Below are 115,343 nucleotides of genomic sequence, written 5' to 3'. Positions count from 1 at the left end.
ACGGTGCAGCGTGATGCACCCGTGCGTCGAGTTGCCGTTACTCCGCTGGTTCTGATGGCTTTTTCCCGCTTCTTATGAGCGACAGCGCCCCTTCTGCTCCCCCTGCTGACTGGTACCCCTCGCGGTGGGAACGCTTGCAAGAGCTCCTTTCTGTAGACACTCCTGAGGACGTGTTGCCGGCCGTGCAAGCGCTGCAGGAAGTGTCGCTGGCAGACACGGCCGATCATATCGCGGCCACCGGGCTGACCGACGCCGACCATGCGCGCGCGGTGCTGCAACGCGTGCACGATAAGGTGAAGGAACTAACAAAGGAGCGAAACCAGCTGCACGAAGCCCTTGGCGTTTCCACAACCGATGCCGCGCTTGAGGAGATTTACACCTTGCAGGCGCAGGTGGACGAGCTTTCGGATGAGATAGAGGCCCTGCGCGCTGAAGGCATTGGCGGCGGCGATCAAGCCGTGCAGATGATCAATAGCATGGAAGAGCAGCTCGAAGAGCTGTACGGTGATAAGGAAGCAGAAGCGCAGGCCCCCGCCCCCTTCGAGTCGCTCAGCATGGAAAACGACACCTTTGAGCAGCTGGAAACACTCCTCGCCCGCGAGGAACGCCTGCAAAACGAACTGGGCGTCTCTTCAACGGACGACGTGGTGGACATGGTCACCAACCTGGTCGACCAGCTTGAGGACGTATATACAGATCGCGATGAAACCGAGACGGATCACGATGTGCCAGGCCTGCCCGGCGCACAACCCGCAGAGGAGCAGTCGCTTGACACGGAACGTATCGAGCGCCTGCAGGCCCTCATGCGGCGCGAAGAAGAGTTGGAAAATGTACTGGGAGTAAGCAACCCAGAGCAAATCATAAGTACGGTGGAGCAACTCAGCGAACAACTCGACAGGCTGCAGGCGACTCGCGAGCGCTTGGGAGATTACGATCTGAAAAACGTTGATGATATCGCCCAGATGATTGAAAGCATGCGCGGTCAGCTGGAAGCCATGTATCAAGATCGCGAGCGCTTATCGGAACGCGGGTTCAAGAACTTCGAGGAAGCGCTCTTGATGATCGATAACATGCAAGAACAATTAGATGCAGTGTATAAGGAGCGCCGCCAGATGCGCGCCGAGGGGGCCGATACCACGGCCATCAGTGCACGCATCGACACGCTAGAGCAGGAACTCCAACGGGTGAAGCGTGAGAAGGAAGCGCTCGAAGAGACGCGCGATGCGCTAACGGCAGAGAACAACACGTATGCCGAGCAGGTGCACGCGTATCAATCGGTTGTGGGCACCGAGGACCCTGAGCGCTTCGAGGCGCTTATGCAAAGCATGGAGGATCAACTCTATGACCTGTACGAAGAGAAACGTCGACGTGAGCGCCCCCAAGCCCATACATCGGCCGAACCGCTCGTAGACGAAGCCGCGTGCAACCGCCTCCCTGATACCCCGATTGACGAAATCGACGCGTGGGATACAGCAGCCATTGCACTTGACGGCGACGGTGTTATACAATACGTGAACGCGGCAGCCCAGCAGTTGCCCTTTATGATTGACCCTGACCCGGTGGGGGCAGACTTTTTCTTCGACGTGGCCCCCGGCGCCAACAACGCACTCTTTTACGGGCGCTTTCGCAAGGGCGTGGCGGCTAGCGCGCTCGACACCACATTCACTTACACGTACGTGAGCCCCCGCGTGGCCCCCACAAATCTTGCTGTACAGTTATTTCGTGCCTCTAACGACGTATACTGGGTGTTCGTACGCCCGCTGTAACGAACGCTCGTCACTCATTTATCGCTGACTCACTGTGCCCATGGCCGACCAAGAGAACGACACCACGTATCCTTTTCTAGATGCCGACGACGATGCTTCGGCAAATGATGCACCCGCGGACGCAGCGGGTGCGCCTGCCGATGACGCGGCACCCGCGGCCGATAACGCCCCAGCACCGGAGGCCGTTACGCTCTCTTTTGCTGACGACGACCTGGGCGAGAAGCTGCGTCATGCCTCTGCAGAAGCACGCAACGCCGCCGACTTTGGCATCATTCAGGTGGACGACGAGGGCATCGTTCAGTTTTTCAATCGGTACGAGTCGGAGCTAAGCGGTATTGCTCGCGACGACGCCGAGGGGCGCAACTTTTTTACCGACGTTGCGCCGTGCACCAACAACCGGCTCTTCCGCGGACGCTTCAAGAAGGGTGTGCGCCGCGATCAGCTCGATGAGACGTTTACCTACACCTACACCTACAAGATGCGCCCAACCCTCGTGGAAGTGAACATGTACCGCGACGAGGCCGGCAACAACTGGTTCATGGTAAAGAAAATATAGCGCGCATTCATGTCAGGTTCATTAGGCGAGACCCGCATCAAGCGTTGGACTCCGCTTGACAAAGTACCGTAACATCCCTCTTGAGGGAATCCATGAGCGGCACTTTAACACGACGCAGGGTATAACCCCATATGTCGTACTGTAGATTTCTATGCAGCGCTTGTTTTCATGTCACAGCACGCTTTACACCATACCGGGTCTTGCCGCTCATTACAGGTTACGTCCGAAGGGATGGCCCGTGGGGAGGAAAACGTGGCACAAAACACGCAGCACGCGCTTGAGATCGCGCAGGACAAGTCATCAGACCACAATCCCTGGAAAGGATTGCTGTACGACCGGCTGCGCGATCGCCCGCTTCCGGCCATCATCGCCGACGGCACCATCACGCCGGCCGCTTCGCTCTGGACCGGTGCCCGCCTTTGGGTGGAGGCCTTCCGGCAGGCAGACCTCGCCCCCGGCACCCGCGTCGTGATCGCTCTGCCTTCCTCGCCTGCGTTTATCCAAGCGCTGGTGGCCGCCCTCTGGGAGGAGCTCACCGTTGCACTCGTTCCGCCCAACGAACCGCTCGACGATGCCCTGCAAACCACCGACGCGGCTGCCGTAATTGCCAGCGATCGGCATCCGCACGGCTGGTCGCCGCAAGGGTGCGCCGGGCCGCTCACAACGCCCAAGGGCCTGCGCTCCGCCACCCATCCGCCCACCCCCGAGGCCCGCTTTCTGCTGCGGACGTCGGGCACCATTGCCGCTGCCCAGTGGGTGGCGCTCTCCGACGAAAACATTCTCTCGGTGCTGGCCAGCCACCTGCCCCACATGAACCATGCGGAGGCCCGCGTGCTGTCGGTCCTTCCCTGGTCGCACGCGTTTGGGCTGGTGCTCGACCTGCTGCCCGCCCTTCTCTCCGATGCTGAACTTATCCGCGACGACCACGGCGGCCGCGATCCGCAGCAGCTGCTACACCTGCGCGACGTGTGGGGCGCCACCCACCTCAGCGCCGTGCCCCTCACCATCAAGCGCTTGCTCGACCATCCAGGTGGCCCCGCATTCTTGCGCGAGCTACGGGGCGGCATCGTTGGCGGCGCACCCATCGCTGCGCCCCTCGCCGATGCCCTCTCGGATACACAGCTCCGCGTCGGCTACGGACAGACCGAGGCCAGCCCGGGCATCACGCTGGGGGCGCCGGGGCAGTGGGCTCCCAACTTTTTGGGCACACCGGTGGGCTGCACCGTCGACGTAGCCTCCAACGGCGAGCTGCATTTCACGGGATCCAACGCGTGCTGCGGCTTCTGGTCGGCACAAGAGGGCCTGCAGCGCCAACCGGTGCCCCGCACCGTGGCCACCGGCGACCGTGTGGAACGAGCGGACGAGGGCTTCTACTTCCGCGGCCGCCTCGACACCGCGTTCAAGCTGTCCAACGGACGGCTCGTGCACGCCGGTCACTGGGAAGCGGTGCTGAAGCATGCCTACCCGGCGGCCGAAGATGCCCTGCTGTACACGCCCAACGGCGATCACGTTGCCGCTGCGTTGTGCCTGCCCGCCGACGCCGAAGCACCCGCTCAACGCGACGTGGCCACGCACCTAGGAGGCTTGTCGGAGCGCGTGGTGGCGCTGCACTGCATGGCCCCCGCGGAGTGGAAAACGCGCCCGAAGGGTGATGTAGACCGCACGGCGATGGAAGAGGCGCTGCGGGCGTTGTCCGACCCAACGGTTGCGCATGCCCCGCCCGCATGAGCAACCGCCCTTCCCTTCTCCACGCGTGGCCCGCGCACCGTCACGAAGCGGCCTCTTTTACCCACGCGCTGCGCAGCGCCTTCCGGTGGACGGCGTGGGAGCGCCTCATCACGCGCCATGGCCTTACCATCGACCGGCCCAAGCACGCCCCGCACCCCGAGCATCCGTCCATCATCTATCCGCTGAACTACGGGTACGTCAACGGCACGCACAGCACAGACGGCGAGCCGGTGGACTGCTTTGTGGGCGACGCGCCGACCGGTCTTGTGGGCCTCATCTGGACGACAAACTACCGCACCGGTTGCCGCGAAGCCAAGCTGCTCTATCGGTGCACGCCCGCCGACGTGTACACGGCCCACGGCTTCATCAACTATGCCCCGTCGCTCCTCACGGGCCACCTCGTCATGCGCCGCCCGATGCGCACCTTGTGGACTGCCCTCGATAAATAGTGCGCGCCGAAAACCTTGGCCGCAACGCATCGTAACGCAGAGGTACCATCAACCTGCGCACCTTTTTTCGTCTCAAGACCCGGCGACAACGTGAGCTCTCTCGGATTCAACACGGGCTACATTGAAGAACTCTACAAGCAATATCAGGAAGACCCCAACAGCGTAAGCGAAAGCTGGCGGGAGTTCTTTGCTGATTATCACCCCGACGAGTCGTTTGTGGCGGCACAAACCACCGCAGCGGCTCCACGCGAGGAGGCATCGGCTCCGGCCGGCGACGGCACATCAGCCGAAACGTCTGATACAACCGATACCGCATCCTCTCCTGCAGCACCGGCGCGCCCCACGCCGGCCCAGGGCGATGGCGCGCCCGCGGTTGCGCCCCTCATGCCGGCCTCGGCGCCCCACGTAAACCCCGACGCGGTGGACGTACAGGCGCTCCGCGGCCCGGCGGCGAAGATCGTCGAGAACATGGAGAACAGCCTGGGCGTGCCCACGGCCACCTCGGCGCGCACCATGCCCGTCAAGCTGCTCATCGAAAATCGAAAGCTGCTGAATGAGTACCAGCGGCAGGTCGGCGGCGAGAAGGTCTCCTTCACGCACATCATCGCGTATGCGATTGTGCAGGGCCTGAAGACGTATGACAGCATGTACACCACCTTCCGCCACGCCGATGACGGTACGCCGGAGCGGATTGTACCGAAGCAAATCAACCTCGGCCTGGCCATCGACATCGAGCGGCGCGGCAAGCGCACGCTGCTCGTGCCCAACGTAAAAGATGCCGGCAGCCTCAACTTTGCGCAGTTCCTGGGCACCTACAACGACCTGATCGACCGGGCGCGCAACGGAAACCTGGAGATCAGCGACTTTGAGGGCACCAACGCCTCACTCACCAATCCGGGCATGATTGGAACGTCGATGAGCGTGGCCCGCCTGATGCCGGGGCAGGGCGTCATCATTGGAGCCGGGGCCATCGGCTACCCGCCCGAGTACCGCGGCTACGCGCCCGACGATGTCAGCCGCACGGGCGTCTCGCCGGTCATGACGCTCACCTCCACCTACGATCACCGTGTCATTCAGGGCGCTGAGAGCGGCGCCTTCTTGAACTATGTCGAGTCGCTCCTGATGGGTGAGGACGACTTCTACGAGGGCCTGTTTGCCGACCTGAACGTGCCCTACCAGCCGTTTCGCCTGACGCCCGACTCAACCCCGCAGCTGGGCAACGGTCAGCTTAAGGACACGCTGGACATGACCGAGAAGCAGGCGGCGGTCCTCCAGCTGATTCGCGCCTACCGGGTGCGCGGCCACTTGCAGGCCGACACCAACCCGCTGGGCTACCAGTGGCAGTACCACAAGGAGCTCGATCCGGCCACGTACGGCCTTACCGTGTGGGACCTCGACCGCGAGTTTATCACCGGCGGGCTGGGCGGCGAAGAGGTGCTGCCCCTGCGCGAGATCCTCTCCATCCTGCGCGAGGCCTACACGCGAAAGATCGGTACGGCCTTCATGCACCTCTCCGATCCCGAGGAGAAGGGCTGGATTCAGCATCGGATCGAGCCGATGCGCAACGCCGAGCCGCTCGACCACGAGGAACGCAAGCGCATCATGCAAAAGCTGAATGCCGCCGAGGCGTTCGAGCGCTTTCTGCACACCAAGTACATCGGCCACAAGCGGTTTTCGTTGGAAGGTGCCGAGACGATGATTCCACTCATCGACACCATCCTTTCGGATGCGGCCGATGCCGGCGTGCAAGAAGCCATCATGGGGATGGCCCACCGCGGACGCCTCAACGTGCTGGCCAACATCATTGGCAAGCCGTACGAGCAGATTTTCTCGGAGTTTGAAGGCAACATCGATCCGAGCACCACGCAGGGCTCGGGCGATGTAAAGTATCACCTGGGCGCCAGCGGAACGGTGACGTCGCGCAACGGCGCAACCATTGAGGTGAACCTCGCCTCGAACCCCAGCCACCTCGAAGCGGTGAACCCGACCGTAGAGGGCATGGTGCGCGCCAAGCAAAACCTGCGGCGCGGCGCGGCCCCCGGCGATCCGTCGATGGATGCCGACGATGAGTCGTTCGACGCCGTCTTTCCGTTGCTCGTGCACGGCGATGCGGCCTTTCCAGGGCAGGGCGTGGTGGCCGAAACGCTTAACCTGAGCCAGCTGCGCGGCTATAAAACGGGCGGCACCATCCACCTGGTCATCAACAACCAGATTGGCTTTACGACCGTCCCGGCCGACGCCCGCTCTTCAACCTACGCCACCGACCTCGCGCGCGCCATCGAAGCGCCCATCTTTCACGTCAACGGCGATGACCCCGAGGCGTGTGTACGCATCGCGCGCCTCGCGCTGGAGTACCGCCAGCGCTTCAACAAAGATGTCGTCATCGACATGATGTGCTACCGCGTGCACGGGCACAACGAGGGCGACGAGCCCACCTTCACGCAGCCCCTCTTGTACGAGAAGATTGAGGCCAAGCGGTCGGCCCGCAAGCTGTACACCGAGCTGCTGCTGCGCCGCGGCGAAATTGAACCCGACGAGGCCGAGCAGATGCTCGACGACTACCGCGACCGCCTGCAGGAGGCCTTCGACCGGACCAAAGACCTGGAGGAGAAGGATGCCGACAAGGTCATTGAGCAGCGCGCGCAGCGAAAAGGCGATGCCCAGCTGCCCAGCGTAGACACCACCGCGCAGCGCGAGCACCTGGAGCGCGTGGTAACCGCTCTTACCGACCTGCCGGCCGACTTTAACGTGCACCGCAAGCTAAAGCGCCAGTTTGATAAGCGCGATGCACTCTTTTATGAAGAAGAACGCATCGACTGGGCGTTTGCCGAGACCCTCGCCCTGGGCACCCTCCTGCAAGAAGGCACCACCGTGCGCATGAGCGGCCAGGACACCCGCCGGGCCACGTTCAGTCAGCGCCACGCGGTACTCATCGATCAGGAAACCGGCGAGGAGTACACGCCCCTCAACAACCTGACGGACGAACAGGCCACGCTGCTTATTTACGACAGCCTCCTCTCGGAGTACGCCGCGAGCGGGTTCGAGTATGGCTATTCCGTAGCCGATCCCGAGGCGCTTGTGGTGTGGGAAGCGCAGTTTGGCGACTTTGCCAACGGCGCCCAGATCATCTGGGATCAGTTTGTGTCCTCGGCCGAGGAGAAGTGGGGGCAAACGTCAAGCCTCGTGCTGCTGCTGCCCCACGGCTTCGAGGGCCAGGGCCCGGAGCACTCGTCGGCCCGCCTGGAGCGCTACCTGCAGCTGTGTGCCGAGCAAAACATGATCGTGGCGAACTTCTCGACGCCGGCCAATTACTTCCACGCGCTGCGCCGGCAGGTGAAGCGCGACCAGAAGAAGCCGCTCGTCATCATGACGCCGAAGAGCCTGCTGCGGCATCCGCTGTGCGTATCGTCGCCGCAGGACCTTGTAGAGGGCGGCGTGCAAGAGCTGATTCCGGCCACCACCGATCCCGACGCCGCCGAGCGCCACATCTTCTGTAGCGGCAAGGTGTACTACGACCTTGTGAAGGCGCTGGAAGACGACGACCGGCGCGATCGCATTGCCATCACCCGTATCGAGCAGTACTATCCGTTCCCGAAAGACGATGTGCGCGCCGAGTTGGAGCGCTACGCCGGGGCTCGCGATGTGCTGTGGGTGCAAGAAGAGCCCGAAAACATGGGCGCGTGGTCCTTCCTGCGCCCCCGCCTCGATGCACTGCTCGAAGGCGTGCGCGGCACGTGCGAGGAGCGCGTTCGGTACGTCGGACGCCCCTCCAGCGCTAGCCCGGCCACCGGGTCGGCGAAGGTGCACAAGCGCGAGCAGGAGAAGCTCGTCACCGAAGCACTCGACGTCTGACAGGCGCACGCACGATTGACGACGAAGGGCACGCCCTGTGGGGGCGTGCCTTTTTTGTGCCGTAATTGGCGGATTCCACCCAAAAAGTAGTGGATTGCCGCAGGGCACGCCCTGTGGGGGCGTGCCTTTTTTGTGCCGTAATTGGCGGATTCCACCCAAAAAGTAGTGGATTGCCGCAAAGCAAAGGCCCTCGCGGAGTCCTCCGCCAGGGCCTTTCCACATCATTCGTTGATACGTTCGCACTACCCGTCGAGCAGGCCGCGGCTTGTCGTCCAGCGACGGAAGCCATCGACCAGCTGCTCGAACGAATCGAGGACAAACAGCTCATCTTGCAGATGCCACACGTCGTAATCCTTCTCGACGATGTGCTCAGGATCAAACGGATGCGTGGTCACCTCGTCGGAGAGGGCGTGCGTCACCTCGTTGTTCGACGACACGATGCCCGCGCCAAAGATGCGCGTTTCGCCTTTCTCGCGCAGCAATCCAAACTCGACCGTGAACCAGTGGAAACGTTCCAGCCGCTGCCGGTCGGCGCCCTCCGCGTTCAGCGCCGCCTGCCCAAACAACTGATAGAAATCGGCAAAGTCCGGCTGCGTGAGCATCGGCATGTGGCCGAAGATGTCGTGGAAGCAGTCGGGCGCCGGCGTGTAGTCAATTTCGTCGCGGCCGCGTACGTAGTTGGTCGAGGGAAAGATGCGCTCGGCCAGCAGGCTAAAGAAATCCTTCTCGTGGATCAGCCCGGGCACCTTGGCCACCTTCCAGCCCGTCGCCTCATGCAGGCGATCGCTCAGGTTGGCCAGCGACGGCAGCCGGTCGGCCTCCAGCTTGAGCACGTCCTGTCCTTTCAGATACGCCGCGCAGGCTCGCCCGGGGAGCTGCTCCATCTGGCGCTCCACCAGGATCTGCCATGTTTCATGATCCTCGGCAGGGTACTCGGGGTACTCGATCTCTTCGCCGATGGGCGGGCGCCCTTCAAGCTTTTGCGGGATACACCGCGGATCGACGTCGCCATCTTCCGTTGCTTTTTCGTACGCCGACAATTCGTCTTCGGGCGTCGGGGTGTCAACAACTGGTTCCTCAGCCATGGTCTACAGGCAGTTGGTGAAAGTAAAACGAGCGAAACGGCCATTTCGGAACCGCTTCCAGTGTGCATGCAATGAGCATAGTCGCCAAGTGCTACAGCCCGTATACCAATGCACACATCCGGGCTATGATTCTTGTCCGGAGTACACCGGAATCTATTCGGGCGCGCTACGCAGCAACCAAGCCGTCGCTACATATCCCAGAAAGGCCGCCCCTGGCACGGCCCAAACCGCCGGCGTGGCCCGCGCCGCCCCGACGGTCACTTGCTCCACGAGCAACATAATGAGCAAGAAGCAGGCAGCAAAGGCCGCAGCACCAACTCCCACGTGCAGCCACGACCGAAAGGCGCGGTTGGTAAACATAAGCGCTGCGTTGGTTGGAATGTGCACACCATATGCAAACGCCTGCCTGTTGCGCGTGCTCCGCAGCACAGCGCGTGTCCGGTTTCACCCACGAATTACGCACGTCAATATGAACATCACTGGGGCACCTTGCTCCTGCAATTGTGCCCACACGCATATTACACATTGATGGTGACTAAACCTATGCTACGTTTACAAACATATACGCGCGGTACGCTTCTCCTCCTTCTCACGGGCTTGCTCCTGTTCGTCGGTTGCGATTCCAGCAGCACCCCAGAAACCTTCACCCTAACGGGCGAACTGCAGAACGTAACCGACCGGGGCGTTGAAAACGCAACGGTACGCGCCACCCAAGACGGCGAAACGGTAGGATCCGGCACAACCAATGAAGACGGCACCTACGAAATCACCGGGCTCTCTGAAGGAACCTACACCATTACCGTCGAAGCGCCGGGGTACGAAGGCACGTCCTTTTCTGTTGATGTAACCGGCAACATAACCGCACCGGCTGAAACGCTCCTCGGCCCTGCAACGATCACCGGGCAGGTGCTCGACGCGACCACTGGCGACCCCATCCCCAACGCCGAGATTGCATTCTCTACGGAGACGGACACCAGCCGGGCGCTGGCCGATCTCATCTTTGAGGCCAACGAGAGCGGAACGTACGAGCTACAAAACGCCCCAACCGGCACGTACCTGTGCGTCATCCGTGCCGCGGGCTACTTCCCGCAGATTGTGGAAGAGGTACCCCTCCAGGAGGGCACCAACGACCTGGGCAGCTCGGCGAGCTCGGAGGAACTGGCCGACGGTCAATTCCGCATTGTGCTTTCGTGGGGCGAGACGCCGGACGACCTGGACTCGCACCTAACCGGCCCCGATGCGGGCAGCGGGCGCTTCCACGTGTACTACTCCAATCAAACCCCCAGCGGCGCAGAGGCCAACCTCGACCTCGACGATATCACGAGCTACGGGCCCGAGACCGTAACCATCACCGCCCTGCGCGATGGGATGTATCGCTACTCGGTGCATAACTACGCCAACCAAAGCGCAGATGGCGCGCTCGGCATCGAATCGTCGCCCGCGAAGGTGGACTTCTACGGCGAAAACGGGCTGATTGAAACGTACAATCCGCCGGCAGCCACGGCCCAGTCGGGCAATACCTGGCGCGTGTTCGAGATCAACGTGTCGGGCGGTACGCCAAGTATTGACGACAACGGCGGCGACACGTTTGGCTACTACCAGGCGTCGAGCTCCAGCGATACCGGTACGTTCTTGCGCGGGCCGGTTGATAAGCAGCAGGTCCTCTCTGAGCGCCTGCAGAACGCACTCTTGGAGGCCTTCGACCGACCGCTTCGGTAAACGCTGCACTACAGCATTCATCGGGCCGGCAGGGGGAGACGCATCGGGCGCTCCTCCTGCTGCTGTTTTTTGGCCGCCCGCGGCTCTTCCCAACCGAGGCCAGGACTCCCACTACGGTGCACTATCGCAATCTCACCCTCCCCTAGGCACCCAACGTCATGCGCACATCTTTTTCCCCTACCTATGCAGCTCCTGCGTTTACTCGTCGGTTGGCCGCACTCTTGATTGACGGGCTCGTCGCCGGCCTCTTTGGCGCTATTCCGTTCATCGGTGGCCTCGTGGGGGGCCTGTACCTCGTCGCGCGCGATGGGCTTGAAATCGACGGGCTGAACGGTCGCTCGGTTGGCAAATACGTGCTCAACCTGGACGTGCGCCATACCGATGGCGGGCCGATCGACCTTGAGCGGTCCGTACGGCGGAACTGGATGTTTGGCATCGGCGCACTGGCCGGCGTCCTCCTGTACATTCCGCTGATTGGCTGGTTGTTCATTCCGGGGGTGGTTGCCCTAAGCCTTGGCCTTGCGATGTACGAGGGCTACCGCGCCCTCACCGACGAGCGCGGGCGCCGGTGGGGGGATGTGCTTGCCGATACGCAGGTCATTGAAGAGCGCTAACGGACTTAGCAATCCGGGCAAATGAAATACCGAGGCCCAAAAGGTCACAGCACCGCCGTCCATCAGCTGCGTCGTGGAACGGGTTGCAGCGGGGATGCACACCCTGTGGAATCGTTATTCTTCGGTCGTCTCCACGTAGACGTCCTCGATGTTCACTTCCTGCGCCTGGTTGCTCCGGATAAACTTGACGAACGTACCGATATCGGACTGTGCTACACGCAAGGAATCGCCCGAGATCTCGCCGTAGAACGAATCGGTGGTCGTGTTAATGCGGATGTATAGCTCGTACCGCGCAATATCATCGGATCCTACGTTCTGAACGCGGTACTCGATGTCAACAAACGTTGTGTCGCTGTTGATGCGCCGGTTGGCCCAGTTCACAATCTCGGCCGATAGCAAGGAGTCTGCGCTGGAAGGGTCGTTTGCATCATCAGCTTCCAGAAAAATCGTGGCGGGCGTCACCTCGTCGTCGCGCACGGCCACGGCCACCGTGTTGGCCGTGTAGCCCGTACGTCGCACGGTAATGTTGTAGGTGCCTGCCTCGATGTCATTGATGCGAAATGTGCCGTCCTCGGCCGTCACGTACGCGCCCGTGGCTGGCGTGGTCGTTATGTTTGCGTTGGGCACCGGGCGATTGTCTTTGGCCGTGAGCACGCGCCCGTCAATGCTACCTAAGAGCGTAGGGCCGAGGGTGGCGGTTTCGCATGCGGTTGCCGCCAGGACGAACGCGCCTGCTAGGCATAAGCGAATAAGGTAGGACATGGGAATGCGTATGAAGGGGTTAGGGAGGCGAGCCGCGCACCTGCCGCTCATCGGTTGCCACCACCTGCGTGTTGTGCAGAATACGCAGGGTGGCCGTGAGACGATCGTGCGCGGCAACATTTATGGTGACGCGGCCCAGCGTATCGGGACGTGGGCGGACGCGAAAGCGACCGCTTTGTACCGAACGCACCGTTCCCGAAGGCCCGGTGCGGCGCACAACCAAACGGTATTCAAGGGAATCCGGGATGGGTGTGGGGGATGATACCACGCCGTAAACGCTCAACTGCTGGGGCGGGCCGTCAAACACGACGCGCGCGCAAATGTCATGGGTAGACGTAAAGCGCGCGCCGAGTATCGTCAGCACAAGAAAAATCAGGAGGAGCCCCCACGCACGCTTGCGCCAATGGCTCATCGAGGGCATACCTTTGGCATATCTCCACTTCCTTTGTAGCAGCGTGTCGCAGCTCACGGGCCTTCGACTTTTATGTAGAGCGGCAACGCCCGGGGGCCCACTTGGGAAATCCGCGGCTTCAGCCCCCGTACGTTCTGCAGTTCGAGCGAGAGCTCCAGGCCCCGCCCCTGCTGCAACAGGTGCAGTTGGTTGCTGCCGCCGTTTTGGATGAGCAGCCCGAGCTCGTTGGCTCGCCCCTGCTGCCGGGCCCGCACGACGTTGCCATCTGACTGAAGCAGTTGGATGGTTGCGGCATTGAACCTTCCCACCTGCGTGAGCGACAGATCGTTTTGCCTGCCGTCAATTCGCACCTGCGCGCTGTTACCCGCGCGGCCCGCGGCCGATGTGAAGAACGGCGCGGTGAGCAGAAATTCGGACCGATCGAGCGTCGTGAACACGAGCGATGGATGCAACGACTGAACCACCGTCGGCGCTTCTGTTGCGGGCACCTGGGGCGCTTGCTGCGCATGGATGGTGTGCGGCAAGTGGGCTAGGCAGGCCATCCCTAGCAAAAAGCCCAGCAGATAGGCGAATGGTGTACGTACGTTTTTCATAGGATTAAGGGGATACGTGAAAGAAAAGCGCAAGGAGCCGGCGCGACCACCGAGGTGGGCTGCCCGCTCCTTGCACGTTGGCGCTGATGGCTGCAAGATCAACGTACGCCTACGGCGTGAATGCAATCTTGCGCGCGCGCTACTGCCCTTGCGTCACACGGGCGGTGTTGCCATCGCCCGTCACAAGGATTTCGCCGTAGTTCTGCTGGCCCTTCTGCTGGAAACGCAGATGGTTCCCGTTTCCGGTGGCCATGATCTTGCCCGTGTTCAAACGGCCCTGCTGAAGACCACGCAAGGTATTGCGGTGACCTTCAATCATCAGCCCTTGGGCATCATACCGGTCGACACCATCTCCATCGAGATCAGTATCACCTAGCAGCGTGTTTCCTGTGCCGTATTGCTTGAACTGTCCACTGTTGCCGTCACCCGCAACAGCACCCCCAAAGATGTTTTCTTTGCCAACCTGGAGGAACAAGAAGTCGTTCTTATCGACATCATTGCTTTGGAAGACCGGGGCCGGGCGGGCGCCGCGGAAATTAACGTAGATCGCGTTGTCGTCGCCCATTTGCTTCGACCGTATGGCATCGTTGCTGCCACCGGCAACTTCCAACAGGACCTGGTTGCGATCGCCCCGCTGGTACTCGGAGACCACATTTTGATTACCAGAAACCCAGATCGACGCGTTATTGTCCGCACCACGGACTTGCTCGACCGTTACGTCATTGTTGTTTCCTGTTGCTTTAATTTTGGCTTCGCTGCCGCTGCTCTGTGCCGAGGCCAATCCCACCGTCAGGAACAGGGTGAGTACTAAGGAGAGTGTTTTTTTCATGGGTCTACTGCAGCTTGCGCTGCGTCTGTGTTGAGTAAGAGAAAGACTCTTGCCCGCAGAAATTGCGAGGCAAGAGGAACAACGGCGAGGCGCGCTGAATTGCGTGTAACGCTAGGTTGCAACATTGCAGCGCCTCGCATCATGCCTTCCACGCGGTTGTTCTCTGGGTTCAGCAGAGACGCGCCGGGAGGCATTTTTTGTTGCGCATTGCCAGTATAGCAGTCCGCAAAGGGCCAAGCAACGGCTTCCAGATGCAGCAACTGTACGTCTTTGGATAACCATTGTGTAGTATACAATTTTTATCAAAAAAAGCTGGTGTAGTAAATAAATCCGATCGACCCACTCCACAGTGAATCGTCGTAGGTACCCACCTTCACGCCATCGAGCATATCATAAAAGACATATTGTCCATTGGCCGATACCTGAACGCTGAAGCGTGATGAAACCATGGCTTCCATGCCCACCCGCACGGTGGCTTGTGGCAGCAGGGTTTCGCCGAGCACAAACCGATTGGTGCCCTGCGTGCGCAGGCCCGCTCCGAGCGTAATGTAGGGCGTTGCCGATGCGTACGGCAGGAAGCGATAGGAGAGGTTGAGCGAGGAGCCAAGTGAAAGATACTCAAACGACTCCTTGGCCGTGATGTACCCGCCATCAAATAGCAGCTCAGCCCCCCAGTGGGTAGATATCTGCCGATGGAATGCCACCTCAGCCGCCGGACGAACGCGCGGATATTTGTAATCGCCGGCATATCGTTGGGCATGCACGCTCGCTCCAATGCCTACGCCCGGGCGGCTTTCGGTCTTGAGGACGCGGTCGAAATAGTCGCGGGACCGGGTGGCCATGAGTTGGGCGTCGTACGACTGCAACGCGCGGGCGGCGGCCAGGCTATCTTGCGCACTCCACAGGTCACTGCGCAGGCCCTCCAGCACCAGCTGATAAACCGCCGCATCAATGGCTTCCGTAACCGCCAACACCGGGGGTTCGTTAAAGCTGTACCCCGCTTCGGCCTCCAACAGGCGATCTTGATCCACATACAGAAACGCCCCGCCGTCCACTTTCTGCGAGAGGATGGTTTTGGTCGTGTGCACGGTAGCCAACACGCGGCCACTCTGCGTAGAGATGGCGCGCAGGTAGACCGTTACCTGGTCTTGCCGGTACTGCCCCGAACCGCCAATCCCGAAGTAGCGCACACCGCCACCGCCCGTTAGGACGTTCGTGTCATATCCAATGATGCCGCCTTCAAGCAGCACCCCGGCATACAAAAGCGGCGGAAGCGGCCCGAGCGTCTTTCCATCTGCTCCCTGATGCTGCTGGCGGATCTGCTGGATGATCTGTCGCTCGTTGAGGAGGTTCGACAGGCCCTCGCGCTCGATGGGCACAAACCATCCCGAGACGTCAAGCGCGCGCATTAGGATGGAGGTAGCCCCCTGCGTAACGGCAGTTGAAAAACTCGACCCTTGCTCAGACGCCTTGTATTGGCCCGTCTGATCGCGAAATTGGTAGACGGCCGCAATCACTTTATCCTGAGGGGCCGGCAAGCCGCGCAGTTCGGGCGCGGCAGCGCTCTGCAAGCCCGGGTGTGCACTCTTGGTACGCATGGGTGCGGCGTAGTTGGCACATCCGGCAATAAGAAGAGCAAGCGACAAGATCGAGAGACGAACAGCAGGCATGGCAGACGAGCTTTACAAGTTAGGGATGGTTACGCTGGTGGTAGCCCCGGTGATGGGGTTAAAGACGCGGATCGTTGTGCCATTCACGCCCGGTAGCACTTCCACCGTGTATGCCCCGAGGTCGAAGGTGCCGGGCTGCGAGAGATCGATGTTGCCGAAGCGCTCGGTCACCAATTCGCGCGAGAGCTGATCCAGGATTTGGCGCTGCAGCGAGTTTTGGAAGTCAGCAAGGGGATCGCGGTCGAAAAAAGAGGAGCCCGCATCGGCCTCAAACGCATTTTGCGCCTGTGCAGAGCTCAGCAGCCATTGATAGTTCAGGTACGAACCGCCAAACGCTGGATTTGTGGGGCGGTAGACGAGTTCTTGCGCTGCTACGCTGGTGGCACCGATTCCCAGCAATACGATGAGACTGGCGAGTGTCCGGATAAGCATGGAGGCAGGGGGGATGATCGATTAGTACACACGGAAGAGGCCCTGACCGCTGCGCACATACTGATACACGCGGCGCGCGGCCGTTAGAGCGAGGGTATCAATATCACTGTCGGTTTGCAGGCGCGACCGAAAAAGAATGTCGTCGTTCACCCGCGCTTCCACCAACGTTCCGCGCCCGGGGGTGGGGCGCTCCGTAATTTCGATGGTGTAGAAGCCTTGCACCGCTGGCGGCTCCCAATACTGAAAGAACTGAAGGTAGAAGTCGCGTCCCAGCTTGGTGAGCGTCGCGTCGATGACAAGTCCGCGCAGGCGCATTCCTTCGGTGCTCGGTACCTGCCGCAGCGAAGAAAAGCGCTTCCGCTGCATCTCGAACGTGAGGGCGAGCGGTACATACGAAAATGCGCCATCCGGCGCAGACGCCGCATCCTTGGCACGATCGACTTGCACGCGCACAGCCACCTTCGCGGCGGGCGACACGGCAACAGCGCCGGTTTGGGCGCGCGCCGCGAGGGGCAGGACGAGCAGCCACACTCCAAACCACCAAATGTATGAAGGGCACATCATGACGAGAGACCCGAGGGAGATCACGAAAGGACCGAAGCGTACGCGTAGCAAGCCCAAAGCATGCTGCGCAACAACCGCCGATAGAATAGCCCACGCGCCCCCACCGGTAAATAGGGCAAGCGGCTTGTGCGCCCGGTATCTTTGGCGCATGCAGGCTCATCCACAGCATGCAGGGGGCACAGCGAGGCGCGCCACGTGGCGCATCGGGAGAAAGCCAGGGGCCTGGATGGGCGATGAGATAAGGATGGCCTCCTACGCGGGCGACGAATTAAGACGTGCTGCCGCTATTACTCGGCCGCCTGCAGGGCCAAGCGCACAAGCTCATCAGCAGACTGCACCCCGGCGTGGTCGCGCAAGACCTCCCGCAGCGCGCGCTCGGCATCGGCGCGGCTCAGCCCCAGCGACTCCAGCGCGGCCAGCGCGTCGGCCCGCGCCGCGGCCCGCGATTCTGACCCACCGCTGATGGGCGCAGCGCCGTCGAACACGTCGAGGTCGGCCAGGCGGTCCCGCAGCTCTACAATCAGACGGTCGGCTGTCTTGCGGCCCACGCCCGAGATGTCGGTCAGGCGGCTCGTGTCGCCCTCCATCACATGGTCGCGTAGCTGCGCCGGCGTAAGGGCCGAAAGCGCCGAGAGCGCCAGCTTGGGCCCCACGCGCGACACCCCCAGCATGGTCTCAAACACGGTGCGCTCGGCGGTTGTCGCGAAGCCGTAGAGCGCCACGTTGTCTTCCCGCACGTAATGGTAGGTGTGCAGCTTCACGTCGTTGCCCACCGGAGGAAGCTCCTCAAACGTTGAGGTGGGCACCAGCACCCGGTAGCCAATGCCGTGCACGTCAACCACCACCGCGTCGGGCGCGCGCTCCACCAGCGTTCCTGCCACGTATGCGATCATAACTCAAAGGCTAAGCCGTAGATGGCGTCGTTGCGCTCATGCGCTCCCACTGCATCACGATGGGCATGCGCCGCCCCATCCCAAAGGCCTTCTCCGTCACGCGCAACCCCGGCGGGGCCTGACGGCGCTTGTACTCGTTTCGGTCGACCTGCTGCAAAATATCGGCTACCAGCGCCTCCTCAAAGCCTGTGGCCTCTACAATCGTCGCCAGCTCTTGCTGGGACTCAATGTAACGGCGCAGAATCTCATCGAGCACATCGTACGACGGAAGCGAGTCGGTATCTTGCTGGTCCGGGCGCAGCTCGGCCGAGGGCGGCTTGTCGATGGTGTTTTGCGGAATGACAGGGGTCGCCGATTGCGCGTTCATGTGACGCGCCAGTGCATACACGCGCGTCTTGAGCACGTCGGAGAGCACCGCGACGCCGCCGTTGGTATCGCCGTAGAGCGTCACGTAGCCCACGGCCATTTCGCTTTTATTGCCTGTGGAGAGCAACAAGTGGCCAAATTTGTTGGAGAGCGCCATCAGCGTGGTGCCCCGCACGCGCGACTGAATGTTCTCCTCTGCAACGCCGGGTGTGGTCCCTTCAAATGGAGCCGCCAGCATATCATCAAACGCATCCACGGCGGGCTTTATCGGAATCTGGCGGAAGGCGATGCCCAGGTTGTGCGCCAGCGCCTCCGAGTCGGTCACCGAGCCCTTCGACGAGATTTCCGACGGCATGGTAACGCCCACGACTTGCTCGGGCCCGAGCGCTTCCGCCGCGAGGGCACAGGTAACGGCCGAGTCGATGCCGCCTGAGAGCCCCACCAGGGCTTTGTTGAAGATGCCGGTCTTGTGGAAGTAGTCGCGGATGCCCAGCACGAGCGCGTCGTGCAGATCGGCAATGTCGTCGTGCGGCTTCGAGCACGGGGCCGTATCCGACGCGGTGTCCCACAGCAGCAGATCCTCGGCGAAGGAGTCGGCGCAGGCCACCAAGGTGCCGTCGGGGGCATGCACGCGGCTGTCGCCATCGAAGATGATTTCGGTGTTGGCGCCCACCTGGTTGCAGATGAGAAACGGCCGCTGATGCTGCGCACAAATCGCCTGCACGAGTTCGGTGCGCACGGCGTGCTTGCCCAGCGAAAACGGCGACGCGCTGATGTTGATGAACAGGTCCGGGGCCTGCGCGGCCAGCGCATCGACCGGGTTGGCATCATAGATCCGATGGGCGTCCTGCTGCTGCGCGTTCCACATGTCTTCGCAGATGTGCAGCCCCAGGCGGTGCCCACGCCACTCGATGACGGACGAGGCGGTACCGGGCTCAAAGTAGCGGTGTTCGTCGAACACATCGTAGGTGGGTAACAGCCGCTTCGCAACCCGCCCCACCGCGCGCCCATCCTCGAAAAGGCACGCCACATTTTGCAGGCGCTTGCCGGTTGATGAGGGGTTGGGCAGCGGCGCGCCCACAATAATCCCAAGGCCACGCGGCACGTCCGATGCTATCTGCTGCACCGTCTGTTGCACGGCCGTACGAAAGAGCGGATTGTCGAGCAGATCCTGCGGCGGATACCCCGTCACGCACAGCTCCGGGAAGACCACCAGGTCTGCGCCACGCTGCGCGGCGCGCGCGGCATACGATACAATCTTTTGCCGATTGCCCGCCAGGTCGCCGACGGTTGGATTGATTTGGGCCAGCGCAATCCTCATGAGACTAACATCCGTTCGGATGGGTGATCGATGAACGGGATACGGCTCACTCGTTGCCGCCCACGCTCGCAATGGCTTGCTTATCGATGCGCAGCTTCACGCCCTTCGAGTCGACCTGCGCCAGCACGCTATCGTCGTCAATCTCGCGGATGGTCCCATGGATGCCGCCGATGGTCACAATCTGATCCCCGCGCTCCAGGTTGTCGATCAGCTCCTGATGCTCACGCTCGCGTTTCTTTTGCGGGCGGTAGATGAGCAGATAAAAGATGCCGAGGATCAGGATGAATGGGAGCGCCAAGCCTAGCAAGCTGCTTGTGCTGTTGCCCGAAGGGGCGCCAGTGAGCAGGATGAAACCGGCAGCGAGAGAGGAAGCCATAGAAAGCAGGACAGTTCGTCAGGAAACGAGTGGTGGAGGCCCCAGCGTCGCACGACGCGGTGAACGAAGGTATCGAACCAACAGCAGCAGGTGCGGGTCCGCGCGCCGCGCAGGTAGGGCGAGGGTAAAAAGAAAAAGGGCAAGCGACCCACATCGCGCCGCTGCGACCTCCTACCGCTGCTGCCTTCCGGCCCTGACGGAGTTCAGAGGGAGCTGGCCGTGTGGGACTTGCCCTACTCGGTGCGGGGTGGCCCCGCGCATTTCTGTGGGCGTTGTAGCTGCCGCATGCCACTGTGTTCCATCAAGGGAGCGCGCGCGCCGGTTGTGCCCACACTTTAACGGAGTGCTCACACATTCGCCCTGCGGTGCCTGTCAGCATCCAACAGGCATCGCCAAACCGGCGGGCAGGCCCCGCCGCCTGACTTGGCAGCGGATGCATTAGAGACGGGCCAACCTGAGTATTTCAGATTAGTGCCACAACGAAGAACTGTCAAAAAGAAACAATTAGGTACATATTTACTCACTTTCCGAAATTGAACTTGGGTAGTTAAAACTCAATAACAGAGATGAACCCGTTTCCTAGACATTAGGAAACGTTTTTAGATACAAATTTTTAAGGTCATCTATTCTAAAATGCAGTGGCACAGCGATTGCAGCTATTTTGAAGCCCAGATCGCCCCTTCGATCTGGACTATAAGCTTTGAGACGGGCTCAAAAAGTGAATGGGGCCGACCCGCTCCCTAGGCAGGCCGCCCCCATTCGTGTTTGTGGAGCACGTCATATGAGCACAGATCCCTTCGTGGCGCCGAGGCGCTGGAACCGCCGACGACGCGTCATGAAGGGCCTTGATTGTCCCACGACATTCCCCACAACTGAATGTGACCTATTATGCTACGCACGAAAGCAGCGAATCGCAATTTCTGGCCGTTTCTCTTCGCACTCTTCGTTCTTGCTTCGAGTTTTTCCGCCCACGGACAGTCGCTTCCGGTCCCGAAAAGCTCTGACGTCGCGCTCATTGCGTTCACCCTCGAAGCGCGCGACTCGACGGGCACCCTCATCGCACAAGATGCAGGGACCAATCTTCTGTTCTATAAGGAGGCGAGCTTCGGGTGGGATCCATACGATGCGTCGAAGCTCACGCCGCTGAGCGACTCCTACGCGGTCTCTGCGTTTGTCACCGAGCGCAACGGCGACCCTCATTACTTAAAGGCCCAGGAGAGCGTTCCCTACCGCCTCACGGATGAGGGATATACCGGCACGCTTGACATTGTGACCGAAGGCATTGCCGATGCCACATTTACTCTTAAGATTGGCACGTGGTACCAGGTGCCGGTCGACTGGACCGTTCGCCTCATTGACACGAAGCGCACGACGGACCCGGCCGATGATACGTTTGTGGTGCTGACGCCGTCGAGCACGTACACGTTTAGCGGGCGCACGAGCAACGACGACCTCACCGGTCCTGGCGGACCCAAGAGCGGCGAAGACGCCGTGTCACGGTTTCAGGTGACGGCGGGTCCGGCCAGCAGCTCGCTTCCTGTTGAGATGGCTGCGTTCACGGTGCAGAGCAGCGGCCCATCGGCGGTGCTTGCCTGGGAGACGGCCTCGGAGACCAACAACGCCGGGTTTTATGTCGAGCACCGGGCGCCGTACGCCGACGCCTTCACGGCGCGCGACTTTGTTGAGGGCGCCGGCACGACCAATGCGCCCCAAACCTATCGCTTCCGGCTTCGCGACCTTTCCCCCGGCACGCATGCCTTTCGCCTGCGGCAGGTGGATACCGACGGGACCACGCATTACTCCGACGTCGTAACGACGCGCATCAGCCTCAACGGGTCGTTCACGCTACAATCGCCCTACCCCAACCCCTTTCAGTCACAGGCCACGGTTGCGTTTGCCGTTGAGCAGTCGCAGCCCGTAACCGTTGCGCTGTACAACACCCTCGGTCAGCGTGTGCAGGTGCTGTACCAGGGCACGCCGGCAGCGGGGCAAACACAGCGCGCCCGCCTCTCCAACAAAGGGCTGAGCAGCGGACTCTACATCGTGCGGTTGGAAACGCCCTCGTTTCAGTCCACACGCACCGTCACGCTTGTCCGATAGCTTTGCGACACATGATACCACGTAGCGGTGGGGCTTGCCCACGCCATTCTGCTGCGCAGCGGCTCGCTTGTTTCGACAGGTGAGCCGCTTGTGCGTTTGCCCAAACTATAAACTCACGCACGAAGCGCACATGATGACAGCCGTTGGCGCATCTATGCATGCTACCTGCCCACGCAATGTATCCGCCGAATCGGGCAGATGGATACACCACAAGCGGATTGGAACTATCTCGCGTGCTTTCTACGTTTGAATAAATGGTGTGGGGCATCTTTACATACTTCTTAAAAAGAGCGATTGACTGTGTATGCGTTCAGCTCTTGTGGCACCTCCCTACGCGCGCCGCCTGCTACAGGATCATACGCTGATCGTTCGGCCAGCACTTAATCTTATTGGACGATGCCCACACCCGTCCACTGGCGGGTGCCTCTAACGGGTGCCTCTAAGCAGACAGATACACCTGATACTCGCCCCCCCTGTGCTTATGTGATACCTCACTAAATTGAATCCCTTCCGGACGCACTGCCTCGTACGCCGCCATTTCTCCCCTATCGTGCGGTGTTGTGCCCCATCACGTGCTGCATCGCAGCACCCTCGAAACCATTGCTTCTAATTTTATCGCTTCTCTCTATGGCTTCTTCGCTGAATGGCACAGCCTCGTCGAATGGCACGGCCTCGCCTGCGGCAGATCAACTGCTGTACGACCCCCAAGATACAGGCTTGGTCTCCGTCATGGATCGGCTGCGCGTGCTCTGGCAATACAAATGGATTATCCTGGCCGTTGCTTTTGTCTCCGGCACCCTGGCGTACGTCTATGTCCAAAGCCAGCCCAAACAGTACCAGGCATCAGCGATCGTTCTGCTAAGCCAGGAGGAGCTACCGAACGAGCTTCTGACGTTCATGCGTCCGGAGCCCTCCAATCAAATTGCACGCGAGCTGTACTTTCTACGAAACTCTGCGTCATTTGCGCAAGCGGTCGCCCAGAATTTGCGCGTGCAGGCCGACTCCGTGGGATTGCGTAACGCGTCGTTCTTTGCCCCGCCCGGCGGCCCGCCCCGTTCCATCGCGGCCCTCGGCACGCACGTGCACCGCCACATTAGGGTCGTCCGCGATGACAACGAAGTCCCTGCGCTGCGCATCAATGCGACAACCACCGATCCGCAGATCGCGGCGCTACTCGCTAACACCGTGGTGCGCACGTACCGCGCGCATCTTCGCCGCACCCGCAACGCCAAGCTCCGCAACACGCGTCGCTTCTTAAACGAGCAACAGTCGAAACTCAGGGCGCAGCTGCGAACGGTAGAAGACAGTATTGCAGCGTACATACAGGCCAACGGCCGCGCGGGCCTGCTACGCCCCGACAGCAGCGGCGCCCTCCTTGGCGGGTCGGGGCAGCTTGCCACCCGTATCTTTGAACTCAAGATGCAAAAGGACCAGCTGCAGGTAGACCTCAAGATTGAGCAAGCCCTTTTGGATTCGTCCCGTGCCCGGCTGCAGTCGATTCGGCCCCTTCTCGCCAAGCGCGCGGCTTCTACCACCACCCAAAAGCTGCGGAATGCACACGAACGGCTCATCAACCTGCAGATGGAAGTGCGCACCGTGCGGGAAAACTACGAGACCCTTACGCCAGCGCTGGAGGCGATGCTAAAAACCAAACAGCAGCGTATCGACGCGCTACAGCAACGCACCGAGGAGCTTGCGCAAGCATACGTACGTCAGGCCCTTTCCACCGATGCCATTAACCCCATTAGCGGGGAGCAGGGCATTCAATCGGTGGTCGACTTGCAACGGCAGATCACGGAGCACCGCATTGCGATCACGCGCCTAAAGGCACAGCTGAAGGTGATAAGCGAGCAGCTGCAGCAGCGCCGCGCCTCCTTGCAGCAAGCGCCAGATCCTACCCTCGCACGCCTGAAGCGTCGGAAAGCCATGGCGCAAGAGCTCTTTCTCTCCCTTTCCAAAAGCCTGCAGCAAGCACGCGTGGCCGAAGAATCGCAAGCCGAACAGGCGCACACGATTCGCCGCGCAACTGCGCCGAGCATGCCCTCAGCGCCCAACGTGTGGCGCATCGTCCTGCTGGGCACCCTGTTGGGAACCGTATGTGCCGGAGGCTCAGTGCTGGTCTTCGATCGGATGGATGACATTGTGGACACGCCGAACGATTTGAAGCAGAGCAGCGCGCCGCTCTTTGGCACCATTCCCCAGTGGGCAGACCACGACGACACCGCCGACACCCCCGAGGCACCGTCGATTCTCGTCCCCCCTTTTTCCGCCGCCGCAGAGGCCTACCGCCACGTGGCAACAAATATACGCCTGGGCATTCCAGACGATGTGGGCGTCATTCTTGTCACGAGTCCTGGCGCGGGCGAGGGCAAAACCACGACGGCCATTAACCTGGGCATGGCCTTCTGCGAAACAGGACACAGCACGCTTGTGCTAGATGCCGACCTTTACAACCCCAACGTGCACCGGCGCCTCCACCTGTCGCGGACCCCGGGGCTTAGCGACCTGCTGGCCGGTGCCGAAGCGCCGATCCACCAAATCGTAGATTCTGCCGCCGATCAAACGGCCAACGGCAGCCCGGTGCCGCAACAACGCAGCACCCTGGGCGCCCTCACCGCCGGCAACGCTGTCCCGCAGCCGTCGCTTTTGCTTCAAGAGACGCACTTTTGCCGTGCGCTTGACCAGTTGCACGACAGCTGGGACATGATCATCATCGACACGCCGCCCGCGCTCTTTTTTGACAGCGTGCACCGCCTCGCGGCCATCAGTGACGTAGCGCTCGTCATCGCCTCGGCCGGTGCCACGCACCAACACCAGTATCAGGAAGTGATTGACCGGTTTACGATGCTGGACGTCCCGCACCTCATGGGCATGCTCAACCGCTACGACGGGTCTACGGGCCCGGGCTATGGGTACGGCTACACCTACGGAACGGAATCGTACCGCGGCCTACATGACGCCAGCAATCATGCGCTCCCCCTGGGCATGCGCGTACAGCACCGTATCCGCTCGCTCATCAACCGGTAGCGCTGCGCCTGGGCGGTTGGCACATCATGGTTGGTGTAACCCCGAGGCTCTGTACTTCGTCTGTAGACCTGAGCCCGCTGAATTCTTTACGCGGGTTGGAACTGTCGTCTATAATGTGTACGCTACCCTTGTACCCTCTTTCATTGCTACACGCGCTTTATGGCCACGCTACACGTTGATCACGTATCGAAGCGGTATGGCTCGACCCAGGCCGTTGACGACGTCTCGTTTACAGCGCGCCCCGGGCGCATCTTGGGCATCTTAGGCCCCAACGGAGCGGGCAAAACGTCCACCATCCGGATGATTACGCACATCACCGTTCCCGATACGGGCCGGATCACCTACGATGGCGCAACGGTGGGCGAACAGAGCCAGCAACGCATGGGCTACCTGCCCGAAGAGCGCGGCCTGTACAAACGCTTGCGCGTAAAGGAGCAACTGATTTATCTCGGACAGCTCAAGGGGCTGTCGGCCGCAGTGGCGGAGGAACGTACCATGCACTGGCTGGATCGCTTCGGCGCAACCGATTGGGCTGACAAGAAAACCGACGAGCTCTCCAAGGGCATGCAGCAAAAGATCCAGTTTATCGCAACCCTGCTGCACGATCCGTCGCTGCTGATTTTTGACGAGCCCTTTAGCGGCCTCGACCCCATCAACGCCGAGCTCCTGCGGGATATCATCCTGGAGCTTCGGCAAGACGAGCGCACGATCCTTTTTGCCTCGCACCGCATGGAACAGGTGGAGCAGCTCTGCGACGACATCTGCCTGATGGCGCGCGGCGAAATTGTGCTGCAAGGTCCGCTCCAGGACGTTAAGAAGCAGTTTGGACGCAACACGGTCGTTGTCGAGTTTGATGGGGCCGACACCTTCATCGATGACCTCGTAGCGCGCGAGATTGTCCGATGCAATACGCGTTCTGCGCACCGGGCCGAGCTCCAGCTGCTGGATGCAGCGAAGGGGCGCGCCGTCCTCGACGCCGCCCTGGCAACGGTCGACGAGCTTTATCGCTTCGAGCGCACCGCCCCGCCGCTCAACGAGATATTTATCGAAGTGGTGGGTGAAGACAACGCCCGCGCCATGCGCGAAGAGGCTGCTGTTGCGGCCTAAGCCCTGCGCACCCCCACGGCATGTGCCACTGCTCTCCACTTTTTGAAACGTCCTTCGTGCTATGCAAAAGATCTGGCTGATTCTCCGAAGCGAATTCTGGCGGCGCGTACGATCGAAAGCGTTCGTGCTGGCCACGCTGCTTGTGCCCGTGGGCTTCGTCGTCCTGATGGCCGCCCCGGGCCTTATCACCTACTTCACCGTGAGCGGCGACACGGCCACGGTGGCCGTGCTCGACCGTGGCCCCGATGCCATTGGCGACTCGCTGGTGGCGCGCAGCGACGACGGGCTCCGGTTTACGCGGGTGCAGCCCCCCGCCGACTCGGCGCGCGCGGCGGTGCGAAGCGGCACCTACGATGCGCTCCTCATTGTGCCCGATAGCCTGCTGACGGGCGCCGCCGCCCCCCAACTCCTGTCGAGCGACGGGAGCGGCCTTGCAACCACAGAGAACATCATCGGAACGCTCGAAGACATCGTGCAAGATGTGCGCCTACAGCGCGCTAACGCATCGCCTGCTGTGATGGCAGCCCTCTCCGCCGATTTAGACGTCACCACGCGCACGCTCACCGAAAGCGGCTCCACCGAAGACCATTCTTTCTTCTTCATGGCGGTGGGCTATCTGCTTTCGTTCGTCATCTACTTTGCGGTGTTTATGTACGGGCAGTTCGTCATGCAGGGCGTCATTGAGGAGAAAAGCTCGCGCGTGGTGGAAGTGGTGGTGTCCAGCGTTCGGCCGTTCGAGCTGCTGATGGGCAAGGTGCTCGGCATCGGCGCCATGGGCCTCACCCAAATGATTCTATGGGGCGCGGTGGGCTTTGCCTCCGTCACCTACGCAGGCACGCTCATGACCCTCTTCATGAATCCGTCCGACGTGGGGTTGCAGGCCGGTGCGTCGCAGCAACAGATGCTGGAAGCCGCCAACCTCTCGCTGCCCACCCTGCCCGCGGATCTGTTTGTGTGGTTTGTGCTGTTTTTCCTTGGCGGCTACCTGCTGTATGCTAGCCTCTTTGCGGCCGTTGGATCGGCGGTTGAGCAGCAGCAAGATGCCCAGAACCTCTTGCTCGTCGTGATGCTTCCGCTCATTGTGCCGCTGATGATGATCGGCGTTCTCATCAACGATCCAAGCAGCACGCTGGCGGTTGTGATGTCGATGGTCCCCTTCTTCTCGCCCATCCTGATGATCCTGCGCGTGGCTCTCGTCGATGTGCCCCTGTGGCAAGTGAGCGGCGCGTTTGTGCTGCTCATGCTCACCTTTCTGGGCGCGGTATGGGTGGCGGGTCGGATCTATCGCGTGGGGATCTTCATGTATGGAAAGAAAGCGAGCTTCAAGGAATTGGCCCGATGGATCACGTACAGCGCTTGACCTTCTCTCAACTTGACCTCTACCAGCTATGAGTGACGAACAGAAGCCCAGCATCAACATCACACGGGGCACGCGTGGAAAGAAATCCTCCCGTGCGTCCTCCAAGCACAACGGCTCGTCGGGCGCGGGCCTCGGCGATGTCGCCGCATCGGCCGCTTCCGGCGCGGCACGCACCGCCCAGAACGTATGGCTGGCCGGTCTCGGTACGTTGTCGGTCGCGGAGGAGTGGAGCGGCAAAATCTTTGACGCCCTGGTCGAGGAGGGCCGCTCGTGGGAGCAAACCCGGCGCGCGCGCACATCCGATGCCAAACAGCGGCTGGAGCAGACCGAAACGGAGCTGGCCGATGCCGCCTCGGCATTCGAGCAGCGCATGCGTACAGAGGTGAACGGCGCGTTAGAACGTCTTGGCGTGCCCAGCCAGTCCGACGTGGAAGCCCTCCGCGAGCAGGTGCAGTCGCTGAATGCCAAGGTTGAGCGCATGGCCGATGCGCTCGATGCCCGCACGGACGATACGTCCAGCTAACGATACCTCCCTACGCGGTCCCGCGGGTGGTGCGAATCAGCCAGCGCGCCCACGGGGGCACGCGGTGCAGGCTGTGCACCAGCAGACGCGCCGCCATGGGCCGCAGCGTGGCCCGATGCGCCCACCGTCCCACGGTAAGGCGCGTGCGAAACGCATCGGTCCATGCGGTGCGGTACCGATTCCGCAGGGCGCGCGCACCTGTTTTCCCCTGCAGAAACTGGTGCACCGGCGATGCCGCGAGCAACGCACTGTGCAGCGCCATTGCCATGCCGTCGCCGCACAACGGCGCAATCATGCCCGCTGTGTCGCCAATCATGAGCACATCATCAACGATTGGGGCCTTGCGGGCCAGCGACACCTGACTGATGGCCAGAAACCGTTCCATGCGGCGCGTCATGGGCTGCAAGCGCGCGTCGAGTCCGGCATTGGCTTCGCGCATCGCCGCGAGGGAGGCCTCGGGCGTCTTCCCTTGCGCTTTCAGGCGCTCCTGATCGACCAACCAGCACACATTTAGGCCATCGCCTTCGATGTGCGAGATGCCGCAGTACCCGCCCGGCACCGCATACATCTCAATGAACGGCCCAATGGGCGGGCCATCGAAGTGCGCCTTGAAGCCAACGAGGCCCGTTTGCTCGGCGAAGAAGGGGCGCTCCAGCACCCGATCGAGGCGCGCGCGCTTTCCGTACGCACCCAGCACCACCCGCATCGAAAAGGCCTCCTGGGCGGTGTGCACCCGAAAGCCGGCGTCGAGCGAGCCTTCGATGCGTCGCACGGCCACGCCACTGCGCGCATCGGCGCCTGCTTGCTTGGCAGCACGAAAGAGGAGAGCATCCAGCGCGTACCGGCTGAGTCCCAGTCCTTCGGCGGGAAGCGGGTACACCGCTTCGGCGCCCCCGGGCGCCACCAAGCGGGTTTTTGTGATGGGGCGCGCCCCGGCAGCCTCCACGTCTGCCTGCACGCCAAGGGCACGAAAAACGGACCGCACCTCCGGCGACAAAAACTCGCCACACACCTTGTGGCGCGGATAGGTGCCCTTCTCCAACAGCAGCACCCGGTGGCCGCGCCGCGCAAGCGCAAGGGCTGCTGCACATCCGGCCAACCCGCCGCCTACAATGCCAACTGCATGCTCCATAACTTCGCGGGCGACGTTTTGAATCCGATTTCGTGCTGTTGAGTGCTCCGTGCGGGCACACGCACACGGCAAAGGCCGGGTTGCATCGCGCCACGGAAGATTGCACGTTCGTCAGAAGTCGTGCCGGGCGGTGCCCGGGGCACTGCGCGGTTCAGGAACGCGTGCCTCGGGGTTTCCATTCGAGAAACGTCAAATAAGCCATCCCTCCCAGCCTCACGGTTTCGCTGTGCCTTACGCTGCTCAGTATGCCCGCACCTTTAATCCCAAGTATTCACTGCTAGGGCGCATCGTTCGGTGGTGGGTGGGCGATCGCCTGCGAAGCGAGGCGCTGTTTATTGTGCTGCTTACGCTGCTTGGGCTGCTGCTGCTGATGGCGCACTACCTGGGCTGGGCCCTGCTGCAACCCACGCTGGTGACCAACCCTGATGCGCAAATGACGTTTTGGATTGCGCAGGTGGCCTCCGTAACGGGACTTCTTCTGCTAGGCGTTGTGGGATGGAAGCCGCGGCTCCATCTTGAAGACACCGGGGCGGCCCTGCATCTTGCGCAAGGGCGCAACGAATGTACGATTGCGTACGACGACGTAACGTCGTGCCGTCTCGTCTCGGCGCGCACGGCGCACATGCACCATCGCAGCTACCAGCCCACAACGATGTTTACCGCGGGCCGCGCGCGGATCGATACCGTTTTGGTGATACGCGCCGCCGATGCGGGCCCGGTGGTTGTTGCCCTGCCTACGCGCAGCGAGGTGGAAGCGCTACGTGACCTTGTACGCTCGCATGAGCCGGTTGCCGTTACGGCGTAGCGCAGCGCTGCATGGCCACGTCCTTGCACCCCAGCGGCGGCACGGCCAACCCGGCGCGCTCTACACGCCGTGCAAACAGTGCGCCCCGATCGTCGCGCGGCGCCGCGCGCGGCACACGACTCGTGGGCGGAGCCACCGATACGTCCCACATCGGGCGCTCTAACGTCGCCGTAAAGGCATCTCCTTCCACAATGCCGCGCACCTGATACGCCTCCAGGTCGAGCGACAGGCGGTTGTTGTGCACGCGCACCTGCAAGGGGATCGCGCCTCGCTTGGCATCACGCAAAATGCCGCGCAGCTGCCCTTTCCGCATAGCAATCTGAAACGTGCCGCGGCTTAGCACTTGCGTGCCATTCGCTTGATACTGCCAGGTGCCAAGCACGCGATGGGCCTCATGCGCCGACGGCTGCGATGCGCTGTTCGAGAGCCCGCTGCACGCGCCCAGCACGCACACGCCCAGCACACCCACGATGACCTTCCACTGGGCTATCTGTTGCATTGCAATCACCCCTTGCTTCACATATTCTGCACGATACTGTTTGATGTTAACAAATCATTATGTGCACGTTCCCGCTGCGCGCAAATGATAACACAACCGCCTCACACGCGCTTTCAGCCGGGGGTGCTAATACGTTACCGTTCCGCGGAAGACAAACGTCGCGGCGCCCGACAGGTACAGCCCGGTGTCGTCGGTCCCCACGTGCAGCGCTCCGCCGCGGGTGTGCACGGTGGTGGGCTGCGCGGTGTCCACGCGCTTCTGCCGGCGGGCCACTAGCGCAGCGGCTAGCACGCCGGTGCCGCACGCCAGCGTCTCGTCCTCCACGCCCTTTTCGTAGGTGCGCACGGCAAGCGCCGCAGGCCCGCGCACTTCCACGAGGTTCACGTTGGCCCCCTCCGGCTGCAGGGCCTCATCCCCACGAACGGCCGGCCCCCAGTCGGCGAGCGGCGCCGCCTCTACGTCGTCCACAAACAGGACCACGTGCTCGGTGCCCGTCCATAGAAAGTGGGCGGCGGGGAGGGTTGCCGGCGGGGCCTGCAGATCAACCGGCGATGCGTACCGCTCGGGCGATGGAACGTACAGCCGCACCGGCGCGGTGGGATCGTTGGGCACCGCCGCCCGATAGGTCCCGGCATCGGTTGCAAAGCGAAGAACCGGCCGCTCAAGGCCCGCGTCCCGCGCGAAGCGCGCCAAGCACCGAGCCCCGTTGCCGCACATCGTAGCGCGCGAGCCGTCCGCGTTGTAGTAACGCATCCGAAAGTCTAGATCCGTCGTCGAACCGTCTTCAAAGGCGAGCAGCCCATCGGCCCCGATGCCCGTGCGCCGCGGGCACCACCGCGCGGCCAGATCCGATAATTCCTCGGGCGCAAACCGATAGAAGCGGTTGTCCAGCACAACGAAGTCGTTGCCGGCGCCCTGCATTTTTGAAAACGTGACGGTAAGCGAACGGGCCATAAAAAGCGACGCACCAATTGATTGCGATTTTGTGACGGATGCACGGCACCTCCAACAAAAGTAGCCGTACAGGAGCCTAGCAAACGCGTTTGCACACGTGTCGTGCCGCCTCGTTTGTCTGCTCATCAACCCACAAAGCCCTTGGCTGAAAAACACATACGCATCGACGGCGCCGACCCGCGCCTGCTCTTCGGATTTAACGACGTGCTGCTCCGCAAGGTAGAGGCGGCCTTTCCCGACACTAAGATTACAGCCCGCGGCACGGACATCTACCTGGCAGGCGACCCGGACACGCTGCAAACCGTCGAACAGGTGTTCAATGAGTTGATGCTGGTGCTGGAGCGCAACGATGCGCTTACGGAATCGGACGTTCAGACCGTGCTGGCGCTGTTTGGGGAGGCCGAGGGTCCGGCCCACACGCCGGCCTCCGATCTTACCATTCTAAAGACGCCCCGCGGCGACACGATCCGTCCGCGCACGCCCAACCAGGAGCGGCTGGTGGAGGCGGCGTTCAACAACGACGTGGTGTTTGCGGTGGGCCCGGCGGGCACCGGAAAGACCTACGTGGCGGTGGCGCTGGCGGTGGCTGCGTTGCGCGCGCATCAGGTGAAACGCATCGTACTTTCGCGGCCCGCGGTGGAAGCCGGTGAGCAGCTAGGCTTTTTGCCGGGCGACTTCTACGAAAAAATCGATCCGTACTTGCGCCCGCTCTACGACGCCTTGGGCGACATGCTGCCCCGCGAAAAGCTGGCGGAGTACCTAGAGCACAGCCAGGTGGAGGTGGTGCCGCTGGCGTACATGCGCGGCCGCACGCTCAAGTCGGCCTTCGTAATTCTGGACGAAGCCCAGAACGCGACCACGCGGCAGATGAAAATGTTTTTGACGCGCCTGGGCCCCAACAGCCGCGCCATCATCACCGGCGATGTGACGCAGACGGACCTGGCCAACCGGCGCGACAGCGGACTCGTGCAGGTGCAGCACATCCTGAAGGGCATCGACGGCATCGAGTTCATCTACCTCGACCGCGACGACGTGGTGCGCCACCGGCTCGTTCGCGAGATCATTGCGGCGTATGAGAAGCACGATGCGTAAACCCCTCAAGCGTACGCAGCAGGACTGGGACTGCGCCGCTACGCTTCGGCCCACGCGTTCAGGCGGTCTACGATGGATGCTGCATAGCTGCGATGCTCCGGTTTCATGAGCACGCTGCGCAGCACCGACACCTGATCGGCATGAACCGGCGTCACACCCTCCAGGTGCTTCGTCGCCCGCTCGGCGGGCACTTGGTACAGGCTGGTAAAGATGGGCGCCCGTTCGTCGGTCATCGCACGCTCGAACAGGCCGCGACTGGCCGTGTTAAGATCGGCCGCCGAGCCGTCGATGCGCGGGGCGTACGCCACGATGTCGGTGGTAGGCGGCATGTACAACTGAAGCGCCGATGCCTCGCGCACCGCCGCGGCCCACGTGCGGGCCGCCTCCAAACACGTGTGCACAATCGCGCCCACGCCGTCGGTTGGATGCAGCGGCAAGATTTGCAGCGTGCACCACAGCGCGCCGGCCGCGGCCCCCGGACGCGAGCACTCCAGGCTGATTTCGCCCAGGTGCAGGTCGTCGGACGTGAAGTACGTGTAGGGCGAGTCGTGGGCGTACACGGTGCCCACGCCGGGATCGCGAAAGAGCACGCAGCCGCACCCGTAGGGCTGTAGCCCGTGTTTGTGCGGATCGATGACCACCGAATCGGCCTCCGCGATGGCAGCAAAATCGGCAGCGGGGAAGTTGGGCGGCACGTCGTCGCGCTGCGCGGCGAGCGCGAAAAACCCACCGTAGGCGGCGTCTACATGCACGCGCACCCCGTGCGATCGGCACAGCGCGATGGCGTCTGCGATGGGATCGACCACGCCCAGCCCGGTCGTTCCGGCGGTGAGCACGACGGTGCCCACATCGCCTTTCTGTACCACCTCTTCCAGCGCATTCAGGTCGATGCGCTCGTGGGCATCGGTGGGCACGGTGTCCATCCGAACGCCCAGCACCTTGGCCATGCGCGTATGCGTGTAGTGCGCGGCCTCCGAGCACACAAATCCGCGGTCCGGATGCTGCTCGCGGGCCACCCACAACGCCTCCAGGTTCGCCACCGTACCGCCGCCCGTCAGGTGCCCCAGCGTTTCTTTGGGCAGCCCCAACATGTGCGCAAGATCGGCCACCACCTCTTTCTCCATTGCACTCGTGGGCGGGCCGCCATCGAGCGCATGATTGTTGGGGTTGATGCGCATCGCCGCCATGTACGCCGCCATGGCCACGGGATGGGGCGGCTTCAGCATCTGCCCGGCATACCGCGGGTGATGAAACGGATAGTTGCCCCCCAGGCGCTCCAGGTACCGATCGAACACATCGTCGATGCGCGCAGGCGCGGCGGACAGCGATGGGTGGCGTGCAAACGTCCCCCACGACTGCTCCCAGTCGTCGAGGTGCTGCATGGCGCGGTCTAACAATGCGCGAAGGGTTGAAGCATGAACGTCGGGCACAGTAAACTAGCGATTGAGCAACACGTTATGCGAACGCTGTGCAACATACAACGTACGCATCGAAGTTGCGAAACGAACGCCCTGCCTGCATGCCTTCTGGCTCTGCGCTCTTTGAAGCGCCCACCGTTCTGACGGTCCCCAAACAGGGACACGCGCCCGACGAGAACGAGGACGCTACGGCTTATCACCAGCAGGCAGCAGCCATTGCAGACGGCGCGACCGAGTCTGCTTTTGCCGGCGCGTGGGCCGCGCATCTTGCCACCGCCATTGCCCGGGCCGCCCCCCTGACGGCCGCAGCCTTTGCACACGCGGCCAACGATGCACGCGACGCCTGGCACGCCGAGGTGGCGCCGCAGCGCACCGATCTGCCGTGGTATGCAGCCCAGAAGGCGGCGCAGGGGGCGTTTGCTACCGCGCTCGGCATTGTGGTCCGGCCCGGTTTCACGTGGACGGCCTGCAGCGTGGGCGATTGTGCGCTGTTCCACCTCCGCAACGAGGCGCTTCTTCAGGCTTGGCCGCACGACACCCCCGACGCCTTTACGCATCGTCCTGCGCTGCTGTGCAGCCGTCGAGACGCCCCAGCTCCCGCGATCGAGCACACCCGTGGATCGTGGCAGCCGGGCGATGTGATGGTGCTGGCCACCGACGCCGCGGCGGCCTGGCTCCTGGCCACCACCCCGACGCGCGCGCTAGGATGGACGCCCCCGTCGTTTGCAGCGGCCGTCCAAAAAGCGCGGGCCGCGGGAGCGCTCCGCAACGACGACACCACCGTTCTCCGCCTTCATTGCTCCGCGTAGCCGTGGCCTATCCCACCCCAAGCGCCTATCAAGAAGCGGTGCAGTTTCCAGCCACCGCCTTCGCCGATCCCGTCCTGCAAGCGGCCGAGCCACGCACCAACGTCCTCGGCCTCCCCCAACCCGTAACCGGCGCGTTCGCGGCCGTCTTTCCGCTCACCGACCCCGCCACGGGGCGCACCTGGGCGGCCAAATGCTTCGTTGCAGAAGGCGATGCACTGGACGAACGCTACGCGGCCCTGGCTGATCATCTCGCGGCGCATGCTCCCGACGCGCTTGTACCCATCGATTTTCAGCCGCAGGGCATCCGCGTTGACGGCACGTGGTATCCGGTACTCAAAATGGAATGGATTGACGGCACACCGCTGAACCAATTCGTCGCCGATCATCTTGAGACCCCCGATGTACTCGAGTCGCTGCGGCGCACGTGGCGGCGCGTCGTGCAATCGCTGCGCGCAGCCCGCATCGCGCATGGCGACCTGCAGCACGGCAACATCCTCGTGACCGACGCGGGCGTCCTTCGCCTGGTGGATTACGACACGATGTGGGTGCCCGCGCTGAAGCAGCGGTCGAGCGCCGAGGTGGGCCACCGCAACTACCAGCACCCGGACCGCACCGACGCGCTCTTCGACGCCACCCTCGACCACTTCGCCGCCCGCGTCATCGACGTGGCGCTTCAGGCGTGTCGCCACCGGCCCGCGCTGTGGGCACGCTTCGATAATGGCGAAAACATGCTGTTTCGCGAGGCGGATTTTTACGATCCGAGCGCCTCGGCCCTGTTTGCAGAACTGCGAACGATTGAGGCCGTGCGGCCGTCGGTTGAGGCGCTGGAGCACGCCTGCTACATGCCGCCCGAGGATGTGCCCCCGCTTGAATCGTCTGCTGAACCCTCGACCCGCTGGACGCTGCAGGCTGCGCGCGCCCGGCGGCGCGCGCGTCGCCAACCGCCGCGCACCGGCTGGGAGCGCTGGCTTGCCCCGCTGGCCCTGGCTACGGGGCTCGCTGCCACCGCGCTCCTCGTGCTAATGTCGCCCGTTGGGGGCCTCGCGGCCCTCGGTGGGGGCGCAGCGGTGTGGGTGTGGCTCGTGGGATGGCGCTACCGCCAGCAGCCCATCGTACGCCGTCACCGGCGCCTCACGCAAGAAGCCGAACGGCTACGTGCGCGGTGCGAGACGCTGACCCGCGAGATCGACACGCTGCAGTCCCAAAAGGTCGACGTGCGCGCGTCCATCGACGAACGGCGCGCCGATCGTTTGGAAACCGTGCAGCAAAACGCCCTGCACGATCGCCTAAAGCACCATTTCATTGGCGAGGCACGCGCGGTGGACGGCATCACGCACAAGATTGTGGTGCGCCTGAAGGCGGCCAACATACGAACGGCTGCCGAAGCGACCCCGAAGCGGCTCCGTGACGTGCGGCGCATTGGCGACACAACGCGTACACGCCTCTTGATGTGGCGGGCCGCGTTGGTCCACGCGTATGAGGACGAGGTTCCCGATCGCCTCTCCCCTGCCGAAGAACGACGGCTCCAGCGCTACGTTGAGCGCCGCATCGACGACATCGAACGCCGCATCGCGCGTGCGAAAGAGAAGAAGCGCGTGCAATCCACCGAACGACAAAAGGTGCTCGCACGACGCGAAGCGCTGCCCGCGCTCTCCCTCGCGCGCTACGTGCGCTACCTCTTCTACAGCGCGACGCTCCCATCCCTCGAAGGCACGGAGCACGCCCCCGAGGCCCAGCAGCCTACCGTTCCCCCTCCTCATGCGGAAGAAGACGAAACGCCGTGGTGGGATCAGCCCTCCGCCCAACCTTCATAGCGCCGCTACTCGTCAGCCCACAGATCGTCGAGGTCGTCGAGCGTTGTATCCGACGGCTCCTCTTCCGGATTGCGCACCAGGGCCAGCACCGCCCCGTGCGACACGATCAGGTATTCCTGGTCGTTGTAGCGCAGTTCAATCGCCTTGTCGCGCAAGAAAAAGGCATAATCACCAGGCTCCGCCTGCAACGGCAAGTACCGAACCATGCTCCCATCAGGCTTCCACGAATCGTCCTCGGTGTACTCCGGGTTCGGCATCAGATAGCCGGGGCCCGTCTTCACCACATATCCGCTTCGCACATTGTCCTGCAACGCAACCGTTTCCGGAAGCACCAGCCCTCCAGACGTTTGTTCTTCCCCATCGCTGGGCTGAATAAGGATGCGATCTCCGACGACGAGCAGTTCTCCCATAGGGATTGCGGTACGACAAGCTATTCATTTGGTGGCGGTAGGCATAACCGTACCACATCCACTCCCCAATGGATTCCTTTGCCCCCCTGGCTGGCCCTAAAGTTACGACGCCTTAGCGCTGGCGCCTACGATATTACATCAGCGTAAATACGACATACATCACGAGGCTAACGAGCCCTACGCCAATCGTCATCACGCGAATGGTGCGGTCAACCGGATTGTCCATGGGTCATCGATCATTTGTTTTTGGTGGGGTTTAATACGCATTTGTGTAATTAAGAAACCCCTCGTAACAACTTCAAGGCATGTTCAACGTATGTTCAACAACAGTCGCGGAGGGAAAGCACCGTTTGGAGCGGCTCACGCGGGATGCAATTTTGGGCAGCATCCCTCCTTACACACAATTTTACCAAAAAACCATATCAAGGATTGTACCGCGGTCGCGATCCTACAAACAAGTTTCGCGTGAGGCGCGGCCCGCGCAGGGGGTTTTGGCGTATGCCAGATGCAGCAGCGCGCAGCATGGACCGTTCGCCGCGGCCCGCGTTCGACCGCACGTCGCCAAATTCCACAATTCTTTGCGGCGTTTGCAGCACATCTTCCGTCAGCCGGGAAGCAATTCCGGTCGATACCTCCTATGTTTCATGACGATTCGCCCGGCGTCTTCCGGTGTCATGAACAGACGCATGTTGTGGGCGCGTCACGACATTTGCCACTCCACCGTACTGAACAAGCATCCGGTCTCATGGAAGTAGGATCTGAAGAGATAAAGGGGAAAATCATCGAGGTTGTTGGCCCGGTGGTGGACGCCGAATTTTCGAGCGAGCACATTCCCGACATTCTAGATGCCCTGCGCATTCCGCGCGAGAGCGGCGACGAGCTCATCTTGGAGGTGCAGCAGCATCTTGGGGAGCGGCGTGTGCGCGCGATTGCCATGGACTCGACGGACGGCTTGCAGCGTGGCCAGGCCATCATTGCCACCGGCCAGCCAATTTCCGTTCCGATTGGCGAGAGCATCCGTGGGCGGCTGTTTAACGTCGTCGGCCAGGCGGTAGACGGTCTGCCACAGCCCGATACCGACGAGCGGCGCGCGATTCACCAGGACGCGCCCGACTTTGAGAACCTTGCGTCGGAGCAGGAAATCCTGGAGACGGGCATCAAGGTGATGGACCTCATCCAGCCGGTGCCCAAGGGCGGCAAGGTGGGCCTGTTTGGCGGCGCGGGCGTCGGCAAGACGGTGCTCATCATGGAGCTCATTAACAACATTGCGAAGGCGCACGAGGGCCTTTCCGTCTTTAGCGGTGTGGGCGAGCGCACCCGTGAGGGCAACGACCTGCTCCGGGAGATGCTGGAATCGGGCGTGATGACGTACGGCGAGGAGTTCAAGCATGCCATGGAGGACGGCGGCTGGGACCTCGACAAGGTAGACCTGGAGGCTGTGAAGGAGTCGAACATTGCGCTCGTCTTTGGCCAGATGAATGAGCCCCCCGGAGCCCGCATGCGCGTGGGGCTGACCGGCCTCACCATTGCGGAGTACTTCCGCGACCTGGGCGGCCGCGACGTGCTGTTCTTCCTCGACAACATCTTCCGCTTTGTGCAGGCCGGCTCGGAGGTGTCGGCGCTTATGGGCCGCATGCCGAGCGCCGTGGGCTACCAGCCGACGCTCGCCAGCGAAATGGGCGACCTGCAAGAGCGCATTACGTCGACCAAGAAGGGATCGATTACGTCGTTTCAGGCGGTGTACGTGCCGGCGGATGACCTGACCGACCCCGCTCCGGCCACGACGTTTGCCCACCTCGATGCCACCACGGTGCTCTCGCGCCAGCTCTCCTCGCAGGGCATTTACCCGGCCATCGACCCGCTCGACTCGACGAGTCAGATGCTGAACGAGCGGACGCTGGGCACCGAGCACTACCAGACGGCGCAAGATGTGAAGGAGATCCTGCAGCGCTACAAGGAGCTTCAGGACATCATCGCCATCCTGGGCATGGATGAGCTGTCGGACGAAGACAAGCAGGCCGTGAACCGCGCGCGCCGCGTGCAGCGGTTCCTGAGTCAGCCGTTCTTTGTGGCCGAGCAGTTCACCGGCACGCCGGGCGCCTACGTTTCGGTTGAGGAAACCATCCGTGGCTTCCGCATGATTCTCGACGGCGAGCTCGATCACCTGCCTGAGCGTGCGTTCTTGCTGAAGGGCACCATCGACGAGGTCATCGAGGACGGCGAGAAGATGCTCGAAGACGCGTAACGGATGGTGCCTTTCGCGGGCCGCGCGGTTGTGCGCGGCTCGCGGCTGAGGCGCAGCGCCCTACCGGTCCCCCCAATTTCGATAGTGTGTCATGGCAGACGAATTGTACGTAGACATCGTAACGCCCGACGACCGCGCCTTCCGCGGCCATGCCAGCGGCGTGCGCGCGCCCGGCGTAGAGGGCAGCTTTGAAGTGCTCAAGAACCACGCGCCGCTCATCGCGGCCCTCGGCGTAGGGCCGCTGGTGGTGCGCACGCAAGACGCCCACGAGTACGCCGACATGCACGACGACCGCATCGTCTTTGCAACGACGGGCGGCTTCCTCGAAGTGCTGGATAACAAGGTGACGGTGCTTGCTGATGCCGTCGAGCTGGCCTCCGAGATTGATGTGGAACGCGCACAAGCGGCCGAAAAGCGCGCGCTCGACCGCCTCCAGCAAGGGAGCAGCGACGACATCGACCGCGAACGCGCCGAGGCGGCGCTGGAACGTGCCCGCGGCCGGCTGCGCGTGGCGATGGGCCAAGTGGGCGCCGCACGGTAACCGTTTTCTTTTGCTGTTGCCACGTATCGCCTGCGCGCCCGGCCCCCAGTGGACCGGGCGCGCTTTCTTTTGGATTGCTCCCTGCACTCGCGATGGCGTTGTCGCCCGATTTTTTCGACCGCTCCACCCTCACCGTCGCCCGCGACCTCCTGGGGCGCCATCTGGTACGCATCGCCGACGATGGCACGCGCCTGGTCGGCCGGATCGTTGAAACGGAGGCCTACACCGAGGGCGACCGCGCCTTTCATGGATGGGGCCTGTACGACGAAGAAACGGGCACGCTGCGACGCGAAGGCCGCGCGGCCGATCTCTTCCGTGCACCGGGCACGGCCTACATTTACCTCATCTACGGCATGTACTGGCTCCTGAACGTGGTCACCGAGCCGGAAGGGCGAGGCGGCGGCGTACTCATCCGCGCTGTTGAACCGCTTGAAGGGGCCGCCCACATGCAACAGCGGCGCGCCGCCGCTAAGCGTCCCGTAGAGCTAACCAATGGCCCCGGCAAGCTGACGCAGGCGTTTGCCGTCGACGACCGCCTCCACGCGGCGCTCCTTACCGAGCCTCCGCTCTTTTTTACGGCCGGCCAGCCGGTGGACGACGCGGCGGTGGAGACGTCGGCGCGCATTGGCCTCACGAAAGGCGTCAACCGCCCCTGGCGCTTCTTTATCGCCGATCATCCATACGTGTCGCCCGGCGTGCCGAGCGATCAGCGCGCCTGAGAGCCCCGAACAACCCGGCGCCTGTGGCACACGTGTGCCGGCCCGACGTACGACGCGCTCCTTCTTCTACAGACTTCCGCCCGATCATGAGTGACACCGCCGATTCCGTTGAGGCGTTTGAGCAGGCCGCCGTTGAGCACACGCGGGCCGCGCTCGACTACATGAAGCAGTTTGGCATCGAACCCGAAGGCCACATTCGCCCGTTTCTTCCGCCCGACACGCGGCAAGACAGTATCGACCGCATCCCGTTTGCACACGATGTGGCGCAGCGCGTGACCTATGAAACCGAACCCGGCGAGTTTTCGGCGCGCTGCCCCTTTTCCGGGCTCCCCGATTTTGGCACCCTCCGCGTGGAGTACGTGCCGGGCGACTGGATCCTGGAGTTGAAAAGCCTGAAGTACTACCTCATCTCGTGGCGCGACATCGGGGCAGCGCAAGAGGATATTACGGCAATCATTTTTCAGGATCTCCTCGACCGCCTCGAAAACCCCGCACACCTCGTCGTCACCACGGAGTACAACGTGCGCGGCGGCATTAACACCACGTGCTGCGTCGACAGCCGCGAGCAATAGCGCGGCGGCTGGTTACTGCGACAGCGCCTCGGTGAGCGTGAGGACGCCCTGGTTTTCAACCCGGCGGTAGTGCACGGGCGCATCGGCGTAGGTGCTTTCCGAGATGTCGTCGTCGGACGGTACGGGGGACGCGCCGCGCACGACGGCCTGCACATTCTGCAGCGTCCGCTGGTACTGCTTCGTCGTCAGGCGTTGCTCGGTGATGATGGCGCCGTAGGTGCGGTTGAGGGCGCGGTAATTATCGCTCCCCTTCAGCTCCTCCACCCAGGTTTGGTGGTGGTTGAGGCGCTCCTGGTGCAGCGCAACGGTGCGCTCGTAGCGCGCGGCCATCGGCTGGAGCGCCGCGCTGGTGTCGGCAACGGCCTGCAGGCGCGCAAGCTCGGCTTTGGCCTGCGTCAGATCGGTGGCAAACTGCTCGGTGGCCGTCTGCATCTGTTGCCACGTTTCTTGCTCGGTGCCATACCCGCCGTACGTGCGGCAGCCAACGAGCAAAAGCAAGAGACACAGCGGGAGGAAACGCGACATGGGCATAGGCGACATAAGAACATGCTGGCTAGTCGAATGCATCGTGCGCACCACACGTGCAATGCGCAAGCTATAAGATCAGGAGCGACGAACTTCTTTTCAGCCGCGGAACGCGTCTTTGGGTCTTTTTCATGGACGACGGGCGGGGCCCGCGCGCGCCGCGGCGTGAAGGATCAGAGAAACATCCGCACGCTACCAAAGGTTACCGACACGCAGGACTTCTATCCCAACAGGGCGCATCATGAGTGAACAGTCGATTCGTTTGGTTGAGCGCCTCCGCACGCGCGTACGTCGCACGCTGCGGCGCCTCACCCTTGCAAAGGCTGCCACGGTGGCCGTATGGTGCGTAGGCGGCCTCGCCCTTGCCTGGCTCCTTGCCACGGCTGTTGAAGCCGGCCTGTGGCTACCCACCACCGCTCGCTCCGTGCTCATGGGCCTGCTTGGCGCGGCTGCGCTTGGCGCGTTGGCCTACGTCGCGCGTCCGACCCTCCAGCTCCTAGGCGTCCTCCCACAGCCCGACGATGCCGCCGTTGCTGCGCACATTGGCAACGCCTATCCCGAGGTGTCCGACCGCCTCCTCACGGTGCTCCAGTTGGCGGATGGGCGGCGGACGGAAGCGCCCGACCCGATGGTGGAAGCCGCTGTGCAGCGGCTGGGCGCCGACGTTGACGCCGTTCCGTTTGAGGACTTGGCCGACTTTACGCCGGTGCAGCGGGCTTCGCGATATGCCGTTCTTCCGCTCCTGGGCGTCCTCGCCTTCTTCCTGATCGCTCCTACCACGTTCCTGGGGGCTTCGGGGCGATTGCTTTCGCCGCGCACTCATTTTCAACCGCCGGCGCCGTTTCAACTTGCCGTCTCGCCCGGCGACGCCACCCGTGTAAAAGGCGACTCGCTGCAGATCCGCATTGAAGCGACGGGTGACATGCCAGCGGCGCTCTCCTTGCAGGTAGACCCAGGTGCGGCCCCCGTACAAACGATGCGTCTTACCCCGAACGCCGCGGGCGTCTTCACCCACCTGCTGCGCGGCGTACGATCCGACCTGCGCTACCGGATTCGGCACCCGTTGCTGGATACGCGCTGGTACCGCGTGACGGTGCATCCGCGCCCGCTGGTGCAGCGCCTGCGCGTGGTGATAACGCCGCCGGCCTACACCGGCCTCCCCGCCGAAACGCTTGCGACCAATGTGGGCGACGTGACGGCCCTGCCCGGTAGCCGGGTGACGGTGCGTGCCCATGTGGGCGGCGCGCCGGTTGAACGCGCCACGCTCTTGTTTGCCGACAGCACCCAACGCCCACTCACCATCGACGGCCGCGCGGCCCTCGGATCGTTTACGCTGTACGCCGACGGGGCATACAGCCTTCGCCTGGAAAGTCCGCAGGGCATAGCCAATGCCGCGCCCATTCGCTACCAGCTGGCCACACAGCGCGACGCGCCGCCCGCGATTACGTTCGAGGCCCCGACCGCCCGGGCCGCCCTCACCGAGGCCCTCGCCCCAACCCTGCGCCTGCGCCTGCGCGACGACTTCGGGTTCTCGCGGGTGCGCCTGTACTATCGCGTCTCGGAGCGCCGCTTTGGCACCCCCGACTCCGCCTTTCGCTCCATCTCCCTTCCGCCGCCGCCCGCAGGCCGCGATCAGACGCTGTCGTACACGTGGCTCATGGCGCAAGCCTCGGGGCTCAATCTCATGCCGGGCGATGTCGTGTCGTACTACGCCAAGGTGTGGGACAACAACGCCGTGGCCGGCTATCGCTCCGACGTAACGGCCACCCAGCAGCTGCGCCTCCCGTCGATGGCCGAGCAGTACGAAGCCCTCGACAAGACGCAACAGGCGGCCACGCAAACGATCGACCGGATGCAGCAAGACGCGCAGCAGCTCCGCCAGGAGACCCAGGAGCTTAAGCAAACCATCCGGCGCACCCGCGAAGCCTCGTGGCAGTCAAAGCGGCAGGCCGAGCAGATTGCCCAGCAGCAACAGGCGCTGGAGCAAAAGGCCAACCAGCTGCAACAGCAGATGGAAGAGATCACGCGGCAGATGCAAAAGGGAGAGCTTACCAGCCCCGAGACGCAGAAGCTGTACAAAGAGCTGCAACGCGTGATTGAGGAGCTGAAGTCGCCCGAGCTTGAGCGCGCTCTGCAGAAGCTGCAAGAGGCCATGCAGCAGATGGACCTGCGGCAGATGATGCAGTCGATGGAGCAGATGACGTTTAATGAGGAACAGTACCAGCAGCGCCTGAAGCGCGTGAAGGAGCTGTTTGAGCGGCTGAAGGCGCAGCAATCGCTCGATGAGCTGGCGAAGCGGAGCGCGGCCATTGCGAAGCTCCAGAAGCAGCTGGCCGAACAGACCCAAAAGCTGGCGCAGGGCGACTCCGCGGCCGCCGCGCGGCCCCAGCCCTCTGAAACGGCCAATCAGCAGCAACCGAGCGGAAAAAAGGCGTCCGAGCGCAAGAAAAACGCAGGCCAGAAGCCAACCGCCCCCCAGCAAAAAGCGGCCGGCCGCTCGCCATCTCCCCAAAAGAAAACTACGCAGCAACAACGCGACGCCCTGGCCCGCGAGCAAGACCGGGCGCGCAAGCAGCTGGAGGCGCTGCAAAAACAGCTACGCAAGCTAACCGAGCCGTCTGCATCCAAGGCGCTTCCCAAAAAGCAGCTGCAGCAGCTCCAACAGCGCATGGCGCAACAGAAGCTAAGTCGGCAGATGAAGCAGAGCAGCCAACAGTTGCGCCGTGGACAGTTTAAGCAGGCCCAGCAGAGTCAGCAGCAGCTGCAGCAACAGATGCAACAGATGACGCAGCAGCTCCGGCAGATGAAGCAACAGATGTCGGGCAAGCAACGGCGCATCAATCGGGCGGGGCTTCTGGCAGCGCTCGACCATACCCTGCGGCTGTCGCAGCAACAGGAAGCGCTGCGTCACGCGGTTGACCGGTTGGTGAGCGAGAGCCCCACGCTGCGCGAGAAGGCGCAGGCGCAAAATCGGCTGGTGACGGGCACGACGCTGCTCAGCGACTCGCTGCAACACCTGGCCGAGCGCATCCCACAAATTTCGAGTGCTTTCCAGGCGCGGGCCACGAACGCCTTGCGCGCGATGGAAACCGCCACCACAGCCCTCACCGAGGGCCGCGTGCCCAACGCGACGAGCGAGCAAAAATCGGCCATGATGCACCTGAACGAGCTGGCCGCGCTTATTCTTGACGTCCTCGAACAGCTCAACAAGGGCCAGGGCAAGGGCGGCGGGGGTATGTCGATGCAGCAGATGATGCAGCAACTCCAGCAGATGGCCGGCCAGCAACAGCAGCTCAACCGCCAGATGCAACAGTTTCTGAACAGCGTGCAAGGCAAGCGGCTGTCGGCCAACCAGCAAGCCCGCCTCAAGCAGCTCGCGCGCCAGCAGGAGCGCATCCAGCAGGAGCTGAACGCCCTGCGCAAACAAGCCGGCCCCAACGCCCAGCAGGCCCTGGGCGACCTGGGCAAGGTGGCCGAGCAAATGGAGCAGACCATCCGCGAGCTGCAACAGCAGCGCGTTGACCGCCGGCGGCTCAACGACCGGCAGCAACAGATTTTGACGCGCCTGCTGCAGGCCCAGCAATCGCTGCGCACGCAAGGCACCGACGATCAGCGGAAGGCACGCACCGCCGAGGGCACTTACGAACGGACCCCGCCCGATGCGCTCTCGCCCGCGGAGCAGACCGACCGCCTGCGCCGCGACCTGATCCGTGCGCTAGAAAGCGGCTATGCCCCAGACTACGAGGCGCTCATCCGGGCGTATTTCGAGCGGCTGCAACAGCTACAGGCGCCGGCCGCGCCGCCACGCTAACCGCACCGGCTCACCGCGACGCTGCACGCAATCGCTCGCGCAGGTTCAGCCGCCGCACGGTAGCCCGCGTGCGTACGGCATGCGGCGCGCCCTCTAGGTCCTGGAGCATCCGTTGCAGCGCCGCGGGGGTGTCAACGTCGTACCACTCAGGCAGCACCGTGAGACGGGCGTCAAGGCCCTCCGCACGGCGACGCGTCTCCGCAAACACCTCGTCGTGGCTGTAGGTCATGCCCGCAAACAGCGCGGGCTGCGGAGCGGTGAGGCCCAGCAGGTAAAACCCGCCATCGGCGCTTGGCCCCAGCGCAACGGCCGGAGCGGGGCGCAGCGCATCGAACGCCCGGCGGATGCGTGCCGACGGCAGCGTAGGATGATCCGTCCCGATGATGACAGCCCGCGCATACCCCGCCGCAAACGTCTCCTGAAAGGCCGTGTGCATCCGCGCGCCGAGGCCCGCCCCCGACTGCTCGTGCACGCCCACCCGATCGGGCACGGGGAGCGCGGCCGACGCGTCGGTCAGGTACAGGCGCACATCGGCAGCGAGCGCGGCGTACTGCCGCAAGGCATCTTCCAGAAAGGCCGCGTAGAGGGCTGCGGCTTCTTCGTCGCTCAGGAGCGTGGTGAGGCGCGTCTTTACGGCCCCCGGCTCCGGCGGCTTGGCAAAGACGATGAGGGCGTCGGTCATGCAACAGACGAGTGGTTAGCGGCGCATGCGATCGATGGTATCGGCCAGCGTATCCACGGCCCCATCAACGTCTTCGGGGCTGGTATCCTTCCCCAGCGAGAAGCGCACCGCGGCAGCGGCCGTCTCGCGCGGCAGTCCTAGCGCCGTAAGCACATGGCTGGGCTCCAGCGCGCCACTGGTACACGCGGATCCGGCCGAGGCCTGCACGCCGTGCATGTCGAGGTTCAGGAGCAGCATTTCGCCGTCGATGGGCTGTCCCGCGTGCGGGGGAAACGAGATGTTGACGATGTGCGGCGCGACGGGCCCGTGGTGCACCGGCGTGTTGAAGCGGAAGTGGTCCAGCGCGTCCGTTAGCCCCTCCACGAGCCGCTGCTGCAACGACTCGAGGCGCGCCACCCGCTCGGGCGCCCGCTCGACGGCACGCGTAAGCGCCTCCGCGAGGCCCACAACGCCCGGCGTGTTCTCGGTGCCTCCGCGGCGGTTGCGCTCCTGTGCGCCGCCCGCCACGAGCGGCGGCAGGTCGATGCCCCCTCGCACGTACAGCGCGCCCACGCCCTTCGGACCGTACAACTTGTGCGCCGAGAGCGACAGCAGATCGGCCCCCAGGTCCTTAACGTTGAGGGCCATCAGCCCGGCGGTTTGCACGGCATCGCAATGCAACCAGGCCCCATGGGCGTGGCACACGTCGGCCAGTGCCGCGATGTCGTGCAGGGTGCCGATTTCGTTGTTGGCATGCATGAGCGACACGAGCGCCACGCGGTCGTCGAGGGCCTCGTCGAGCCGATCGGGAGTGATGCGGCCGTGGGCATCGGGGGCAAGCACCGTGGCCTCGTATCCTTCGGCCGCAAGCTGCTCGGCGGGCTGAAGCACCGCTTCGTGCTCGGCCGCTGACGTGACGAGCCGCGTTCGGCCGTCTGCCGCCCGGGCGCGAAGTGCTCCCTTGAGCGCCAGGTTATCCGACTCGGTCCCGCCGCTTGTAAACACAACCTCGGAGGGCTCGGCCCCCAGCGCCGCCGCCACGCGCTCGCGGGCTTCCTCCACAGCCACGCGGGCCTGCCGCCCGCGCCCGTGCACCGACGAGGCGTTGCCAAAATGCTCCAGCAGGTACGGCTCCATGGCCGCCAGCACCGCGCGGTCGAGCGGTGTGGTTGCGGCGTGGTCGAGATAAATAGCCATTACGTTCTTGTACCGATTGTGGGCTTCATTACCGTCAACGGATGGTGCGCGGGCCTCGTTCGCTGGTCTATCCCGCAAGCTACGGTCTGCATGGGCGAAGCATTGTTTCCTTGCAGTGCTTCACAAACAGACAAACGCACCGTGGCTGGTGCCACGATGCGTTTGAGCGATACAGCCTGTACTACGAAGCGTGGCTTACTCTTTCGAGCCCGCTTCTACGGAGGCCTCGCTGGGAGCGCCATCGCCCAGCGTCGACCCGTTGCCGCCAATGGCTGCTTGCAGCTTCTCGAGGTCGGACGTCTTCCCGACGACCAGATCGCGGTACTGGCGCTGCCCCGTGCCCGCCGGAATCGGATGCCCGACGATCACGTTCTCCTTCAGGCCATACAGCGGATCGCTCTTCGCACGAATGGACGCGTTCGTGAGCACCTTCGTGGTCTCCTGGAAGGAGGCCGCCGAGATGAACGAATCGGTCGACAGCGCGGCCTTCGTGATGCCCAGCAGCACCGGACGCGCCACGGCCGGACGCGCCTCGCGCACCTGCACCTCGGGCTTGTCCTGGCGCTTGAGCTTCGAGTTGGCCTCGCGCAGCTGCGAGCGGTCCACGATCTGCCCGATGGTAAGGGCACTCTCGCTCGGATCCGTCACGACAAACTTGTCGTGCATCTCGTCATTGACGCGGGCCAACTCGTGACGATCGACGTAGTCCTCTTCGAGGAAGTCGGTATCGCCCGGCTGCGTAACTTCAACGCGCTTCATCATCTGGCGGATGACCACCTCGATGTGCTTGTCATCGATGTCAACGCCCTGCAGGCGGTACACCTCCTGGATTTCGTTCAGGAGATACTCCTGCACCTCGCGCGGGCCCTTAATGTGGAGGATGTCGTGCGGGGCAATCTGCCCATCACACAGCGGATCGCCGGCCTTCACGAAGTCGTTCTCGTGCACAAGCATGTGCTTCGAGAGCGAAATCATGTAGCTCTTGGTCATGTCATCGTCACGGCTGCTGACGATAACCTCTTGCTTGCCGCGCTTACGGTCGCCGAAGCTGACGATGCCGTCAATTTCGCTGACCGTCGCCGGGTCGCTGGGCGTGCGCGCCTCAAAGAGCTCCGTTACGCGCGGCAGACCGCCCGTAATGTCGCTCTGCTTGACCGTCTGGCGCGGAATCTTGGCCAGCACCTGGCCGGCCTGAATTTCGTCGCCTTCGTCCACCTGAATGCGCGCCTGCACCGGCATGTTGTACTCGCGCTCATCGCCTTCCGGCATCTCAATCGTCACGGCCGGTGTGAGCGTGCGCGAGCGGCTCTCGATGATGACCTTCTCCTTGTGGCCCGTCTGCTCGTCGGTTTCCTCGCGGTACGTGGTGCCTTCAATGACATCCTCGTACCCCGCGGTGCCGTCAACCTCTGAGAGGATCACGCTGTTGTACGGATCCCAGCTGGCCAGCACGTCATCGCGTTCAACGGTCGCGCCGTCTTCCACGAGCAACTCGGCGCCGTAGGGCACCACGTAGCTCGTGATGGGGCGGCCGTCTTCGTCGAGGATGTTGATCTCGCCTTGCCGCGTGAGCACCACCTCCTTCGGACCGTCAGAGTCTTCGCGCATCACCGTGCGCAGGTTCTCGAACTCGACGGTACCCGCCGACTTCGTCTGCATCGTCGACTCGGACGCAATCGCGCTTGCCGCGCCACCGATGTGGAACGTACGAAGCGTGAGCTGCGTGCCGGGCTCGCCAATGGACTGGGCAGCCACCACGCCGACCGATTCGCCGACCTCCACCATCCGGTTGGTGCCAAGGTTGCGACCGTAGCACAGCGTACACACGCCCCGCTCGGCTTCGCAGGTGAGCACCGATCGAATCTCGATGCTCTCGATGGACGTTTCGGCGACCTGCTTGGCCACCTGCTCGTCGATGACGTCGTTCGCCTCAATGAGGAGCTCGCCGGTCTGCGGATCGTACACGTCGTGCACCACCACGCGGCCCACGATGCGCTGCGAGAGCGGCACCACGACTTCCTCGTTGTCGGTGAGGGCTTCCACCTCAATGCCGCGGAGCGTCCCGCAATCGTGCTCGGTGATCGTCACGTCTTGCGACACATCAACCAAGCGGCGCGTGAGGTAGCCCGCATCGGCGGTCTTGAGTGCCGTATCGGCCAGGCCCTTGCGCGCGCCGTGCGTCGAGATAAAGTACTCAAGCACCGACAGGCCCTCTTTGAAGTTGGAAAGGATGGGGTTCTCAATGATCTCGCCCCCACCTTCGCCCACATTCTTCTGCGGCTTGGCCATCAGGCCACGCATGCCGCCAAGCTGGCGAATCTGCTCCTTGGAGCCGCGGGCACCGGAGTCGGCCATCATGTAAATGGCGTTGAATCCGTCACGATGCTCCTTCAGCGTGTTGAAGAGCACCTCCGAGACGCGGTTGTTGGTCTGCGTCCAGATGTCGATGACCTGGTTGTAGCGCTCGCTATCAGTGATGAAGCCCATCGAGTAGTTGGAGCTGGCCTGGTCGACCTCTTTCTCTGCCTCCTCCACCAGCTTCTGCTTCTCGTCGGGCACCACAATGTCGGACAATGAGAACGTAATGCCCGATGTGGTGGAGCGCTCGTAGCCCATGTCCTTCATGGCATCCAGGAACTTCGAGGTCCGCTTAAAGCCAACCGTCTGCAGGATGTCCGAGATGATGGGCCGCATGTTTTTCTTCGTCAGTACGTCGTTGACGTACGGAATGCCATCTGGCACAATCTCGTTAAAGAGAACGCGCCCCACGGTGGTATCGAGAATCTCAGACGACCCGTCCGGGTCTTTCAGCTGGATCTTGGCGTGCGTTGCTACAACGTCCTGGTCGTACGCCTGGCGCACTTCCGATACGCTCGTAAAGCGCATGCCTTCGCCCTTCTCCCCATCGCGCGACTTGGTGAGGTAGTAGAGCCCCAGAATCATGTCCTGCGTGGGCACGGTGAGCGGCGAGCCGTTGGCCGGGCTGAGGATGTTGTGGCTGGAGAGCATCAAAATCATGGCCTCCAGGCACGCTTCGTGGCTCAGCGGCACGTGCACGGCCATCTGGTCGCCATCGAAGTCGGCGTTGTACGCCGTACACACCAGCGGGTGCAGCTGGATGGCCTTGCCTTCGGTAAGCACAGGCTGGAAGGCCTGAATGCCCAGGCGGTGCAGCGTAGGTGCACGGTTCAGCAGCACGGGCCGCCCCTGAATGGCCTTCTCCAGAATATCCCATACGGCGGCCGTGCGACGCTCCACGTATTTCTTGGCGCTCTTCACCGTCTTCACGATGCCGCGCTCAATCAGCCGTCGAATGATGAACGGCTTAAAGAGCTCGATGGCCATTTCCTTCGGAATGCCGCACTGGTGCAGCTCCAGGTCGGGGCCAATGACAATCACCGAACGCCCGGAATAGTCGACGCGCTTGCCCAGCAGGTTCTGGCGGAAGCGGCCCTGCTTGCCCTTCAGCATGTCACTGAGCGACTTGAGCGGGCGGTTCGACGAGCCACGTACCGAGTTCGACTTGCGGCCGTTGTCGAAGAGGCTATCAACGGCCTCTTGCAACATGCGCTTCTCGTTCCGCAGAATCACTTCGGGCGCCTTAATATCCATCAGGCGCTTCAGGCGGTTGTTGCGGATGATGACCCGCCGGTACAGGTCGTTCAGGTCGCTGGTCGCAAAGCGGCCCCCATCGAGCGGCACAAGCGGACGCAGCTCCGGCGGAATGACCGGAATCACCTTCATTACCATCCACTCCGGACGGTTTTCGCGCTTCTCGTTGGCTTCGCGGAAAGCTTCCACCACGTTGAGCCGCTTCAGCGCCTTGGCCTTGCGCTGCTGGCTCGTTTCTGTGTCCACCTGGTACCGCAGCGACTGCGAGAGCCGCTCTAGGTTCAGGCGATTCAGCATCTCCTGCACCGCTTCCCCGCCAATCATGGCCAGGAATTTGTCCGGGTCGTCGTCGTCCAGGCGGTTGTTGTCTTCCCGAATCTGGTAGAGGATGTTGAAGTACTCCTCCTCCGTGAGCAGCTGGTTTTTCTTCACGCCCAGCCGCTTCGCCGATCCGGGTTGGATGACGATGTAGTTCTCGTAATAGATGACCTTCTCCAGGCTCTTCGTCTTCAGGCCCAGGAGGTAGCCAATCTTGTTGGGCAGCGTCTTAAAGTACCAGATGTGCACCACCGGCACGCTCAGGGTGATGTGCCCCATGCGCTCGCGGCGCACCGCCTTCCGGGTTACCTCTACGCCGCAACGGTCGCAGATAATGCCCTTGTAGCGAATACGCTTGTATTTGCCGCAGTGGCACTCGTAGTCTTTTACCGGGCCAAAAATCTTTTCGCAGAAGAGCCCGCCCATCTCCGGCTTAAACGACCGGTAGTTGATCGTCTCCGGCTTGACCACCTCGCCGTACGACCGCTCCAGGATATCCTCGGGCGACGCCAGGCTGACGGTGATTTCGCTAAAGTCCTTCTTGATGTCTTTCGAGTTTCCGTACGCCATATGACAATTAGCGATTTGAAAGTGTCGAGTGTCGAATGATCGAGCATCGGAATGAGGAGCGGAGGGCTGCTCGAAGCCCCCGCTCAGCGTCATTCGTCACTCGTTAGTCCAGCGTCACTTCAAGGCCGAGGCCCTGCAGCTCGCGCACCAGCACGTTGAAGCTCTCGGGCACGCCCGCCGACGGCATGTTTTTGCCCTTCACGATCGACTCATACGCCCGTGAGCGGCCCTGCACGTCGTCCGACTTGTACGTGAGCATCTCTTGGAGCACGTTGGAGGCGCCGTAGGCATAGAGCGCCCACACCTCCATCTCGCCCAGGCGCTGCCCACCAAACTGGGCCTTACCGCCCAGCGGCTGCTGCGTGATCAGGCTGTACGGCCCAATCGAACGCGCGTGCATCTTGTCTTCAATCAGGTGGCTGAGCTTCATCATGTAGATTTGGCCCACCGTGGTGCGCTCGTCGAACGCCTCGCCGGTACGGCCGTCGTACAGCTGCGCCTTGCCGTCGCGCGGCAGGCCGGCCTTCTCCAGCTCGTCGGCGATGTCGTCCATCGAGGCCCCGTCGAAGATCGGCGTGGCGTATTTAACGCCCAGCTTGCTGCCGGCCCAGCCCAGGAGCGTCTCGTAAATCTGTCCCAGGTTCATGCGCGAGGGCACGCCCAGCGGGTTCAGCACAATGTCGACCGGCGTGCCGTCTTCAAGGAACGGCATGTCTTCCACCGGCACCACCTTGGCGATCACGCCTTTATTGCCGTGACGCCCGGCCATCTTGTCGCCAACGCCAATCTTGCGCTTGCGCGCCACGTACACCTTGGCCATCTGCACGATGCCCGCGGGCAGTTCGTCGCCCATCTGCACCTGGTGCTCCTGGCGCTTAAAGGTGCCGTCAATCTCGCGGCGGCGCGACTTATAGTTGCGCAGCAGCGTGGCCACCTTCTCGTTGAGCGTTTCGTCGCCCGTAAAGTCGAGGCGCGTGGACAGGCTCTGCGGGTCGACCTCGGCGAACGCGTCGCGTTCAAACGCAGCGCCTTCGCTTAGAATGACGTTCCCGTCGCGGTCGGTGATGCCGCCGCTTGTGGCATCGCCCACGAGCTGGAAGAATTTGTCCCAGAAGCGCTCGTTCAGCTTCTTGAGGTTCTGCTCATGCTGATGCTCAATCGCCTCCAGCCGACGTTCCTCCATCTTCTTGGAGGCCGGGTCGAGCTGGCGCCGGCTGAACAGTTGCGTGTCGATGACGACGCCGTCCATGCCGGGCTTGGCCTTCAGCGACGCATCTTTCACGTCGCCGGCTTTGTCGCCAAAGATGGCGCGCAGGAGTTTCTCTTCCGGCGTCGGATCGGTTTCGCCCTTCGGCGTAATCTTTCCAACGATGATGTCGCCCGGATTCACCTCGGCGCCGACGCGGATGATGCCGCGCTCGTCGAGGTCTTTGGTGGCCTCCTCCGAGACGTTCGGGATTTCACGGGTGAGCTCTTCCTCGCCCCGCTTCGTGTCGCGCACCTCGTGCTCGAATTCCTCGATGTGCACGGAGGTGTACACGTCGTCGGCCACGAGGCGCTCGCTGATTACGATGGCATCCTCGAAGTTGTAGCCGTGCCACGGCATGAAGGCGCAGAGGACGTTTTTGCCGAGGGCCAGCTCGCCCTTCTCGGTGGCAAACCCGTCCGTCATGACGGTGCCTTCCTCCACACGGTCGCCGACCTGCACGATCGGCTTCTGGTTCATGCACGTGTCTTGGTTGGTGCGGCGGAACTTGGTGAGCTCGTACTCGCGCACCGGCTCGCCGAACGTGAGGTCTTCGGCGCCCTGATCTTCGTCGTACCGCACGACGATCTTGTTGGCATCGACGTATTCCACTTCGCCGTCGCCCTCGGCCACAATCACGGCCCGCGAGTCTTTCGCAACGCGGCCTTCGAGGCCGGTGCCCACAATGGGACTGTCGCTGCGCAAGAGCGGCACGCCCTGACGCTGCATGTTTGAGCCCATCAGCGCACGGTTGGCATCGTCGTGCTCCAGGAACGCCACAAGGCTGGCGGCTGGCGAGACGATCTGGTTCGGGGCCACGTCCATGTACTGCACGTCTTCCGGCGGCACCACCGGGAAGTCGCCCTGGTGGCGACAGGTCACCTGGTCGGTGAGGAAATCGCCCGCCTCGTTAATGGGCGCGTTGGCCTGCGCAATGATGGCGCGGTCTTCCTCCTCGGCCGTCAGGTATTCCACTTCCTCAGACACCTTGCCGTCCTTCACAACGCGGTACGGCGTCTCGATAAATCCGAAGTCGTTGATGACGCCGTGCACGCACAGCGACGAGATCAGGCCAATGTTGGGCCCCTCGGGCGTTTCGATGGGGCAGAGGCGGCCGTAGTGCGTGTAGTGCACGTCGCGCACCTCGAAGCCCGCCCGCTCGCGGGTCAAGCCGCCCGGGCCCAGCGCCGAGAGGCGCCGCTTGTTCGTCAGCTCCGCCAGCGGATTCGTCTGATCCATGAACTGGCTGAGCTGGTTCGTGCCGAAGAACGTGTTGATGACGCTGGAGATCGTCCGGGCGTTCACCAAGTCCTGCGGCGTAAACTTATCGGCGTCCCGCAGATTCATGCGCTCGCGGATGGTCCGCGACATGCGGGCCAGCCCCAGCGAGAACTGCGAGCCCATCTGCTCGCCCACGGTTTTCACGCGGCGGTTGCTCAGGTGGTCAATGTCGTCGGGCGTGTTCTCGCCATTTTGCAGCTCGATGAGCTCGCGCACGATGGCCACCACGTCCTCCTTGGTGAGCACCTGCACGTCGGGGTCGACGTCAATTTCGAGGCGCTTGTTGATGCGGTAGCGCCCCACGTCGCCCAGATCGTAACGCTTGTCGCTGAAGAAGAGGCGGTCCAGCGCATTGCGGGCCGACTCCAGGTCGGGCGCTTCGGAGCCGCGCAGCTGCCGGTAGATTTCTTCGAGGGCCTCCTCTTCGGTGTGCGTCGGGTCTTTCTTGAGCGTCTCGACCAGGGTCGTTTTGTCGAGCGCATCCTCATCGGTGTTCTCTTTGATAAGGTACACCCGGCTGATGTCGTACTCGGCGAGCTCTTCCCAGTCGTCTTCTTCGAGTTCGTGCTCGGCGGGGAGCACCACTTCGCGTTCGGTTTCCTCGTCGACGACTTCACCAGTATCTTCGTCAACGATCTCAACGATCCGCTCGATGGTTACGCTGGTGGCCAGCTCGCGGCCCACGTACTGCTGAAAGTCGTCTTCATCCGCAATGTCAATGGCATCCGCAAGGCCAAACATGCGAATGATTTCGTCGTCGCTGGAGAAGCCGAGCGCGCGAAGGAGCGTGGTAACCGGCACCTTCTTCTTCCGGTCGATGTAAGCCCACAGGACATCGCGGACGTCGGTGGAAAACTCCATCCACGACCCCCGGAACGGAATGACGCGGGCGCTGAACAGCTCGGTACCGTTCGAGTGGATTTCCTTGCTGAAGAAGGCGCCCGGGCTGCGGTGCAGCTGCGCCACAATGACGCGCTCCGCCCCGTTTACAATAAACGAGCCGCGCGGCGTCATGAACGGAAGCGTACCGAGGTACACCTCCTGCTCAATGGCCTCAATGGCCTCTTCGTCGCCTTCTTCTTCCTTGCTCGACAGGCGCAACGTAGCCTTGAGCGGAACGGAATAGGTGAGGCCCTGCGCGATGCACTCCTCAATGGTGTGCTTGGGCGCATCGAGCTCGTAGTTGATAAACTCAAGCGTGTAGCGCTCCCGGCTGTCCTGAATCGGGAAGTGCTCATTGAACACGGCCTGCAGGCCCGTATTCGTTCGGTCCTCCGGCGGGACGTCGTCCTGCACGAAGTCGTGAAACGTCTTCAGCTGGATGTCGAGAAAATCCGGATAGTCCCAAACGGTAGGGATGCTGCCGAAGCTCTTGCGCGGCCACGCATCATCAACGTGTCCGGTCGTGGCAATATCGCCGTTAAGGAGAGTGGGCATAGGCTGGGTTGCTACCGTGAGTATACGTTAGGTCCAATCGAGAAGCAGTGCGGCGCACCATGCGGAACGCGACCCAGGACGGAGCGGACGGGCTCGGGTGAAGTGCACTCATGCGGTGGCACAAGCGGCGCAACACCGCCTTGTGTACCAAACGACATGCGTGGCGTGCCCACCGCGCTTCTGAGTTCGCTCATGCACTGCTGGTTCGCTGGGAGATCAGAGGCCGATGGCTTGCGTACCGGTGGCCTCAGTTGAAAGCATAGCACAACCTCAACGCGCCGCGTAAACCGATGTTTCGGGGGTTGGAGCGCCGCACGCATTGACGATGTGTTCACGCCACGGCCCAGCCATTCGGCCGGGCCGATACAAGCAAACAGCGGCCGCTCCGTAGAGGATGGGCCGCTGCTCGATGGCTACCTGCAAGGGCGGTGGCGTGCGCCGCCCTTGCAATCACGCGTGGTGGGTTACTTCAACTCCACGTCGCCGCCTGCGTCTTCAAGCTGAGCTTTCAGCTCATCCGCGTCTTCGCGCGAAATGCCTTCCTTGATCGGGCTTGGGGCCTCGTCGACGAGGGCCTTGGCTTCTTTGAGGCCGAGCCCCGTGATGGAGCGCACCTCTTTGATCACCTTGATTTTGTTGCCCGAAACGCCCGCCAGGATGACGTCGAACTCGGTCTTCTCTTCGCCACCATCGGCGCCGTCGCCGCCGGCAGCACCAGGGGCTGCCACGGCTACGCCAGCGGATGCCGGCTTGATGTCGTACTCTTCTTCGAGAATGTTTGCCAGCTCGTTCGCCTCTTTGATGGTGAGGTTGACTAGCTGTTCTGCGAGATCTTGAATGTCTGCCATAATTGGTTGTCCGGCGACGGTCTTCGCTACGCGCCTCGTGGCCCGCGCTACGTCGCGCTGTTTAAGGATGATTAGTGAGTGCAGTAAATGATACAGCGGCGCCCGCCAGGGTACGGCGGCTTACGCCTCCTCGTCGCTGTCGGCCATCGACTGGATGGCGCCAGCGAGCGTGCTTCCGGGCCCGGTAAGGCTGCCCACCACGGTTTGTGCGGGAGACAGCAACAGGCCAACAATGTCGCCCACGAGTTCTTCGCGCGACTTCAGCTTCGACAGCTGGTCGAGCGCCTCGTGGCCTTCATAGATTTCGCCTTCAATGTAGGCGGCTTTCAGCTCGGGGCGCTCGATGTCCTCGTCCTCAAGAAAGTCCTTGAGCACGCGGGCCGGCTTGGCCGGGTCATCGCTGAAGGCGATGGCCGTGGGGCCGGCAAAGTATTCATCAAGCGCATCCAACCCGTCGATGCGGTCAAGCGCAATGCGGGCGAGCGTGTTTTTGCATACCTGATACTCCACCCCGGCCGCGCGGAAGCGCCCGCGCAGCTCGTTGGTTTGGGCCACCGAGAGGCCCTGGAAGTTGGTCAGGTAGATGATGGAATGATCGTCAAGCCGTTCGCCGATCGAGTCGATGACGTCGGCCTTTTCTGAGCGCGTAAGAGGCATGGTGGTTCGGCAAGTCAGAAGTCAACAGTCGCAGGAAGGACGTGCGGGCGCTAGCGGGCCTCGCTTAGCACCGAGCTCCGGTCTACGGCAATGGGCGGGCCCATCGTGCTGGAGATGGTGATGGATCGCAGGTACAAGCCCTTCGACGCCGGCGGCCGCAGCCGCATCACTTCCCGCATAAACGCACGAGCATTCTCGTAGATCTCGTCTTCGTCAAACGACACCTTGCCAATGGCCGTGTGCAGGTTGCCGTGCTTGTCGACCCGAAACTCGATCTTACCGGCCTTCACTTCTTTAATAGCCTCGGCAACGTTCATCGTCACCGTCCCGCTTTTGGGATTCGGCATCAGGCCGCGCGGCCCCAGGATGCGCCCCAGGCGGCCCACCTGGCCCATCACGTCGGGCGTAGCAATGACGACATCAAAGTCGAGCCAGTTGTCATTCTGGATGCGCTCCACGTATTCATCAAGCCCCACGTAGTCGGCGCCGGCTTCCTCCGCCTCGGCCTGCTTTCCTTCACTGGCAAGCACCAGCACGGTCACGTCGCGGCCGGTGCCGTTGGGCAGCGCCACCGATCCACGTACCATCTGATCGGCGTGGCGCGGATCGACGCCCAGGCGCAGGTCGATGTCAACGGACTCGTCGAAGTTTGCCGTGGCGGTCGCTTTAACCAGTTCGGCGGCTTCGCGGAGGTTGAAAGGCCCGTCGCTTTCCTCAATGCGGGCCTTTGCCTCACGATATCGTTTTCCTCGTGTTGGCATAGTAGCTGTTCATCTGTGCGGTACAAGCGTCCTCAGGGTACGAGCACTCCCGCGGTGAAAAGAAATTGGTGAGTGGTTACGCGTCGGGCTTCCCCTTCACGTTAATGCCCATCGAGCGCGCGGTGCCCGCAACCATGCGAGCGCCCTGCTCGGGCGTATGGGCATTCAGGTCGTCCATCTTCCGCTCGGCGATGTCGATGCAATCTTGCCACGACACGGTGGCCACTTTTTCGCGCAGCGGGTCGCCCGCACCTTTGTCAATGCCGGCGGCCTGCTTCAGCAGAATGGAGGCCGGCGGGCTCTTAACGATGAAATCGAACGACCGGTCGGCATACACCGAGATCTCAACCGGCAGCAGCGTGCCCATCTGGTCCTGCGTCTTCGCATTGAACTTCTTGCAGAACTCCATGATGTTAACGCCGTGCTGGCCCAACGCCGGACCAATAGGCGGCGCCGGGTTGGCTTGTCCCGCCTTAATTTGCAGCTTGATAACGGTTTCTACTGGTTTCGCCATAATGCCTGTGCGGTGCTAGCGTCTGCGCGCGGCAGACTTCCGCCTGTTGTTGAATAGGATAAAACGGGTGTCGGGTGGCGCTACTCTTCGTGCTCCACCTGCAGATAGTCAAGCTCAACGGGGGTTTTCCGTCCAAAGATGGAAACCATGACCTTGACTTTCATCTTTTCGGGATAGACCTCTTCGACGAAGCCGTTGAAACTATCAAACGGCCCGTCCACAACCTTCACCGGATCGCCGGGCTTAAACGGAATTTCGGGCTGCTCGCCCATGGCCTCGGCCCGATCCATCTTGCCCAGAATGCGCTGCACCTCATCCGGACGCAGCGGCGTGGGCTCTTTGCCCGTGCCCGACTTCAGAAAACCGATGACGGAAGGCAGTCCTTCAGCGAGCTCCCGAAGGTACGTGTCGAGCGTGCAATGCAAGAGGATGTATCCCGGAAAGAACTTGCGCTCTTTGGTACGCTTTTTTCCGCCGCGCATCTCGAACACCGTCTCGGTCGGAATCATGATCTCGTCGACCCGATCTTCAAGGTCGAGGCGTTCGAGCTCGCTCTCCATGTAGCGCCGCACTTTCTTCTCGTGACCCGAGAACGTGCGCAGCACGTACCACTTTTTGATGCCGTTGGCCATTCCGATGCTGGATCTCGTTGCAATAGAGCAGAAACTACTGGTACAGAATCTCCAGCGCCGTACTGATGACGCGATCTGCCAGATAGACGAAGATGGAAATAATCAGCGTGGCCACAATCGTGATGCTCGTGCTGCTGATGAGCTCTTCACGCGTCGGCCAATTCACCTTTTCCATTTCGGCCCGGACGTTCCGTAAGTATTCCTGGATCGCGTTCATAAAGGAGTGGGGTTGAAGAGTGCCGCTGGTTGGCGACGGCTTGGTGCGTGCGAAGGGCGCGTTGCATGGGCCCTGAATGCTGCACGGGCGGGAGGACTCGAACCCCCAACCTGCGGTTTTGGAGACCGCTGCTCTCCCAGTTGAGCTACGCCCGTGTGTGCCAGACACCGCCTCAACCGGCGGTGCCTGGAAATTGTTGCCCAGCGGAGCGGACATTCGCAGAATGCCCACACAGCCCGGGCGGCGGCGCTAGTCGAGGATCTTGCTGACCACGCCCGCACCGACCGTGTGCCCGCCCTCGCGAATCGCAAAGCGCAGGCCCTCCTCCATCGCCACCGGCTGAATCAGCTCCACCGTGAACGTCGCGTTGTCCCCCGGCATCACCATCTCCATCCCCTCCGGCAGCTTGATGTCTCCCGTCACGTCCGTCGTGCGGAAGTAAAACTGCGGGCGGTACCCCTTGAAAAACGGCGTGTGACGACCGCCCTCTTCCTTCGACAGCACGTACACCTCGCACTCAAACTGCTTGTGCGGCGTCACCGTCTCTGGCTCCGCCAGCACCATGCCGCGCTCGACCTCTTCCTTCTTGATCCCGCGCAGCAAAATGCCGGCGTTGTCGCCCGCCTCGCCTTCGTCGAGCGTCTTGTTAAACATCTCAATCCCCGTCACCGTCGAGGTGAGCTTCTCCTCTTGCATCCCCACAATGTCGATCTCGTCGCCCGTGTGGATGCGCCCGCGCTCAATGCGGCCCGTCACTACCGTCCCGCGGCCTGTAATCGAGAAGATGTCCTCAATCGGCATCAAGAACGGCTGGTCCACGTCGCGCTCCGGCGTCGGAATGTACTCGTCGACCGCCGCCATCAGCTCCATGATCTTCTCTTCGGCCGCCGCGTCGCTCTCCAGCGCTTGCAAGGCCGAGCCGCGGATCACCGGCACCTCGTCGCCCGGGTACTCGTACTCCTCAAGCAGCTCGCGGACCTCCATCTCCACAAGCTCCAACAGCTCCTCGTCGTCGACCAGGTCGGTCTTGTTCATAAACACCACCAGGTAGGGCACCCCCACCTGCCGCGCCAGCAAAATGTGCTCGCGCGTCTGCGGCATCGGGCCGTCGGTGGAGGCGACCACCAAGATCGCCCCGTCCATCTGCGCCGCGCCCGTCACCATGTTCTTCACGTAGTCGGCGTGCCCCGGGCAGTCCACATGCGCGTAGTGCCGCGCCTCCGTCTCGTACTCCACGTGCGAGGTCGCAATCGTAATCCCGCGCTCGCGCTCCTCCGGCGCGTTGTCAATCGACTCAAACGTGCGCTCGGCCGCGCCGCCCACCTGCTCGGCTAACACCTTCGTGATCGCCGCCGTGAGCGTCGTCTTCCCGTGGTCGACGTGCCCGATCGTGCCAATGTTTATGTGCGGCTTCTTCCGCTCAAATGCCTGCTTCGCCATGACGCTATGTCTGTATCAACGTGGGTAGTGTGGTGAACATGCTTTGTACAAAACGGCTGTCGCAACGCGGTGCGCACAGCCGAACAGGGCGCACCTGAGCGGCGCGCAGCGAGGGGGTTGCAATGGAGCCGCCTCGGGGAATTGAACCCCGGACCCCTTCCTTACCATGGAAGTGCTCTACCCCTGAGCTAAGGCGGCGCAAGCTGTTAAAAACGGAGCGGGAGACGAGACTCGAACTCGCAACCCTCAGCTTGGAAGGCTGATGCTCTACCAATTGAGCTACTCCCGCGTAAACGCGCGAAAGCCCGACGCTCGCATCTGTACCGCACCGAGTGCGTGAACACCCGGCCGCGCCGGACTCCGCTTGCTTGCAGTGGGCAGGGGAGGATTCGAACCTCCGAAGGTAAAAACCGCCAGATTTACAGTCTGGTGCGTTTGGCCGCTTCGCTACCTACCCAAAGAACCGACCGGAATATTTCCGATGACCGTTGTAGAAATGCTGTGCGCTATTGTTGCCGCCTGTTGCATCGAATTTAAAGTGAAGCAATAAGGCGCTGGCGCGCTGTGCAGCGTTGTATCTAAACGGAATACGAGGGTAACCATTGCGCTCCTGCTTCGCAAGCGACTATTTTGCGGAGTGGATGAATTGGCGCTTCCCCTTGCACGGTCTATGCATACCACCTGCCTGTGGTGGTCGTCAGGGCATCAAATCGACGGACACTTGATATCCGTTACTTTTTTTTGCATGATGATACATATAAAATGCGTATGCAGAGGCTACCGTGCTGCTCACACGGTGCTTCTATACGTATGGTGCCGTGTGGCGCATTCGTGATCGCGCCTGCTTGCGGATCGGGAGACACGCGTGGCTGGTTGGCTGGAGGGCCTGCCTGGAAGTGTCTGGTCAAGGTATGCAAGGCTGCTGTACGCCCTTCGGGGTGGGAAGCGCACGAGCACGCCCCGGCACGTCGTCGCAGTCGTTCTCTTCATTCACCGGTCTATTCATGTTTTCTGACGAAACGATCGCCGTCATCGGGGCGGGCAACATTGGCCGGGCCCTGATTGGCGGCATGATACGCAGCGGCCTAGTTGCGCCGGCACAGGTGGTGGCCACCCGTCGCTCCGAGGACGCTCTGACGACCCTCGCGGAGGAATACCCTGGGCTTCGCACCACCACCGACAACACCGCGGCGGCCCGCGAGGCCACCATCGTTGTGCTCGCGATCAAGCCGCAGTACCGCGCCACGGTCGTGGCCGACCTACACGACGCCCTCTCGCCCACGGCGCTCGTCGTTAGCGTGCTGGCAGGCGTAACCACCGACCGGCTACAGGATGCGTTTGGCACCAAGCAGCCGGTGGTGCGCGTTATGCCCAACACGCCCATGCTCGTAGATGAAGGCGCGACGGCCCTCAGCGGCGGGATGTACGCCTCCGATGAGGACGTGACGCGGGTTCGCCTCATGTTTGCCTCGGTGGGCACGGCCGTCGATGTCCCGGAGTCGCTTATGGACGCGGTGACGGGCCTCTCGGGCAGCGGGCCGGCCTACGTGTACATGGTCATTGAGGCGCTTACCGATGCCGGCGTAAAGCAAGGCATTCCGCGGACCGAGGCGGGCCGCCTCGCGGCCCAGACGGTGTACGGAGCGGCCAAGATGGTCCTAGAGACCGGCAAGCATCCGGCCATCTTACGCGATGAGGTCACCACGCCTGGCGGTACCGCCATCGCGGCGGTATCATCGTTGGAGGCGCACGGGCTGCGCACCATGCTCATCAACGCGGTGGCGACGGCCACCGAGCGCTCGGCAGCCCTCAACGAGGCGTAGCCCGCTTCGTGGCTTCGCCTGGGCGCAACGCCCGGAGGTGTCGTAACGGCCCCAACACGAAGTGCCCGCCGGGGCGATTCCCGACGGGCACGCGTCAACGAAACGATTGAAGGCGGACCGCTACTCCGTCGCCGTTGCCGCGGCAATCACCTGCAGCACGTGCTCGGTGTGCGCCTGCGTGCTCACGTCGTCCACCTGCTTGTTTTGCAGCATGGCCTCCACCTCACGCAGCGTGTGCAGCGCGGCCGACTGCGCAACGTAGTCGTACGCTTCGGCTCCTTTCTCGCTCAGCACAAACGCCAGACCGTTCACGTAGGCAAGCTGCAGGTTCTGGCGAAACGTGTTCACCTGACCCTGCAGGTCTGCGGCAAACACCGCATCGGTAAGATCGGCCATGTAGGTGCTCAGCGGATACGCATTGCCGTACTGCTGCGTGTCGGTAATCCGCTCCAGCACGTTGGGGTGCAGCAGATGCGCCAGCACCGCCTGCTGGATCGCCAGGGCGCGCGCATGAATCTTCGGATCTTCCGAGTTGCCGAAGAACTCAAATCCGCGCCGCTGCTCTTGCAAGTGCTGATACACGGCTTCTGGCGCCTGGAAGGCCTCTGGCGCGAACAGCTCGGCGCGCAGCACATCCATCGCCTGCTGCTGCGTCTCGGCCGGCACCGGACGATAGGGCTGCGTGGCCCCTGGCTGCCCAATGAATGCCCGATCGACGTACACACCGCCAATGTAACGCGACACGACGCTCATGGCGCTGGCCATTTGGCCGGTGAGCACCAGGTACCCATCGCGCAGGGCCTCGTACGATTGGCCCGGCGTATCGTAGGTTTCCAGCAGGTCGTTCATGGTTGTCTCAATGAGATCCATCTGCTGGTCGGCGTAGGCTACCGCGTCGCCCGACATATCCCCAATCATGACGCGCGGGTCGATCGCCTTGCCGGGGCTCCGCATGTCATCGGCGTCGTTGCCAAACGCCAGGGCCGGTTCGGTTGACCGTTGCAAGAGCGCATTTAGTTCGTCTTCGGACGCGGGCATGTAGCCGTACTGAATCGCCCACACGTCGTACGGGCCGGGCTGCGTGGTGTAGTACATGCCTTGCGTCTGCTCGGGGGCCGCGATATTGATCGCCGGGTAGTCCATCACCGAGCCGGTAAGGCCGCGCTGCTGCGCCACGTCGCGCTGCTGCACCTCGGCCAGCGACAGCATCTGGCTCGCCTTCATGTTGTGGTTGAGGCCCAGCGTGTGGCCCACTTCATGCAGCAGCAGGTAGTAGATGGACTGCTCGGTCAGCTCGTTGACGGCCTCAAGATCGGCGCCTGTGGCGCGCAGGGCCTGACGCCCAAACAGGTTGTTCAGGTGCAGGCGATGCCCCAACGAGCAATGCAGCGTGTTCGGCAGGGCCCGCTCCGGCTGCATGTGAAGCGGCAACGCGGCCGTCTCAAACAGACGGCTGTACTGCAAGCGGTTGGTGAGGAAAACGTACTCCAGCATCACATCGGCGCCCAGAATTTGGCCGGTGCGCGGATTTACGAAGCTGGGGCCGTAGCCGCCAAACGGCGGGTTGGGGGAGGACGTCCACCGCAGCACGTTGTACCGGATGTCGCCGGCTTCCCACGTGGCCGTGTCGGGCTGCACCTTTACCTGAATGGCATTTTTGAAGCCCGCCTGCTCAAACGCCTGGTTCCAGGCCATCACGGCGTCTTTAATGATCGGCCGGATGCGCTCGGGCGTTGTGTTTTCAATCCACCACACGATCGGTTCTACGGGCTCCGAGAGCGCCGCGTCGGGGTTTTTCTTGACGAGGTGCCACCGGTGAATCAGGTCGCGGTAGGGCGTCGCGCTCGTCGAGGTCAGGTTGTCTACGGCTTCGGTGAAGTAGCCCACGCGCGGATCGGCCCTGCGCGGCTCGTATTCATTCGCGGGCATCGCGAGGAGCGTGTGCTGCATCGTCACGCTCACATTGCGCGCGTCGGTTACCGCCTTGCCGCCCCCGTTGATGGGGCTCGGATTTTCGAAGACGTACGTCACGGAGACGTCCGTATTCTCGGGGTAATTGTCGATGGACGTCACACGCGATTTCTCCTTGCTCAGGCGGCCAAGCCTGAATTGAAACGGCGAAGCGCCGGGGCGCCGCGGCGGGCTCACCTGGTGGAGCGCCTCCGACAGAAACAGGTCGTCGGCCTTAATGAGGTAGACGCCGTTGGTGGTATCGCGGGCCACGATCTTTTCCACCGCAAGCACCGATGGACTGATGTTCGCGCTCGATGCGCGGCTCAGGTTGCTTTCGGGGTTGAAGTAGAAACCCGTGTTTTGCTCAACAAATGCAATTTTGTTGTGGTACTTCTTGATCGCAAAGACGGCATTGTCGCGGTACTGTCCGCGGAAATGACCGGCCGGGAGCACGCCCTCCTTGGTAAAGCTGAAGTAGATGTACTCCTTGTCGAGCTGCTCTTCGGCAATGGCCAGTTGCAGCGAGCCATCGGTGGTGTCGCGATAGACCGTAAACAGGCCGTCGCTGCGCGTGCTCGCTTTAACGGCTTTCTCGAAGTCGGTGGCATCGGTTTCTTGCGTGGCAGCCGGGGCTTGCGCCACTTGGGCCGAGGAGCTGCATCCGGCAACGACGAACGCAGCCACAAGCACTACCCATGCAAAAGATCGTACGGATCGTGGCATTGTTTGAGATCGTTCGATTGAATAAAACAAAAGAGCGCAACGGACCTACGACCCGTGCGGTGGAGATATGGCCTTTACGTTTCGCGTGATGTTTTGGTTACAAGTGGTACTATGAACGGCATACGGCCGGGGCCGGATACTTTTGCAAGCTTGCTGGTTGCACTTGCGCCCTTATCAACCAACGAACATCCCACGATGGACACGACGAAAGAAATTGGCGATCATGGCGAAGACCTTGCCATGGACTTTCTTACCACGCGTGGCTACCGCGTGATGGATCGGAACTACCGGTTTGAGCACGGCGAGGTGGATGCGGTGTGCTACGACCCCGCGGCGCGCGATGGACGCGGCGAGCTCGTCTTTGTGGAGGTCAAGACGCGCTCCAGCCTTGCCTTTGGTACGCCGGAGGAGGCGGTCACAGACGAAAAACAAGCCCGCATTGCCCACGCGGCCCGCGCGTATCTGTACGAGCGCCAACTGGAAGGCTCGCCTGCCCGCTTCGATGTCGTGACGGTGGTGCTTCGGCAGGGCGACGATCCGGCCATCAACCACTTCCCCGATGCGTTCTGGGCCGGCGCCTGATCCGACCCGGCACGCGGCCCGCTTGTGTCTATCGTTTTGGCTCTGTGCCATGCCCTCACCTGCCGATCTTATTGCCAACGGGTTTGCCGCCTACCAGGCGCGGTTTCGGGTGATCACGCAGCGGGCGCGGCATCGGTTTGAGCAACGCGACTGGCACGGCGGGCGCCACGACGCCACCGCGCGGCTGCTGCTGTACCGCGAGGTGGTGCAGGCCGTGGAGGCCGATGTGCGCCGCGCGCTTGGCTCCGATGCGACCTGCCGGCGCCGGTGGTCCTCCCTCCGCGAAGCGTATGCCGCACGCATCGCCGACCGGCCCGACGCCGAACTGGCCGAAACGTTCTTCAACTCCATTACGCGCCGCATCTTTGACACCGTGGGCGTCGATCCGGCCATCGAGTTTGTGACCACGACCCAAGCTGCTGCCCCCGAGGCTTCTGCCGCTGCCGTCGTGCGCACGTTTACCTCCCGCGGGAGTGACGTCGACTTGTTCGACCGCATCTTGCAGGCGTATGCGCACGACGTGCCGTACGAGGATCGCCTCCGCGATGCACAGGCCCTGGTCCGTGCCGTGCGTGAGCGCCTGCCCGCCGCCGACGGCCCAGGACCGCTCCTTCGCCGCATCACGCTGGCCCGCGCCATCTTCTACCGCGGCATTGGCGCCTACCTCGTGGGCCGCCTGCGCACGACCGATGACGCTACGCGTCCGCTGGTGATCGCGCTACACCACGACCCCCACGGGGTAACCGTTGACGCGGTGCTGCTTTCGGAAGACCGCGTGAGCATTCTGTTCAGCTTCGCGCGCTCGTACTTTCGCGTCGAGGCCGCCGAGCCGCGGGCGCTCATCCGGTTTCTGTCGGAGCTGTTGCCCCAAAAGCGGCGGGCCGAGCTGTACATTTCCATCGGCTACAACAAGCACGGCAAAACGGAGCTGTACCGCGACCTGCTGCGGCATTTTGCACATGCCACCGACACCTTCGAGCGGGCGCCGGGGCAGCCCGGCATGGTGATGACCGTGTTTACCATGCCAAGCTACAACATGGTGTTCAAGGTCATCAAAGACCAATTCGACTACCCGAAGTCGACGACCCGCCAAGCGGTCATGGAGCGCTACCACGTGGTGTACAAGCACGACCGCGCCGGCCGCCTGGTGGACGCGCAAGAGTTTGAGCACCTGCGCCTTAGCCGCCGCCTGTTTTCTGATGCGCTGCTCGACCGCCTGACCGACGAGGCCGCGCGCACGGTGCACTGCCGCGACGGCCGGGTAATTCTGGATCACTGCTACGTCGAGCGCCGCGTAACGCCCCTCGACCTGTACCTGCGCACGGCAGCGCCCGCCGACGCCCGCGCGGCTGTGCTGGACTACGGACAAGCCATCAAAGACTTGGCGCGCACCAATATCTTTCCGGGCGACCTGCTGCTTAAAAATTTTGGCGTGACCCGGCACGGGCGCGTCGTTTTTTACGACTACGACGAGCTCGGCTTCGTCACCGACTACACCTTCCGCACGAAGCCCGCGCCCCGCACACACGCCGAGGAGATGGCGGCCGGCGCATGGTTTTATGTGGGCCCCGCGGATGTCTTCCCCGAGGAGTTTCGCGCCACTATGGGCCTTTCCGATGCCCTCATGGCGGCCTTTGACGCTCACCACGGCGATATCTTTACGGCCGATTTCTGGAATGCCCTGAAGCAACGCCTGCAAAACAACGCCATCATTCCCATTTTGCCGTATCCCTCGCGGTACCGCCTGCCCCACCGCACCGTTTAGGCTACCGGCCAACGCGCTACGCCATTGATTTTCGTAACGTCGCGCGGTTATGTTGCGACTGTACCCATAGACCCGATGCGGTGCCCGCTTTTTTTGCTCGCCCACAGGACTCGTCTCGTCATGCGCTCCCCCTTGCACGCCTCCTGGCTGATTGGTATTGCCGCCATGTTGTTGCTTGCCGGCTGCTCATCCTCGCGGCCGGCGACGTATACCTCGTCTGCTGCGGGCGCCTCCACCGCCGAGCGGAGCCTACGACGGGCCGCGGCTGAGTGGGCGGGCGTGCCGCATCGCTGGGGCGGCGAGTCGAAGCGGGGCGTCGACTGCTCGGGGCTTACCCTTCGGTTGTACGAGCGCGTGTACGGCCTGCAGCTGCCGCGCACCACCGAGCAGCAAGCCTCCGTTGGGCAGCGCGTAAACCGGCTCCAAACCGGCGACCTCGTCTTCTTCAAAACAGGCGCCAAGAGCCGTCACGTGGGCGTCTACATCAGCAACGGGGAGTTTGTGCACGCGTCCTCAAGCAGCGGCGTGCGCATCTCTCGGCTCTCCAACCCGTACTGGCAAGAGCATTACTGGATGTCGCGGCGCATCGTCCGCTCCACTGCAAACCGCGCAGCCACACGCCGGTCATCCGCCACGCCCACACCCGCATCGCGGAGCGGATGGTAGTGGAACTTCTGCACTTCTCAATCGAATCATACGGTCCGCACGACGCCCATTGCTGTACTGTACGCCGCTGCCGCTTCGCCGGCCGTGGCGTTCTTTTTTCGTAAGGGCGCACTCATTGGTAGTGTCACACGCTTATCGCACTTTATGGCTGATCAACAACGCACCATCTACTTGACCGCCGAGGGCCTGCAAGACCTGAAGGACGAACTGCATTTCTTAAAGACCAAGGAGCGGAGCCGCATCGCCGATGAAATTGCCGAGGCCCGTGCCAAGGGCGATCTCTCGGAAAATGCGGAGTATGACGCGGCCAAAGAAGAACAGGGCAAGCTGGAAGCACGCATCACGAAGCTCGAAGACACCATCGCGCGCTCACGCGTGGTGAACGAAGACGAAGTCGACACCACCAAAGCCTACATCCTCTCGGATGTGACGGTCAAGAACTTGGCCACCGATGCCGAGCAAACGTACACGCTGGTCTCGGAACAGGAGGCCGACGTCTCGCAAGGCAAGATTTCTGTGGAAAGCCCCATTGGCAAGGGCCTGTTGGGCAAAGAGGTCGGCGACGTGGTTGAGATTAAGGTGCCGGCCGGCAAGGTAAAACTAGAGATTGTGGGCCTCGACCGCTCGCTTGGCTAGGCTGTGTTTGAAAAATCAACGTGAGCGCGAGCCCGTGGGGGAAGCCGGAGCTGCAAGGCGTTCGAAGCAGCGATAGCGGGCCTACCGCGATGCAGAACAACGCAGCAGCAGCGGCTCTCCAACCGGGCGCAGTCCGCGAGGTGTTTTTAAACACAGCCTAACACGGCCTCTTGCCATGCCTGATCCGTCTGCCCGACCCGCCCGTTCTTGGCCTGCCCGCCTCTGGCACGTGGCATGGCGCACAGTGTTGGGGGCGGGCATTTTCTATTTTGGGATGTGCCTCGTGTGTCTTACCACCTACCGGTACGTCTTTCCACTGACCACCGGCGTGCAGCTGCAGCGCCGCGTGGCGGCCTGGGCCGACGGCCGCGCGTTCACGAAGCGGTATGCGCCCGTTCCCCGCGCGGCCATCGACGACGACCTGCCCCTAGCCGTGGTGGCAGCCGAAGATACGCGCTTCTTTCAGCACGCGGGCATCGACTGGGCCGCGGTGGAGGAGGCCCTTGAAGACAACGCGCGCCGCGATGACCCCCGCGGCGCCTCCACCATCTCGCAGCAGCTCGTCAAAAACCTATTCCTGACCACGCACAGCACGTGGCTGCGCAAGGGCCTGGAGGTGCCGCTGGTGTATATGGCCGAGCTGGTGCTGTCGAAAGAGCGCATCCTCACGCTCTACCTCAACGTGGTGGAATGGGGGCCGGAAGGCATCTTTGGCGCCGAAGCGGCGGCGCGCTTCCATTACAACCAGCCCGCCGCGCGCCTCACGCGCTACCAGGCCGCGGCGCTTGCGGCCATCCTCCCGAACCCGCGCGAGCGGCGGCCCTACCGCATGGACTGGTACACGCGCATCATTTTGCAACGCATGCACACGCTCCAACGAATTTCGCCCCACCTGTAATCCATGATCGACCTCCGCAGCGACACCGTCACCCGCCCTTCTGAAGGGATGCGCCGTGCCATGGCCACCGCCACCGTGGGCGACGATGTGTACGGCGAAGACCCCACCGTCAACCGGTTGGAGGCCGTGGTTGCAGAGCGCCTCGGCAAGGAAGCTGCACTGTTTGTGCCCTCGGGCGTGATGGCCAACCAGATTGCGCTGCACGTGCTCACACGACCCGGCGACGAAGTGATTGTAGAGCAGGGCTCGCACATCTTCAACTACGAATCGGGGGCACCCGCGCTGCTCTCTGGCGTGCAGCTGCGGCCCGTACCCGGCGCCGGTGGCCGCCTGAGCGCCGACGACGTGACGGCCGCCCTTCGCCCCACGGGCGCCGTCTTTCCCGTCACGCGGCTTGTGTGCCTCGAAAACACGGCCAACAAGGCCGGCGGGCGCATCTACACGGTCGACCGTATCCAGCGCATTGCCAACGCTGCCCGCGCGCATGACCTGCGCCTGCACCTCGACGGGGCCCGCTTGTGGAACGCGAGCGTGGCGACGGGCACGCCCGAGCACGCGTTTGCTGCGCCGTTCGATACGGTGTGGGTCGCCCTCTCAAAGGGCCTCGGCGCGCCGGTGGGCTCGGTGCTGGCCGGCAGCGCCGACCGGATGGCGCGCGCCCGTCGCGTACGCAAACAACTCGGCGGCGGCATGCGGCAATCGGGCATTCTGGCCGCCGCCGGCCTCTACGCGCTGGAGCATCAGTACGAGCAGCTTGCCACCGATCATGCCAACGCCCGCTGGCTGGCCGAACGCCTGGCCGATCTGCCGGGCGTAGCGCTTGACCCCGCCACCGTAGAGACGAACATCATCATCTGCGACGTGCCGGGGCGTGATGCAGCGGCCCTGGCCGAGCAGACGGCGGCCGACGACGTGCACATCACGCCGTTTGGCCCCGAGACGCTGCGCATTACCCTGCACCGTGACGTCGACCGGGCGATGCTCAAGCGCGCCTGGCCCGTACTCAAAACGCACCTTGGCCGCGCGGCTTAAGCCGACGCGTCGAGCCACTGCTGCGCAAGCGCGGTGGCGTCGGGGCGGTCGCGGTCGGTTTGCAGGGCGCGTACCACGTACTTGCCCACCATGTCGAACTCGATGTTGACCGGCGTGCCCGCCGCCCACTCCGCGACGGTCGTGTGCGCGTAGGTATGCGGGATGATGGCCACCGTGAGGGTTTCGTTCGTAAGACGGGCCACGGTTAGGCTGATGCCATCGAGCGCTACCGAGCCCACCGGGATGAGATAGGCGGCCTTATCGGCCGGATACTCCACGGTGTAAAGCCAGTCGGTGCCCTCGCGCGTCACGTCCACCACGGTGCCGGTGCCGTCTACATGGCCCTGTACAAAGTGGCCGTCGAGGCGGTCGCCCGGCTGCAGCGCGCGCTCGAGGTTCACCGCGTCGCCCGCTTCCAGCGCACCAAACGTTGTTTTTCGGAGCGTCTCCTCGATGCTCACCACGTCAAACGTGTCGGCATCGGCGCGCACCACCGTCTGGCAGGCCCCGTTAATCGACACGCTTTCGTCAACGGAGAGCGCATCGGCAAACGACGCTGCGATGGTCAAGCGGCGGCCGCCATCACGCGCTTGCACCGCGTGGATGCGCCCCACCTCCTCGATAATTCCGGTAAACATAGCCTACAAGGGTTCGATCAATACGTGCGCGGCGGGTGTACGGCGCGGGCCGCGGCGCGTTCACCGAAAAACGCGACCGATTTGCAACCCATGCCTCCGCGCCGTTACTCTACAAGGTGCGTTTGCCTTTCGGTCAGATTTCTCCACGTATGGCTGCTTCTTCCAACGACCAGCGTTTTTCCTCGCGCCTCGGACTGCTCCTTAGCGTGCTGGGCATTGCCGTAGGTACGGGCAACATCTGGCGCTTCCCGCGCATTGCGGCGACCAACGCCGGCGAGGGCGGCGCGGGAGCCTTCTTGGTGGCGTGGCTGGTTTTCCTGCTGGTGTGGAGCATCCCGCTCATCATTGCCGAATACGCGCTGGGCCGCAAGGGCCGGATGGGCATCGTGGGCACGTTTGCGAAGGTGGCCGGGCGGCGCTGGGCCTGGATGGGCGCGTTTGTTGGACTCGTGGCTACCGCCATCATGTTCTACTACGCGGTGGTGTGCGGGTGGGCCCTCTTTTACTTTGTGGAAGCCGTCACCAACCGGCTGCCGCTATCCACGACGGCCGCGCAAGGCGTGTGGGATCAATTTCAGAGCGGCGGCACGCCGGTCCTATTCCATGCCCTGGCCATGCTCGGCGGCGCCTGGGCCGTGTGGAAAGGCGTTTCCTCGATTGAGCGCGTGAACAAAGTGCTCATCCCCACCCTGTTCGTCATCTTGCTGGCGGCGCTGGGCCGCACGCTCACGCTCGACGGGGCGTGGGAAGGCCTCGCGTTCCTGTTCACCCCGGATTGGTCAACACTCGCGCGCCCCGAGGTGTGGCTGGAGGCCCTCACCCAAAACGCGTGGGACACCGGCGCAGGCTGGGGCCTCATCCTCACGTACGGCGCCTACATGCAAAGCCGGCACGGCGTCGTGAAAAACGGCCTCATCACAGGCATCGGCAACAACATCGTATCGCTGGTCTCCGGGATGATCATCTTTGGGACGGTGTTCGCTGTGCTGGGCAGCCAGATGAGCCGGCCCGAGATTTTGTCCGTCATGCAGCAGAGCGGACCGGCCGGCACGGGGCTCACTTTTATCTGGATGCCACAACTCTTTCAGGCGATGCCGCTGGGCCGCCTGTTTGCAATGCTCTTTTTCTTGGGCCTCTCGTTTGCGGCCTTCAGCTCGCTCATCTCCATGATTGAGCTGGCCACGCGCACCGCCGTCGATGCCGGACTGAATCGCTCGAAAGCAATTGCCGCTGTGGGGGGCGCGGGCTTCGTGCTGGGCTTGCCTTCTGCCCTGAGCACCACGGTGCTGGCAAACCAGGACTTCGTGTGGGGCGTGGCGCTCATCATTTCGGGCGCGTTTGTGGCGTTTGCGGTTATTCGCTATGGCGCCGCGCGCTTCCGCACCGAAGCCATTGCGCAGGTCCCCGGCGACATCGATCCGGGGCTGCTCTGGCAGCGCCTGGTCGGCGGCGCGGTGCCCCTGCAAGCCGTGGTGCTCCTGAGCTGGTGGCTGTATCAGGCCGCGGCCGTGTACACCGATCAGTGGTACAACCCGCTGGAGCCCTACAGCATTGCCACCTGCTTGGTGCAATGGGGCCTTGCGCTGGTGTTGGTGGTGGCGCTGAACCGCTGGCTTGCGGCGCGCACCCTCGGCCCGGCGCGCGCTTGAGGTCCGGCCGCCTGTGGCTCCTCGTTCCATGCCCTCAACCCACCCCACGGCCCGCGTCATGCCCTTTCGTTCCATTCTGGATCAGGCCCACCACCTGCTGCACGAAGCCGCGGCGGCCGCGCCACCCGACAACCGGTGGGGCGTGGATGCCACCGTGGGCAACGGCCACGACACCGCCTTCCTGGCCGAAACCCTGGGCCCCAACGGCCACGTCATTGGGTTTGATGTGCAAAAGGCCGCACTCGAAGCCACCACGCGCCGCCTGGCCAACCGGCAGCTGGCCGACCGCGTGACCCTGCACCATGTGGGGCACGAGCACATGGCCGCGCACCTCCCCGCCGACGCCCACCATGCCCTGTGCGCCGTAGCCTTTAACCTGGGCTACCTGCCGCGGCACGACCATGCCATCATCACGCGGCCCGCCACCACCGTGGCGGCGCTCCAGGCCGCGGCCGCACACCTGCGCATTGGCGGACGCATCAGCGTGGTGTGCTACACCGGGCACGCCGGCGGCCCCGACGAAGCGGCTGCCGTGCAATCGTGGGCCGCGGCCCTTCCGCCCGACGCCTTCGAGGTCTTGGATTACCGGTTCGTGAACCAGCGCCACGCGCCGCCCCGCCTCGTTGTTGTGGAACGCATCTCCTCGTGATGAACCGCGCGAACTTCTGCGCTCCCTCAATCTTCATACGTATCGGTATTTGTCTTTTCCATCACAGGGACTCTCCGACCGCATGAGGTATCGATACACGGCGCGGCTGGGCCTGCTGCTGGTGCTCGCACTTGGCGTGCTCACCGGCTGCTCCAGCTCACAAGCCACAACGTCCACCAGCACACAAAGCACATCATCGCAGCAGTCGAGCGACGACACCGACGACGACCTCAAAGCCTACAGCGAGGTCATTACCGACGAAGCCACAACCGATGAAGGGCTCATCACCACGCACCGCGTCGGCGACAAGCTCTACTTCGAAATTCCGAATGAGCTGTTCGGCGACGAGCTGTTGATGGTGTCGCGGATCGCCAAAACCGCCACCAACTTCGGCTACGGCGGCGAGAAGGCCAACACGCAGGTGCTTCGGATGGAGCGCCGTCCCGAGAAGGTGCTATTGCGCGTGGTGAGCTACCAGAACGTGGCCAACCCGGAAGATCCGGTGTACCGCGCGGTGCAAAACTCCAACGTGGAGCCGATCATCGCGGCCTTCGACATTGAAGCGCTCAACGACGACTCCACCGCCGTGGTTGTTGAGACGACCGACCTGTTCACGAAGGATGTGCCGTCGCTCGGCATTCCGCAGGGGGCCCGCGAGCAATACCGCGTGCGCCGCCTGGATGGCGACCGGACGTACATTGACGATGTGGAGAGCTTTCCCAAAAATCTCGACATCGAAAACGTCCTTACCTACACGGCGCAGAACCCACCCTCGAACGAGTCGACCAACAGCCTTACGGTGGCCATGAACCACTCGCTCGTGCAGCTGCCGAGCGACCCGATGCAGCCGCGCCTGTGCGACAAGCGCGTGGGGTATTTTGAGGTGGAGCGCACCAACTACAGCGCCAACGCCCAAAAAGCCAAAGAGGAGTGCTTTATAACCCGCTGGCGCCTTGAGCCGAGCGACCCTGCGGCCTATGCCCGCGGCGAGCTGGTGGAGCCCAAGGATCCGATTGTGTACTACATCGACCCGGCCACGCCCGAGAAATGGCGGCCGTACCTGGTGGACGGCGTGGAGATGTGGAACGAAGCCTTCCGCGCCGCCGGTTTCAAAAACGCCATCGATGCCCGCCTGCCCTCGGAGGCCGACTCGACCTTCGACCCCGACGACATCCGCTACTCCACCATCCGCTACTTTGCCTCCGACGTCCAGAACGCCTACGGTCCGCACGTGCACGACCCGCGGACCGGCGAAATCCTGGAATCGGACATCGGCTGGTACCATAACGTGATGAACCTGCTGCGCAACTGGTACTTCGTCCAGACAGCCGCGGCCAATGCCGAAGCCCGCGGGCGCACGTTCGACACCGAGGTGATGGGCAAGCTCATTGCATTTGTGGCGGCCCACGAGGTCGGCCACACCATCGGCCTGCCGCACAACTGGGGCTCTAGCTATGCCGTCCCGGTCGACTCGCTCCGCTCGCCGTCGTACATGAAGACACACGGCACGGCGCCTTCCATCATGGACTATGCCCGCTTCAACTACGTGGCACAGCCCGGCGATGGCGTGACCAATTTTATGCCCAAGATTGGCATCTACGACAAGTGGGCCATCAAGTGGGGCTACACCGACATCGAGGGATCGCCTGAAGCGGATACCGAAACCCTCGACGAGTGGGTGCGCAGCCACGCAGGCGACCCGTACTACTTCTACGGACGGCAAACACTTGCGCCGGTCGATCCGCGGTCGCAGCGTGAAGACATCGGCCACGACGCGGTGCGCGCGAGCGAACTGGGGCTGGCCAACTTGAAGCGGACCGTGCCCAACTTGGTGGAGTGGACCCGCAAAGACGGCGCGAACTACGAGACGCTGGAAGAGCTCTACGGCGCGGTTGTCAACCAATGGGGCCGCTACCTCGGCCACGTGGGGCGCACCGTGGGCGGCGTCTACGAGACGTTTAAAACATACAACCAAGATGGACCGGTGTACACACCCGTGGCCCGCGAGAAACAGGAGCGCGCCATGCAGTTCCTGATCGACCACGGCTTTGCGACGCCCGCCTGGCTCGTAAATGCTGAGGTGACGCGCCGCTTTGAAGCCACCGGTACCATGAACCGCATCCGCGAGGAGCAAGTAGATGCGCTCAACCTCATCCTCGATCCGCAGCGCATTGCGCGCTTGCTGGAAGCCGAGGCGGTGGAAACCGATGTGGCGCCCTACCCGGCCGAGGCCATGTTTGCCGACCTGCGCAATGGCGTATGGAGCGAGCTTGACGACGGCGAAGCCATTGGGCCGTTCCGCCGCAACCTGCAGCGCGGCTACCTGCAGCGCATGCACTACCTCATGACGGAAGACATCGAACCGATGGAGCTGCCGGACTGGGCCGAGGATTATCTCATCTACACGCCCGTAAACGTGGTGCAGTCGGACCTCCGCGCACTGGTGCGCAGCGAGCTGAATACGCTGCAAGACAACATTGCGCGCGCCCTCCGCCGCACAAGCGACGATGCCACCGAGATGCATCTGCGCGACGCGCTGGAGCGCATCGACCGGACGCTGAACCCGGAGCAGGATGCCTAACCGGCAGATTCTGCTGCAAAGCAAACGGCGCCCGGCTTCCGCTCCGGGACGCACGCTACGCCCCGACCGGCCGTAACGGCTGATCGGGGCGTTTTTTGATGCACCGCCCGTCCGCTACGCAGCCCACAGCCCAAACGCCCGAGCGAAGATCCGCTGTGATCGTTTGGATCATGCGGCCCGCCGGTTGCATTTTGGTTGTGCGCTCCTGTTACTTTCGGTAGCCGCTGGGACGGCTGTTCTTATCCGCGCTCATCTCTTGCATTCGCTGGTGCCATGCCCGATGAACCGCTGCCTCGTACCGTACCGCCGCCGCAGCACCGCGCCGTATCGCCGCGTGGGCAGCAGCCTGCCCCACAACATCCGCGCGCGCCGAAGGGGTCGGGGGACGGATTCACCATTGAGCGTGTGCTTCGCTGGGCGCTGGCGATCGGTGTGCTGGCGGCCGCGGGCTGGCTCCTCTGGTATTTTGCCGCCCTCGTAACCTATTTGGTGGTAGGCGGCATCATTGCTTACTTGCTGCGCCCGGTGGTCGACCGGATTCAAGCGCTGGGCCTCCGCCGCACACCGGCCATCTTGCTGTCGTTTGTTGCCATTGGCGGTGTCATCGCCATCCTGGCCAACTCACTCATTCCATTTGTGGCCGGACAGGTCCGCGAGCTGTCGCAGCTCATCTCCATCGATGCCATTGCCAATGCCGCGGCATACACCGAGAACTGGCTCCAGCGTGTCTCGCCAATCCACCTGGAGGATGGGGTGGTGGTGCGCAATGTGCGCCAGGCGCTTTCCAACCTCGTGCAGGGCGACCTCATCGAGGGCAATCAGGTGGCGCAGACGGTGAGTTCGGTGGTGGCGCTCCTCACCAACATTGTGTACGCCGCTATCATCATTCCCTTCATCACCTTCTTTTTGCTGAAGGACGGCGCACAAATCCGGCAGTACATGCTGGGCATGATTCCGAATCGTTACTTTGAGATCACCCTGGCGATTTTGGACAAGGTGGAGGAGAACATTGGGCGCTACTTCCGCGCGCTGTTCCTGCAAGCCACGCTCATCGCCATCCTGGCATCTTCGTTCCTCGCTATCATTGGTCTGCAAAACCCGGTGGCCATTGGCATCTTTACGGGATTGGCCAACACCATCCCGTACTTTGGGCCGTTCATGGGCTTTGTGGGCGGCACCATTGTGGGCATTGCCCAAACCGGCAACTTTGCGTTGGTGCCGGGCGTGGCCGTGGCCATGCTGCTTACGCAACTGGCGGACAACGTGCTGCTGCAGCCCATCATCTTCTCGCGGGCCGCGCAGGCGCACCCGCTGGTCATTTTGTTTGTCGTGCTCATCGGGGCGCAGCTCGCCGGCATCGTGGGCATGCTCGTTGCCATTCCGCTGGCCACTACCGTGCGCGTGGTGGTGCAGCAGGTGCTGTGGAGCGTGCGCAACTACCGCGTCCTCTCGTAGCGCACTCGTAGTACGCGCCAGGGCCGCTTCACAGCACGCGGGCGCCGCGACAACAAAAGCAGGCCGGCGGGGTTCAGCAGCACGACGCACCCTTTCATCTTTTCCTTTTGCCCTATGGAACAGACCGCCACGGGGGCCGAGCACGTTCGCTGGGACCTCTCCGACCTGCACGCTTCGCCGGATACGCTCGACGATACGCTGGCCACGCTGGCCGAAGAGGCGGCGGCGTTTGCCGAGCGCTACCACGGACAAATCGCCGCCCTCGATGCGCCCGCCCTCGCCGAAGCGCTGGCGACGGTGGCCGACCTGCAAGATCGCATCGGCCGTGCGTACGCCTATGCCTACCTGCACTGGTCGACCGACACCAACGACCCCGCCCGCGGCGCGCTCCTCCAAAAGACGCGCGAGCGCTACACCCAAATCCACAAGCAACTGCTGTTTGTGAACGTGGAGTGGGCCGCGATTGACGAGGCCGTAGCCCACGAGCGCCTGCAGCATGACGCCCTGGCGCCCTACCGGCACTACCTGGCGCTGGAGCAAGCCCACAAGGCCCACATCCTGAGCGAGCCCGAGGAAAAGATTCTGTCGGAGATGCAGGTGACGGGCCGCAGCGCCTGGGCGCGCTTCTTCGATGAGACCGTTGGCGCGCTGCGCTTTTCGATGGACGGGGAAACGCTCACGCAGCAGGAGATCCTCTCGAAGCTCTACACCGCCGATCGGGACGTGCGCCGCCGCGCTGCTGCGGCGTTTACCGAGGGCCTTACCGAGGAGCTGCGCACCTTTACGTTCGTCTTTAACACGGTGCTTGCAGACAAAGCGGCCACCGATCGGTTGCGCGGATACGACCACTGGATGCAAAGCCGCAACGAAGCCAACGAGGTGGACGATGCCACGGTCGATGCGCTCATTACGGCGGTTACCGAGCGCTACGACCTCGTGGGGCGATTCTACCGCCTCAAGCGCCGCCTGCTCGACCTCGACACGCTCTACGACTACGACCGCTACGCCCCGGTGGCCGCGGCCGACACGCGCTACGACTGGTCCGATGCGCAAGACGTGGTGCTGCGCGCCTACGCCGACTTTCACCCCGACATGGCCGATGTGGCCCGCCGCTTCTTTGCCGAAGACTGGATCGATGCCGCCGTGGGCGAAGGGAAGCGGAGCGGGGCCTTTAGCCATGGCACGGTGCCGAGTGCGCATCCGTACGTGCTGATGAACTATACCGGCCGCCCGCGCGACGTACAGACGCTGGCGCACGAGCTGGGGCACGGCGTGCATCAATTCCTCTCGCGCGAGCAAACGATCTTTCACCACGGCACGCCGCTCACCACCGCCGAAACGGCCTCCGTGTTTGGCGAAATGCTCGTCTTTCAGCGCCTGCTGGCCCAGGAAGAAGATCCCGGCAACCGGCTGGCCCTGCTCGTGAGCAAGATCGACGACACGCTGGCCACGGTCTTCCGGCAAGTGGCCATGAACCGCTTCGAGGCCCGCATACACACCGCGCGGCGCACCGAGGGCGAGCTGTCGACCGACGCGCTCGATGCGGCCTGGCTGGAAACGCAAACGGCCATGTTTGACGGCGCCGTAACCCTAACGGATGATTACCGGCACTGGTGGAGCTACATCCCGCACTTCATTCACACCCCCGGCTACGTGTACGCCTACGCGTTTGGCGAGCTGCTCGTGCTGGCGCTGTACGAACGCTACCGGCACGCCGGCGATGCCTTTGCCGACCGGTACCTGGACGTGCTGCGGGCCGGCGGCTCCGACTGGCCCCACCGGCTGATGGCGCCGCTGGGCGTCGACCTTACCGCTGTCGACTTCTGGCAGCGGGGCCTCACGGCCATCGAGGACCTGATTGGCCGCGCGGAGGCCCTGGCCGACCGTGATGCGTCCCCGACCGATGCCGCGCCCCATGCCTGACCGCCCAAGCAGTACACCCGATTTCTGGGATGCACGGTATCGTGCGCAGGCCGCACCGTTTGGCACGCAGCCCGCGGCTATCGTGCGGCAGCAGGCCCACCGCATCGCGCCCGGCAGCGCCGTCGTGGGCCTTGGCGCGGGCGACGCGCGCTCGCTGGTTGCCCTGGCCCACGCGAAGGAATGCACCTGCACGGCGGTCGATTTCTCGCGGGCCGCGCTCGATCGTGCCGCCGCGGCTGCCGCGGCAGCTGATACCGCGCTCGAAACGATACACGCCGACCTGCGCACGTGGTCGCCGCCGCGGCGCTGGGACGTCGCCCTTGCCACCTTCGTGCAATTGCTTCCGCACGAGCGCCCGGCGCTGTACGCTGCGCTACGCAACAGTGTGCGCCCCGGCGGGTGGATGCTGGGCGCTTGGTTTCGGCCGGCACACCTTGAAGGATCCTTCGACCGGGTCGGGCCTACCCGCCCCGATCGGATGGTGCCGCCCGCCGAGCTGCGCGCGGCCTTTGCTGCCGACCGGGTGGTGCAATGCGAACCCATCGACGGGCCGCTAGACGAGGGCGGCTTCCTTGCGGGCCGCGCCGCTACCGTGCATCTTGCCGTTCAGCGCAGCGGCGATTAAGCAAACGTTGCGTTCGGGTTCGCTCTGTTCCTATATTGAACACGCGTGTGCCATCCCGTATGGGATCGTGCTGCGCCGACCTGCTTCACCTAACGAAGGCCTTCATCCATGACGCTGTCTCGTGTTTTTGTTGCCGGCGGGCTCGCCCTGCTTCTTGCCGGGTGCGCAACCCCGCGCAATACGGCGCCGTCGGCCGGTGCCCCCGCGCCGCCGGCCGAACGCCCGGGACGCCCCGTGGAGCGGGTGTACCTGGTGCAGCTCGATCAGGTCGATGCCAAAGCGCGGGCCGACTCTGTGGTGGCTGCTACCTTTGCGTGGTGGCGCACCCTGCGCCCGCGCCCCGAAGCCCTTGCCTCCTACGATGACCCGCCCGTGCGGATTGTGTGGAAGCCTCCCTTTTATCGCGTGCGCCTCGGGCCGTTCATCACGGAGCAGCGGGCACGCGCCGCCCTCCAAACCGCACAGTCGGCGTTCCCCAACGCGTTTGTCGTTCCGCATCGCGTGGCCCCCTAACGACGCGCATTCCTTCATCGTTTACCTCACCACCTACACATACCCCATGGACATTGCACTGGTACAGCAGTACGTTTCAGAAAGCTCAATGGAGACGTCGCAACAGAGCCTGCGCGCCATTAAAGATGCGGCCGAGGCCGGCGCCCGCCTTGTCATCTTCCCGGAGTTGTCCTTCACGCCCTATCTTCCACAGATCGATCCCGTGGACCGCGAAGACCTCGTGGACGTGCTCGACCTAGCCGAGACCGTACCCGGCCCCACGACCGAGTCGATGCAGGAGGCAGCCGAGGAGTACGATGTTGCCATTGTAGCGAATGTTTTTGAGCGGGCCGGCGATACGGGCTACTGCACCTCGTTCATCGTAGACCACGACGGCTCGTTGGTCGGCGCCTCGCGGATGATGCACGTGCCCCAGTACAGCGATGCCTACGCCCGCGATTACTACGCGCCCGGCGACAGCGGCACGCCCGTGTTTGAAACGTCGGTGGGCACGGTCGGGCTTGCAACGTCGTACGACTTCCACTTTCCGGAATACATGCGGGGGCTTGCCGAACATGGGGCCGAAATCGTGGCCGTACCGCAGTCGCGCGCGGGCAAGCGGTGGGCCCGCGGCGTACCCGCAGCCGAAGTAAAAACGGCCGCATTCCAGCAGGGATATTTTGTTGCCGGCGCCAACCGGTTGGGCCGCGAAGACCGCCTGTTCTTTGACGGCGGCTCGGTGGTGGCCGACCCGCTGGGCCGGGTCGTGGCCAAGGCCCCGCAGGGCGAAGCCATCATCCTCATGGCTTCCCTCGACAAAGAGCTGCTGCAGGATGCGCCGGCCAAGCGCTTCTTCCTGCCCGACCGCAAAACGGAAGCCTACGAGCAAGGCGCTGTTCGCTCGACGGCATCGGTTGATGTGTCCGTCTAACGCGGCGTCTTGCGCGCACCCCGTATCCACAGAAAAGCCCGAGGCCCACACTGAGGCTTCGGGCTTTTTTCGTTGCATCGTTTCGTGCAGTGCGCGCTGTGCCGGTTATGCCATGAGCGGCGTCCAGAACATCAGAACCAAGAGCACGAGCCACAGCAGGTGCCCTACGCCCGTCCCAATGACGACGCGTTTGCGCGCACCGTCGAGTGAGCCTTCGGCTCCGGTCGTAACCGCTGCTTGAATCGTTTGCCACCCGCCACGAATGGCGAACCACTGCACCAGCACCAGCACCACAATCAGCGATGTGGCAGCATGATACTGCGGCCCATACGCCGGATTGGTGAAGCCGCCTGCCCAAAAGAAGGCCGCATAGGAAAAGACCAGTGTGAGTACGGCAAAAAGCGTCATGAAGCGCACCGTCTGACCGGTATCTTCAGCAAGCGCTTTGGCCGCTTGCCCCGACTGGTTCAGCACGTCCCGCACGCGGCTGCTCAGGCGCAGCCCTAGCCCGAACCACGCTGCGGCTGTGATAATGTGGAGAATGACGAACAGCGTTTTAATCATGAAACCGGAGCATCAATGAATGGAACGATGACGAGCCATCGGGACTTTCACACGAGCCAACGGGCGTGAGGTGCCACGAAGAATGCGCGCAGTACACGTCCGTTACGCCCGCACCGCCCGTTGGCCCGCTGCCTGCTTTTCATTGCGCTCGAAATCGTCCATGCCTGATGCTTCGCCGCCGCCTGTTCGTATTGCCGACTTGTCGGTGCGGCGGGGGCATCAGTTGGTGGTGCGGAATGTGCATTTTACGGCGCATGCTGGCGACTTTGTGGCGCTCGTAGGACCGAACGGAGCAGGCAAAACGACGATTCTGAAGGTTTTGCTCGACCTGCTTCCTGCGGCGACGGGCACCGTGCACCTATGGGGGCACGCGCCGGCGCAGCGCCCGGTGCGCCGCATTGGCTATGTGCCACAGGCCAAGACGCTGGATCGTACGTTTCCAACGCGGGCCGCCGATCTGTTGTACGCTGCAGCACAGCGGCGTTGGCCGATGGGCGGATGGCTTCGAACGCCGGACGCCGAACAGCGCGTAACGACGGCCCTGAAGCGCGCAGACGCCACAGCCCTTGCCGACCGCCCGCTCACCGAACTCTCGGGCGGCGAGCTACAGCGCGTGTACATCGCGCGGGCCCTGGTGCACACCCCCGATCTTCTGCTGCTCGATGAGCCGACCACCGGGGTCGACGCGACCGGCGCCGCTGGCTTGTACGACGTCCTGGAGGCGTATCGGCACACCCAAAACGCCACCATCTTAATGGTTACGCACGACTGGAATGCGGCGTATCATCACGCCAGCCACGTGCTGCTCCTCGACCAGGAGCAAATCCAATACGGTCCGCCGGCCACGGCCCTAAGCGAGGCCTGCCTGCGCCGCGCCTTTGGGCACGTGGGGCACTCGCACGCGATGCACTTGGGCGCCTCCCCGACATGATGGATGTCCTTGCTTCGTCCTTTATGCAACGCGCACTGCTCGCGGGCCTCGTGCTGGGGGCGCTCGCTGGCTACTACGGCGCGCTCGTCGTACAACGCCGCATGAGCTTTTTGGGCGTCGGGCTCTCGCACGCTGCGTTTGGGGGCGTTGCCCTGGGCCTGTGGCTGGGCCTGCATCCGCTGGGCGTCGCCGTGCCTTTTGCCGTTGGCATTGCGCTGCTCATGTTCGGCATCGAGCGCACCGAGCGGCTCAGTGCAGACACGGCCATCGGCGTCCTGTTCGCCGTGAGCATGGCGCTTGGCATTTTCTTTTTGTCGCTGCGTCCCGCCGCCACGTCCGATGCGTTTGCCTACCTCTTTGGGTCCATTCTTGGCATTCAGCGCACCGACCTGTGGATTATCGGCGGAGTGGCTGCGCTTGGCGTGGGCTCTGTGCTCCTCTGGGGCCGCTGGGCCTACGCGACGTTCGACCGCGACCTTGCGGCGGCCGATGGGTTGCCGGTAGCGCGCGACGATGCGATGCTTTATGTGGCGCTGGCCGTTACCACCGTGGCGCTCGCAAAACTTGTGGGCATCGTGCTGGCGGCCGCCGTTCTTGTCATCCCCGCGGCCACGGCCCGGCTGTGGAGCACGTCGTTTTATGGCATGACGGTGGGCGGCATGCTCATCGGTGCTGGCGGCACGGTCGCCGGCTTGCTCGCCGCCTATGCCGCCGACCTCCCCAGCGGCGCGGCCATCGTGGGGGTCTTGGCGCTTCTCTTTGGCCTCGCCCTGCTGCTTGCCCCGCGGCCGTGACAACTCTGTTGCGGGGTCTCATCTTTTGGTGCACGGTGTGGCAAGACTTTTGTCGGGTACTGGGGTAAGCTTTGACCTTACTTCGTTGGCCACGCAGGCACATTGTGCAAACTGGCACCGAGACGGAATATATTCACCGCTTGGTGTTTTCAAAAAGCCTGCAGGGCCAGATCAGGGAAAGCAGCATGTGGGCGTTTTTACAGGCCCCTTGCTTGATGTTACGAAACGTACCACCATACGTATCCCTGACTTATGCTACATTCTCCCCACCGTACGGCAAAATCTACCCCTGCTGCTTGGTCTGCTCCAACCGAACAGCCCGCGCCCGATCGCCCCACGGCGCAGCCATCGGCGCAAAACGCCGGGGCGTCTCGCACGGCGTGGCACCGCCTGGCTCGCGTCGTCCATCAGCTGGCGGGCGCGCCAACCGGCGTGTTTGCCCCGGCAGCGACCCAGCGGTCGCTAGTCGCATATGCCGGACCGACGTCGGAGCGCGATGCCCTTGCCGCCTGGGCAGCATCTCGATTGCTCCCGACCGACCACATCCTCCACGAAGCGGACGACGCCCTCAACGGAGCCGTGTACAGCCGCCCGATTCGCACCGCGGCCGGCGTCCGGTGGCTGTGTGTACTGGCCGACGCCCCGTTGCCCGCGCCCTTGCGGACCCAGATTGATGACGTCATCGCCCTGATGGATAGCCCCGCGCCTGATGCGTCGGCCGACGAACCCGGCATGCCGCTGCTCTCGGCTTTGCCCATCGCCGTCTATCGCTCTACGCCGTCCGGGCGCCTCCTCTATGCCAACGAGGCCCTCCTCACCTTGCTGGGCTACCCGCCCGACACGCCGCTTGCTTCTATCGACCTGGAGGCGCGCGACTTCGCCGATGTGGAGCGCAACGCGTTTAAAGAAGCAATCGAAGCGAATGACCGCATTGTAAACCGCAACGCAACACTTGCGTGTGCCGACGGCTCTACCGTTGAGGTATTGGAAAGCGCCCATGCCGTGCGGGATGCGCACGGACACATCCAGTACTACGAAGGACTCATTGAAGATGTGACCGCCCGGCGAGCTTACGAACGCGAGCTGGAACAGGCAAAGGTGCGGGCCGAAGAGCTGAGTCGCCTGAAGTCGACTTTTCTTGCCAACATGAGCCACGAGATCCGCACGCCGCTCACCTCCATCGTGGGCTTTGCGGATGTCTTGCGGGAAGAGGTTGACGGATCGGCTGGCGAGATGGCCGACCTGATCCAGAAAAGCGCCCACCGCCTCAAAGATACGCTGACCTCCGTGCTCGAACTAGCGCGCCTGGAAGGCAAAAACGAAGCGCTGGATGCCACGTCCTTCGACGCGGTAACGCAGGTGCAAGAGAGCGCTGAGCTCATGCGCCCGATGGCCGAGAGTAAGGGGCTGCGCTTCGACGTCGACGTACCAGACCACCCCGTCGAGGTCCGTCACGACGCCCGCGCCCTGCACCGCATCCTCACGAACCTTACCTCGAACGCCATTAAGTACACCGAGCGGGGCAGCGTCACGATTCGCCTCGCCGCGCACGATGCAGGCGTCACGTTTGAAGTAGCCGACACAGGCCCTGGCATTGCACCGGCGCATCAGCACCAAGTGTTTGACGCTTTCGAGCGGGTTGCCGCCCAGTCGTATCAAGAGGGCACCGGGCTCGGGCTTTCCATCACCAAGCGGCTCATCGAGCTCATGGGCGGCACGGTGCAGCTAAACAGCACCGAGGGCGAAGGCAGCACGTTCGCCGTCACCCTTCCGTACACGCTTCCCGCACCCGACTCAGCGTAGGGCGTTCAGGCCCTCGGTGATGCGGTCGAGGGCCGTTTCCAGATCCTCCATCGACGAGGCGTACGACAGGCGCATGCCCTCGGGCGCTCCAAACGCTTCGCCGGGCACGAGCGCCACATGGCAGTGCTCCAGGAGATAGAAACACAGGTCTTCGCTGCTCTCGATGCGCGTGCCGTCGGGCGTGCGGGCGCCGAGCACGTCGGCAATGTGCGGGAAGAGGTAGAACGCCCCCTGCGGCTCGGGACAGGTAACGCCCGGCAGGGCGCGCAAGCGCTCCAGCACGTAGTCGCGGCGCTGCCGAAAGGCCGCAACCATCTCTTGCACGGGGCCCGGTCCCATCTCCAGCGCTGCGATGCCCGCCTTCTGTGAGATGCTGCTTGGGGCCGAGGTGAACTGCCCCTGCACCTTTGCCGCCGCGTCCCGGATGGGCGCGGGCGCCGCGAGGTAGCCCAGGCGCCAGCCCGTCATGGCATACGCCTTCGAGAAGCCGTTGACGGTGACGGTGCGCTCCTGCATGCCCGGCAGCGCGGCAAACGACCGATGCTCGGCATCGTACAGCACGTGCTCATAAATTTCGTCGGATAGCACGTAGAGGCCATCGTAGGCGCGCACCACCGCGGCGAGGGCCGCGAGTTCGTCGGGCGTGTACACGGCCCCCGTGGGGTTTGAGGGCGAGCACATCACCAGCAGCCGCGTCTTATCGGTAATAGCCGCATCAAGCGCTTCGGGCGTCAGCCGGTAGCCATCGTGCACCGACGTAGGTAGCGTAACCGGCGTTGCCCCTGCAAAGCGCGCCATCTCGGGATAGCTGACCCAGTAGGGCGCCGGGATGAGCACCTCGTCGCCCGCGTCGCACAGCACGTGAATGCCCAATGCCACCGACTGCTTGGCCCCGTTGGAGCACAAAATTTGGTCGGCGCTGTAGCTGAGTCCGTTGTCGGCCGCTAGCTTTGCGGCGATCGCCTCGCGCAGCGCCGGCATGCCCGCATTCTCGGTGTAGTTGGTGAATCCGTTTTGGATGGCGGCAATGCCGGCCTCTCGAATGGGTGCCGGCGTGTTAAAATCCGGCTCGCCCGCGCTTAGGGCAATCACCGGATGGCCCGCGCGGCGCATGGCCCCGGCGCGCGCCTTCATCGCAAGCGTCGCCGACGGTTGCATCGCGTCCACGCGGCGGTTGAGGCGAAGGGCAGAAGCAGTAGACATGGCAATGGGCTCTTGGATAAAAATAACGGGCGGCTGTTTAGCGGGCCCCGGCTGTAGCGGCGCGCTTCGCGTGGAGGGCTTCCACCACAGGCGGCGGCACAAACTTGGATACGTCGCCCTCCCAGCGGTGCGCGTCGCGCACCATCGAGGAGCTGATGAGGGCGTACTCTTCGGAGGTCATCAGGAAGACCGTTTCGATGTCGGGGGCGAGCTTGCGGTTTGCGAAGGCCATCCGAAACTCGTAGTCGAAGTCGCTCACCTGCCGCAGCCCGCGCACCAGTGCCACGGCGCCGGTCGCCTCCGCGCGGTCCACAATCAGACCCTCGTGCGAGGCGACGCGCACGCCGTCCAGGTCGCTCGTGCACTCGCGGATCAGCGCAATGCGCTCCTCGGTTGTAAACAGCGTTTGCTTATCCGCATTCACGCCCACCGTCACCTCCACCTGGTCAAACAGGCGAAGGGCGCGCTCCAGCACGTCGCGGTGGCCGTACGTAAACGGATCGAAGGTGCCGGGATACAGCGCAAGCTGGCGGTCCATAGCGGGCTACGCGTCGTCAGAAACGGGGGCAAGCGGCGGGCGGAAGAGGGTTACGACCGTGCGGCCGTACCGGCGCGTGGTCATCTCGCGGGGGTGGTCGTCAAACCATTGGTCCGTGCTGTGCTCAAGGGTAAGCACGCCGTCGGTGTCGAGGTGCTCCAACGCCAAATCCGGCAAACGCTCCAGCGCCGGGAGTTCGTACGGCGGGTCGGCCATGATAAGATCGAGTGCCGGCCCCTGGTAGCGCTCCAGGTACTGCACCGCATCACCGGGGATGAAGATGCAGCGGTCGCTAACGCCCAGCGCCTCGGCATTGGCCCGCGCATAGTCCAGCACTTGCGGATCTTGCTCAACGAACGTGACGAGGGCGGCCCCGCGGCTTAGGGCCTCCAGCCCCAAGGCACCCGTTCCGGCAAACAGGTCGAGCACCGTGGCGCCTTCCAGGTAGATACGGCTGTCGATGAGGTTGAAGAGCGACTCGCGGGTGCGCGCCGTCGACGGGCGCGTGGCGTGCCCGGGCGGCGCGTCGATCCCATGGCCCTTCAGTTGACCAGCAATGATTCGCATAACGGCAGACAAGCTGTGCGATAAACAGAGACCACTCGTACATTCTGTTCATCTGTTTGGTTCGACGCGCTATTGCAGCGCGCCCCCAATGGACGCCACAAACGGGCCCGGTGTGGCCGAGGGCAAGTGCAAATCATCAGGGATTTGCACCGCCCACGCCGGATCCATGATCTCGGGCTCGATGTCGAGAATGGTTTGGAGCGGTGCGTAGGCGTACGGGTCTACGTCCAATCCGTAGATGAACAGCCGCCCAATCGCGTCCAGCGGAATTTCGAGACGGTTGAGCAGCGCCACGGCAAAGTATGCCCGGTCGTTGGGCGATGCGGCATTGGTGGCGTGGTGGCTAAAGTACCACTGCCGGTCGCGCGCCAGGGCATACTCGGTGTGCCCCGGAAATTGGCCCACCGAGAGTGCATACGGCCGCAGGGCCTGCTCGTGGGTAACCTCGCGGAGCTCTTGCGTGGCGGCCGCCCGGGCGGCGGCCGCAGTGCTCAGTTGCCACGTGTACCGCGGAATGTCGAGCGCATTCACCAGCTGCGAGAGGCGGGCCTCAATGGCGCGACGCACCGCCAGTACATGCACCCACATCACCGCATCGCCCTCGCTGTCGGTTGTGGTGCGCACCGTAGAGGACGTGAGGCTGAGCCGGTGCGTCTCGGTGGTGCCTGTGAGGAGTGCCGCCTGCTTTAAAAGCTGGCGTTTTCGGTCGCGCACCGAGAGCTCGGCCGAGATTGGCAAAAAGAATGACCACACGTGCGGCGGATGCACCAGCACGCGCACTTCGTATGCCGAGATGCCTGCAAGCCGTTCCGCTAACGGCTCCGCAATGCGCGGAATGGCCGCGGCCGTTTTTTCCGTCAACAGGGCATCTACCACGTCAAACGGCAGGTCGCATACCCCCACCTGCAGCAGGTGCGGCGGATCGGTGTCCTGATCGATGACTGCGTACCGCACCGCCGTGCCGTACAGGTCGATAGCAGCAAAAATCGATTCGCTCATGGCTTACACGCCAAGCGGCACACGCTGTGAAATGATCGGTCGATCGGCGCACATACGAACAGCTGCACGGACGCATAATCCATGCAGCTGCCAAGCGAAGAAAGAGCGCTGAAGGCGCACCTACTCCCAGGACGCCGCATTGGTTTGCGTGGGGTCCGGCTCCAACGTTCCAATTTTGTCGTCGGTGTCCGGGTCTTGCAGCAGGTACACGCCCACACGCCCGGTATCGTTCACCGTATACTGAAAACGTTTGCCCGTGCGTGGAGAGTAGAGGAGCGAGTCGAGGTTGATCGGTTCGCCAAAGACGCTGTCTTGGTAGGTGCTAAGCACCGAGTCGCGGCGAATGTGCTGAAGCAACAGATTCAACGAGTCGGGGAAGACCGTGCTGTCGCGCTCGTAGTCGACCAGTGCCGTGCGGATGTCCGTCATGCGGTCGCGCACCTGCTCGGTGATGCGACGTTGCCGCTCGATACGCTCGTACGGTTCCGTGATGGATCTGTACAGGACGTATGAGAGCCCAATGATGAGGAGCACCAGAACAACCTGAATGCCTGTGCGAAGACCTTGGCTACCGAAAGCCATGTGCGCGTGGGTGGATGATGATTGGCAAAAACGACATTCGTATGCTGATCGCTGCGGATGAATCCGACAGCATCGCCAAAAATACAGGGGGGCGCGCCGAATTGCAACTCTCCCCTCCGTAGAATCCGCAAAATCCGTTTGGGCAGCGGCCGGCGGCGCCATTCCGCAAAACAAAGGGCCGCATGCAGGGTTCGTCGGGTACACGTGTCCGTTTGTTCGGTTCAACAGCTCGCTTATGAATCTCCTAATTAACGTCGACCATGTGGCCACCCTGCGCAATGCGCGGGCGGAGTCGTTTCCGGACCCGGTGCACGCGGCCGCCCGATGCGAGCACGCCGGGGCCGACGGCATTGTCTTTCACCTGCGGGAGGACCGGCGCCACATCACCGAGCGCGACGTGCGCCTGCTCCGCGAAACCGTGACGGGCAAGCTCGACTTCGAGCTGTCGACCGCCCCCGACGTGGTGGCGATTTGCTGCGACGTGGCGCCCGATCTGGCGACGCTTGTGCCGGAGCGCCGCGAGGAGATTACCACCGAGGGCGGCCTCGACGTGCCGGCCAACGCCGAGCGTCTCGAGGCGGTCGTCCCGCAATTGTACGACGCGGGCGTCGCGCAGGTCAGCCTGTTTGTAGACCCGGTGCCCGCGCACATTCGCGCGGCCCGCGCGGCGGGGGCCAACGCTGTGGAGCTGCATACCGGCGACTATGCCAATGCCCGCACCGCCGATGCGCGCGCAGCCGAGCTGGAGCGCCTTGCCGCAGCGGCCGCCGTGGCCCACGACGAAGGCCTGCGCGTGCATGCGGGCCACGGCCTCGACTACCGCAACATCGCCGCCTTCTGCGACGCCGTGCCGCACGTGCACGAGGTCTCCATTGGGTTTGCCATCATGGCCCGCGCCATCCTTGTGGGCCTCGATACCGCCGTGCGCGACATGGCTGCCCGGCTCCGCACCGCGTAACGCCTCATCGTTTTTTGTCTCTTTTGCGTCCTCGTTTATGCCTCCCTCAGGTTTCGCTTCCGTCCCCGACGATCATACCAGCGGCTACGTCGCGCTCATCGGCCCGCCCAACGTGGGCAAGTCGACCCTCATGAACGCGCTCCTCGGCCAAAAGCTGTCCATCGTCACGCGCAAGCCGCAAACCACCCGGCAGCGCATCATCGGCATCCACTCCTCCGATGCCCACCAGATCATCTTCCTCGACACGCCCGGCATCATCAAGCCGGAGTACGAGCTGCACCGGGCCATGATGGGCCAGGTTGAGCACGCCGTGCGCGATGCCGACCTGCTCCTCTTCTTGCACGATGCCACCAAGCAACGTCCCGAAACCTTCAGCCTGAAGCAGCTGGGCGGCGGGCGGGCCTTTTTGGTGCTCACCAAGCTCGACCTCATCCCCCAAGACGACGCCCTGCCGCTCGTCGAGTCGTATGCCGAGCACCGCGAGTTCGAGGAAATTATTCCGGTGTCGGCCCGCAAGGGGTTCAACCTCGACCGCCTCATGGAGCTCGTCGTACAGGCCCTGCCGCAGGGCCCGCCCTTCTACCCGAAGGATATGATCAGCGAGCACCCGGAGCGCTTCTTCGTTGCCGAAATTATCCGCGAGAAGGTCTTCCAGCTCTTCCATCAAGAAATTCCGTACTCGGTGCAGGTGAACGTGGTCGACTACGAGGCCCGCACCGACGAAAAGGACTTCATCGACGCCGAAATTGTCGTCAACAAGAAGTCGCACAAGGGCATTCTCATCGGAAAAGGGGGCACGGCCATTAAGCGTCTGGGGCAAACGGCCCGGCCCGATATCGAATCGTTCGTGCAGTCGCCCGTCTACCTGCAGCTCCACGTAAAAGTGCGCGAGAACTGGCGCGACACCGAGCGGATGCTGCGCTCCTACGGCTACCGCGACGCGTAATCCTCCTTCGTTCTGACCCGTTTATGCCTTCCTGGACGCCCGATCCATCGCTCGCGGCCCTGCGCGTGGTGCTGCTGCAGGCCCGCGACGCCCTCACCATGGAGCGCCAGGAGCAGACGTGCTTCTTGGAGCGCTGCCGCCTACGCCCGCCCCAACTCGTAGCGCGCAGCGTCCTCCGCGATCCGCTCACGCCGGCGCTGCTCGATTCGGCCGATGCCTTGCTCATTGGCGGCGCCGGGGCGTACTCGGCCACCGACGACCATCCCTGGATGCCTGCGCTGCTCGCGCTGGTGCAAACGGCGGTCGAGCGGCGCCTGCCTACGTTTGGGTCGTGCTGGGGCCATCAGGTGATTGCGCGGGCCCTGGGCGGCACGGTGGTGCACGATCCGGAAGCGGCCGAGCTGGGCTGCCGCACCGTGCACCTTACCGCGGCCGGCCGGCGCGACCCGCTCTTTCGTGCATTTCCGGCGCGCTTTACGGCCAACATGGGCCACCACGATCGCGTGCGGCGCCTGCCGCCGGGTGCTGTAGAACTCGCCGCCAACGATCAGCCGCACCAGGCCTTTCGCCTGCGCCGCGCACCGGTGTACGGCACGCAATTTCACAGCGAGCTCGACGCCGACCGGGAGCGCGAGCGCCTCATCCACTACCGCGACCACTACCGCGAGGATCTGCCCAGCGCGGAAGAATTTGAGGCTGTCCTAAACAGCCTGGCGCCAACCACGGCGGTAGACGGCCTGCTGCATCGCTTCTTGTGCGTCCACGCCGCCGGCGCATAAGCGCCTCGCCACGTTACGGCGCCTGCCTGGCCGCGTCGTCAGCGGCCCGCTCGCGCGGGACCACTATCGCCAGCCAGGCCAGCCCGCAGGCCACTTGTAGCCCGCCGAATACGAGGAAGCTCTGCACCAGGGTCAGCCACCCGGCCTCAAGCAGCAGGCTGGCCGTAAAGATGGAGACCGACTCGGCCGTCATCACCAGCAGCCAGTCGGTGGAGAAGACACGCCCGCGGTAGCGATCCTCCGTCCGCTTTTGCAGCAGCACCGAGCTGACGGTCCAGTTCCCGCCGCTTGCCCCGTGCGCAACGATGATGAGCGCGCAGATCAGCGTTACGTGCTGCCACGCGGTGGTCCACGGCACCCACACCACCGCCGCGTAGCACAGGCCGCACGCCGCGATGGCCGCGCCCATCACCCTTGGCCACGTTTTTTCGTCGGTAAACAGTGCCCGCACCACCACCGGTCCAATGCCGGTGCCAATGCCGCGGGCCATGAACAGCACGCCGATGCCGGCCGCAATGGCACCCGGCGCCACCTCGTTCCCCAATAGCGCGAGCAGATACACCAGCGCCCCGCCGCCGGCCGCCCAGGTGGCCTTGGCAAAGGCGATGCGCCCAATCCGCGGATGCGTGCGCAGGTGCCGCCAACCGTCGGTAATTTCGCGGGCCGCGGAGCGGAGCATCGACCCCTGGGGCGCGTCGGTGTCTTGCGGGATGCGCGTGCCGGCGATAAAGACGGCAGAGACCAAGTACGACGCACTGTCGATCCAAAAGACCGCCTCAGGCCCAAGCCACTCCGTCGCCAGTCCGCCCAGTGCAGCGCCCACCGCCAGCATCGTCGACCACGTGGCCGACATCAAGGCGTTGGCCGTAAGCAGCTCGCGCGGCGTGGTGACGTTGGGCAGGGCCGCGCTCTTCGCCGGCTGAAAGACCGACCCGATGACGACCTGTGCCGCAATCAACACGTAGAGCCAGCCCACCTCGCCCGGCTGATCGATCAGGAGAAAGCCAAGCACCACCACCGCCCGCGCGATGTCGGCCCCAATCATCAGGCGGCGGCGGTTGAACCGATCCACGATAACCCCTGCGAGGGGCGATACCACCGCCCACGGCAGCATCTTGGTGATAAACACCGCACCCAGCGCGAGCGGCGAGCCCGTCAGCGTGGTGACGAGCGTGTACAGCGCGATGGTGTTAAACCAGTCGCCCAGCAACGAGATGAGGGTGCCGATCCAGAGCCGCCGGAAGTTGCCATTCCCGACGATGAGCTCCGCGTACCCGGCGTTGTCCGCTACCGAAACGTCATGTGATGTGTGGGTTGCCATAGCATCATGAGACCGAGCCGCCCCCGCAGAAAGTTTCGGATGTGCGCAGGAGAAGCGTGAATTTGTCGATTCGATTCGAGCGCCCCCGACGCCCGCCGGTCTACGCGGCGGCTGCGCCTGCGTGCTTGGGGCATGGTGGAACGCACCGCCGGCCGTGGATTTTCAGACACACCCTTTCATTGATTTTGCGTATCGATGCCTACCGACATCCACCCACGCTCCGTTCCCCACATTTGGATACAGGCCGCGCGCCCCAAGACGCTCCCCGCGGCGGCCGCGCCGGTGCTCATGGGCATTGCCCTGGCCCTCTCGGCGGGCGCGTTTCATCCGGTGGCTGCGGCCCTCGCGCTCACCGCCGCGCTGCTCATTCAGGTGGGCGTCAACTTCCACAACGACTACGCCGACTTTTTGCAGGGCGCCGACACCGAAGACCGCGTGGGGCCGCTGCGCGTCACCCAGGCCGGTTGGGTGGATCCTACAACCATGCGCCGCGCAACGGTGGCCGTCTTTGCGCTGGCCGTTGCCGCTGGCACCTACCTGATGATCCGCGGCGGCTGGCCCATCGTGGCCGTGGGCATTGCGTCGATCGCGTCGGCGGTGTGGTACACCGCGGGCGGATCGTACTCGCTGGCATCGCTGGGGCTGGCCGACGTGTTTGTGCTCATCTTTTTTGGACCGGTTGCGGTGGGCGGCACGTATTACGTGCAGGCGCTTCAGTTGCCGGGGTACGTGCTGGCGGTGGGCCTCGCACCGGGGCTGCTCTCCATGGCCATCCTCCTTGTGAACAACATTCGCGACCTGGCCAATGACCGCGCCGCCGGGCGCAGAACCCTGGTCGTGCGGATGGGACGGTCTGCCGCGGTGGCGCTGTATGGCGCGTGCTTTGTGGGCGCGCTCGCGCTTCCGGTGGCCCTCATGAACAAGACAGACACCGCGTGGGCCGCGCTGCTTCCGCTGGTACTTGCGCCCTGGGCGGTGTATCTTGTGCGTGCCGTGGCAACCACGCACGATCCGGCCGCCATGAACCGGCTGCTGGCAGGCACCGGTCGCTTTCTGGCGCTGTACGCCGTGCTCTTTTTCATCGGATGGACGTTGTGATGCGCACCGATTGCTTCCGATACCGCCTTCCGCTCTCGCGCCCGCTGCGCCTTGGTACGCAGACGGTGCATCACCGCGACGGCGCCGTGCTGCGCTGCATGACCGCTGACGGCGCTGTGGGATGGGGCGACGTGGCGCCGCTGCCCGGGTTCAGCCGTGAAACGCTTGATGAGGCGCTCCACCAGCTCGCCACCGACGCCGTCCACGCGGCGCTGCGCTCCGGTGACACGACAGCGCTCGGTGATGTGTGCGCGTCGGTGCAATGCGGTGTCGCCCAGGCGGCGGCCGATGCCCAGCGCGACGGCCCCGCCAACGATGTGACCGTTCCCGTCAATGCGCTGCTGAGCGGTACACCGCACGCGGTGCTGGAGGCGTTCGAGCAGTACCGCGCAGATGGATACACGGTGTTCAAGCTGAAGGTGGGCCGCCGCGCACCGGCCAATGATGCACGGCTCGTCTCGACGCTGCTGGACCGGATGCCCCCAGAGGGCGCGCTTCGCCTGGATGCCAACCGGGCGTGGTCGTGGGACGAGGCGCAGGCGTTTGCTGCGGCGCTGGGCGCGGAGACGCTCGCGTATGTAGAGGAACCGCTCGATGACCCGACGCAGCTACCGGCGCTGGCCGCCGATTGGCCGTATCCGATAGCGCTTGACGAAAGCACGCGCACGCTGGCGCCTGCGGACCTCAGCGATCATACCTACGCGGCGGCTATCGTCCTCAAACCGATGCTTATTGGCGGGCCGCACCGGCTGGCCGCGTGGGCCGATGCGGCGGCCGCGCACGACCAAACGGTGGTGTTGAGCGCGGCCTACGAGAGCGGCGTCGGCATGGCGGCGCTGGTTGAGTGGTCGGCTGCCTACGCCACCGCGCCGGTGGGCCTTGACACCTACCGGCACCTGCAGGCCGACGTGCTGGCTACCCGGCTGCCGTTGGAGGTGCCGCATGTGTCGCTGCGAGCGGTGCGCCGCGCCGCGTGCACCGTCGACCCCTCGCGCCTGTCGCCGTATCCGCTGGAGGTGGCCTGATGGATCCGCTGGCCTACCACGCCCGCACGCATCCGCACCGGGCGGCGTGGGAACGCCCCGGCCGGCGATGGACCTACGCTGCGCTCCATGCGCGGGCGGCGGGGGTGGCGCAATGGTTGCGGGCCCAAACGTCCGCTGCGCCGCTTCGCGTGGCGCTTCACCTGCCGCGCGGGCCGCTGCTTGCCGCGCACCTGTGGGGCATCTGGCGGGCCGGCGCTACGGCCGTCCTCCTCAACCGCCGCGCGCCCCTCCCCGAGCTGCGCGAGCGCCTCCAAGCGGTTGACGCCCGCCTCCTGTTTAGCACCGACGAGGCCCTGCGGGCCGCGGCCCGAAACGCAAACATGGCCGCCCACGCACCGCTCGACACAACGGCCCCCTCACCGCGCGGCGCGTCATTGCCGCTGGACCTACCCGCCACGGTGGTGTTCACCTCCGGCAGCACCGGCACCCCCAAAGCCGTTTTGCACACGTGGGGCAACCACTTCTGGAGCGCACGGGGCGCGCACGTCAACATGCCCCTCCGCCGGGGCGACCGCTGGCTGGCCTCCCTTCCGATGTACCACGTGGGCGGCCTGGCCATTGTCATCCGCTGCATGCTTGCCGGGGCCACCGTGGTTGAGGCCCCCGACGCGCCGCTGCACCAAAGCCTGCAGGCAATGCGCGCGACGCACGTGTCTATGGTGACGACGCAGTTCCGGCGCTGCCTTCAGGCACTCCGCACGCCGCCCGCCCCGCTCCGTGCCGTGCTGCTAGGGGGCGGCCCCCTTCCCAACGACCTGCTGATGGAAGGCCACGCTGCCGGGTGGCCCGTGCACGCCAGCTACGGAAGCTCCGAGATGGCCTCCCAGATCACCACCACACCGCCCGGCGCCGCGCCCGACGCCCTGCGCACCGCCGGCCGCGTGCTTCCGTACCGCGCCCTACGCATCGCCACCACCGGCGAGATTCAGGTGCGGGGGCGCCCGCTGTTTCGGGGCTACCTTCAGCCCGACGGATCGCTCGACCCGGCCCGCACGGCCGACGGCTGGTTCCAAACCCGCGACCGCGGCCGCCTAGACGACGATAACCGGCTGCACGTCCTGGGCCGGCTCGACCGCATGTTCGTCTCGGGCGGCGAAAACATCCAGCCCGAAGCCATCGAGCGGGTGCTGCACGCCCTCGACGACATCACGCACGCGGCGGTCGTCGATGTGCCCGATGCCACGTACGGCGCCCGCCCGGTGGCCTTCGTCGCTGCCGCCGCGTGGCGCCCCGCCGCCTGGCGCCGTGCCCTGGCCCGCCGGCTCCCCCGCTACATGACCCCCGACGCGTTCCTGCCATGGCCCGCTGAGGCGCACAACGGCCTCAAGGTGGCGTACGACGGCCTGCGCGCACGCGCCATCGCGGCCCGCGCGGAGTAGAAACGGACGCGCTATGCCGCGCACCGGGGCCTCAAACAGCGATTCAACCCGTGGGCAGCCACCCCGCACATGCGGGGATCTCTGGACCCGGGCGTCGGTTTGTAGTGCGCTGTAACCGCAGCAGATGCCGGTTGCGCCCGACCACCATCCATTCTGACCTGTCAGCTACGCCGTATATGAAGCGTTCCGAGTTCAAGTACGACTTCCCCAAAGAACTCACAGCCGAGTATCCCGCCGAACCCCGCGACTCCTGCCGCCTGATGGTTGTAGACCGCGCGGAGCAGACCGTCGACCATCGCACCTTCACCGATCTGCCCGAGTATTTTAACGCGGGCGACGTGATGATCGTCAACAACACGAAGGTATACCCGGCCCGGCTCTTCGGCAACAAGCAGAAGACGGACGCAAAGATTGAGGTCTTCCTGCTTCGTGAGCTCAACCCCGAAAGCCGCTTGTGGGACGTGATGGTCGATCCGGCCCGCAAGATCCGCATCGGCAACAAGCTGTACTTCGATGACGAGCTGACGGCCGAAGTCATCGACAACACCACCTCGCGCGGCCGCACGATTCGCTTTCGGTTTGAGGGCACCAACGAAGACCTCTACGCCAAAATTCGGGAGCTTGGCGAGACGCCGCTTCCGCCGTACATCAAGCGCGACGTAGAGCCCGACGACCGCGATCGGTACCAGACGATCTTTGCGGAGCATCGGGGCGCGGTGGCCGCCCCAACGGCCGGCCTTCACTTTACCGATCGGCTCTTGGACGAGCTGCGGGCGAAGGGCGTGCACATTGTGCCCATCACGCTGCACGTCGGCGCCGGCACCTTCCGCCCGGTGGGCGTGGAGGACCTCACCAAGCACCGCATGGACTCTGAGGAGTACACGATTCCGGAGGACACCGCGGAGAAGGTCAACAAGGCCCTGCGCTCCAAAGAAAACACCGTCACGGCAGTGGGCACGACTGTGGTGCGCACCATCGAATCGAGCCTGTCGGTGGACGAGATGCTGAAAGCCGGATCGAGCTGGACCGACCTGTTCATCTATCCGCCGCATGAGTTCAAAATTACGGATCGGCTCATCACCAACTTCCACCGGCCCGAGAGCACCTTGCTCATGATGGTTTCGGCGTTTGGCGGCTACGATTTCATGATGGACGTGTACGAACAGGCGGTGGAGGAAGAATATCGCCTGTTTTCGTTTGGCGACGCGATGATCATCAAGTAAACGGACGGGCCTGCTATGGCGCACGATACGGAGGCATCGGACACGGCGCAGGCGCACGAGGTGGCGGTGCTGGTGCCGGCTGCCGGACGGGGCACGCGCCTGGGCGGGCCGCGCAAACAATTTCGGATGCTGGGCGATGCGCCGCTCCTTGTGCAAACGCTTCGCGCCTTCGACCGGCACCCCGCCGTCGGCCACTTGATTGTGGCCGTGCCCAGTACCGACGTGCAAGCCACCACGGATCGGCTGCAGGAGGCGGCCCTCCACAAGCTCTCGGCCGTTGTGAGCGGCGGTGCTTCGCGGCAGGCCTCGGTGGCGCATGCGCTGCGGGCCGTGCCCTCTCCGGTGGAGGTGGTGCTGGTGCACGACGCGGTGCGCCCCTTTATCCGACCCAACTACATCGAGGCCGTCATCGAGGCGTCGCGCACCCATGGTGCGGCCGCGCTGGCCGTTCCCGTGGCCGACACGCTGCGCCGCGGCGCCGACGGTACGTTTCAGGATACCGTGCCGCGCGATGGGCTCTACCGCATGCAAACGCCGCAAGGCTTTCGGCGGGCGTGGCTGGAGCGCGCCCATCAGGCCCCAGCCCCCGAGGCTCCGCGCACGGATGATGTGGGCCTCGTGCAGGCGCAGGGCCACACGGTGCATATCGTGGAAGGCAGCGCGCGCAACTTCAAGGTCACTACCCCGAGCGACTGGGCCCTGGCACAGCAGCTGTGGCCCCACTGGTCGACCGAACCCCTCCAGTAGCAGCAGACCGCTGCGTCAGCCGGTGCGTTCGTGCTGGGCGTGCAGGGCCGGCGGTGCCGATGATGCACTGGGCCCCTCGCTGTCCGCTCGCCGGAACGTGGTTTGGCGCTCCACTGCAAACGCCTCGTCCGCCGGATCGAACCGATGCTCGGCCACGGTAAACGCCTCGTCGGTGATGCGAATGCGGTTGTAAAAGTTGACGCCGCGGTCTGCCTTCCGCCCCCGGCTGCTGGTGGCGGTGCCTGCAGTGGCCACGACGATACGATGCGTGCCCGGCACCACCTCCACCGGCTCGATGTGCGAAATGTGGAGGTGCCCGCATAAGATGAGATCGACGCCGGCCCGTGCCGCGGCATCGAGGGCCGCTCGTGCATGGCGGGCCACGTCGTGCGAGCCAAGGGCCCGGATCTTGGTGAGGTGATGGTGCAACATCAGCACGCGCAACGCCGACGACGGCGCGTCGGCAAAGAAGCGTTGCATCCGCTGGCGCTGCGACGGCAGGATGCGCCCGCCCTTGATGGTAAACCCACGGGTGGAGTTGAGGCCCAGCAGGTAGAGCGTGGCGCTGCGGTGCTGCGCGTGCGCCGCGTCGCTGATGTACCGGCGGTAGCGCCCCAACGGCCGGGTGAGGCGCTTGATGGGATGCCACCACGGATAGGTGTCGTGATTGCCGGGCACCACCAGCGTAGGCGGATCGAGCGCATCCAGAAAGTCGCGCGCCGCCGCAAACTCATGCCGGCGCGCCCGCTGCGTCAGGTCGCCGCTACACGCGACAACATCAATACCGGCGGCGTTGATGTCGTCTGCGAGCGCGTCCACAACGCCCGGGTGCGCAATGCGCCCGAAATGCATATCCGAGATATGGGCAATCGTCATGCGGTGCCCGGTCGGGTTACAGGAGCATCGTCATGGGCTCTTCGAGGTACTGGCGCACCGTGGCCAGGAACTGCGCGCCGACGGCGCCATCCACCACGCGGTGATCGCACGACAGGGTCACCTTCATGCGCTGCCCCGGCACCACCGCGCCGTCTTCAACGACCGGCGTCTCGCGGATTTCTCCGATGGCCAGAATGGCGCTGTTGGGCGGATTGATGATGGCCGTGAACTCCTCGATCCCGAACATGCCCAGATTGCTCGTGGTAAAGGTTGCGCCCTCAAACTCCTCGGGCTGAAGCTCACGGTTGCGGGCTTTGGCGGCCAGCGTGCGGGTTTCTTCCGCAATGGTTGCGAGGCCCTTTTGGTCGGCGTTGCGAATGACCGGCGTGATGAGGCCCTCGTCGATGGCCACCGCGACGCCCACATGCACCGGACGGTGTTTGCGAATTTCGCCTTCGTCGGGCAGGTACGAGGCGTTCACGTACGGATGCTCCTTCAGCGCCAGCGCACAGGCTTTCGTGATGAAGTCGTTGTACGACACCTTGGGTCGGCCGGCTGCCTCGGCACCCTCGTTGATTTGCGCGCGCACCTCGATGAGTCGCGACACGTCCAGGTCTACCGTCAGATAGAAGTGCGGGGCGGTGTACTTGCTCTGGGCAAGGCGGCGCGCAATGGCTTTGCGCATCTGCGAGATGTCTTCCGTCTCGTAGGCCGGCTGCCCATCGCCGCCCACCGTAGACGGCATCTCGTAGGTGGGCTGGGCCGCGGGCGCCGGTTCGGCGGCACGCTCGGGGGCCGGCGCTTCTTCTGCAGCCTCCAGATGGGCCTCCACGTCGCGCTTCACCACACGGCCGTTGGGACCGCTGCCCTCAATATCGGCCAATTCTATCTCATGATCGGCGGCCATGCGGCGGGCCAGGGGCGACGCCTTCACGCGCTCGCCCGAGGCATCGCGGCCCGCGGGCACCGGGGCGGCCGTGCGCTCACGCAGCGCGCCATCGCCCGAGGGCTCGGCTTCATCCGACGAGGTGTCTGCTGATTGGGTATCCGCTTCGTCGGAGGCAGGCGCCGCGCCTTCTTCGTCCGGCGCATCACCGCCCGCTTTGTCCGCCGATGCCGCATCGGCGGCTCCTGCATCATCCAAAATGTCGGAGATGTCTTCGCCTTCGTCGCCGATCACGGCAATGAGGCTGCCAATGGGCACCGCCTCGCCCTCGTCGATGAGCGTTTTGAGCAACACGCCCTCGTCGAACGCTTCCACGTCCATCGTGGCTTTGTCCGTTTCCACCTGGGCAAGCACGTCGCCCGCGGAAACCGTGTCGCCTTCTTCCTTGAGCCAAGCCGAGAGCACCCCTTCTTCCATGGTGTCACTCAGCTTCGGCATTTCGATACGAATGGCCATATGTTCTGCGTTGTTGGATTCAGTAGGGTGGAGAAGTGGGCGCCGGCGATGCCTTAGTCGGCGTACAGCACGCGGCGGGCAGCCTGAATGACGTCGTGGGTGCTGGGCATGTACGCATCCATCAGGTTGGGCGCGTAGGGGGCCGGGGTGTCGGGCGCGGTGACGCGCACCACGGGGGCATCGAGGTAATCGAACGCGCGGTCTTGCACCTGGTGCGTCACCTCGCTGGCGAAGCTCGCGAACGGATTGCTCTCGTCGACAACCACCAGGCGGTTCGTTTTCATGACCGACTGCACGATGGTCTCAATGTCGAGCGGCTTGATGGTGCGCGGATCGATCACCTCCGCCTCATACCCGTCGCTCGCGAGCTCCTCGGCCGCGTCCATGGCCACATGGTAGCTTTTGCTGTGCGCCACAAAGGTGACGTCGCTGCCCTCGCGGGCCACGCGGGCCACGCCGATGGGTAGCAGGTAGTCCTCCGCGTCAGACACCTCACCCTTCAGCCCGTACATCAGCTCGCTTTCCATGAACAGCACCGGGTCGTCGTCGCGGATGGCGCTCTTCAGCAAACCTTTCGCGTCGTCCGGGTTGGACGGCGCGATGATCTTGAGGCCCGGAAAGTTGGAATACACCGCCTCGGTGGAGTTCGAGTGCGTGGCGCCCAGCTGCCCGGCGGCGCCGTTTGGCCCCCGAAATACGATGGGCAGCTTAAACTGACCGCCGCTCATGTAGCGAATGTTGGTGGCGTTGTTCACCACCTGGTCGAACGCGACGAACGAAAAGTTGAACGTCATGAATTCGATGATGGGGCGCAAGCCGTTCATCGCAGCCCCAATGCCCAGGCCGGCGAAGCCCAGCTCGCTGATGGGGGTATCGATGATGCGCTTCGAGCCGAACTCGTCGAGCATGCCCTTGCTCACTTTGTAGGCACCGTCGTACTCGGCCACCTCCTCGCCCATGAGGAAGATGTCGTCGTCGCGCCGCATTTCTTCCGACATTGCCGCGCGGATTGCTTCACGAAGTTGCAGTTCTGCCATGATGCTAGATTCAGGTTCGGAATGGGGTCGAAGGGGAATGGAGCGTCACGCGTTTAGCGCGTAAACGGCATGTTGTCTTCCGCGTAGATGTCCTCAAAGAGGGCGTCCTCGTCGGGGAAGTCGCTGTTTTCGGCAAACTCGATGGCGTCGAGCACCTGCTGCTTGATCTCGTCATCCATCGCCTCAATGTCGTCGTCCGAGAGGATGCCCTGATCGGTGGCGTAACGCTGCAGGCGAACGATGGCGTCACCGCTCTTGCGATTTTGCAGCTCGCCGTCCGCGCGGTACTTCGCGGGGTCGCTAATGGAGTGGCCCTGGTAGCGATACGTCCGAATTTCAAGCAATGACGGTTGGCCCTCGCGCGCCATGGCCACATGGTCTTGAATGGCCTTGTTGACGCTAAAGACGTCCATGCCACTCACCAGCGCGCCCGGCATACGAAAGCCCGTGGCCCGCTTGTACAGCTCCGGCTCGGCCGAGGCGCGGTCTACCGCGGTGCCCATGCCGTACTGGTTGTTCTCGCAAATCAGCACCACCGGCAGATCGTAGAGCTCGGCGAGGTTCGCTGCTTCATGAAACGCACCCTGGTTGATGGCGCCGTCGCCAAAGTAGCACAGGCATACGTTGTCTTCGCCCTTGTACTTGTGCGCAAAGCCAATGCCCACGCCTACGGGAATTTGTGCGCCAACGATGCCGTGCCCGCCATACATGCCGCGCGCCGCATCAAAGAAGTGCATCGAGCCGCCTTTTCCTTTCGACACGCCCGTCTTCTTCCCAAACAGCTCCGCCATGCACTGGCCCGGATCCATGCCCATGGCCAGCCCCATGCCGTGGTCGCGATACGCCGTGATGACGGTATCCTCGCCGAGGCGTATGCCAAACACCGATCCCGTAGAAACGGCCTCCTGACCGATATACAGGTGCAGGAAGCCGGAAATTTTTTGCTGCTGGTACATCTGGCGGCAGCGCTCTTCGAAGCGGCGTTGCAGCAACATATTGCGGAGCATCTCAACGACATCGTCGTCCGAGAGGCCCAGGTCATCGTGCGTGTAGGTGTCCGCCGGATACATCTGGAAGGTCAAGCTCTCTTCCACATCCGCCGTTGGAATGTCAATCGACTGATCCGTCCACGGACCCTCAGCGCTCTCAGCGGCCCCGTTGTCGGATGCGGCGTCGGCGGTGGTGGTCGTCTGCTGTTCGTCTGCCATATCGTTCGGTGTCCAGGAAAGTCGAGGGGAAGCATGCCACACGCGCCGCTCGGATGGACGACGCATGCACAAGTGGCTACGTGGCGATCATTGATTAAAGACCGAAACGCATACCGGTGCTTGTATCTTACAGATCCAACGGCGGTTTCGAACGCATCCAACGCCCCGTGTGGTTTCCGTATGTAGGAAGGGCTTCCAGGATGATGCGGCGAACCCCCTTAGCGTGCCCCATCGGAGGGGCAACGCAACCCTGTTGCGGGGGGATCGGTAGACAGGGGTAGCTTGGCATTTCGTCCTTCAGTTTTCCACTCGCCTAATGCCTAACGCTTCCGTGGATGACGCGGCCCCGCCGGCTGCGCCGTCGTGGTCTCGCACCCTGATTCGCCTCGTCGGCGGCACCGCACTGGCCGTGTTGCTGCTGGTGAGCGTCCTCGTGGCTGCCCTTCAGATCGACGCGGTGGCCACACGCGCCGCCCGCGCCATCTTGCAGCGCGTCAATCCGCTGCCGGGCACCGCCCTGTCCATCGACGGCGCTTCGGGCACGTGGGTTGGCAGCCTGCAGCTTACCGGCGTTACCCTGCGCGACACCACGCAGACGCCACATGCGCCGCTCGCCACGCTCGACACCCTCCGCGCCCGCTATGCCCTCTGGCCGCTGCTCGCGGGCACGGTGCACATCTACGAAGCGCGCGCGGTACGCCCCACGGCCACCTTCCGCCAAACCGCCGACAGCACCTGGAACTGGGCGCAGCACCTGCCGCCGCCCAGCCCCGACACGACGCAGAGCGGCTTTGCGTTTTGGGTAGAGGCCGCCACGCTCACGGACGGGCGGGTTACCACCCACTTCTATAGCCCCCGCGGCGACTCGACGCTGCGGACGCGCGGCCTCCAGCTGCGCATGCACGCCCTCCGGTACGATTCGACGCTGGCCGTGACGCTCGACACGCTCGGGCTTACGGCCCACCTGCCCCAGGATACCACCACCCTCACGCTCTCTGCGGGCGGCGCGCTCTCGGCCACACACCTGCGCGATGCGTCGCTGCGCCTCCGCTCGCCCTACAGCCACGTGGTGGCACAGGGCACGCTGGCGCGCCCCTCGGCGCAGGCCCCGCAGGTCCACAACGTCGACGCTTCGCTTCGCGCCACGCCGCTTGCCTTCCGCGACCTCACGACCTTGATCCCTGCGCTGGGCCTCGATCCGTCTGAGCGCGTGACGATCGATGCACGGGTTGCCGGGGCGGCCGATAGCCTTGGCGGTTCGCTGGAGGCAACGTTTGGCGATGGCGGCACGGTGCAGGCAACGGCGCTCGCGGCCACGGGCGACACCACGCGGTACCGCCTCACGGCTACCGTACGCCGCCTGACGACCAGCCTGCTGGGCCCGCCCGATCCAACCAAAAACCGGTACAACGTGGCGGTACGGGCGGATGTGCGCGGGCCGTCGGGGCGGGCGCTGAGCGGCACCACGCGGGTTCAGGTGTGGGATGCGGCCTACCAGACGCTTCAGGTAGACACGCTGCACCTGGATGGAATGTGGGCGTCGGGGCGGCTGGCGCTGCGTGGCGCCGGACGAACCAACGCGGCCCGGCTGCGCTTCGCGGGCACCGCTCGTCCGCTGGCCGACCGGCCCACGTACGACCTGGAGACGGAAGTGCGCGACGGACGCGTGCAGGCGCTCTTGGCCGGCGGCCTCACCACCGCCCTCAACGGCTCGGTGCGCGTGCAGGGGGCGGGCGCCGATTCTGTGGATGCCACGCTGCGCTTCGCCCGCTCCAAGGTCAACCGCGCCGTAATTGCTCACGGTCGCTTCACGGGCGCGCTGCGGGCGGACAGCCTGCATGCGCAGGGGCGCGCGGCGATCGGGCGTGGCACCTTGCAGCTGGCCGGGCATGCCCACCTCACGGCCGAACGATTCCGCTTGTCCACCGGACGCCTGGACCGCGTGGATGTGGCGGCGCTTGTCAACGACACCACGCAGAGCTTGCTCACGGCTTCGCTGCAGGCGCAAGGCCGCGGGTTTGATCCGGAGACGCTTACCACTTCGGCAGAACTGACGGTGCCCACGGCCCGGTACGGCGCGTTTCGGGTGGATTCGCTCCTGAGCCGCTTCTCCTTGAACGCCGGGGCCCTGCGCGCCACGGTGCGCACCCTGCTGAACGAAGGACGCCTCGCGGCCCGCGTGGACGGCCAGCCCTTTGCTGCTACGCCCGTGCTGCGGCTGCGCGACGGCACGTTTCAGCGCATTGACGTGGGCGCGCTCACCCAGAACGCCGCGCTAAGCAGTCGGCTGAACGGCACGTTTCGGGGCGACCTGCGGGGCGCGGCGCTGCCCGCCTTGCAGGCACGGCTGGACGTGCGCCTCGACACGTCGCGCCTCAACCTTCAGCGGCTTATCACCGGACAGCTATCGGCGACGCTCGCCAACGGCGCGGCCACCGCGTCTACTCGCCTGCAGACGCCCACCGGCGCCCTGGTCCTGCGTGGCCGCGCCCGCCCCTTCGCCGACGTACCCACGGCAGCGCTCACCGAAGGCTCCTTTCGTTCGCTCGATGCGGGCGCACTTGCGGGGCAGCCGGACTTCCACACATCCCTCACGGGGTCGCTGACGGGATCGCTGCGCGGCTTCTCGTGGCCCGCGCTCACGGCCGAGGCTACGATGCGCATCGACACGTCGGCCATCAATACGGCCCGGGTGCTGGACGGCACGGTTCGCTTTACCGCCGCCGGGGGCACCGGAACGGCCACCGGGCGCCTGCGCCTTGCAGGCGACGGGCGGCTCACCACCGAGGCGCGCTTCAGCACCGCCGCCGCGCAGCCCACCTACCGCGGCCACGTCCATGCGCGGGCGCTGAACGTGGGCGCCCTGGCCGGACTCGACACGCTGCACGCCCGCCTCGACACGCTCCGCCTCACCTTCGATGGCCGCGGCACGCGCCTATCCACCGCCACCGCCACCGCCCAGTTGTGGGTGCACGGAAGCCGCCTGCAGCAGCTACGGGTCGATTCCCTCCGGGCCGCGGCTGCGCTGCGCGATGGGCTCTTACGGCTCGATACGCTGCGCGCTGAAACCAACGTCGCGCTCCTCACGGGCCGCGGCGGGATCGCCCTCACGCAACAGTCGCCACAGGTTAGCGACCTGACGCTCCAGGCGACGCTGCAAAACATTGCACCGCTGCGCGGCTTGATCGGGGCACAGCGGCTCACCTTGGAGACGGGTCGCATGACCGCGCACGTATACGGCACCGCCGACCGCCCGCGCTTCGACGCCACCGCAACGCTCGAAAATGCCATCTACAACGCGTTCCAGGCGGGCCGCGTCAACCTGAACGTCGCCGGCCGCTACGCCCCATCGGCTCCGTGGACGTCCACCGTAGAAGCGCGCGCCGCGGTGCAGTACCTTGCCCTCCCCACGCAGCGCCTTCGGGCCGCCCGTGCCACGCTCGCTTACGAAGATTCGACCGCGCAGCTCACCGCTTCTGCAACGATCGACGACGAACGCTCGGCCGAGGTTACGGGTACGTGGCGCCAGCGGGCGGCTACGCAGCGCCTCACCATCGATACCTTTGCGCTCCGCCTAGCGGAAGCGCCCTGGCAGCTTGCCCAGCCGGCGGTAGTGGAGATCGGCCCCAGCGCCTACTACGTCCAGCACTTCTTGCTGGCCAACAACCAGCAACAGTTGTCTGTGGACGGGCGCCTCGACTTCAACGGCGTGCAGCACCTGGGGCTTTCGGCCTACGCCGTCGACATTGCACCCTTTGCCGCGCTGTTTGGCAAGCCCGGCCTGGGCGGCACCCTCACCGGCCATGCGATGCTGAGCGGCCAAGCCGCTCACCCCACACTCGACAGCCGCTGGACCTTTGACGTGCGCAGCGAGGGGCGCCCCGTGGGCCGCGGCACCGCGCAGGTGACCTACGACCGCCTTGCCCTTGCCTTCGATGCCCAGCTAAGCCCAGAAAACGACACCACCAGCGCGTTGTACGCCGCGGGCCGCGTGCCCGTCGATCTGCGCCTGCGCACCCCGCAGCCCGTGGCCATTCAGCAGCGGCCGGTGCGTATTGACGTGCGCGCCGACGCGTTCGCGGTGAACTGGATCGACCCGTTCCTCGACCCAACGCTCGTGACCGATGTGCGCGGCGTGCTGCAGGCCGACCTATCCATACGCGGCACGCTCGACACGCCGCAGCTCTCGGGCACCGCCCGCCTTCGCGACGGAGGCGCCTACGTCGTGCCGCTTGACCTCAGCTACCGGAATGCAGCCGCCACGCTCGCCTTTGCCCGGGAGCAGGTCCGCGTCGAAACCGTGCGCGTGCAAACGTCAAACGGCGGTACGTTGCAAGGCAATGGCCGCGTGAATCTTTCCGACCTAACCCTGGGCACCTATGCCATCGACCTGCGCGCCAACGAGTTCTTGGCTATCGACACGCGGGCCTATCGCGGCACGGTCATCGATGGCGCCGTGCGGCTTACCGGCACCACGCAGCGCCCCGCGCTCGATGGCCAGGTGAACGTGCGCAGCGCCGACATCTACTTTGCCGAAGCCACCAACACGAACACCGAGCTGGCCAGCGTGCAGCTCAGCCGCACCGACTTGCTCGCCGTTGAACGGCGCTTCGGGCTACGGCTCTCCGCTGCCGATACCACCACGTTCGATGCCTACCAGGCCCTGGCCATGGATTTGCAGGTGCAGATTGCGCGCGATACGTGGTTGCGCTCCGAGTCAAACCCGGAGATGCGCTTGCAGCTCACCGGGCGCCTCGACATGGAGAAGGAGGCCATGGCCGATGCGCAGGTGTTTGGCACCATCGAGGTGGTGCCCGAGCTGAGCACCATCACCCAGTTCGGCCAGCAGTTCCAGGTCGATGAGGGCACGCTCACCTTCAATGGCAACCCCACCACGCCCTACATCAACTTTACCGCGGTGTACGAGAAACAGGCCCGCGAGGTGCAGGCGACCGAGGTAACCATAACGCTCAGCGTAGAAGGGCGCCCCGACAACCTCGACCTGACCTTCAGCTCCAATCCGCCCATGAGCACGCGCAATATTCTCTCGTACCTGGCCACCGGGCAGCCCGCAGACGAACTGTTCAGCGCCTCGGGCGGCGAGGGGGGGAGCCTGCCCACCCAACTCGCCATCGGACAGCTGACCGGGTTGGTCGAGAACCTGGCCACCGGCCGGCTGGGGTTCGATGTGGTGCGCATTCAGGTGCAGCCCAGCGGCACTTCTTACTTCACCGTAGGCCGCTACGTTACGCCGCAGTTTTACGTCTCGGTGCAACAGCCCGTCACCAACATCAGCAACCTGGAAAACAGCGAGACCCAAGCGCCCGATGTGACGCTTGAGTACTCACTCACCAACTACATGCTGCTGCGTCTGCAACGCCGCGAGTCGTCGTTGCGGCTCAACGTCTTGCTAGAGTATGCCTATTAGCGTATGTCTAATTTGCGGAAGCTGTGGTGGCGCTTGCAGGATACGTCAGCGTGACGCCCTGATTCACGTACACCTTGTAGCCGCGGCCCCGGCGCACGGTGCCAATGTCGTTGACCGCGCCCGGACGGTACAAATTGCCTGCGGGGTCTTCCACAACCACCAGGGCGTCGCCCAGCGATGCAAACGCTTCGGCCACCGGCAAATCGCTCGCGGGCAGGTACGGTACCAAGTTCCAGCCTTTGGTGAGCGGAATGGGCGCATCCGTGGGGAGCGCCGTGCCCTGCACGGTGAGGGTTGCGGCTTGCGCCGCATACAGCAGGTAGCTTTCGGAGGGATCCCACGCTGTAAAGGCCTCCAGCCCGTAGGCTGGGCTGTACAGGCGACCGGCTTCGTCCTTTACAATGGCCACGCCGGTGCCCTGCAGCAGCGTCGCAAGAGCAGGGGCGTCGGGGCGAAGGGCGAGCGACACCAGGTTCCATCCGGCCTGCAGGTCGACCGACTGCGTGACCGCGTCGGGACGGCTCAGGTACAAGCGGGCGTCGGGGATGGGCTGCTGGGTGATGCCGGGGCCCGCCCACTCGACCGCGAGCGCTTGCCCTTGCGTGGCCTCAAAGTAAGCCACGGTGATGGCATGAAAGCCCGCCGACAGCTCAACCGTACCCGAGGCTTCCTTTACGCCGTGGATGCCGTCATTATCGGCCACCACCGCCCCGTCGATAGCCAAGCGGCTGCCGTCGTCGGATGCAATGGTGAACGTGTACGTCCCCTGCGCGGGCACCTTCAGGTAGCTGGTGTAGCGGAGCGCAAAGTTGTTGTCGCGCGGCTGCACGTTCAGCGTGAAGTTGTTCGTCGTGCCGGTTTGGGCCGGGGCCAGGCTGCCAAAATCGGGCAGCGCCTCCCACGCGCCGGTGTAGGCGGCGTACCGCACGCCCGTGCCGCTTAGCGACCCGTCGGCCGCTTCCACAGTGATCGTCACCGACGTTTCGGTCGTCTCGCCGTCATCGTCGGTGGCCACCGCGCGCAGCGTGTACGTCCCGGCGCCCACATCCGACCAGGCGTCGCTGAGGCTTCCGGACCCAGACGCTGCGATGCGGGTGGCGCCCGCGTACACCTCGATGGACGCCACCGAGCCGTCGGCATCGTTGGCTTGCACCTCCAGCCCAATCGTGGCCGGCGCGGTGAACGTCGCCCCGTCGGTTGGTTGCGCAAATTGCACCGCCGGCGCGGTGTTCGGCGAACCGTTCCCGGCATCTACGCCCGGATTGTCGCGGTAGGGCCGAATCAGGTCCAGCCAGTCGCCCTTGGGCCAGGCCTCCTCAGCCCACTCGGCCATGGGGCGCAGCAGCGAATACGCCACCCCGTACTCCCCAAAGTTGCGGAGGCTCGTGTACCAGTGATTGGCAGCCGTAACGTCGTTGCCGATGCCGCCGTAAATGCGCTCCGGGTCGAACGATTCGGGTTCCAGGCCGGCATCGCCCGTGCGGCGCGCCCAGTTGTTCGGATCCTCCGGCGCCATGCCTTCGCGGTATAGCGACATCGCCACGTTGAGCACGCGGCGGTACGCGTCCGATCCGATGCCGCCTTCCAGCGAGTGGTTGGGCCAGAAGTGCTGCAGGTCGATGAGCGAGGGCGACGTGTGCCGGTGGTACCACCCTTCCGCCTCCTCGTCCATGCGCCCCTCGGGCATCTTGTCGGCGATGTACAAAATCTTGAGGAACGACGCGATGTAGCGCCACGCGTGCGGCTCGGGATTCTTCACGCCGGCCATAAACATGTAGTGGTAGCGCCAATCCATCGGGTTGATGTCGGTGCTAATGGCCGACCCCGGATTGAGCGTGAGCTGGTGCTGGTACCACGCGGTCGTAAAGAACTTCCACGCAACCCCCGAGCGCTCCCCCTTGATGTTGCGCATGTTCGGATCGCTGCGCCGCGTGAGCTCCTGGATGTGCGGCGCCTGGTCGAACAAGATGCGCGACGACGAGAACCACTGCAGCGGCTCGGCGCTGGCTCCATACAATTCCTTCGCGCGGTGCTCGAAGTGGTTCGTGTGCATCACCTCAAACGACTTCGTCAGCGCCCACTGCATCCGCGAGAGGTTGGCGGCATAGCCATCGTAGGGCGCGGGTACATCTTTGCCCTTAAACTCGTCGCGGCCCACTTCTAACCCGCTCCACAGCCGCTCCACGGCGACTTCGGCTTTCCCCAGGCGTCCGTTGTAGTTCTTCGCCTTATAGATGAGGTCGGGCACGTCGTTTGCGTAGTGATCCCAGACCTCGTGATTGCGAAACTGATCGCCCCACACGTCCACCGGGTGGTGCACCGGCAGCCACTCGTTCCAGTCGGGCATCTGGATGTTCACCGGCAGCTGCCGCATGTTGATGTCCCCCGATATGGGATACGTCTCCGGCGTGATGCCATTCGGAAAGACGTGGCGCTTCATGGCATCGTTGGAGTCGAGCACCCAGTCGAGCCCGGCGCCCGCGGCCCAGTGCACCGGGTCAAGCGCATCGAAGCCCTGGCCTTGGGTGCGCGGCGCGCCCTCGGGACGCGAGCCCGCGGCGGTGGGACCGGGCTGATACGGCGGATGCCACGGGCGGCCCGGCGGGTCGATGGTGCGGCCGTCGGTGGTTTTGATCTTGAGCGAACGAATGTATGCCGCGATCTGCTTTCCTTGCCGCTCGGAGAGGCCGTGGAAGCGCGACCGCTGGACGATCGACTTGTTGGAGAAGGCGAAGTACGCCAGGTCGTAGCCGTTGTCGACATGGCAATCGGCGCACGACGCCCATATGTTCTCGCCGTCCCAGCCGTCAATCAGGAGGCTGCGCTGGTGCCACAGCTCCTCGCCCGCGCGCACGTCGGCCGCCGAGCCAAAGCCGTCGGGCGCGCCCCATGCCCCCGGGTCGTCCCACCGAAAGGTGGTGTTGTCAATCGCATTGGCCCCGCTTGCGGTCCGAAATTCGATGTCGAGGATGCGGTAGCCCGTCGAGGGGTCGCCCATCTCGCCCGACGGATGCGCATAGTTGAACCGAAAGCTGATCACGTTTGCACCGTCGTTGGGGGCACCCAACGCTTCAATGGGCACGGTAAACCGAATGGTGTGCAACGGCCCATCCACGCAGCGCAGAGACGCCTGCGAGTCGATGCAGTCAACGGTTGCGTTGTTGATGTCGACCCACGGGCCGTTGTTAAGGCGCACGGAGGCCTTGTCAACGGTGTAGCCGCGCGGTTCGGCGTACCAGTACGGGTAGCCAATGGAGTAGGCACGCAAGTACAGCGCCTCCACGTTGGACACGTCCGACGCGTTCACCTGCACATCGACGGTGTAGCCGTCGGGACCAATGACCTCAATCGGAAGGGTGACGGTGTTCGAAGCCGGTGCCCACGAGAGCCGAAACGCCCCCGCAAATAACAACGTCACCACGGCGCCGCCCATCAGCAGCGCCAGCTGTCCGGTGCCCGACAAGCGCCGCCAGGTCCACCACGCCACGCCACCCAGCACGCTCATCCCCCCGATGAGCAGTGCAATCGTTCCTCCTGATGCAAACAATCCCCCGCTGAACATACGCAATCTCCTAATTTCGTGGAATACACGGTGCAACGATGCGCTGTGGCATCATGCAGGGTTGCACCCAAGGACCGCGCCAATCCGCAGCACCGCGCAGGCGAGCGCTTCGCCAGCAGACGGCCGCAACGAGCCGGTAACGGAGTATTCTGCCCCACACATCCAAAATTACCCGGAGGTTTTGCCCAGCCGGCCCGTCCCTCGTGTGGGCGGCGGTATCAATGCTCCATAGGTCTACAGATTTACTGCAGCGAACCGCGCCCGCGCCGGTTGGCTGACGGGCGGCCGCCAGCCGCGCCGGTGAAATCATCCCACGCGCATTGCATTTTTGCGCCGCGCCAATCCTGTGACATTTTTGTTAATCGCTCTGCGCCGTCCGTTGGCGGCGCGGAGGCGCAGGGTGTGCCGGGGCGTCTTGTAAGACGAGCCGCAACCTATCGCCCGTTGCAGGGCCCGGCAGGCTGCGCCGCACGCCCTGCACCATGCGCTCGATAGAAAACGCGTGGCGGGCGTGCGCTTGTCCGCGGGCCGCCACCTGTGCGGCGGCGCGTGGGTGGGCCACGATGCACTGCAGACGGTCGGCCAGGGCGTGGGCATCGTTTGGGGGCACCAGCCAGCCGGTCTGGGCGTCGTCAACAATTTCGAGGGCCCCGCCGGCGGCCGTGGCCACCACGGGCCGGTTGGCGAGCATCCCCTCCACGATGACGCGGCCGAACGGCTCGGCCTGTACCGAGGTGTGCGCAATGATGTCGCACGCCTTCATCAGCGTGGGGATGTCGTCCCGAAACCCAAGCAGGTGGACCCGTTCGCTGAGGCCGTGCGCCCGGATGCGCGCCTGGAGCACGTCGCGATACGACGTGTCGCCCCCAAAGAGCGCGTCGCCCACGAGGAGCGCATGGGCCTCGGGCACATCCCGCAAGGCATCCACCAGCACATGCTGTCCCTTCCACTCGGCCAGGCGACTAAACACGCCGACGACGGGCGCGTGCGCCGGAAGGCCCAATTGCGCGCGGCACGCGGTGGCTTCGGCATCGGTAACGGCATCAAACGGCGCCGGGTCGATGCCATTGTACACCACCTGCACGGGCGTTCGTCCGCCCGCTGCCCGAAACGCCTGCTTGCTCGCCTCGGAGTTGGCAATGACGCGCACCGTGCCCCAGTTGGCTGCCTGCACCGCCAGCGTCCGATGCAGCAACGTAAAGTGGTCGGCGGTCAGGAGGTCGTGAAGGTTCCACACCACCGGGCGGTCGCTCCACCATCCGGCCAGAGCGCCCACGAGCAGGGCCTTCTGCGTGTTGGCAACGATGACATCGTACGCTTGCGCCTCGCGCGCCACGGTGCGCACAAGCTGCACCAATGCCGGAACCACTCGAAGCGCCGCGCCCACCGCACCGCGCTTGCGCACCTGGTGAAGGGCCGCCCCGGCGTGGGCCACGCGCACAGAAATGTGGGCGCCGGCGAGGCGATCGCGGAACGGCCCGTCATCGAACAAGAGGACCCGGCTTGTGGCCCGAAAGGCCCGCGCGACATCGAGCAGGTACAGCTCGGCCCCGCCCAGGGCTCCGGATTGATCCAGAAAGAGGATGCGTGGTGTCATGACGAAAGAACTTGTTCGTACACAGAGCGGGTGCGCCGGGCGATAACCGGCCAGTCGAAGGTGCGCCGCACGTGCTGCTGGCATGCAGCAGCGGTGGGCAGAAGGTGCGGGTGTTGCAGCGCGTGGGCAAGTCCGTCGGCGAGCGCCCCCGTCGACGCATCGGGCAGCACCAGCCCCGGGTCGAGGCCGCGCACGGTCTCGGGCAATCCGCCAACAGGCGTAACGAGGACCGGCGTGCCCGCAGCCATCGACTCCACCGTGATCAGGCCGAACCCCTCCAGCGACACGGTGGGGACCACCGAAAGGGTGGCGGCGCGGTAGGCGTAGGGCAGGTCGGCATCGGGCACGAAGCCCAGGAGGCGAATGTGGTCGGACAAGCCGCGGGCGGCGATGCGAGCCTCAAGCACCTGCTGCAGCGGCCCTTTGCCAGCGATGTACACCAGCACATCGGGCACCCGGGTACGGACGTGCTCAACCGCATCGATGAGGCGTTCGAGGCCCATGCGATGCGCGAGCCGCCGCACGCTCAGCACGATCGGCCGGTCGGTGGGCCACCCCAGCCGATGGCGCGCAGCCCGCGGCGGGCCGTCTACAGCAAACTGATCGGCCGCGACGCCGCCCGGCACCACGTGAATGCGCGGGTACGGAACGCCGTAGCTGGTGTGCAGCACATCGCGGAAGGCGTCCGAAAGCACGATGAACGCCGCGGCACGGCGGTACACCATCTGCTCGATGCGGCGCTTGAAAGCCACGCCCCACGTTCCTTCGCCCTCGGCCTGGGCTTCCGCGGCCCACGGGCCGTGAAAGTGCATCACCAGCGGCGCCTGAAGGGAGGGGAGCAGCGGGGCCGCGTACAGCGCAAAGTGCGCCGCGACGACGTCGGGAGAGTGGTG

The 115,343-nt window shown here is 63.9% G+C and carries 93 protein-coding genes, 4 tRNA genes and 1 other RNA gene (1 of these 98 running past the window's edge); 48 read left to right on the top strand and 50 right to left on the bottom strand.

The features are described from left to right. The first annotated feature begins 74 nt into the window (after positions 1-74). The 5 genes from SALLO_RS17515 (at position 75) to SALLO_RS0101245 (ending at position 8,351) form a co-directional block, all read left to right on the top strand. Positions 75-1,766: a coiled-coil domain-containing protein gene (locus SALLO_RS17515; RefSeq protein ID WP_157621132.1), complete on the top strand. Its 1,692-nt coding sequence runs from the start codon at positions 75-77 to the stop codon at positions 1,764-1,766. A 40-nt stretch (positions 1,767-1,806) separates the two neighbouring features. After that, positions 1,807-2,322, top strand: a complete 516-nt coding sequence (locus SALLO_RS0101260) for a PAS domain-containing protein (RefSeq protein WP_022834518.1) — start codon at positions 1,807-1,809, stop codon at positions 2,320-2,322. Positions 2,323-2,574: 252 nt separating this feature from the next. Continuing rightward, on the top strand, positions 2,575-4,050 hold the full coding sequence (locus tag SALLO_RS14370; RefSeq protein WP_169577863.1) for an AMP-binding protein: 1,476 nt from the start codon (positions 2,575-2,577) through the stop codon (positions 4,048-4,050). Then, positions 4,047-4,499, top strand: a complete 453-nt coding sequence (locus SALLO_RS14365; protein ID WP_022834516.1) for a hypothetical protein — start codon at positions 4,047-4,049, stop codon at positions 4,497-4,499. Before SALLO_RS14370 ends, SALLO_RS14365 begins: the two co-directional genes overlap by 4 nt. 90 nt (positions 4,500-4,589) lie before the next feature. After that, positions 4,590-8,351 (top strand): multifunctional oxoglutarate decarboxylase/oxoglutarate dehydrogenase thiamine pyrophosphate-binding subunit/dihydrolipoyllysine-residue succinyltransferase subunit, encoded by a 3,762-nt coding sequence (locus SALLO_RS0101245; RefSeq protein ID WP_022834515.1) that lies wholly within the window; start codon positions 4,590-4,592, stop codon positions 8,349-8,351. 242 nt (positions 8,352-8,593) lie between these two features. Here the strand turns inward: SALLO_RS0101245 and SALLO_RS0101240 are convergent, their stop codons facing one another. Both SALLO_RS0101240 and SALLO_RS0101235 read right to left on the bottom strand, forming a co-directional pair. Next, a complete protein-coding gene (locus SALLO_RS0101240) occupies positions 8,594-9,436 on the bottom strand; it encodes a phenylalanine 4-monooxygenase (RefSeq protein WP_022834514.1) in 843 nt (280 codons plus the stop codon). Between the two features lie 153 nt (positions 9,437-9,589). Beyond that, entirely contained in the window at positions 9,590-9,796 is a 207-nt protein-coding gene (locus tag SALLO_RS0101235) for a hypothetical protein (RefSeq protein ID WP_022834513.1), read from the bottom strand. A gap of 183 nt (positions 9,797-9,979) precedes the next feature. On the opposite strand from SALLO_RS0101235, the gene SALLO_RS17510 reads away from it, so the two are divergent. Continuing rightward, positions 9,980-11,155 (top strand): carboxypeptidase regulatory-like domain-containing protein, encoded by a 1,176-nt coding sequence (locus tag SALLO_RS17510; RefSeq protein ID WP_169577862.1) that lies wholly within the window; start codon positions 9,980-9,982, stop codon positions 11,153-11,155. Between the two features lie 158 nt (positions 11,156-11,313). Beyond that, positions 11,314-11,769, top strand: coding sequence for an RDD family protein (locus SALLO_RS0101225; protein WP_022834511.1), 456 nt, complete (start codon positions 11,314-11,316; stop codon positions 11,767-11,769). Between the two features lie 114 nt (positions 11,770-11,883). Here SALLO_RS0101225 and SALLO_RS0101220 read toward each other — a convergent pair whose 3' ends face one another. The 11 genes from SALLO_RS0101220 to ffs form a co-directional block, all read right to left on the bottom strand. Then, positions 11,884-12,531 carry a carboxypeptidase regulatory-like domain-containing protein gene (locus SALLO_RS0101220; protein ID WP_022834510.1) on the bottom strand — a complete coding sequence of 216 codons (648 nt, stop codon included), beginning with the start codon at positions 12,529-12,531 and terminating at the stop codon, positions 11,884-11,886. Positions 12,532-12,550: 19 nt separating this feature from the next. Continuing rightward, complete coding sequence (gene csgH / locus SALLO_RS18575; RefSeq protein ID WP_022834509.1) at positions 12,551-12,943, bottom strand: curli-like amyloid fiber formation chaperone CsgH; 393 nt, start codon at positions 12,941-12,943, stop codon at positions 12,551-12,553. Positions 12,944-12,996: 53 nt separating this feature from the next. Beyond that, a complete protein-coding gene (locus SALLO_RS0101210; RefSeq protein ID WP_040605699.1) occupies positions 12,997-13,536 on the bottom strand; it encodes a hypothetical protein in 540 nt (179 codons plus the stop codon). Positions 13,537-13,675: 139 nt separating this feature from the next. Further along, complete coding sequence (locus tag SALLO_RS0101205; RefSeq protein WP_022834507.1) at positions 13,676-14,365, bottom strand: hypothetical protein; 690 nt, start codon at positions 14,363-14,365, stop codon at positions 13,676-13,678. A 302-nt stretch (positions 14,366-14,667) separates the two neighbouring features. Next, positions 14,668-16,035, bottom strand: coding sequence for a CsgG/HfaB family protein (locus SALLO_RS0101200; RefSeq protein ID WP_022834506.1), 1,368 nt, complete (start codon positions 16,033-16,035; stop codon positions 14,668-14,670). A 12-nt stretch (positions 16,036-16,047) separates the two neighbouring features. Further along, positions 16,048-16,467 (bottom strand): curli assembly protein CsgF, encoded by a 420-nt coding sequence (locus tag SALLO_RS0101195; RefSeq protein ID WP_022834505.1) that lies wholly within the window; start codon positions 16,465-16,467, stop codon positions 16,048-16,050. A 21-nt stretch (positions 16,468-16,488) separates the two neighbouring features. Next, positions 16,489-17,031, bottom strand: coding sequence for a CsgE family curli-type amyloid fiber assembly protein (locus SALLO_RS0101190; RefSeq protein ID WP_040605698.1), 543 nt, complete (start codon positions 17,029-17,031; stop codon positions 16,489-16,491). 287 nt (positions 17,032-17,318) lie between these two features. Beyond that, the gene (gene ruvA, locus SALLO_RS0101185; protein WP_022834503.1) at positions 17,319-17,924 is read right to left on the bottom strand and encodes a Holliday junction branch migration protein RuvA; all 606 of its coding nucleotides are present in this window, start codon (positions 17,922-17,924) and stop codon (positions 17,319-17,321) included. A gap of 10 nt (positions 17,925-17,934) precedes the next feature. Continuing rightward, a complete protein-coding gene (locus SALLO_RS0101180; RefSeq protein WP_022834502.1) occupies positions 17,935-19,611 on the bottom strand; it encodes an NAD+ synthase in 1,677 nt (558 codons plus the stop codon). Between the two features lie 46 nt (positions 19,612-19,657). Then, a complete protein-coding gene (yajC, locus tag SALLO_RS0101175; protein ID WP_022834501.1) occupies positions 19,658-19,987 on the bottom strand; it encodes a preprotein translocase subunit YajC in 330 nt (109 codons plus the stop codon). 134 nt (positions 19,988-20,121) lie between these two features. Then, positions 20,122-20,221: signal recognition particle sRNA small type (gene ffs / locus SALLO_RS18035), an RNA gene on the bottom strand. A gap of 654 nt (positions 20,222-20,875) precedes the next feature. Here ffs and SALLO_RS17505 point away from each other — a divergent pair. The 5 genes from SALLO_RS17505 to SALLO_RS0101150 all read left to right on the top strand — a co-directional run bounded on the left by SALLO_RS17505 (position 20,876) and on the right by SALLO_RS0101150 (position 28,104). Then, positions 20,876-22,087 (top strand): T9SS type A sorting domain-containing protein, encoded by a 1,212-nt coding sequence (locus SALLO_RS17505; RefSeq protein WP_022834500.1) that lies wholly within the window; start codon positions 20,876-20,878, stop codon positions 22,085-22,087. 627 nt (positions 22,088-22,714) lie between these two features. Then, positions 22,715-25,114, top strand: a complete 2,400-nt coding sequence (locus SALLO_RS0101165; RefSeq protein WP_022834499.1) for a GumC family protein — start codon at positions 22,715-22,717, stop codon at positions 25,112-25,114. Positions 25,115-25,273: 159 nt separating this feature from the next. Further along, complete coding sequence (locus SALLO_RS0101160; RefSeq protein ID WP_022834498.1) at positions 25,274-26,221, top strand: ABC transporter ATP-binding protein; 948 nt, start codon at positions 25,274-25,276, stop codon at positions 26,219-26,221. Between the two features lie 61 nt (positions 26,222-26,282). After that, complete coding sequence (locus SALLO_RS0101155; RefSeq protein ID WP_022834497.1) at positions 26,283-27,581, top strand: ABC transporter permease; 1,299 nt, start codon at positions 26,283-26,285, stop codon at positions 27,579-27,581. Positions 27,582-27,609: 28 nt separating this feature from the next. Continuing rightward, positions 27,610-28,104: a phasin family protein gene (locus SALLO_RS0101150; protein WP_028566765.1), complete on the top strand. Its 495-nt coding sequence runs from the start codon at positions 27,610-27,612 to the stop codon at positions 28,102-28,104. Positions 28,105-28,114: 10 nt separating this feature from the next. Here SALLO_RS0101150 and SALLO_RS0101145 read toward each other — a convergent pair whose 3' ends face one another. Then, entirely contained in the window at positions 28,115-29,236 is a 1,122-nt protein-coding gene (locus tag SALLO_RS0101145) for an NAD(P)/FAD-dependent oxidoreductase (protein WP_022834496.1), read from the bottom strand. A gap of 226 nt (positions 29,237-29,462) precedes the next feature. On the opposite strand from SALLO_RS0101145, the gene SALLO_RS0101140 reads away from it, so the two are divergent. Continuing rightward, positions 29,463-30,041: a hypothetical protein gene (locus SALLO_RS0101140; RefSeq protein WP_040605697.1), complete on the top strand. Its 579-nt coding sequence runs from the start codon at positions 29,463-29,465 to the stop codon at positions 30,039-30,041. On the opposite strand, the gene SALLO_RS0101135 is transcribed toward SALLO_RS0101140, so the two are convergent. Both SALLO_RS0101135 and dapF read right to left on the bottom strand, forming a co-directional pair. Further along, complete coding sequence (locus SALLO_RS0101135) at positions 30,031-30,540, bottom strand: hypothetical protein (RefSeq protein ID WP_028566763.1); 510 nt, start codon at positions 30,538-30,540, stop codon at positions 30,031-30,033. The two genes, SALLO_RS0101140 and SALLO_RS0101135, sit on opposite strands and share 11 nt — an antisense overlap. 126 nt (positions 30,541-30,666) lie before the next feature. After that, the gene (gene dapF / locus SALLO_RS0101130; protein ID WP_022834494.1) at positions 30,667-31,494 is read right to left on the bottom strand and encodes a diaminopimelate epimerase; all 828 of its coding nucleotides are present in this window, start codon (positions 31,492-31,494) and stop codon (positions 30,667-30,669) included. Between the two features lie 141 nt (positions 31,495-31,635). On the opposite strand from dapF, the gene SALLO_RS0101125 reads away from it, so the two are divergent. Then, positions 31,636-32,586 carry a PhoH family protein gene (locus SALLO_RS0101125; protein WP_022834493.1) on the top strand — a complete coding sequence of 317 codons (951 nt, stop codon included), beginning with the start codon at positions 31,636-31,638 and terminating at the stop codon, positions 32,584-32,586. 38 nt (positions 32,587-32,624) lie between these two features. On the opposite strand, the gene SALLO_RS0101120 is transcribed toward SALLO_RS0101125, so the two are convergent. Continuing rightward, positions 32,625-33,968 (bottom strand): pyridoxal phosphate-dependent decarboxylase family protein, encoded by a 1,344-nt coding sequence (locus SALLO_RS0101120; protein WP_022834492.1) that lies wholly within the window; start codon positions 33,966-33,968, stop codon positions 32,625-32,627. Between the two features lie 137 nt (positions 33,969-34,105). Between SALLO_RS0101120 and SALLO_RS0101115 the strand changes: the two genes are divergently transcribed. Together SALLO_RS0101115 and SALLO_RS0101110 are read left to right on the top strand one after the other, a co-directional pair. Continuing rightward, on the top strand, positions 34,106-34,813 hold the full coding sequence (locus SALLO_RS0101115) for a protein phosphatase 2C domain-containing protein (RefSeq protein WP_022834491.1): 708 nt from the start codon (positions 34,106-34,108) through the stop codon (positions 34,811-34,813). A 2-nt stretch (positions 34,814-34,815) separates the two neighbouring features. Then, positions 34,816-36,627, top strand: coding sequence for a protein kinase family protein (locus SALLO_RS0101110; RefSeq protein WP_028566761.1), 1,812 nt, complete (start codon positions 34,816-34,818; stop codon positions 36,625-36,627). Positions 36,628-36,632: 5 nt separating this feature from the next. Here the strand turns inward: SALLO_RS0101110 and SALLO_RS0101105 are convergent, their stop codons facing one another. Continuing rightward, positions 36,633-37,037: a co-chaperone GroES gene (locus SALLO_RS0101105; RefSeq protein WP_022834489.1), complete on the bottom strand. Its 405-nt coding sequence runs from the start codon at positions 37,035-37,037 to the stop codon at positions 36,633-36,635. A gap of 745 nt (positions 37,038-37,782) precedes the next feature. Here SALLO_RS0101105 and atpD point away from each other — a divergent pair. The 4 genes from atpD to queF all read left to right on the top strand — a co-directional run bounded on the left by atpD (position 37,783) and on the right by queF (position 41,114). Beyond that, complete coding sequence (gene atpD, locus SALLO_RS0101090; protein WP_022834487.1) at positions 37,783-39,282, top strand: F0F1 ATP synthase subunit beta; 1,500 nt, start codon at positions 37,783-37,785, stop codon at positions 39,280-39,282. 91 nt (positions 39,283-39,373) lie between these two features. After that, a complete protein-coding gene (gene atpC, locus SALLO_RS0101085) occupies positions 39,374-39,823 on the top strand; it encodes an ATP synthase F1 subunit epsilon (RefSeq protein ID WP_022834486.1) in 450 nt (149 codons plus the stop codon). A 92-nt stretch (positions 39,824-39,915) separates the two neighbouring features. Next, positions 39,916-40,542, top strand: a complete 627-nt coding sequence (locus tag SALLO_RS0101080) for a DNA-3-methyladenine glycosylase (protein WP_022834485.1) — start codon at positions 39,916-39,918, stop codon at positions 40,540-40,542. An 86-nt stretch (positions 40,543-40,628) separates the two neighbouring features. Further along, positions 40,629-41,114 (top strand): preQ(1) synthase, encoded by a 486-nt coding sequence (gene queF / locus SALLO_RS0101075; protein ID WP_022834484.1) that lies wholly within the window; start codon positions 40,629-40,631, stop codon positions 41,112-41,114. A gap of 12 nt (positions 41,115-41,126) precedes the next feature. Here queF and SALLO_RS0101070 read toward each other — a convergent pair whose 3' ends face one another. Next, positions 41,127-41,639 carry a hypothetical protein gene (locus tag SALLO_RS0101070; RefSeq protein WP_022834483.1) on the bottom strand — a complete coding sequence of 171 codons (513 nt, stop codon included), beginning with the start codon at positions 41,637-41,639 and terminating at the stop codon, positions 41,127-41,129. 241 nt (positions 41,640-41,880) lie between these two features. On the opposite strand from SALLO_RS0101070, the gene SALLO_RS14350 reads away from it, so the two are divergent. After that, on the top strand, positions 41,881-45,450 hold the full coding sequence (locus SALLO_RS14350; RefSeq protein ID WP_022834482.1) for a DUF4175 family protein: 3,570 nt from the start codon (positions 41,881-41,883) through the stop codon (positions 45,448-45,450). A 10-nt stretch (positions 45,451-45,460) separates the two neighbouring features. Here SALLO_RS14350 and SALLO_RS0101060 read toward each other — a convergent pair whose 3' ends face one another. The 15 genes from SALLO_RS0101060 to SALLO_RS0100990 form a co-directional block, all read right to left on the bottom strand. After that, complete coding sequence (locus tag SALLO_RS0101060; RefSeq protein ID WP_022834481.1) at positions 45,461-46,132, bottom strand: TIGR04282 family arsenosugar biosynthesis glycosyltransferase; 672 nt, start codon at positions 46,130-46,132, stop codon at positions 45,461-45,463. A gap of 15 nt (positions 46,133-46,147) precedes the next feature. Continuing rightward, positions 46,148-47,308, bottom strand: a complete 1,161-nt coding sequence (locus SALLO_RS0101055) for a cysteine desulfurase family protein (RefSeq protein ID WP_022834480.1) — start codon at positions 47,306-47,308, stop codon at positions 46,148-46,150. Between the two features lie 195 nt (positions 47,309-47,503). Next, positions 47,504-51,808 carry a DNA-directed RNA polymerase subunit beta' gene (gene rpoC / locus SALLO_RS0101050; protein WP_022834479.1) on the bottom strand — a complete coding sequence of 1,435 codons (4,305 nt, stop codon included), beginning with the start codon at positions 51,806-51,808 and terminating at the stop codon, positions 47,504-47,506. A 103-nt stretch (positions 51,809-51,911) separates the two neighbouring features. Continuing rightward, complete coding sequence (gene rpoB / locus SALLO_RS0101045; RefSeq protein ID WP_022834478.1) at positions 51,912-55,772, bottom strand: DNA-directed RNA polymerase subunit beta; 3,861 nt, start codon at positions 55,770-55,772, stop codon at positions 51,912-51,914. Between the two features lie 464 nt (positions 55,773-56,236). Then, positions 56,237-56,620, bottom strand: coding sequence for a 50S ribosomal protein L7/L12 (gene rplL, locus SALLO_RS0101040; RefSeq protein ID WP_022834477.1), 384 nt, complete (start codon positions 56,618-56,620; stop codon positions 56,237-56,239). A gap of 120 nt (positions 56,621-56,740) precedes the next feature. Then, on the bottom strand, positions 56,741-57,277 hold the full coding sequence (gene rplJ, locus SALLO_RS0101035; protein ID WP_022834476.1) for a 50S ribosomal protein L10: 537 nt from the start codon (positions 57,275-57,277) through the stop codon (positions 56,741-56,743). A 50-nt stretch (positions 57,278-57,327) separates the two neighbouring features. Then, entirely contained in the window at positions 57,328-58,038 is a 711-nt protein-coding gene (gene rplA, locus SALLO_RS0101030) for a 50S ribosomal protein L1 (RefSeq protein WP_022834475.1), read from the bottom strand. 76 nt (positions 58,039-58,114) lie between these two features. Then, positions 58,115-58,552: a 50S ribosomal protein L11 gene (gene rplK / locus SALLO_RS0101025; protein ID WP_022834474.1), complete on the bottom strand. Its 438-nt coding sequence runs from the start codon at positions 58,550-58,552 to the stop codon at positions 58,115-58,117. 80 nt (positions 58,553-58,632) lie between these two features. Then, positions 58,633-59,184 carry a transcription termination/antitermination protein NusG gene (nusG, locus tag SALLO_RS0101020; RefSeq protein ID WP_022834473.1) on the bottom strand — a complete coding sequence of 184 codons (552 nt, stop codon included), beginning with the start codon at positions 59,182-59,184 and terminating at the stop codon, positions 58,633-58,635. A gap of 34 nt (positions 59,185-59,218) precedes the next feature. Continuing rightward, the gene (gene secE, locus SALLO_RS0101015) at positions 59,219-59,401 is read right to left on the bottom strand and encodes a preprotein translocase subunit SecE (RefSeq protein WP_022834472.1); all 183 of its coding nucleotides are present in this window, start codon (positions 59,399-59,401) and stop codon (positions 59,219-59,221) included. A gap of 82 nt (positions 59,402-59,483) precedes the next feature. After that, positions 59,484-59,556 (bottom strand) — tRNA-Trp (locus SALLO_RS0101010). Positions 59,557-59,650: 94 nt separating this feature from the next. Then, complete coding sequence (gene tuf / locus SALLO_RS0101005) at positions 59,651-60,841, bottom strand: elongation factor Tu (RefSeq protein WP_022834471.1); 1,191 nt, start codon at positions 60,839-60,841, stop codon at positions 59,651-59,653. Positions 60,842-60,964: 123 nt separating this feature from the next. Then, positions 60,965-61,039: transfer RNA gene (locus SALLO_RS0101000), tRNA-Thr, on the bottom strand. A gap of 18 nt (positions 61,040-61,057) precedes the next feature. Further along, positions 61,058-61,130, bottom strand: a tRNA-Gly gene (locus SALLO_RS0100995). A gap of 85 nt (positions 61,131-61,215) precedes the next feature. Continuing rightward, positions 61,216-61,298 (bottom strand) — tRNA-Tyr (locus SALLO_RS0100990). Positions 61,299-61,845: 547 nt separating this feature from the next. On the opposite strand from SALLO_RS0100990, the gene proC reads away from it, so the two are divergent. Further along, positions 61,846-62,664 carry a pyrroline-5-carboxylate reductase gene (gene proC / locus SALLO_RS0100985; RefSeq protein ID WP_022834470.1) on the top strand — a complete coding sequence of 273 codons (819 nt, stop codon included), beginning with the start codon at positions 61,846-61,848 and terminating at the stop codon, positions 62,662-62,664. 120 nt (positions 62,665-62,784) lie between these two features. Here the strand turns inward: proC and SALLO_RS0100980 are convergent, their stop codons facing one another. Further along, on the bottom strand, positions 62,785-65,340 hold the full coding sequence (locus SALLO_RS0100980) for a zinc-dependent metalloprotease (RefSeq protein WP_022834469.1): 2,556 nt from the start codon (positions 65,338-65,340) through the stop codon (positions 62,785-62,787). Positions 65,341-65,535: 195 nt separating this feature from the next. Here SALLO_RS0100980 and SALLO_RS0100975 point away from each other — a divergent pair, with 195 nt between their 5' ends. The 6 genes from SALLO_RS0100975 to SALLO_RS0100950 all read left to right on the top strand — a co-directional run bounded on the left by SALLO_RS0100975 (position 65,536) and on the right by SALLO_RS0100950 (position 70,919). Further along, positions 65,536-65,922, top strand: a complete 387-nt coding sequence (locus tag SALLO_RS0100975) for a YraN family protein (RefSeq protein ID WP_022834468.1) — start codon at positions 65,536-65,538, stop codon at positions 65,920-65,922. A gap of 49 nt (positions 65,923-65,971) precedes the next feature. Further along, on the top strand, positions 65,972-67,687 hold the full coding sequence (gene aceK / locus SALLO_RS0100970) for a bifunctional isocitrate dehydrogenase kinase/phosphatase (RefSeq protein ID WP_022834467.1): 1,716 nt from the start codon (positions 65,972-65,974) through the stop codon (positions 67,685-67,687). Positions 67,688-67,807: 120 nt separating this feature from the next. Then, the gene (locus SALLO_RS14345) at positions 67,808-68,353 is read left to right on the top strand and encodes a C40 family peptidase (protein WP_051141237.1); all 546 of its coding nucleotides are present in this window, start codon (positions 67,808-67,810) and stop codon (positions 68,351-68,353) included. A 144-nt stretch (positions 68,354-68,497) separates the two neighbouring features. Then, entirely contained in the window at positions 68,498-68,989 is a 492-nt protein-coding gene (greA, locus tag SALLO_RS0100960) for a transcription elongation factor GreA (RefSeq protein ID WP_022834465.1), read from the top strand. Positions 68,990-69,164: 175 nt separating this feature from the next. Then, entirely contained in the window at positions 69,165-69,887 is a 723-nt protein-coding gene (gene mtgA, locus SALLO_RS0100955; protein WP_084696085.1) for a monofunctional biosynthetic peptidoglycan transglycosylase, read from the top strand. 3 nt (positions 69,888-69,890) lie between these two features. Further along, positions 69,891-70,919, top strand: a complete 1,029-nt coding sequence (locus tag SALLO_RS0100950; protein WP_022834463.1) for a threonine aldolase family protein — start codon at positions 69,891-69,893, stop codon at positions 70,917-70,919. Here SALLO_RS0100950 and SALLO_RS0100945 read toward each other — a convergent pair. Continuing rightward, positions 70,916-71,557, bottom strand: a complete 642-nt coding sequence (locus SALLO_RS0100945; RefSeq protein WP_022834462.1) for a riboflavin synthase — start codon at positions 71,555-71,557, stop codon at positions 70,916-70,918. The genes SALLO_RS0100950 and SALLO_RS0100945 overlap by 4 nt on opposite strands. Before the next feature lie 149 nt (positions 71,558-71,706). On the opposite strand from SALLO_RS0100945, the gene SALLO_RS0100940 reads away from it, so the two are divergent. The 8 genes from SALLO_RS0100940 to SALLO_RS0100905 all read left to right on the top strand — a co-directional run bounded on the left by SALLO_RS0100940 (position 71,707) and on the right by SALLO_RS0100905 (position 81,862). Further along, the gene (locus SALLO_RS0100940; RefSeq protein WP_022834461.1) at positions 71,707-73,206 is read left to right on the top strand and encodes a sodium-dependent transporter; all 1,500 of its coding nucleotides are present in this window, start codon (positions 71,707-71,709) and stop codon (positions 73,204-73,206) included. A 58-nt stretch (positions 73,207-73,264) separates the two neighbouring features. Then, positions 73,265-73,855, top strand: a complete 591-nt coding sequence (locus SALLO_RS0100935) for a tRNA (mnm(5)s(2)U34)-methyltransferase (RefSeq protein WP_022834460.1) — start codon at positions 73,265-73,267, stop codon at positions 73,853-73,855. 82 nt (positions 73,856-73,937) lie between these two features. Next, positions 73,938-76,436, top strand: a complete 2,499-nt coding sequence (locus SALLO_RS0100930) for a zinc-dependent metalloprotease (RefSeq protein WP_022834459.1) — start codon at positions 73,938-73,940, stop codon at positions 76,434-76,436. Positions 76,437-76,709: 273 nt separating this feature from the next. Further along, positions 76,710-77,891, top strand: coding sequence for an AI-2E family transporter (locus tag SALLO_RS0100925; protein WP_022834458.1), 1,182 nt, complete (start codon positions 76,710-76,712; stop codon positions 77,889-77,891). A 114-nt stretch (positions 77,892-78,005) separates the two neighbouring features. Beyond that, positions 78,006-79,814 (top strand): M3 family oligoendopeptidase, encoded by a 1,809-nt coding sequence (locus SALLO_RS0100920; protein ID WP_022834457.1) that lies wholly within the window; start codon positions 78,006-78,008, stop codon positions 79,812-79,814. After that, positions 79,807-80,439, top strand: a complete 633-nt coding sequence (locus SALLO_RS0100915; RefSeq protein WP_028566755.1) for a class I SAM-dependent methyltransferase — start codon at positions 79,807-79,809, stop codon at positions 80,437-80,439. The genes SALLO_RS0100920 and SALLO_RS0100915 overlap by 8 nt, the downstream gene beginning before the upstream one ends. Positions 80,440-80,547: 108 nt before the next feature. Continuing rightward, a complete protein-coding gene (locus tag SALLO_RS14340; protein WP_028566754.1) occupies positions 80,548-80,952 on the top strand; it encodes an SPOR domain-containing protein in 405 nt (134 codons plus the stop codon). A 46-nt stretch (positions 80,953-80,998) separates the two neighbouring features. Further along, entirely contained in the window at positions 80,999-81,862 is an 864-nt protein-coding gene (locus tag SALLO_RS0100905) for a carbon-nitrogen hydrolase family protein (RefSeq protein ID WP_022834455.1), read from the top strand. Positions 81,863-81,967: 105 nt separating this feature from the next. Here SALLO_RS0100905 and SALLO_RS0100900 read toward each other — a convergent pair whose 3' ends face one another. Further along, positions 81,968-82,426 carry a hypothetical protein gene (locus SALLO_RS0100900; RefSeq protein ID WP_022834454.1) on the bottom strand — a complete coding sequence of 153 codons (459 nt, stop codon included), beginning with the start codon at positions 82,424-82,426 and terminating at the stop codon, positions 81,968-81,970. A 160-nt stretch (positions 82,427-82,586) separates the two neighbouring features. On the opposite strand from SALLO_RS0100900, the gene SALLO_RS0100895 reads away from it, so the two are divergent. From SALLO_RS0100895 to SALLO_RS17500, 3 genes are all read left to right on the top strand, one after another. Beyond that, complete coding sequence (locus SALLO_RS0100895; RefSeq protein ID WP_022834453.1) at positions 82,587-83,357, top strand: metal ABC transporter ATP-binding protein; 771 nt, start codon at positions 82,587-82,589, stop codon at positions 83,355-83,357. Continuing rightward, positions 83,354-84,151 (top strand): metal ABC transporter permease, encoded by a 798-nt coding sequence (locus SALLO_RS0100890; protein ID WP_022834452.1) that lies wholly within the window; start codon positions 83,354-83,356, stop codon positions 84,149-84,151. Before SALLO_RS0100895 ends, SALLO_RS0100890 begins: the two co-directional genes overlap by 4 nt. A gap of 252 nt (positions 84,152-84,403) precedes the next feature. Continuing rightward, the gene (locus SALLO_RS17500; RefSeq protein WP_084696084.1) at positions 84,404-85,954 is read left to right on the top strand and encodes a sensor histidine kinase; all 1,551 of its coding nucleotides are present in this window, start codon (positions 84,404-84,406) and stop codon (positions 85,952-85,954) included. Here SALLO_RS17500 and SALLO_RS0100880 read toward each other — a convergent pair. The 5 genes from SALLO_RS0100880 to SALLO_RS0100860 form a co-directional block, all read right to left on the bottom strand. After that, positions 85,946-87,157 (bottom strand): pyridoxal phosphate-dependent aminotransferase, encoded by a 1,212-nt coding sequence (locus tag SALLO_RS0100880; protein WP_022834450.1) that lies wholly within the window; start codon positions 87,155-87,157, stop codon positions 85,946-85,948. The two genes, SALLO_RS17500 and SALLO_RS0100880, sit on opposite strands and share 9 nt — an antisense overlap. Positions 87,158-87,194: 37 nt before the next feature. Then, positions 87,195-87,695 (bottom strand): pantetheine-phosphate adenylyltransferase, encoded by a 501-nt coding sequence (gene coaD / locus SALLO_RS0100875; RefSeq protein ID WP_022834449.1) that lies wholly within the window; start codon positions 87,693-87,695, stop codon positions 87,195-87,197. A gap of 6 nt (positions 87,696-87,701) precedes the next feature. Beyond that, positions 87,702-88,274 (bottom strand): RsmD family RNA methyltransferase, encoded by a 573-nt coding sequence (locus SALLO_RS0100870; protein WP_228702749.1) that lies wholly within the window; start codon positions 88,272-88,274, stop codon positions 87,702-87,704. 57 nt (positions 88,275-88,331) lie between these two features. Further along, a complete protein-coding gene (locus SALLO_RS0100865) occupies positions 88,332-89,261 on the bottom strand; it encodes a hypothetical protein (protein WP_022834447.1) in 930 nt (309 codons plus the stop codon). Positions 89,262-89,381: 120 nt separating this feature from the next. Further along, on the bottom strand, positions 89,382-89,843 hold the full coding sequence (locus SALLO_RS0100860) for a hypothetical protein (RefSeq protein WP_022834446.1): 462 nt from the start codon (positions 89,841-89,843) through the stop codon (positions 89,382-89,384). Positions 89,844-90,078: 235 nt separating this feature from the next. On the opposite strand from SALLO_RS0100860, the gene SALLO_RS0100855 reads away from it, so the two are divergent. From SALLO_RS0100855 to SALLO_RS0100845, 3 genes are read left to right on the top strand one after another with little or no spacing between them, the layout of a single operon-like run. Then, the gene (locus SALLO_RS0100855) at positions 90,079-90,801 is read left to right on the top strand and encodes a pyridoxine 5'-phosphate synthase (protein ID WP_022834445.1); all 723 of its coding nucleotides are present in this window, start codon (positions 90,079-90,081) and stop codon (positions 90,799-90,801) included. A gap of 37 nt (positions 90,802-90,838) precedes the next feature. Next, on the top strand, positions 90,839-91,747 hold the full coding sequence (era, locus tag SALLO_RS0100850) for a GTPase Era (RefSeq protein WP_022834444.1): 909 nt from the start codon (positions 90,839-90,841) through the stop codon (positions 91,745-91,747). Positions 91,748-91,770: 23 nt separating this feature from the next. Beyond that, positions 91,771-92,526: a type 1 glutamine amidotransferase gene (locus SALLO_RS0100845; RefSeq protein ID WP_022834443.1), complete on the top strand. Its 756-nt coding sequence runs from the start codon at positions 91,771-91,773 to the stop codon at positions 92,524-92,526. 13 nt (positions 92,527-92,539) lie between these two features. Here the strand turns inward: SALLO_RS0100845 and SALLO_RS14330 are convergent, their stop codons facing one another. Continuing rightward, positions 92,540-93,847 (bottom strand): MFS transporter, encoded by a 1,308-nt coding sequence (locus SALLO_RS14330; RefSeq protein ID WP_022834442.1) that lies wholly within the window; start codon positions 93,845-93,847, stop codon positions 92,540-92,542. 195 nt (positions 93,848-94,042) lie between these two features. Here SALLO_RS14330 and SALLO_RS0100835 point away from each other — a divergent pair, with 195 nt between their 5' ends. From SALLO_RS0100835 to ispD, 5 genes are all read left to right on the top strand, one after another. After that, positions 94,043-94,945 carry a 1,4-dihydroxy-2-naphthoate polyprenyltransferase gene (locus tag SALLO_RS0100835; RefSeq protein WP_022834441.1) on the top strand — a complete coding sequence of 301 codons (903 nt, stop codon included), beginning with the start codon at positions 94,043-94,045 and terminating at the stop codon, positions 94,943-94,945. Further along, entirely contained in the window at positions 94,945-95,970 is a 1,026-nt protein-coding gene (menC, locus tag SALLO_RS14325) for an o-succinylbenzoate synthase (protein ID WP_169577861.1), read from the top strand. The genes SALLO_RS0100835 and menC overlap by 1 nt, the downstream gene beginning before the upstream one ends. Next, entirely contained in the window at positions 95,970-97,370 is a 1,401-nt protein-coding gene (menE, locus tag SALLO_RS0100825; RefSeq protein WP_022834439.1) for an o-succinylbenzoate--CoA ligase, read from the top strand. Before menC ends, menE begins: the two co-directional genes overlap by 1 nt. Before the next feature lie 176 nt (positions 97,371-97,546). Next, the gene (gene queA / locus SALLO_RS0100820) at positions 97,547-98,593 is read left to right on the top strand and encodes a tRNA preQ1(34) S-adenosylmethionine ribosyltransferase-isomerase QueA (RefSeq protein WP_022834438.1); all 1,047 of its coding nucleotides are present in this window, start codon (positions 97,547-97,549) and stop codon (positions 98,591-98,593) included. Between the two features lie 15 nt (positions 98,594-98,608). Further along, positions 98,609-99,340: a 2-C-methyl-D-erythritol 4-phosphate cytidylyltransferase gene (ispD, locus tag SALLO_RS0100815; protein WP_022834437.1), complete on the top strand. Its 732-nt coding sequence runs from the start codon at positions 98,609-98,611 to the stop codon at positions 99,338-99,340. Positions 99,341-99,355: 15 nt separating this feature from the next. Here ispD and SALLO_RS14320 read toward each other — a convergent pair whose 3' ends face one another. The 4 genes from SALLO_RS14320 to pdhA are packed head-to-tail and all read right to left on the bottom strand — an operon-like array spanning position 99,356 to position 103,863. Then, positions 99,356-100,216: a metallophosphoesterase family protein gene (locus SALLO_RS14320; RefSeq protein ID WP_022834436.1), complete on the bottom strand. Its 861-nt coding sequence runs from the start codon at positions 100,214-100,216 to the stop codon at positions 99,356-99,358. A gap of 16 nt (positions 100,217-100,232) precedes the next feature. Continuing rightward, the gene (locus tag SALLO_RS0100805; RefSeq protein ID WP_022834435.1) at positions 100,233-101,618 is read right to left on the bottom strand and encodes a pyruvate dehydrogenase complex dihydrolipoamide acetyltransferase; all 1,386 of its coding nucleotides are present in this window, start codon (positions 101,616-101,618) and stop codon (positions 100,233-100,235) included. Between the two features lie 53 nt (positions 101,619-101,671). Further along, positions 101,672-102,694 (bottom strand): pyruvate dehydrogenase complex E1 component subunit beta, encoded by a 1,023-nt coding sequence (locus SALLO_RS0100800; protein WP_267283240.1) that lies wholly within the window; start codon positions 102,692-102,694, stop codon positions 101,672-101,674. A gap of 14 nt (positions 102,695-102,708) precedes the next feature. Further along, complete coding sequence (gene pdhA, locus SALLO_RS14315; RefSeq protein WP_022834433.1) at positions 102,709-103,863, bottom strand: pyruvate dehydrogenase (acetyl-transferring) E1 component subunit alpha; 1,155 nt, start codon at positions 103,861-103,863, stop codon at positions 102,709-102,711. Between the two features lie 316 nt (positions 103,864-104,179). Here pdhA and SALLO_RS0100790 point away from each other — a divergent pair, with 316 nt between their 5' ends. Beyond that, a complete protein-coding gene (locus tag SALLO_RS0100790; RefSeq protein ID WP_028566750.1) occupies positions 104,180-109,291 on the top strand; it encodes a translocation/assembly module TamB in 5,112 nt (1,703 codons plus the stop codon). 7 nt (positions 109,292-109,298) lie between these two features. Here the strand turns inward: SALLO_RS0100790 and SALLO_RS17495 are convergent, their stop codons facing one another. The 3 genes from SALLO_RS17495 to SALLO_RS0100775 form a co-directional block, all read right to left on the bottom strand. Next, positions 109,299-112,796 carry a PA14 domain-containing protein gene (locus SALLO_RS17495; protein ID WP_022834431.1) on the bottom strand — a complete coding sequence of 1,166 codons (3,498 nt, stop codon included), beginning with the start codon at positions 112,794-112,796 and terminating at the stop codon, positions 109,299-109,301. Between the two features lie 415 nt (positions 112,797-113,211). Beyond that, entirely contained in the window at positions 113,212-114,450 is a 1,239-nt protein-coding gene (locus SALLO_RS14305) for a glycosyltransferase family 4 protein (RefSeq protein ID WP_022834430.1), read from the bottom strand. Further along, positions 114,447-115,343, bottom strand: partial view of a glycosyltransferase family 4 protein gene (locus SALLO_RS0100775; RefSeq protein ID WP_051141235.1) — the 3' portion only. Its footprint extends 279 nt past the window's final position; the window shows 897 of its 1,176 coding nt (coding positions 280-1,176); its start codon lies beyond the right edge, outside the window; it ends in the stop codon at positions 114,447-114,449. The genes SALLO_RS14305 and SALLO_RS0100775 overlap by 4 nt, the downstream gene beginning before the upstream one ends.

Source organism: Salisaeta longa DSM 21114 (assembly GCF_000419585.1).
GTDB lineage: Bacteria > Bacteroidota > Rhodothermia > Rhodothermales > Salinibacteraceae > Salisaeta > Salisaeta longa.
This window is presented reverse-complemented; position numbering and strand designations above follow the sequence as displayed.

Coding starts and splice junctions, on each gene's coding strand:
- SALLO_RS17515 (WP_157621132.1), top strand. CDS start 75: ATGAGCGACAGCGCCCCTTCTGCTCCCCCTGCTGACTGGTACCCCTCG.
- SALLO_RS0101260 (WP_022834518.1), top strand. CDS start 1,807: ATGGCCGACCAAGAGAACGACACCACGTATCCTTTTCTAGATGCCGAC.
- SALLO_RS14365 (WP_022834516.1), top strand. CDS start 4,047: ATGAGCAACCGCCCTTCCCTTCTCCACGCGTGGCCCGCGCACCGTCAC.
- SALLO_RS0101240 (WP_022834514.1), bottom strand. CDS start 9,436: ATGGCTGAGGAACCAGTTGTTGACACCCCGACGCCCGAAGACGAATTG.
- SALLO_RS0101235 (WP_022834513.1), bottom strand. CDS start 9,796: ATGTTTACCAACCGCGCCTTTCGGTCGTGGCTGCACGTGGGAGTTGGT.
- SALLO_RS17510 (WP_169577862.1), top strand. CDS start 9,980: ATGCTACGTTTACAAACATATACGCGCGGTACGCTTCTCCTCCTTCTC.
- SALLO_RS0101225 (WP_022834511.1), top strand. CDS start 11,314: ATGCGCACATCTTTTTCCCCTACCTATGCAGCTCCTGCGTTTACTCGT.
- SALLO_RS0101220 (WP_022834510.1), bottom strand. CDS start 12,531: ATGTCCTACCTTATTCGCTTATGCCTAGCAGGCGCGTTCGTCCTGGCG.
- csgH (WP_022834509.1), bottom strand. CDS start 12,943: ATGAGCCATTGGCGCAAGCGTGCGTGGGGGCTCCTCCTGATTTTTCTT.
- SALLO_RS0101210 (WP_040605699.1), bottom strand. CDS start 13,536: ATGAAAAACGTACGTACACCATTCGCCTATCTGCTGGGCTTTTTGCTA.
- SALLO_RS0101205 (WP_022834507.1), bottom strand. CDS start 14,365: ATGAAAAAAACACTCTCCTTAGTACTCACCCTGTTCCTGACGGTGGGA.
- SALLO_RS0101200 (WP_022834506.1), bottom strand. CDS start 16,035: ATGCCTGCTGTTCGTCTCTCGATCTTGTCGCTTGCTCTTCTTATTGCC.
- SALLO_RS0101195 (WP_022834505.1), bottom strand. CDS start 16,467: ATGCTTATCCGGACACTCGCCAGTCTCATCGTATTGCTGGGAATCGGT.
- SALLO_RS0101190 (WP_040605698.1), bottom strand. CDS start 17,031: ATGATGTGCCCTTCATACATTTGGTGGTTTGGAGTGTGGCTGCTCGTC.
- ruvA (WP_022834503.1), bottom strand. CDS start 17,924: ATGATCGCATACGTGGCAGGAACGCTGGTGGAGCGCGCGCCCGACGCG.
- SALLO_RS0101180 (WP_022834502.1), bottom strand. CDS start 19,611: ATGAGGATTGCGCTGGCCCAAATCAATCCAACCGTCGGCGACCTGGCG.
- yajC (WP_022834501.1), bottom strand. CDS start 19,987: ATGGCTTCCTCTCTCGCTGCCGGTTTCATCCTGCTCACTGGCGCCCCT.
- SALLO_RS17505 (WP_022834500.1), top strand. CDS start 20,876: ATGCTACGCACGAAAGCAGCGAATCGCAATTTCTGGCCGTTTCTCTTC.
- SALLO_RS0101165 (WP_022834499.1), top strand. CDS start 22,715: ATGGCTTCTTCGCTGAATGGCACAGCCTCGTCGAATGGCACGGCCTCG.
- SALLO_RS0101160 (WP_022834498.1), top strand. CDS start 25,274: ATGGCCACGCTACACGTTGATCACGTATCGAAGCGGTATGGCTCGACC.
- SALLO_RS0101155 (WP_022834497.1), top strand. CDS start 26,283: ATGCAAAAGATCTGGCTGATTCTCCGAAGCGAATTCTGGCGGCGCGTA.
- SALLO_RS0101150 (WP_028566765.1), top strand. CDS start 27,610: ATGAGTGACGAACAGAAGCCCAGCATCAACATCACACGGGGCACGCGT.
- SALLO_RS0101145 (WP_022834496.1), bottom strand. CDS start 29,236: ATGGAGCATGCAGTTGGCATTGTAGGCGGCGGGTTGGCCGGATGTGCA.
- SALLO_RS0101135 (WP_028566763.1), bottom strand. CDS start 30,540: ATGCAACAGATAGCCCAGTGGAAGGTCATCGTGGGTGTGCTGGGCGTG.
- dapF (WP_022834494.1), bottom strand. CDS start 31,494: ATGGCCCGTTCGCTTACCGTCACGTTTTCAAAAATGCAGGGCGCCGGC.
- SALLO_RS0101120 (WP_022834492.1), bottom strand. CDS start 33,968: ATGCAGCACCTCGACGACTGGGAGCAGTCGTGGGGGACGTTTGCACGC.
- SALLO_RS0101115 (WP_022834491.1), top strand. CDS start 34,106: ATGCCTTCTGGCTCTGCGCTCTTTGAAGCGCCCACCGTTCTGACGGTC.
- SALLO_RS0101105 (WP_022834489.1), bottom strand. CDS start 37,037: ATGGGAGAACTGCTCGTCGTCGGAGATCGCATCCTTATTCAGCCCAGC.
- atpD (WP_022834487.1), top strand. CDS start 37,783: ATGGAAGTAGGATCTGAAGAGATAAAGGGGAAAATCATCGAGGTTGTT.
- atpC (WP_022834486.1), top strand. CDS start 39,374: ATGGCAGACGAATTGTACGTAGACATCGTAACGCCCGACGACCGCGCC.
- SALLO_RS0101080 (WP_022834485.1), top strand. CDS start 39,916: ATGGCGTTGTCGCCCGATTTTTTCGACCGCTCCACCCTCACCGTCGCC.
- queF (WP_022834484.1), top strand. CDS start 40,629: ATGAGTGACACCGCCGATTCCGTTGAGGCGTTTGAGCAGGCCGCCGTT.
- SALLO_RS0101070 (WP_022834483.1), bottom strand. CDS start 41,639: ATGTCGCGTTTCCTCCCGCTGTGTCTCTTGCTTTTGCTCGTTGGCTGC.
- SALLO_RS14350 (WP_022834482.1), top strand. CDS start 41,881: ATGAGTGAACAGTCGATTCGTTTGGTTGAGCGCCTCCGCACGCGCGTA.
- SALLO_RS0101060 (WP_022834481.1), bottom strand. CDS start 46,132: ATGACCGACGCCCTCATCGTCTTTGCCAAGCCGCCGGAGCCGGGGGCC.
- SALLO_RS0101055 (WP_022834480.1), bottom strand. CDS start 47,308: ATGGCTATTTATCTCGACCACGCCGCAACCACACCGCTCGACCGCGCG.
- rpoC (WP_022834479.1), bottom strand. CDS start 51,808: ATGGCGTACGGAAACTCGAAAGACATCAAGAAGGACTTTAGCGAAATC.
- rpoB (WP_022834478.1), bottom strand. CDS start 55,772: ATGCCCACTCTCCTTAACGGCGATATTGCCACGACCGGACACGTTGAT.
- rplL (WP_022834477.1), bottom strand. CDS start 56,620: ATGGCAGACATTCAAGATCTCGCAGAACAGCTAGTCAACCTCACCATC.
- rplJ (WP_022834476.1), bottom strand. CDS start 57,277: ATGCCTCTTACGCGCTCAGAAAAGGCCGACGTCATCGACTCGATCGGC.
- rplA (WP_022834475.1), bottom strand. CDS start 58,038: ATGCCAACACGAGGAAAACGATATCGTGAGGCAAAGGCCCGCATTGAG.
- rplK (WP_022834474.1), bottom strand. CDS start 58,552: ATGGCGAAACCAGTAGAAACCGTTATCAAGCTGCAAATTAAGGCGGGA.
- nusG (WP_022834473.1), bottom strand. CDS start 59,184: ATGGCCAACGGCATCAAAAAGTGGTACGTGCTGCGCACGTTCTCGGGT.
- secE (WP_022834472.1), bottom strand. CDS start 59,401: ATGAACGCGATCCAGGAATACTTACGGAACGTCCGGGCCGAAATGGAA.
- tuf (WP_022834471.1), bottom strand. CDS start 60,841: ATGGCGAAGCAGGCATTTGAGCGGAAGAAGCCGCACATAAACATTGGC.
- proC (WP_022834470.1), top strand. CDS start 61,846: ATGTTTTCTGACGAAACGATCGCCGTCATCGGGGCGGGCAACATTGGC.
- SALLO_RS0100980 (WP_022834469.1), bottom strand. CDS start 65,340: ATGCCACGATCCGTACGATCTTTTGCATGGGTAGTGCTTGTGGCTGCG.
- SALLO_RS0100975 (WP_022834468.1), top strand. CDS start 65,536: ATGGACACGACGAAAGAAATTGGCGATCATGGCGAAGACCTTGCCATG.
- aceK (WP_022834467.1), top strand. CDS start 65,972: ATGCCCTCACCTGCCGATCTTATTGCCAACGGGTTTGCCGCCTACCAG.
- SALLO_RS14345 (WP_051141237.1), top strand. CDS start 67,808: ATGCGCTCCCCCTTGCACGCCTCCTGGCTGATTGGTATTGCCGCCATG.
- greA (WP_022834465.1), top strand. CDS start 68,498: ATGGCTGATCAACAACGCACCATCTACTTGACCGCCGAGGGCCTGCAA.
- mtgA (WP_084696085.1), top strand. CDS start 69,165: ATGCCTGATCCGTCTGCCCGACCCGCCCGTTCTTGGCCTGCCCGCCTC.
- SALLO_RS0100950 (WP_022834463.1), top strand. CDS start 69,891: ATGATCGACCTCCGCAGCGACACCGTCACCCGCCCTTCTGAAGGGATG.
- SALLO_RS0100945 (WP_022834462.1), bottom strand. CDS start 71,557: ATGTTTACCGGAATTATCGAGGAGGTGGGGCGCATCCACGCGGTGCAA.
- SALLO_RS0100940 (WP_022834461.1), top strand. CDS start 71,707: ATGGCTGCTTCTTCCAACGACCAGCGTTTTTCCTCGCGCCTCGGACTG.
- SALLO_RS0100935 (WP_022834460.1), top strand. CDS start 73,265: ATGCCCTTTCGTTCCATTCTGGATCAGGCCCACCACCTGCTGCACGAA.
- SALLO_RS0100930 (WP_022834459.1), top strand. CDS start 73,938: ATGAGGTATCGATACACGGCGCGGCTGGGCCTGCTGCTGGTGCTCGCA.
- SALLO_RS0100925 (WP_022834458.1), top strand. CDS start 76,710: ATGCCCGATGAACCGCTGCCTCGTACCGTACCGCCGCCGCAGCACCGC.
- SALLO_RS0100920 (WP_022834457.1), top strand. CDS start 78,006: ATGGAACAGACCGCCACGGGGGCCGAGCACGTTCGCTGGGACCTCTCC.
- SALLO_RS0100915 (WP_028566755.1), top strand. CDS start 79,807: ATGCCTGACCGCCCAAGCAGTACACCCGATTTCTGGGATGCACGGTAT.
- SALLO_RS14340 (WP_028566754.1), top strand. CDS start 80,548: ATGACGCTGTCTCGTGTTTTTGTTGCCGGCGGGCTCGCCCTGCTTCTT.
- SALLO_RS0100905 (WP_022834455.1), top strand. CDS start 80,999: ATGGACATTGCACTGGTACAGCAGTACGTTTCAGAAAGCTCAATGGAG.
- SALLO_RS0100900 (WP_022834454.1), bottom strand. CDS start 82,426: ATGATTAAAACGCTGTTCGTCATTCTCCACATTATCACAGCCGCAGCG.
- SALLO_RS0100895 (WP_022834453.1), top strand. CDS start 82,587: ATGCCTGATGCTTCGCCGCCGCCTGTTCGTATTGCCGACTTGTCGGTG.
- SALLO_RS0100890 (WP_022834452.1), top strand. CDS start 83,354: ATGATGGATGTCCTTGCTTCGTCCTTTATGCAACGCGCACTGCTCGCG.
- SALLO_RS17500 (WP_084696084.1), top strand. CDS start 84,404: ATGCTACATTCTCCCCACCGTACGGCAAAATCTACCCCTGCTGCTTGG.
- SALLO_RS0100880 (WP_022834450.1), bottom strand. CDS start 87,157: ATGTCTACTGCTTCTGCCCTTCGCCTCAACCGCCGCGTGGACGCGATG.
- coaD (WP_022834449.1), bottom strand. CDS start 87,695: ATGGACCGCCAGCTTGCGCTGTATCCCGGCACCTTCGATCCGTTTACG.
- SALLO_RS0100865 (WP_022834447.1), bottom strand. CDS start 89,261: ATGAGCGAATCGATTTTTGCTGCTATCGACCTGTACGGCACGGCGGTG.
- SALLO_RS0100860 (WP_022834446.1), bottom strand. CDS start 89,843: ATGGCTTTCGGTAGCCAAGGTCTTCGCACAGGCATTCAGGTTGTTCTG.
- SALLO_RS0100855 (WP_022834445.1), top strand. CDS start 90,079: ATGAATCTCCTAATTAACGTCGACCATGTGGCCACCCTGCGCAATGCG.
- era (WP_022834444.1), top strand. CDS start 90,839: ATGCCTCCCTCAGGTTTCGCTTCCGTCCCCGACGATCATACCAGCGGC.
- SALLO_RS0100845 (WP_022834443.1), top strand. CDS start 91,771: ATGCCTTCCTGGACGCCCGATCCATCGCTCGCGGCCCTGCGCGTGGTG.
- SALLO_RS14330 (WP_022834442.1), bottom strand. CDS start 93,847: ATGGCAACCCACACATCACATGACGTTTCGGTAGCGGACAACGCCGGG.
- SALLO_RS0100835 (WP_022834441.1), top strand. CDS start 94,043: ATGCCTACCGACATCCACCCACGCTCCGTTCCCCACATTTGGATACAG.
- menC (WP_169577861.1), top strand. CDS start 94,945: ATGCGCACCGATTGCTTCCGATACCGCCTTCCGCTCTCGCGCCCGCTG.
- menE (WP_022834439.1), top strand. CDS start 95,970: ATGGATCCGCTGGCCTACCACGCCCGCACGCATCCGCACCGGGCGGCG.
- queA (WP_022834438.1), top strand. CDS start 97,547: ATGAAGCGTTCCGAGTTCAAGTACGACTTCCCCAAAGAACTCACAGCC.
- ispD (WP_022834437.1), top strand. CDS start 98,609: ATGGCGCACGATACGGAGGCATCGGACACGGCGCAGGCGCACGAGGTG.
- SALLO_RS14320 (WP_022834436.1), bottom strand. CDS start 100,216: ATGACGATTGCCCATATCTCGGATATGCATTTCGGGCGCATTGCGCAC.
- SALLO_RS0100805 (WP_022834435.1), bottom strand. CDS start 101,618: ATGGCCATTCGTATCGAAATGCCGAAGCTGAGTGACACCATGGAAGAA.
- pdhA (WP_022834433.1), bottom strand. CDS start 103,863: ATGGCAGACGAACAGCAGACGACCACCACCGCCGACGCCGCATCCGAC.
- SALLO_RS0100790 (WP_028566750.1), top strand. CDS start 104,180: ATGCCTAACGCTTCCGTGGATGACGCGGCCCCGCCGGCTGCGCCGTCG.
- SALLO_RS17495 (WP_022834431.1), bottom strand. CDS start 112,796: ATGAGCGTGCTGGGTGGCGTGGCGTGGTGGACCTGGCGGCGCTTGTCG.
- SALLO_RS14305 (WP_022834430.1), bottom strand. CDS start 114,450: ATGACACCACGCATCCTCTTTCTGGATCAATCCGGAGCCCTGGGCGGG.